Raw genomic sequence first — 112,207 nt, 5'->3', positions numbered from 1 at the left:
TGCCATCGTCTCGCCTGCCTTCACATTCTTACGCGCCATTTTTGCGGCGCTTGTCGTTATTTCCTGCATTAGGTCCGCCGGACCTTATGATCCAGTCGCCTCGCGGGTACTCACTTCACACTGGCCCTTAACTCAGAGGGCCAAACACAAACTCAAACAGTCCACGCTTCAAACAGCTGTCATGGATCGGTGCCCGGATGCTCCTTTCCGGCTACGCGTTACGACTCATACAATTCTTACTCAAGGCTGATTGCCCGGAACGGGTCTTGCGACAACCATTCAATTAACGAAGATGCGCCTAAAACAGCATTCCGGTTAATGAATGGTAAGCAATAGCCATGAGAGACAAACTTAATAGGAACAGGGCCTTAAAGACCAGAACTCAGCACCCGCGGACAAGACTGCCCACGTCAATTGAAGACTCAATGTGATGCTAACTCCGGGCCGTGGGCCCACCCCTCTGATGTCCTGACTTTAGCGAAGCCTCGCGGCAAAGAGCAAGCCTAAGATCTGCAGTTTTTTCTTCAATTAAGACTTGCATGGTCGATGTCGCGGGCCAGAGAATCGGGCGTCAAAGAAATAACACCTTTGGATTCAATGCGTTTCCCGAACCGATTTTTTAGGTGGCCACGATATGTTCTCCGACAAAATAAATTTTAAAAAAATGGCTTGACTCAGACGGTCTTCCGAGTCCCTCGCGAGCCCTGTGGATAACTGTGGATAAAGATTTGCAAGTTTTTGAAAATAAAGAGGAATTTCAGTCATTCATTTTTCCGAGAGCTTGGAGATTATTGAAATAATATAAAATATCTCTAAAAAACATGCCCCTAGTTTAATGGGTGCTGTTCTTTAAAAAAGTTCCAAAAAAGAAAACCCGGCTAACAATGAGCCGGGTTTCTAAAACCTAGTTTTAATTTTAGGTTATATTAGGCGTTCAATGCCTTAACGCGTGCAGCAAGGCGCGAAACCTTACGAGCAGCGGTATTCTTGTGAACGACGCCCTTTGAAGCAGCGCGCATCAGTTCAGGCTCAGCAGCCTTGAAAGCAACCGATGCTGCTTCCTTGTCGCCGCTCAAGAGCGCATCTTCAACCTTGCGGAGGAAGGTACGAACGCGCGAGCGACGCGACTTGTTGATTTCGGTGCGGGCAGTGATCTTGCGCACTGCCTTCTTGGCCGAAGGAGTATTGGCCATAAATGCCTCTCTTTTTCTGTCAGCAGCCCACCGGATATAACCGTCGGGCACAAAACCTCTAGGGCAGCCATAGTGCCTAGGGCCGCCGATCCGTGGCGGGCTTATAGATCAGCTTTGCTCCCGCGTCAACGAGGATTCTGACGAGCAACTAAGCCAAAAGGCCGGATACGCGGCCTTCCGGCTTAAATTCGAGCCTCAAATAAAGCCCACCCGGCTAAACTGCCGCGGTCTGATTGCCTCTTATGATCAGACGATCAGCGATTCTTGAAGGATGGCGTGCGCTTATCGATGAAAGCGGACATGCCTTCTTTCTGGTCCTCAGTGGCAAAAAGCGAATGAAACAGCCGGCGCTCAAAACGCAGTCCTTCATCAAGTGTGGTCTCATAGGAACGGTTGACCGATTCCTTCACCATCTGAACTGAAGGCTGCGAGAAGGAGGCAATGCGCTCGGCAGCTTTCAATGCTTCCTCGATCAGTTCTTCAGGCGCCACAAGGCGCGAGACAAGACCACAACGCTCGGCTTCTTCCGCATCCATCATGCGACCGGTCAGACACATATCCATGGCTTTGGATTTACCGACATAGCGCGCAAGGCGCTGTGAGCCGCCCATGCCCGGCATAACGCCAAGCGTGATTTCCGGCTGTCCGAATTTGGCATTAGTGGCTGCAATAATGAAATCGCACATCATAGCGAGCTCGCAACCGCCGCCCAGCGCATAGCCCGACACGGCTGCAATGATCGGCTTGCGCACACGATCCACTTTGCGCCAATCGGCAAACATGTCCTGCAAATAGGCGTCAACGAAGTTGATCGGCTGCATTTCCTTGATATCGGCGCCGGCCGCAAAAGCTTTTTCCGAACCGGTGAGCACGATCGCTCCGATTTTGCCATCGGTGTCGAAAGCAGCCAGGGCTTCGGTCAGCTCTTTAAGAACTGTACTGTTGAGCGCATTGAGCGCCTGCGGTCTATTAAGACGAACAAGACCAACGCCACCGCGCGTCTCAACAACGATCGTTTCATAGGCCATGGAATAGTTCTCCTCCTTCATCAGATCAGAATTTGCTGGACAAGGTGTACTGCCGGTTTCCGTTTGGCAAGATCAGCCAAATATCAACTTTGACATGATGCGCAGAAAAAGGTCGATCGACCCGCCTGCACTGCGCGCTCAATCATGCCTGTGCAGCCCGGAGCACGACAAGGTTGCGCCTCGCGCCCATAGACCGAGAATGAGTGCTGAAAATAACCAAGGGCGCCATCGGCCTGAATATAGTCTTTCAAACTCGATCCACCAGCGGCGATGGCTTCTGCAATTACGGTGCGGATATCCTCGGCAAGGCGATCAAGCGTCTCCTTGTTTTTCGCAATAGAACCTGCCGCACGCATGGGCGAAAGCCGTGAGCGCCACAAAGCCTCGCAAACATATATATTGCCAAGCCCTGCGATCAGTCGCTGATCGAGCAGTGCCGCCTTTAATGGCGTCTTGCGACCTTCAAAGAGTGCGCCCAGTAATTCGCCGGAAAGCCGGTTGCCTGTCGGCTCAATGCCAAGCCCTTTGAGCAAAGGATGATCATCAAGCGCGCCTTTTTCAGCAAAGAGCATGAAACCAAAGCGCCTGGGGTCATTATAGATGATGCGCGCTTTTGAGCCATCCTGGCGCAACATATGAAAGACGACATGGTCATGTTTGGCGATTTTGGATCGCTCATGGTGAAAACCGCCGGGCATGCCCTCTGCATCATCCGCTTCAATGCGAAACGAACCGGACATGCCAAGATGGCTGATAATAGACAGCCCGTCATCCAGATGCATGGTCAGATATTTCGCACGGCGTCCCAGCGCCTCGATACGATGGCCTGATATGCGCTCTATGAATTGATCGGGAAAAGGAAACCTCAGATCGGGTCTGTTTTGCTCCACCCGCTCGACATTTGCGCCTTCCATGAAGGGCTGCAACCCACGGCGAACCGTCTCGACCTCTGGCAATTCCGGCATTGATACTCTTCCCAGCAAATAGTTCAACCAGACTCATATAAGCCCCAGCAACTGCATTTGCCATCCGTTAACCCAAACCGGATCGAAGTCATGCTTAAGCCTCTCTGGAGCAATATTAACGCTTTATTTTCCTTGTTTCTTAAACTCATCACAATTGGCGGGCATTAAAAGGAACCCCAACGAGACTTCAGCTCAGGGTAAGTAACATGCCGGCTTTGATGACGCGCTTTTTCAAGAACAGATCGGGTGCAGCGATGATCGAATGCACGCTCATCGGTGCGCTTGCCATTATTGCTGTCATCAGTGGCATGGCGCTCTTCGCCGGAAAACCCGCTTCTGCTTTCGATTACAACGCAGCCGCACAGGTTCAGTTCGTCGAACGAAACTAGAGTAGTTCTGGATTAAGTTGAACCATTGGAAATGCTCTATTTTTTTGAGCACATCTTATTCCGAAAACCGGTTCCCACTTTTCGGGATGTGCTCCAAGTTGTTTGGCCTTCATACAGAATTGAATAGCCACCCGGTTCCCGCCGGATGGCTATTTGCTTATTAACGTATCTAGCGCATCGTACTTTGTGGGCCCAACAGGGCGCATGGCGCTCTAAAAGTTTTCACCGCCGAGGAATGTCATGACCGTTAAGATCGTTACCGCAAAATCAGCAGACAGCCGCCCCATCTGGTTCATCGGAAAGAACAAGGTCGATCAGGCGGCTCTGACACCTGATGCTCAGTCCTGGGCAAGGGCGAATGATTTCAACGGCGAAGCCGGACGCGTTCTTGTGCTACCGGGCAAGGACGGATCAATCGCTGGCGCTCTGTTTGGTACAGGCGATGACGAACAGGGCGGTCAATCGCAGCTTCTAGCTGGTAAGCTTGCCCGCAGTCTGCCAGAGGGTGATTGGCATATTGAAGGCAATCCTGATCATGCCGAACTGACAGCACTCGCATTTCTCATGGGCGGCTATAGTTTCACGCGCTACCGCAAGGGCAATGGCAAGACGATCCGTCTGGCAGTTCCCGAAGGCGTGGATGCCGCTGAAACACAGCGTATCGCCGATGCTGTAACGCTTGCCCGTGATCTCATCAACACGCCGACCAATGATATGGGCCCTGATGCTCTGGAACAAGCGGCACGCGATCTTGCTTCCAAAAATGGTGCAACGATTAGCACAGTGGAAGGCGATGCTCTCCTGAAACATAATTTGCCCATGATCCATGCAGTAGGTCGTGCCGGCAGCATCGCACCGCGCCTGATTGATCTCAAATGGGGCAAAGACAGCGATCCAAAGATCACGCTCGTCGGCAAAGGCGTGTGTTTTGATACCGGTGGCCTCGATATCAAACCTGCAAGCGGCATGTTGCTTATGAAGAAAGATATGGGCGGTGCCGCCAATGTGCTGGGCCTTGCCTCCATCATCATGGACGCGAAGCTCCCTGTTCGATTGCGTGTCCTGATACCAGCTGTCGAGAACGCAATCGCGGGTAATGCATTCCGCCCAAGTGATGTTCTGCAAAGCCGCAAGGGATTGACGGTTGAAATCGGCAATACCGATGCCGAAGGTCGACTGGTTCTGGCAGACGCACTGGCACTGGCCGATGAAGAAGAACCTGAACTCATTATAGATATGGCAACGCTCACAGGTGCCGCGCGCGTAGCGCTCGGTCCGGATTTACCGCCTTTCTATACGCATGACGACACCCTTGCAGCAAGCATTGCAGAGAGGGCTGCTAAAACAGCAGATCCACTCTGGCGTATGCCACTCTGGCAGCCATATGCGCAGAAGCTTTCGTCGCGCGTAGCAGACATCAATAATGTCACCACCGATGGCTTTGCAGGCTCTGTGACGGCTGCATTGTTCCTGAGCCGCTTTGTCGAGAAGGCGAAAAGTTGGGCACATTTCGACATCTACGGCTGGGTGCCGGTGGAAAAACCTGCCTCTCCGATTGGTGGTGAAGCACAGGCAATCCGCGCCCTCTACCAGCTTCTCAAAGAGAAATATCCTGCCCAGAAATCGGCCCGATGACTGGCCCAACGATCGCCAAAGGAAATCGCTTGCCTGCAAAACAAAAACAGCATTGAATGATACGGGTCCGAAACGATATTGAACGCATCGCGAAAAGCGTGAAGCGGTTTTGGGACAAGATGCGCGTATTGAAAGCGGCTTGTGATTTATGCCCGTTGAACTGAAACCTTTGCAGGCACTAACATTGCTGCGAACCTTGTCGCTGGAGCAGGTGCGGGACGAGATGCCCGATCTGACCACGCGTCAGGTGGCTATTCTTTTGACCATTTATCTGGAGCCCCCGCCGCATACCGTGCGAGGGCTCGCAGCCAAACTGAATGTCACCAAGCCGGTGATTACACGTGCTCTCGATACGATGGGAACGCTCAATCTTGTATCCCGGCATCGTGATGAAAAAGATCGTCGAAATGTGCTAGTAAAGAGAACAGTTACTGGCGCACTTTATGTCGAAAGATTGGGCGATCTGGTGATCGCTAAGGCCAGGGAGTTACCACTGTGAGCATGCTCGACCGTCGCTTAAACGCCTATCGTCCCGATCTCGCTGATGAACGGTTGAGCGGGAAGGTTGAAGCGAGCCGTTTTACTGCTGGCACTTTGATGCAGGTCTCTGCGTCCGTCGTCGATCTTCGTTCTGAACCACGACCGGACAGCGGCCCACAAACCCAGATCATTTTCGGCGATATGGTACGCGTGTTCGAAGAGCAGGATGGCTGGAGCTGGGCGCAGGCCGAGCGCGACGGCTATACAGGCTACGTATCCTCAGCCTCGCTGGAAAAACCAGGCGCGGATGCGACGCATATGGTCATCGTGCCGCGCACTTTCATCTACCCCGGTTCTGATCTTCGTTTCCCGCATACCAAGGCTCTTTCGCTTGGCTCGCGCGTTCGTATTGTCGGTTCCGCTGAGACACGCGGCACACAATATGCACTGCTTGAGAATGGCGAAGCCCTGATTGCAGGCCACCTTGCGTCCCTTGATCAGCATGCGCCTGACTATGTAGCCGTTGCTGAGACCCTGCTGCACACGCCCTATCTATGGGGCGGAACATCGGGCTTTGGTATTGATTGCTCCGGTATCGTTCAGCTTTCCATGTGGGTTTCGGGCCGCAAAGTCTTGCGCGATTCGGATATGCAGCAGACCACCCTCGGCGAGATCATCGAACCGGATGCTAACTATTCCAGTCTCAAGCGCGGTGATCTGGTGTTCTGGAAAGGTCATGTCGCGATCTGCGCATCGCCTGACATGCTCATCCATGCCAGCGGCCACACTATGACAGTGACCATGGAGCCACTGAACGATGCAATCAAGCGTATCGCCTATCTCTATGACCTGCCAACTCTGATCAGAAGGCCATAAGCGTGAGACGATGACGGGCAAAGGAACAATATGGATCGCGGGGCTGATTTTCGGCCTCGGCGCCTTTTTCCCTTCCGCCGTCTCCTTTGAAAGAATTGCTCGCATGACCATTACCGCTTTGCCAGCCAGCTTTGCCAGCGTCAATGGCATTGAGATGTATTACCGCGTCGTGGGTAAAGGGCCGCCAATTCTTCTCATCCATGGCGGCTTATCAGACCAGCATGTCTGGGACGCGCAGCTGCCAATTCTTGCACGTGATCACACGGTGATTGTCGCAGATAGCCGTGGTCAAGGACGCTCAACGCGCACGACCGATCCACTCACCTATGAGCTTATGGCCGACGATTATGTAGCACTGCTGGATTATCTCACCATCGGCAAGGTCGATCTTGTCGGCTGGAGCGATGGTGGCATTATCGGCATTGATATTGCCATGCGTTATCCCGAGCGGCTTAAAAGCCTGTTTGCGCAAGCTGCCAATGTCACGCCAGAAGGCTCGACCGGCTACATGCTGGCGCGCGCTGAAGGCAAGCCGCTTCCCGAACTGCGCCACTATGAAAGCATCGACAAGGAAATCCATGCCTTATGGGCGAATGAGCCGAACTATACAGCTGAAGACCTGTCGAAGATAACGGTGCGAACCGCCATTGTAATCGGTGATCACGATACAGCGGTCACACGAGAGCATACCGAGTTTATTGCGGATCATATTCCCGGTGCACGGCTGGTTATCCTGCCCGACTCCGGTCACGGCGTCCCGGCCGAAAATCCCCGGCTCTACGCACATACAGTGCTGAAATTCATTGCCGGCGATAGTCTTGACGGTTCGGTTACGGCCAGCAAATAGCTTCAAACACGATTAGGCAGGACACGATCCGGTGGGCGATGCCCATCGACGAAAGCCCGGATATTGATAATCACCTTGTCGCCCATATCCACACGGCCTTCGATCGTGGCCGACCCCATATGCGGCAGCAAAACGACCTTGCCTTTTTCAGCAAGCGAAAGAAGCTGCGGATTGACGGCCGGTTCATGCTCGAACACATCGAGCCCCGCGCCCGCAATCTTGCCCTGTTCGATCAGCTCGACCAGCGCATTCTCATCGATAATCTGACCACGCGCCGTATTGACCAGATAGGCTGTCGGCTGCATGAGCGCTATTCTGCGGGCTGAAAGCAGGTGAAATGTTGCCGGTGTTGATGGGCAATTGACCGAAATGATGTCCATGCGAGCTAGCATCTGGTCGAGACTGTCCCAATAGGTCGCCTCCAGCTCTTCCTCGACCTGCGCGCTGACACGCTTGCGGTTGTGATAATGGATCGAGAGGCCAAAAGCCTTAGCGCGCCGTGCGACGGCAGTACCAATGCGGCCCATCCCGACGATACCGAGGCGTTTGCCCCAGATGCGGCGTCCCAGCATCCATGTCGGCGACCAGCCCGGCCATTCTCCATCGCGCTCGTTCAGTACATTCGCGCCCTCAACGAGCCTCCGAGGCACCATCAGTAGCAGCGCTAAAGTCATGTCGGCAGTGTCTTCAGTCAGCACGTTGGGTGTGTTGGTGACCGTAATGCCTCGTTTTGCAGCTGCAGCCACGTCAATATTATCAACGCCATTGCCGAAATTGGCGATCAGTTTGAGATTTGGTCCCGCCTGCTCAATCGCAGCCGCATCGATCACATCAGTGATGCAGGGTACGAGAACATCAGCCTCTTTCATCGCAGCGATGATTTCAGGCTGTGACATGCGATGGTCGTCTATATTTAAACGTGCGTCGAACAATTCCCGCATTCGGGTTTCAACCGGGTCCGGCAGTTTTCGGGTAAGAACCACCAGTGGCTTCTTTTTGTTCGACATCTCCACCCCATTTTTTGAGCAAAGCTCTAAAAGTCGCTTTCAAGCATTTTCAGGCGCAAAACGCGGTTCACAATTCCTGAAAATCCTTTAACCAATATCCCGCGTTGAGACCTCCTTAACCAAGAAGGTGCAATATGGGATATTGCTTCGGCTGCACATCTCTAGCAAGGCGGCGCGGCAAAGACAAAGAAAAACAGAATCGTAAAATGGCAACAGAGCAGTCTCAGCATTCCTCACAGGCATGCAAAAGCCAAAACTCTTGTACCTGTTTTTCGATCACAAGCGGGAAAACCGTGTAGTTATTCGTTTTCAGAGTTTCAGTCGGTCCCTCCCCCTTGCCCTGAAACTGCTCGACATGACAGGACGGCGAGAGGTCAGAATTGTACCGAGTACTTTCGCAACGCTTTTTTATGGCAGTGCTTGGCAGCATCGTAATGCTGCTGGTCATTGGACCGCTTGGCGCATCGCACCAACATGCCGCAATGGCTCAAGCGACATCAGGCACGACACTGGGCGCAAGTGGCCTGCCCGTGCCACGCTTTGTGAGTCTCAAGCCTGCGCGCGTCAACTTGCGCGTGGGGCCGGGCCGTGACTATGCCGTGTCCTGGCTCTTTATGAAGTCGGGTCTGCCTGTCGAAATCATTCAGGAATACGACAACTGGCGCCGCATTCGCGATGCTGATGGCACAGAAGGCTGGGTTTATCAGTCACTTCTGTCGGGCAAGCGCACAGCAATCACCGCACCATGGCTCAAGAATAATGAAGGTTCGATGATCACCATGCATCGCGACCCAACCGAAACCTCGGGGCTTGCGGCAGAAATCGAACCCAATGTGATCGGCACAGTTCGCCAATGCAATGGCCAGTGGTGTCGAATGGACATGCAGGGCACTCGCGGCTGGATCAAACAATCCGATCTCTGGGGCGTTTACCCCGACGAAGTTTTCGACTGATCCACGAAAGCAAACGTCGACGCTTGACGAGTGAGTGCCAGTGACGGTACTTCTCTCAAACAAATTAAGAAGGAGTTTTATGCGCAGAAGTTCATCGCTGCCGTTTTAACGGATTTGAACCCCACCGTTGCGGTGGGATATTTGTGCATACCAAAACTCTGGAATAATCATGAAAAATATGTCGGTAACGATCCGTGCCTATGAGGCTGCGGACAAAGAAACCTTATCGTCAATCTGGTATCGCGCTTCTCTTGAAGCTCATGCATTTCTGGGATCAGACCTGCTTCGCGATCAACAAAAGCTGATCGAAGACGTCTATCTCGAAAAGGCTGAGACTTGGGTTGCTATCATAGATAACAAGCCTGTCGGCTTTATCGGCCTACTGGGCAGTTTCATCGGCGGCTTGTTCGTCAATCCAGCCGCTCAAGGCCATGGCATAGGGCGTAGGTTGATTGCCTACGCTTTGGCGATGAAGGGCGAACTTTCGCTCGAAGTTTATGTCAATAATGAAAGAGCATACCGCTTCTATAAGCAACTCGGCTTTCAGGAAATCAGCCGTCGTGCTGAAGACGATAACGGTTTTCCCTTTGCCAATATCGAGATGCAATTGAAAGATTAAAAAAACGGGGCGATCACTCGCCCCGCTCCGGCATTTCAGATTAACCCAACTATTACCAGGCCGGGATTACCGAGCCCTTGAAGGTTTCAGCGATAAACTGCTTCACTTCCGGGCTATGATAGGTGCTAATCAGCGTCTTTACCCATTCGGCATCCTTGTCAGCCGTACGGACGACCAGCACATTCACGTAAGGTGCTTTTTCACCTTCGCGGATAAGTGCGTCACCTGCCGGGTTCAGGCCAGCTTCCAAAGCGTAGTTGGTGTTGATGACAGCAGCGTCCACATCTTCAAGCGAGCGAGGCAACTGTGCGGCATCCAGTTCCACAAACTTCAAGTTCTTCGGATTTTCCGTTACATCAATGGACGTAACCTTCAGGCCCTTGGCAGCATCAAGCTTGATGAGTCCATTATCGGCGAGCACCAGAAGTGCACGGCCACCATTGGTCGGATCGTTTGGAATAGCAATGGTGGAACCGTCTGCCAGCTCGGAAACATTCTTCAGTTTCTTGGAATACATGCCCATCGGGAAGTTGACCGTCGGCGCTACCGTTTCAATCGGAAAGCCGCGATCTGCTACCTGATTATCGAGATAAGGCTGATGCTGGAACGAATTTGCCTCAAGCGAACCATCAGCCAAAGCCATGTTGGGAATCACATAATCAGAAAATTCCTGAATATCGATCTCGACGCCCTTGGCGGCTGCGACTTCCTTGACCTTTTCCATGATCTGCGCGTGCGGACCGGGTGTCACTCCAATGCGAATCTTCTCAGCGAAAGCACTCCCGGTTGAGAATAGCGCGAATGCGGTGGCCGCAATGATCAACTTACGCATAGATGTCTCCAGTCAAATCGTTTTCGACACATTTATGCTTGGTTGGGAGGTCAGCGTTAAATGCGCCTGTGAAAGGTGATGGGGCGGATGAATCACTTTAGACCACGATGCGCAACAAAAAGCGGTCCAGAAGACCGCTTTCTCAAAATCGATATCGGAACGCTTAGCGCGTTTTACGGCGCAGGCGGACGATAATATCCACATTGACGATTTCCATACCTTCAGGTGCTTCGGGCATATTGGAAACCGTCGGCTGGCCGCGCTCACCATGCGGAATATCGAAAACCACATTCTCCCCTTCGAGGAAGAAATGCTGGTGATCGGAAATATTGGTATCGAAATAGGTTTTCGACCCCTCAACCGCGATAATGCGCAGCATACCGGCTTCGGTAAACTGATGCAGCGTGTTGTAGACGGTCGCAAGCGAAACCGGTACATCGGCGAGCACCGCTTCTTCATGAAGGTCTTCAGCGGACAGGTGGCGATCGCCCTGAGCATAGATCAGGTTGGCGAGCGAAACACGCTGACGCGTCGGGCGCAAACCAGCGCCGCGAAGTCGTTCTTCCATTGAAACCATCGAGTGGTGGGCATGATAATTCTGCATATTCACCCTTGGATCCGTCACAAGCTTGTAGCAATTTCGTCAAACATTGAACGGGCTGTTGCCCATTGCCTACTGACATTGATATATGCCGTTGCGAATTAAGTATCAATAGGCATGGTAATTCCCTGCTTTTTTGGGAAAACCCTCTGCAATATTTTACTGCCGGAAACAGACTGTGTTAGGGATGTTCCGGAAACGACGACAACCCGGTCGGTCCTGACAACAGGAATGACCACATCAGAATGATCCTCAAGGGAGGCGTAATGGCAGAACAGAAATCGAGCTACGGGTATGAAGAGCTCCTCAGCTGCGCACGCGGCGAGTTGTTCGGTCCCGGCAATGCACAGCTCCCCCTGCCACCAATGCTGATGGTGCATCGCATCACCGAAATTTCCGAAACCGGCGGGGAGTTCGACAAGGGCTTTATCCGTGCCGAATACGATGTAAGCCCCAACGACTGGTATTTCCCATGCCATTTTCAGGGCAATCCAATCATGCCGGGCTGCCTTGGCCTCGATGGCATGTGGCAGCTGACAGGCTTCTTCCTCGGTTGGCTCGGTGAGCCGGGCCGCGGCATGGCGCTGTCCACCGGTGAAGTGAAGTTCAAGGGCATGGTTCGCCCTCACACCAAGCTTCTGCAATATGGCATCGATTTCAAGCGCGTCATGCGTGGCCGTCTGGTGCTGGGAACGGCTGACGGCTGGCTGAAAGCCGATGGCGAAACAATCTACAAAGCCAGCGACCTACGAGTCGGCTTGTCAAAAGATGGCGACGCCCAAAGCGCCTGATCATCTACAATTCACGGGCGCGACTGCAAAAAATATCGAGTTTTCATGCAGCCGCGCTCAAAACATGCGAAGATCGCACCTATGTAACCGGGTACAACGGTCAGCCTTCACCGGTTGATCTCACGGAACAGGTGTAAAGGAGAACGCGATGCGGCGTGTGGTCGTAACGGGTATGGGGATTGTATCCTCAATTGGAAATAACACCGAAGAGGTCACGGCCTCGCTGCGCGATGCCAAGTCCGGCATCTCACGCGCTGAGGAATATGCCGAACTCGGTTTCCGTTGCCAGGTTCACGGCACCCCCAAGATCGATGTCGAGGCTCTCGTTGACCGCCGCGCCATGCGTTTTCATGGTCGTGGCACGGCATGGAATCACATCGCCATGGATCAGGCGATTGCCGATGCGGGACTTTCGGAAGACGAAGTCTCAAATGATCGTACCGGTATCATCATGGGTTCGGGCGGTCCTTCTACACGCACGATTGTCGATAGTGCCGACATCACCCGTGAAAAGGGTCCGAAGCGCGTTGGACCGTTTGCCGTGCCGAAAGCCATGAGCTCGACAGCATCGGCAACGCTTGCAACCTTCTTCAAGATCAAGGGCGTGAATTATTCGATTTCGTCTGCTTGTGCGACGTCGAATCATTGTATCGGCAATGCCTATGAAATGATCCAGTATGGCAAGCAGGACCGCGTTTTCGCGGGCGGCTGTGAGGACCTCGACTGGACCCTTTCAGTGCTGTTTGATGCCATGGGTGCGATGTCGTCCAAATATAACGACACGCCTGACAAAGCTTCGCGCGCTTATGACAAGAACCGCGATGGCTTCGTTATCGCCGGCGGTGCTGGCGTTCTCGTGCTGGAAGATCTGGAAACTGCGCTTGCGCGTGGTGCCAAGATTTATGGCGAGATCGTCGGTTACGGCGCAACTTCTGACGGCTACGACATGGTTGCCCCATCGGGCGAAGGTGCCGTGCGCTGCATGAAGATGGCGCTCTCGACCGTCAAAGGCAAGATCGACTATATCAATCCACATGCGACCTCGACGCCCGCAGGTGATGCACCGGAAATCGATGCGATTCGCCAGATTTTCGGCTCAGGCGATGCCTGTCCGCCAATTGCGGCTACCAAATCGCTGACCGGTCACTCGCTGGGTGCCACAGGCGTGCAGGAAGCCATCTACTCGCTTTTGATGATGCAGAACAATTTCATCTGCGAAAGCGCTCATATCGAAGAACTGGATCCTGCATTCGCGGATATGCCTATCGTTCGCAAACGCATCGATAATGCTCAGCTCAATACCGTGCTCTCCAACTCGTTTGGATTTGGTGGCACCAATGCAACGCTGGTCTTCCAGCGCTATCAGAGCTGACGGAGAGGGACAATATGGAAGGTCTGATGCAAGGAAAACGCGGCCTCATTATGGGGGTCGCGAATAACCACTCGCTGGCTTGGGGAATTTCAAAGCAACTCGCGGCACAGGGCGCAGAACTCGCATTCACCTATCAGGGTGATGCACTCGGCAAGCGCGTGAAGCCGCTGGCCGAACAGGTTGGTTCGGATTTCGTCCTGCCTTGCGATGTTGAAGATATCACATCGGTCGATACCGTTTTCGCTGAAATCGAGAAGAAGTGGGGAAAGCTCGACTTCATCGTTCACGCCATCGGCTTCTCCGATAAGACCGAACTGAAGGGCCGCTATGCAGACGTCACCACGCGCGAAAATTTCAGCCGTACAATGGTGATTTCCGCCTACTCCTTCACGGAAATGGCGCAGCGCGCAGAAAAGCTCATGAAGGACGGTGGTTCGATCCTGACGCTGACCTATGGCGGTTCCACCCGCACGATCCCGAATTACAATGTCATGGGTGTTGCCAAGGCAGCCCTCGAAGCAATGGTTCGTTATCTGGCTGCCGATTACGGTCCGCAAGGGATTCGCGTAAACGCGATCTCGGCTGGTCCGGTTCGCACGCTGGCCGGTGCTGGTATTGGTGATGCACGCGCAATCTTCAGCTATCAGCGCCGCAATTCGCCGCTGCGCCGCACCGTCGATATTGACGATGTCGGCAAATCGGCACTCTATTTGCTGTCTGATCTTTCGAGCGGTGTCACCGGTGAAATCCATTATGTGGATTCCGGTTACAACATCGTTTCGATGCCAACGCTGGAAGAGCTGAAAAGCTCAGACGCTGAACGCGGTGAATAAGCCAAACAATTAAAGAAAAGGCCGCCTCATCGGCGGCCTTTTTTCATTTCATTTCTTAGCATCGAATATTTTGAAGCCCTTGGCATCTTCAAGAACGGTCACATTCTTGAACAGGCTCTTGAGCGTCACCTCGTAGGGCAACTGACGGTTTGCGACCATCAATAGACGACCACCGATCTTGAGTCGCGAAGCAGCTGCAGCGATAAATGTCTGCCCAAGCGACACGTCGGTTGCACGACCTTCATGGAAGGGCGGGTTCATGATCACGGTATCATAAATACCCGCCATTTTTTCGCTCGTCACATCAAACCAATTGAACGAGAGCGGCACGGATGCGCCAAGACATTCCAGATTACCGCGTGCGGCTTCCAGCGCCTCGTAATCAGCCTCAAAAAGATCAATACTCTTGATGCGGTCGGCATATTTGAGGCTCTGTGCCGCGAGATAGCCCCAACCTGCGCCAAGATCGGCAACGTTACCGAAAACGATCTTCTCCATATGTGGGACCAGCAGTGCCGATCCCTTATCGATCGCGCCATGCGAGAACATGCCGGGTTCGGTGCGGAATACATCATCGATCACACTTTCCGGCGGACGCAGGGCCGCAATGAAATCGTCGCTGAGATCAGCAGGGCGTTGAAGCCAGAATGAGACTGCGTGGTTCTTGGAAAGCCTGTCACTGATTTCTGCGATATTGCCGACCCATTTGCGGAAACTATCGACGCCGAGCTTTTTGTCGCCGGAGACGACGATCCAGCCGCCCGGCTCAACACGCGCCAGAAGCTCCGAAAACCACGCTTCGTTGCGTCCGCGGTGTTTTCCGAGCAGGAGCAACCCACCGGAATAACGCGTGTCTGCAGCAAGCCTTGGCTCAACCTGAAAGCCTTCCTTTTTCAGCGCAAGCCAATCAGGTCGCCAAGGTTGCAGGCAGGTTAAAGCCCGCCTCCATTCGTCCTCAAGCAGACGGTCTGCAGCGATACCACAGCCAAGATAGGTTTGCCCTTCCTCGGGAAGGTCCAGAATCCCCTGATCGAAGGGAAGAAAGAGTGTTTTTTGTGCCGGTGTCATCATGGCTCATCCATGGTCTTGAATTGATTCACGTGCAACAAAAAAGCGCGCCTTTTAAGCGCGCTTTTATAGTTTGATAGAGACAGCGTTTCGCTTACCGCATGATCTTATCCAAAAAGTCTGTAACTTTTTGGGATCAAGCGTTATTCAGCGTCAGCTTCTGCCTTCTTTTCTGCAACAACTTCCTTGCCGGTTTCCTGATCGACAACCTTCATCGACAGGCGAACCTTGCCACGTTCGTCAAAGCCCATGAGCTTGACCCAGACTTTCTGGCCTTCCTTAACCACGTCAGTGGTCTTGGCAACGCGGTCGGAAGCGAGCTGCGAGATGTGAACCAGACCGTCACGTGGGCCGAAGAAGTTTACGAACGCGCCGAAGTCAGCGGTCTTAACAACCGTACCTTCGTAGATTTCGCCAACTTCTGGCTCAGCAACAATCGAATGAATCCACTTCTTGGCGGCTTCGATTTCCTTGCCGTTCGACGAAGCGATCTTGACCGTACCATCGTCTTCGATGTTGATCTTCGCGCCAGTCTTTTCGACGATTTCACGAATAACCTTACCGCCCGAACCGATAACATCACGGATCTTGTCGGTAGGAATGTTCATGACCTCGATGCGTGGAGCGAATTCGCCGAGTTCTTCACGCGACGTCGAAAGAGCCTTGCTCATTTCGCCGAGGATGTGAACGCGACCGCCCTTAGCCTGTTCCAGAGCGACCTTCATGATCTCTTCGGTGATACCGTCGATCTTGATGTCCATTTGGAGCGCAGTGATACCGTTTTCAGTACCAGCGACCTTGAAGTCCATATCGCCAAGGTGATCTTCATCACCCAGGATGTCGGAAAGAACCGCGAAACGCTCGCCTTCCTTGATCAGACCCATAGCAATACCAGCCACCGGGCGGGTGATTGGAACGCCTGCATCCATCAGCGCCAGCGACGTGCCGCAAACGGTTGCCATCGACGAAGAACCGTTGGATTCCGTGATCTCGGAAACGGTACGGATCGTGTAAGGGAACTGTTCAGCTGCTGGCAGCATTGGGTGGATCGCACGCCATGCAAGCTTGCCGTGGCCAACTTCACGACGACCCGGCGAACCCATACGGCCGGTTTCACCAACCGAGTATGGCGGGAAGTTGTAATGTAGCATGAAGGATTCTTTGTACGTACCGGTCAGAGAATCGATCATCTGTTCGTCTTCGCCGGTGCCGAGCGTGGCAACAACGATTGCCTGCGTTTCACCGCGGGTAAACAGCGCCGAGCCGTGGGTACGTGGCAGAAGGCCGACTTCTGAAACGATTGCACGAACAGTCGACAGATCGCGACCATCGATGCGGTTGCCTGTGTCGAGAATGTTCCAACGAACAATCTTCGCCTGCAGGTGCTTGAAAACGGTCGCAAACTTCTCAGCCGAGAATTCTGGCTCTTCAACACCCTCTGGGAAGAAGTGAGCCTTCGCTTTGGCCTTAGCAGCGTCAACAGCGACGTACCGGGCCTGCTTTTCGGTGATCTTGTATGCATCCCGCAGATCGTTTTCGACAACTGCGAGCATCTTGGCTTCGACGTCGGACAGATCTTCCGGCTGGAAATCGCGTGGTTCCTTCGCAGCAACTTCAGCAAGCTTGATGATCGCGTCGATAACTGGCTGGAAGCCCTTCTGACCGAAAACAACGGCGCCGAGCATAACTTCTTCAGAAAGTTCCTGAGCTTCCGATTCAACCATCAGAACAGCATCAGCAGTACCGGCAACAACCAGATCGAGCTTGGATTCTGGCATTTCGTCGATATTCGGGTTCAGTACGTATTCGCCGTTGATATAACCAACGCGAGCGCCGCCGATCGGACCCATGAAAGGAACGCCGGAAATGGTCAATGCAGCAGAAGCTGCAACCATCGACAGAACATCGGGATTGTTTTCAAGGTCGTGCTGAATGACGGTCAGAACAACCTGTGTGTCGTTCTTGTAGCCATCAACGAAAAGCGGACGGATCGGACGATCGATCAGGCGCGAAACGAGGGTTTCGTTTTCACTTGGACGACCTTCACGCTTGAAGAAGCCACCTGGGATTTTACCAGCTGCGTAGGTCTTTTCCTGATAGTTGACGGTCAGCGGGAAGAAATCCTGACCTGGCTTTGGTTCCTTGGCAGAAACAACAGTCGCTAGAACGACGGTTTCGCCATAAGTTGCGAGAACTGCACCGTCAGCCTGACGCGCAATCTTGCCGGTTTCCAGAATGAGCGGACGACCGCCCCATTCGATTTCAACTTTATGTGTGTTGAACATATCTAGTCCTTATGTGGAGACGCCGCGCAAAAGCGCTGGGACATCATCCGGGTTGGCGGACATGCCACGGGCAAGACAACGGGAAGTTCAGCTTTGATAGTATGATCTTATCCGAAAACCGGTTCCCACTTTTCGGGATCATACTTTTCCCGGGTATTCTCTGATCCGAAAAGTCTGCAACTTTTCGGGATCGTACCCGCCGAACTACCTGCAATCCTGCCCCATGACTGGTCCAGGTCATGAGCCTCATGGCTCGGTTGGCATGACGGAATGCACCCAGTGCGCCGTCTCATGCCAGATGGGCATTTGCCCTATAAACGTATTCTCTTTCAGGAAAGCGGCTATCCGCTCGTCCTTAGAACACAGTAATATCTGCGCGCATCGTTCTGGATACGCTCCAAATCAAACGGGCGACGTTTGAAGACGTCGCCCGATTTTACCGTTAGCGGCGCAGGCCGAGACGGCCGATCAGCGCCTGGTAACGTGCCTGGTCGATGCCCTTGACATAGTCAAGAAGACGACGACGCTGCGAAACCAGCTTCAGAAGGCCGCGACGCGAATGATTATCATTCTTGTGGCCCTTGAAATGATCCGTAAGGTTCGAAATACGCTCGGAAAGAACGGCAACCTGTACTTCAGGAGAACCGGTATCGCCTTCCTTGGTAGCGAATTCCTTGATAAGTGCTTGCTTGCGCTCAGCAGTAATCGACATCGTACACCCTTTCTTGATGAGAGGAAAAAGAGACGCCCAGGCCGGGATGTCGTCCAGCGCGGGCCATTTACACGATCTGACGTATTTTAATACGATCGCTGAGGGGCATATAGTGCAAAAATGGCAATAATGCCAGCGTCAAATATGCTCCGGCTGTTTAGCCCGCAGTAAACACGCGCTTCGGCTTGAACTGACCATGCTCGATATAGCCAATTGCAAGTAACTTGCCGTGTGCTGTTACACAGGCTTCATCGGCTTCCAAGGGTGCATCGCGGCCACGCAGGATAACCGGATTCCCAAGACGCACCCTCTGCGCCTGATCATCTGTCAGTGGAACCTGTGGCAGGCAATCAAGAGCAGCACCCGTATCGATGACAAGAGCGTCAAGAGCCGAAAAGTCACGGCGTGGTGCCGGCTGTTCGATAACCTCGGCCTCAGCATCGGCCTCGCCCTCTTCCTTCTTGGGTGGGAGGAGCGGTGGCCAGACTTCTTCAAGCTCCGTCAGTGTCACCAGATCCTCTTCGGTGAAAGGAGCTACTTCGATGCGGCGCAGATCAGAAATGTGACCAAAGCAGCCAAGATCGCGGCCCATGTCGCGGGCAAGTGAGCGCACATAGGTGCCCTTCGAACATTCGACTTCAAACTCGGTGCGATCAGCATCCGGCGACCCCACCACTTCCAGACGATCAATCTCGACTTCACGGGCCGGGATTTCTACTGTCTCGCCTTCACGTGCCAGATCATAGGCGCGCTCGCCCGCGATCTTAATGGCAGAGAACTGCGGCGGAACCTGCGAAATCACGCCGGTATAATTTGGCAACAAGGCCTGAATTTCGTCGCTGGATGGGCGATTGTCGGAATTCTTGGTGGCAACGCCTTCAAGATCGTCGGTGGAGCGCTCTTCACCCCAGGTCACCGTAAAACGGTAAACCTTGGTGCCGTCCATGACGTAAGGCACAGTCTTGGTGGCTTCACCAAGTGCAATGGGCAACATGCCGGAAGCAAGCGGATCGAGTGTACCGGCGTGACCGGCCTTTTCAGCATTGAAAAGCCACTTGATCTTCGAGACTGCTTCGGTCGATCCCATACCTTTCGGCTTGTCAAAAATGACCCAGCCAGAAACCGGACGGCCTTTTTTCTTGCCCCGTCTTGCCATGCTTTATTCGTCTCCATTGCGGGAAGCGTTTTGATCCGCTTCGTCATTTTCTTCATCATCACGCACTAGATCGCGCGCCACTTCCGGGGAACGGAGCAGAGCATCGATCTTTGAAAAATTGTCAAAGCTCGTATCGGGCCGGAAACGGAATTCAGGCATATATTTCATTTGTGCGAGGCTTGGAGCCACGCGACCACGAATGAATTTCGCATTTGAGGCCAATGCCTTAATTACAGCCTGAACGTCAGAACTGCCGAGTGGTGTGATGAAACAGGTCGCGATCTTGAGATCAGGAGACATGCGCACTTCCGATACGGAAATAACGGTCTTTGCGATCAGATCATCGCGAATTTCACCGCGCTGAAGCACCTGAGCCAATGCGTGACGCACCTGCTCGCCCACGCGCAGCTGTCGTTGAGAAAGGCCGCCCGAGCCTTTCGGATCTGGAGAACGTGCCATAAGTTTATCCTCGATAGACGACCAGATATCGACGCGCTGCCATCAAAGGCTGCTCGACAATGTGGTCATGAATTGAAAGCGCAATCTACCACAGTTCCGATGGGAGTCAGACCCTCAGAACCGGGCGCGAAATACCCGCCCGCATTGTCTGCGGACGGGTAGAAGTTTCGTATGGCTGTCGTTTATTACAGCGTACGCGTAATGTGCTCGACGCGGAACGCTTCGATCGTATCGCCTGCACGCATATCATCGTAGTTTTCGAACGCCATACCGCATTCCTGACCCATCGGTACTTCCGACACTTCGTCCTTGAAGCGCTTGAGTGTCTTGAGCTTGCCTTCGTGGATAACCACGTTGTCACGGATCAGGCGTACACCTGCACCACGTTCGACCTTACCGTCAACGACGCGGCAACCGGCGACCTTGCCCACCTTGGTGATGTTGAAGACTTCGAGAATCTCCGCATTACCAATGAATGTTTCGCGGCGTTCTGGCGACAGAAGGCCGGACATTGCTGCCTTAACATCTTCAATCAGATCGTAGATGATGTTGTAGTAGCGGATTTCAGTACCCTGCTGATCGGCTGCATCACGTGCCTGCTTGTTGGCACGAACGTTGAAGCCGATGATCGCTGCATTGGAAGCTTCGGCCAGCGATACGTCGCTTTCCGTAATACCACCTGCACCCGAATGAACGATGCGCGCACGCACTTCATCGGTACCCAGCTTTTCGAGAGCGGTAATAATCGCTTCAACGGAACCCTGCACGTCGCCCTTGATAACAAGCGGGAATTCCTTCGTGCCTGTCACCTGCAACTGGCTCATCATCTGTTCAAGCGAGCCGCGCTGGCCAGACTGACGTGCAACAGCCTTATCGCGAGCAAGGCGCTGACGATATTCGGCAATTTCACGGGCCTTGGATTCGTTGGCAACGACGGCAAAACGATCACCAGCCTGTGGTGTACCCTGAAGACCGAGGACTTCAACCGGCATTGCAGGACCAGCTTCTTTCACATGATCGCCATGGTCGTTGACCAGAGCGCGCACGCGGCCCCATTCATTACCGGCAGCGATGATATCACCCGGGCGCAATGTACCCTTCTGGACCAGAACGGTTGCAACCGAACCACGGCCACGATCAAGCTGGGCCTCGATGACCACGCCTTCTGCCGTACGGGTCGGATCAGCCTTGAGGTCAAGAATTTCAGCCTGCAACAGAACCGCTTCAAGCAGCTTGTCGAGGTTGATCTTGTTCTTGGCCGAAACCTCGACGTCGAGCACTTCACCGCCCATCGATTCCACGAAGACGTCGTGCTGCAGCAACGAAGTACGAACCTTCTGAGGATCGGCAGCTGGCTTGTCGATCTTGTTGATGGCAACGATGATCGGAACACCGGCCGCTTTGGCGTGGTTGATCGATTCGATCGTCTGCGGCATGACGCTGTCGTCAGCTGCGACCACCAGAATGGCGATGTCGGTTGCCTGCGCGCCACGGGCACGCATTGCGGTAAAGGCAGCATGACCCGGCGTATCGATGAAGGTGATTTTCTGGCCATTCTGTTCGACCTGATAAGCACCAATATGCTGTGTGATGCCACCAGCTTCACCCGATACCACATTGGCCTGACGGATCGCATCGAGAAGCGAGGTCTTACCGTGGTCGACGTGACCCATGATGGTAACAACAGGAGGACGCGACACGAGTGCTGCCTGATCATCCACCACGTTGAAGATACCTTCTTCAACGTCGGATTCAGCAACGCGCTTAACTGTGTGGCCGAATTCTTCAGCAATCAGCTGCGCCATATCGGCATCGATCACATCTCCCGGCTTCATCATCTGGCCCTGTTTCATCAGGTACTTGATGATGTCGACGGAACGCTCAGCCATACGCTGTGCGAGTTCCTGAAGTGTAATCGTTTCAGGCACGGTCACTTCACGAGAAATCTTCTCGCGGGTTTCCTGCATCTGCGAACGCTTGAACTTTTCCTGACGGCGACGCATTGCCGACAGCGAACGCGAACGGCCTTCATCTTCCAGATTGCTGGAGATTGTCAGCTTGCCACGACGGCGATCATCTTCGGTCTTGGTGACCTTTGGCGTGCGCACTTCCGGCTTTGCGGGTGCACCGCGACGAGCGGCAGTCAGACCACCGCCACGACGATCATCGTCATCACCGCCGGCTCCGCCTGGCTTGCGCTGCTGGCTCTGTGGAAGCGGCTTGTTTGCAGTTGGGATAACATCAGCAATAGCAGGGGCTGCCGGACGCGCATTCTGCTGCGGACGGCCACCTTGTGGGGGACGACCCGAATGCTGCGGACGACCACCCTGCGGTGCAGGACGGGAATCGCCGCGCTGTTCCGAACGGCCTTCCGACTGTGGCATGCGCTTGTTTGCTTCCGCCTCGGCACGCGCCTTGGCTTCTGCTTCTGCCTTCAGACGTGCTTCTTCCTCTGCCTGACGGCGAGCGGATTCTTCACGTTCCTTGGCGCGGCGTGCATCTTCTTCGGCGCGACGCTTGGCTTCTTCAGCTGCGCGAACACGATCTTCCGCATCACGAACCAACGCACCTTCGAGCGCGCGGCGACGTGCATCCATTTCCGAACGTGACAGCGTATTCAACACCATACCCGAGCGATCAGACTGGCGTGGGCGCTGTGACTGCTGGCCGGGGCGCTGCTGATTACGCGGCTGCTGCTGTGCAACATGCGGCCGAGGCGTCGTTACAGGCGCTGCAGGTCCTGCTGCCGCAGGAGCCTTTGGCTGCTGCGGTGCAGGCGTCGCTGCCGGTGCAGGTGCCTGTGGAGCCACCGCTGCGGGAGCTGCTGGTGCAGGTGTCACTACAGGTGCGGACGTCGCTGCTGGTGCAGGCGTCTGTGGGGCCGCAGCTGCGGGAGTTGCCGGAGCAGGTGCAGCTACAGGCTTTGGTGCCGCTACTTCCACTTCAGGCTTCTCATCAGGCCGTGAGAACTTGCGCTTCTTAGTTTCAACGACGACAGCCTTCGTGCGGCCGTGGCTGAAATTCTGGCGCACGGTGCTCTGCTCAACGCCTGGCCGCTTGATGGTCAGCGTCTTCTTGGAGTTGACGCTCAGCGTCTTGTCGTCGTTTGTTTTATCGCTCATTACGTTTCCGTTTCCTTCGCAGCTTCAGCCGCTTTACTCGAGCAGTATCCAATCAGATCAGATCATTTTGAATAATGCTCCAGTCATCCACTTCAGTGCATGATCCGTTTCGGCAACCAAGCCGAGTTTCCAGTTCATGCTCCAGAGCGGATCCCGTCTTCTCGGGATTAAGAGAACCGCTCTACTAATTTATACCACAGCAGTGTCGGACTGCCGTTTCAATTTCATAAAGCGCGCTCATGCAATCCTTGAGGATCACGCGCTTTAAACCCTATTTCTTCACCTGTCGTGATCGGAAACTGGCAACCGCCTTTCCGCGACAGTTTTATTGGCGCAGCTTCAAACGGGAAACCGGTTCCCACTTTTCCTTAAACTGCGCTAGTGGCTTTCACCACGATAGCGATGCAATAAAAGCACCCTTTGCACCACACCGACGGATGCCTTTCCGTCGAGCACGGCTGCATGTATCACATTTCCACCCCCAAATGCCAAATCCATTTCTTCTCCTTTGAAAAGAGAGAAGGCCGGGATTTCGGGGCCATCCATATGCACCACCACGCGACGGGCCTGATCAAGCTTGCGAACCCCATCGGAGGCCGCTTCCTGAGCATGCAACACAAGTGCCGCAGCGCCCGAGCGGATCGCCTGATCCACCTTGGTCGATCCAGACACCACAGCGCCTGCCTTGCGCGCCAAAGCCAGACTGCCAAGTGCGGATTTCGTCAGCAGCTGGTCAACCAGCGCGCCTAGATCTGCCTGTGGCGTTACGCCTTCCTTCAACGCCCGCGCAAAAAGCTTGCGCTTGACGGCTTCATCGACCAGACGCCGCTCGGCCTTGACCCAACAGCCTCTGCCGGGCAGGTTTCGCTTAAGGTCCGGCACAACCGAGCCATCGGGACCTGCTACAAAACGGATCAGGTCATCAGCAGAACCGCTTTCGCGCGTGACGATACAGGTTCTGTCATTCATATCCTGCTCCACACACAACTCCAAGCTCGGCGCAACTCCAAGCCAGGTCGGGCTTTGCCATCGATCACCATCAACTCAATTACAAATCTGGCAGCGGCCTAGCAGAGCTTACGTCACTTCTCAACATGAAACTCTGAAACAGCAACTTTTGCGCCCGGATCGCTCCGGGCGCAAAAGCATTGTGTTCTGATACTTTACGAAGCGGCTTCTTCCTCGCCAGCTTCAGCATCTTCGTCGGTTTCAACCGAAACCAATTCGTCTTCCGTGATCCAACCAGCCTTCAAACGCGCGGTAAGGATCATCTGTTCCGCGTCAACACGAGAAACATCGAATGGCGTCAGGATACCGGTATGAGTAACCGTTTCGCCGTCTTTGCGTTCACGCCAGCCAACAAGATCGTCAACGGCATAACCAGCGAAGTCTTCGATGTTCTTCACGCCATCTTCGCCAACCGCAACCAGCATTGCTGTGGTCAGGCCTGGAAGATCGCGAAGTTCGTCTTCGACACCAAGCGCCTTGCGACGGTCGTCCTGCTCGCCTTCGATGCGTTCCAGGAATTCGCGTGCACGTTCCTGAATTTCACCGGCGGTGTCTTCATCGAAACCGTCGATAGAAGCGATTTCGCCTGGCTCGACATAAGCAAGCTCTTCAACAGAGGCAAAGCCTTCGGAAGCCAGAACCTGACCAACCATCTCATCAACGTTGAGGGCTTCCATAAAGAGGTTCGAACGCTCGGCGAATTCCTTCTGGCGACGTTCGGATTCTTCGTCTTCCGTCAGGATGTCGATATCCCAGCCGGTCAGCTGCGAAGCAAGGCGCACGTTCTGACCGCGACGACCAATTGCCAGTGATAGTTGGTCATTCGGGACGACAACTTCAATACGTTCTGCATCTTCATCGAGAACAACCTTGGCAACTTCAGCAGGCTGAAGCGCGTTGACAATGAAGGAAGCCGCATCTGGCGACCATGGAATAATGTCGATCTTTTCGCCCTGCAGTTCGGCAACAACAGCCTGAACGCGGGAACCACGCATACCAACGCAGGCACCAACCGGATCGATCGATGCATCGCGGGATACAACGGCGATCTTGGCGCGCGAACCCGGATCACGGGCAACCGACTTGATTTCGATGATGCCGTCGTAGATTTCCGGCACTTCCATGGTGAAGAGCTTCGCCATGAAGGATGGATGGGTGCGCGACAGGAAGATCTGCGGACCACGCTGTTCACGACGCACGTCGTAAACATAGGCGCGGATGCGATCGCCATAGCGGAATGCTTCACGCGGGATCAGTTCGTCGCGACGGACGATGGCTTCGCCACGGCCGAGATCAACGATCACATTGCCGTATTCCACGCGCTTGACTGTACCATTGGCGATTTCGCCAACACGATCTTTGAATTCGTCATACTGGCGGTCACGCTCGGCTTCGCGCACTTTCTGCACGATGACCTGCTTGGCTGACTGAGCAGCAATACGGCCGAAATCCATTGGCGGCAGCTGGTCGGCAATGAAATCACCAACCTGCGCATCGGGATTGCGATCACGTGCAGTGAACAGCGAAATCTGCGTGGAATAGTCTTCTACGGTTTCGACCACTTCGAGAAGGCGCTGAAGCTTGATCTCGCCCGACTTCGCATTGATGTCGGCGCGGATGTTGCTTTCTTGTCCATACCGCGAACGCGCTGCCTTCTGGATAGCATCGGCCATGGCCGCAAGAACGATCTCGCGGTCAATAGACTTCTCACGTGCGACCGCGTCAGCGATTTGCAGAAGTTCCAGCCTGTTTGCACTGACTGCCATAGGTCTCTCCTTGGTGACGCATCCGGTCTTCTTCGAGAACCGGACGCCTGAAACTCACTTTGAAACTTATTTCTTTTCCGTTTCGGTTTCGGCTTCCGGTGGCGCAACCTCTTCAGCCTCACCATCAAGATCAGAACCGTGACCATCGCCCAGGTCATCTCCGGGAATGCGGCCTTCACGTAGAGCTTTGTCTTTGCGCAGCGCATCACGGATTAGATCATCGGTCAGAACCAGACGCGCATCCGAAATCAAATCGAATGGGATGCGGACGACAGGTTCGTTTCCGTATGAAATCTGATCGCTTTCAATCACGACCGAATCTGCATCGCCGATCACAATACGACCACGAAACTTCTTGCGCCCTTCATGGACGATAGAGGTTTCAACCTTGGCAATATGTCCGGCCCAATCCGAAAAATCGGACTTGCGAACCATCGGGCGATCAATGCCCGGCGACGAAATTTCCAGGTGATACTTGCCGCTAAGCGGATCTTCGACATCCAGAACCGGAGCGACTGTTCGGCTCAACAATTCACAATCTTCAACCGTCATGGTGCCATCAGGGCGCTCGGCCATGATCTGCAATGTCTGACCGTTAAGGCCGGACAGGCGCACACGCACAAGGCGAAAACCCAGCGTGTTAATCACCGGTTCCACGATGTTTGCTACTTTTGCATCGATACCCGTTTCGCGAATGATGCGATCATCTGCGCTTACGGCCTCAACTGCGTGTTCCTGTTCCGTCACCCGATAAACCTTTTTTACAGAGCCGTAAGTAACAAAAAAGAGCGGGACCGGGGGGACCCACTCTTGTTCAAACGACCAAGAATTTGAAACTTATATACCAGCGGATGCGAATTTTTTCAAGGCCGCAATTTGCTTCCGTTTCAAAGCCGAATGAATGTCAGATAGGCTGCACGGCGGCCTTCACGAAAAGCCTTGGCCTCGTAGCGCGTACCTGGCCAGCCCTCATAGGCGTCGTTCCAGTCGGATGGTCCTTCTGCCTGCCATTCAAAAGCGTCATGTCTGCCACAATGCTGGAGTGTCCAGTTAACGTAATGCTCGATATCGGAAGCAAAACGGAATCGTCCACCCGGCTTCAGCACACGCGCGAAACGACCAAGGTTTTCGTCGCTCACAAAGCGGCGCTTCCAGTGACGACGCTTATGCCATGGATCGGGATAGAAAAGGTCTATACCAACCAGCGAAGCATCCGGTAGCCAATCGAGAACGGCTGTCGCATCCTCATCGTAAAGACGCAGATTGCTGCGTGGCGCTTCATCAAGGGCGGCCAGCATCTTGGCCATGCCGTTGACGAAAGGCTCTACGCCGATGAAACCTGTGTCAGGATAACGGCCCGTCTCGTTATGGAGATGTTCGCCACCACCGAAGCCGATTTCCATGCGCACATTTTCGACTGGCACTTCAAACAGCGAGCGCAAATCCTTTAGCGTAGCTGTGTCGAGGTCAATTTTCAGGCGCGGCAGCAAATCCTCAAACAGATTACTCTGATGCGGACGAAGTGGCTTGCCATGACGGCGGCCGAAAAAATTTCCGGCCGCGCGTACAGGATGGGATTCATCAGTCATTTATCGCGATTCCAGTCAGAACGGGGTTGTTGAACCTGCTCTAACTTTTTTATTGTGGCGCTTTTCCAGCAAAGTTGCTTCGCAGTTTGCTGGAAATACTCTCCAAACAATCAGGCTGAAAGAGCAGCCTTCAATGCCTTGGTGAGATCGGTTTTCTCCCAGGAGAAGGAACCGTCACGACCCGGCTTGCGGCCAAAGTGACCGTAAGACGAAGTCTTGGCATAGATAGGCTTGTTAAGATCAAGATGTTTGCGGATGCCGCTCGGCGAAAGATCCATGACCTTGCGCAATGCTTCTTCGACCGCCGATTCATCCACCTTGCCGGTGCCATGTAAATCGACATAGACCGAAAGTGGCTGGGCGACGCCGATAGCGTAGGAAAGCTGGATCGTGCAGCGGTCAGCAAGGTTGGCTGCAACGACATTTTTTGCAAGATAGCGCGCTGCGTAAGCGGCAGAGCGGTCAACCTTGGTCGTGTCTTTGCCCGAGAAAGCACCGCCACCATGCGGAGCGGCACCGCCATAGGTATCGACGATGATCTTGCGGCCCGTCAGGCCTGCATCACCATCCGGTCCGCCGATGACGAATTTGCCGGTTGGATTGATGTACCAGTTGCAGTTTGCCGCAATTGGCAAATCGCCAAGCGCTTCACGAATGTAAGGCTCGACAACCGAACGGACCTTCTTGGAATCCCAGCTTGCATCGAGGTGCTGTGTGGAAAGAACGATCTGGGTTACTTCCGCAGCCTTACCGTTCTCATAGCGCACAGTGACCTGGCTCTTGGCATCGGGTCCGAGCTTGCCTGGATCGCCTTCACCCTTATGACGGGCTTCTGCCAGCTTTTCGAGAATCTTGTGCGAGTAATAGATCGGAGCTGGCATCAGATCCGGTGTTTCACGGCAGGCATAGCCAAACATGATGCCCTGATCGCCAGCGCCTTCTTCACCCTGACGGTCGGCTGCATTATCCACACCCTGCGCGATATCGGCGGATTGTGGGTGCAGAAGCACGTCGATTTTCGCCGTACGCCAGTTAAAACCGTCTTGTTCATAACCAATTTCGCGGATCGCCTTGCGGGCTGCAGAACGGAAACGGGAAGGATTGATTAGAGGATGGCCTGCCTTGTCGTGAGCGACAGAGCCGTCCTTATTCTTCTTCAGGAAAGTTTCAGGTACCCGCACTTCGCCGGCAATAACCACACGATTGGTGGTGGCAAGCGTTTCACACGCGACACGGACGGTCCAGGGGTCAACGCCGGTACGGCGCGCCTCCTTGTAAATCATGTCTACGATTTCATCGGAAATGCGGTCGCAAACCTTGTCCGGATGACCTTCGGACACCGATTCGCTGGTGAAGAGATAAGAACTGCGCGACACGGGTAACCCCTCTTGAAAATCCAACGGAGCGAATGTCCGTTTTGGAAACACAGTAGCGCCCGGAGTGATAAACAGGTTCCGGGCACATCATTGTGTTAGCGAAGTTGGGATTGGACCGTCAATGGATATTCTTGTTGCGACACAGCGTTGCTGGAAAAAATCCTTCCGGCTTACGCTTTTGTGAACAAATGAAAGCGCATCGTTTGAGTTTTATTCAAACGATGCGCTTTCATTATTTTCTTGAAGTGTTTCTTACGCCCAAAACTGCCCCCACGTTTGGGAGCCGTGTTTGAGCCCTTATTCGCCTTCGGCGGCGAGCGACTTCACCAGATCGATGATCTTGCGGCGCACTTTCGGATCCGCAATTTTCGTGAATGCACGGGTAAGCTGCACACCTTCATTCGAGTTCAGAAAGTCAACAACGTAAGTCGCTTCATTGTCCTCGGCAAAGCCTGCCTGCGATGTGGGGTTTGAACCGGGCGCATCTTCAAAAAAGAAGGCCACAGGAACCGTGAGAATGGAAGAAATCGCCTGAAGACGGCTGGCGCCAACGCGATTGGTGCCTTTTTCGTATTTCTGGATCTGCTGAAATGTGATGCCGAGGCTTTCGCCTAATTTTTCCTGACTGAGACCCAGCATATTGCGACGAAGGCGAATGCGGCTGCCCACATGCACATCAATGGGGTTGGGTTTCTTCTTATTCTCAATCATACGGCTTTCACTCCTCGCAACCGCGAGCTTTCATTCATGGCCTGTTCATCCGAACAGGGATAAAATACATTGTGGGAGGTAGTCAGACTGGTTTTCGAAAGAAACCGTCACAGCGCGAGCATAACAGCTTAACAAAATTGCCGTGTCAATGAAAACGCCGTCGGAAAGACAACCTGAACCACACGCATACGGCGAGTAGGGTTAATAGGAGTGAAAGAGTCTGTTTGCTGCCCGGTGCGGTGCCCCAAAATGGGACACGCTCTTCAGGTAAATAGGCATCAATTACACCGACAGCATCGAGTGGCAATTCCTCGATGATTCGACCATAGGCATCAACGACGGCCGAAATTCCATTATTAGCTGCACGAACCAATGGCAGGCCCTGCTCGACGGATCGCACCTGCGCCTGTCGAAAATGCTGATAGGGACCCGGCGTATCGCCATACCATGCATCATTCGTGACGTTCACAATCGCCGTCACTTTGCGGCCCGTATAGGACAGTTCATCAGGGAAAATCGCTTCGTAACAGATCAATGGCAAGAAGGTTTGTCCTTCCATCACATTGATTGCGTGACGCGCCTTTGCCGCCGTAAAGCCACCCGGCATTTCCACCACTTCCTGAAGCCCTAGACTGCGCAAGATACCTTCAAAGGGCAGATATTCACCGAAGGGCACAAGGTGCACCTTATCGGTATAATCAGTGATCCGTCCCTGACCATTGATCGTGAGGATCGAATTGTAATAACGCGGGTCGCGCCGCGGCACGAGTTCTTCACGCACCGCCCCTGTAAGCAACACCTGATCGTCGCCAATCACATCACCAATCAGCGCGAGTGCTTCAGGCGTCGATGACAGAATGTAAGGCACAGCCGTTTCCGGCCAGATAACCACATCAGGCTTCGGTTTTCCCTCTGCAGGTAGCAGTCGCGTCATCGCAATGAACTTATCGAAAATCGCACGACGTTCATTGTTGTCCCATTTCAGGCTCTGCGAAATGGACGGCTGCACAATCCGGACCGAAAGCGTTGTCCGATCCGCATCCAGAACTGGTGCTTTCGACAGTGTCCATGCGCCAAAGCCGATATGGGCAGCAATCAGCAGAACGGCCAAGATAATACCGGTCTTTGCCAGACGCCCGCCGCTCAACAGCGCCGGTGCTGAAAAAGCTAGCGCCGCAAGCGCGCTCATCCCGACAAGGCCAATGATTTCCACCGATTGCATCATCATCGGCGTGGGCATTGCGGCATAGCCGAGTGCGTTCCATGGGAAGCCCGTGAAAGCGAATGTGCGCAGCCATTCGGCGAAACCAAAGCCCAGCGCTATCGCAAAAATTCGCCCGATACCGTCCGACCAGAACAACCGGGCGAGCATTGCAGCTAGCCCGTAAAATATCGCAAGAAATGCCGGAAGACCAAGAACCGCGAGCGGTATGGCCCAGGCAAACTGCTGCGCGTCAACCAGAAGTGCTGTGCCGATCCACCAGAGGCCAGATACGAAATAACCGAAGCCGAACCACCAGCCGATGAGCGCTGCCGGGAAAAAGCGACGGATAGGACCTTTGTCTTTATCGGGGATGGCACCATCAGTGAGCCAGACCAGCAGCGGAAAGGCAATGAAGCCCGCGATGAAAATATCGAATGGTGGCTGGGTCAGCGTCGCCACGGCACCACTGACAAAAGCGGTCAGCGCACGACGCCAACCGCTCATAGAAGAGATCTTCCCCGCAAGCCTCTCTATCATCAAGCCTCTTTGGACGTTTCCGTTGTTTCAGTCGTGACCTCGGACGCATCATCCGATTTCACCGGGCTCACGGAGCGCTGTTGTCTGCGGCGATCCGCTTCCGAAAGAGGCACGATCCGAACACGTTTTACGCGACGTGGATCAACTTCAAGCACATGGAATTCATAGCCCTGAACCGCCTGTACGACTTCGCCGCGCAATGGAATACGTCCCAGAACGGAGAAGATAAGGCCGCCTACCGTATCGACGTCATCGCCATGCTCACCCACTTCAAAGGAAGAGCCGATCTTCTGAGACAATTCATCAAGGTCCGCGCGGGCATCGACGACGAACACGCCATCTGCCTCTTCGGCGATCATGATTTCTTCGTCGTCATGTTCGTCTTCGATGTCACCGACAACCATTTCAACGATGTCTTCGAGCGACGCCAATCCATCTGTGCCACCATATTCATCAATGACCAATGCCATCTGAATATGGGACGCCTGCATGCGCGCCATCAGTCCACTCGCCATCATCGATGGCGGCACGAACAACACCTTGCGCATGAGATTAAGCTCGCCAATCGTCTTGGTGAGATCAATGCGCCCCATGTCGAACTTGGCGGCACTTGCCTCGGCGGTCTTGCGCGCCGTGGTACGACGGGTTGTCTTCTGACGTGCCTGCTTGGTGATATAATTGAGCACATCGCGGATATGGATCATGCCGCGCGGATCATCCAGCGTTTCGGCATAAACCGGCATACGCGAATGACCGGAACTTTCAAACAGCTCCAGCGCTTCCCAAAGCGGAGTGGAAATTTCAACCGCCACCACATCAGCACGCGGGATCATCACATCTTCGACACGGATTTCACGCAGACGCAGGATATTGTGCAGCATCGCCTTTTCTTCAGGCGAAAAAACTGAGTCCTGCTCACTTGCGGTGCTGGAAATCGCATCGGCCAGGTCTTCACGCAAAGAAGATGATTGGCGCGAACGCATGAAGGGAAAAATGTTTGACAAAAGGGAACGCTTTTCGGTCGCCTGCGACCGCTGCGTACTTTGTCCTTCTGAATCTTGTGTGTCGCTTCGGCTATCGCCTGCGGACGAGGAATTGCTTTGGTCAGCCATGATCAATCTGTTTCAACGTTTAAATCGGATACAGCATAAGGGTCGGGGATGGCAAGAGCATGAAGGATTTCGCGTTCACGTCGCTCCATCTCCTCGGCCTCATCTTCGCTCTCATGATCGTAACCCAAAAGATGCAAAAAGCCATGCACCACCAGATGGGTAAGGTGATTTTCGAGCGGTTTGCCTTCTTCGAGCGCTTCGCGTTCGACCGTTTCCCGTGCGATGATGATGTCGCCAAGCATCGGGCCCGGCTGCTCGCCAGCCTTCACAGGATAAGCGGGAAAAGACAGAACATTGGTGGGCTTGTCCTTGCCGCGCCATTCAGCATTGATTGCCTGAATGGAAGCATCGTCGGTAAAAACCAGACTGAGTTCGCTCTCTGCGGGCTTGAGCCGAAGATTATCCCAGGCCGCCTCAACTGAGCGCTTTACAAGCCCTTCCAGGGCCGTTTCATCCGGCCAATTGCCGGCTTCGATCATGATATCGATTTGGATCGCGTTGTCTGACACTTCTGCCGCGGTTTGCGATGAAGCAACCGCTCTATCCTTCCAGTTGTTAAAAGATACGTCCGCTTGAAAGCGGACGTAATATTTTTACATCGTCATTTGACTGCAAAATTACAAGATAAACTTTGAATCATTCCGCTCGTGTATGCTTTTTCGCGTCGCTGTCGTAGGCGCTGACGATTGCTGCGACCAGCGGATGACGCACCACATCTTTCTCGGTAAAGCGCACCTTGACCACCGAATCCACTCCATCCAGCACCCGCAGTGCCTCAACGAGGCCGGACTTCTGGCCGGGAGGAAGATCGATCTGGCTTGGATCGCCATTGACCATCATGCGCGAACCTTCGCCAAGACGCGTCAGGAACATTTTCATCTGCATGGAAGTCGTGTTCTGTGCTTCATCGAGAATGACCGCAGAATGCGCCAGTGTTCGGCCACGCATGAAAGCGAGCGGCGCAATTTCGATCACACCGGCCGTAATGGCGCGTTCGACCTTTTCGGCAGGCATCATATCGTAAAGCGCGTCATAAAGCGGACGAAGATAAGGATCGACCTTTTCTTTCATATCGCCGGGCAGAAAGCCCAGACGCTCGCCAGCTTCAACAGCCGGGCGTGAAAGGATAATGCGTTCTACAAGACCGCGCTCCAGAAGCATCGCAGCATGGGCGACGGCAAGATAGGTCTTACCTGTACCCGCAGGCCCAACCCCCAGAACCAGCTCTGACCGGTCAAGCGCGCGCATATAGGCGTCCTGCGTCGGCGTGCGGGCAAAGATTGTCTTCTTGCGCGTCGATATCTGCGCAGCCGACATTTTCCCCTTCGTTTCAAGCGTCGGTAATATCAGCTGATCATCCGCAGCAATGGCAATGCGCATGGCACCATCAACATCCGACGGGCTCAACTCATGGCCTTTTTGCAGATATTCATAAAGCTGATCCAGCGTGCGCCGGGCCTGTTCAGTGGCCGTTGCGTCTCCACGAATGGAAAGCTCGTTCCCCTTCGAACGCACATCAACGCCAAGCTTCTGCTCGATACGTGCCAGATTCTCATCGAACTGACCGTAAAGCGCACTGGCGAGACGGTTATTATCAAAGGTGAGGACGATATGGGCCATGTCTGAGGCCCCGGACGCGGCCCTTGCAGCCGGATTTGTAACCGAACCTGAAATTGTGTTTGTTTGCGTTTGAATGGTTGGCTTGGCAGACTTCAACTTTTCCGTAGCGCTCAACCGCATCTCCCTAAGGTTCACGCATTGCAATCACAGTACTGGCAGAACGTTCGGTATAAGGCTACTCACCGCGACTACTGCCTTGACTGTATCATGCGCTTACACGAGCTTTTGCGCAATAAGACTATTGGTACCTGTACCTGTAATTTTCACGTGAATGATGTCACCGACCTGATCGTCATTGTCGTCGACGATCGCTGGCAAAAGCCATGGCGAACGACCAACCATCTGATGATCGAAGCGACCCTTCTTTTCCAGAAGCACATCCATTTCGCGACCGACCAGCGAATTCTGAAATGCATATTGCTGCTCGGAAAGCAGCGCCTGAAGGCGTTGCAGACGCTCGTCCTTGACCGCTTCCTCAACATGATCGGGAAGATCGGCACCCGGGGTACCGGGACGCGGTGAATATTTGAACGAATAGGCCTGCGCGTAATGCACCTCACGTACAAGCCGCATCGTGTCTTCAAAATCCTGATCTGTTTCACCGGGGAAGCCTACGATGAAATCGCCTGAAAGCGCCATATCCGGACGCACTTCACGGATACGCTCGATAAGCCGGATATATTCATCCGCCTTGTGACGACGGTTCATGGCTTTGAGAATACGGTCCGAACCCGCTTGAACCGGAAGATGCAAATAAGGCATCAACTGTTTGAGATCGCGGTGCGCAGCAATCAGCGCATCATCCATGTCGCGCGGATGGCTGGTCGTATATCGCAGACGCGCCACACCGGGAATGCGGGCAAGGCGGAACAGCAGTTCGCCAAGACCCCATTCACGACCGTCATCGCCCACGCCATGCCATGCATTGACGTTCTGTCCAAGAAGGGTGAGTTCGCGCACGCCACTATCGGCAAGACGCTCAGCCTCGGCCACAATCTGTGCAACACTGCGTGAAACTTCCGAACCGCGCGTGTAAGGCACAACGCAGAAAGTGCAAAACTTGTCGCAACCTTCCTGAACCGTCAGGAACGCCGAAACGCCGCGCTTGCGTGTTTCCTCGCGCTTTGGCGCAGGCAAATGTTCAAACTTGTCTTCGATGGCATATTCGGTTTCGACAATTTTTTCGCCGTTGCGCACGCGCGCAAGCGCGCTGGGCAGGCGGTGATAGGTCTGCGGTCCGATAACCAGATCGACATTGGGCGCACGGCGCAGAATTTCCTGACCTTCTGCCTGCGCAACGCAACCGGCAACACCGATGGTCAATTGCTTGCCATTTGGTCCGCGTGCATCCTTCATCTTGCGCAGGCGACCCAGCGCTGAATAAAGCTTTTCCGATGCCTTTTCGCGAATATGACAGGTATTGAGCAGCACCAGATCGGCATCATCGGGCGTATCAGTCGTGACGTAGCCTTCCTGCGCAAGGCTATCGGCCATGCGCTGGCTGTCATAGACGTTCATCTGGCAACCATAGGTCTTCACAAAGACCTTACGCGTGTTGCTGCCATCCGGGTTTGTCTTGATATCAGTCATATTTTCGCTCATGCGCGGCTATCTAGCGTTTTTATCGCCACTTTGGAAGGCGACAAACTTACGCTCTTATACCAAGGCGCTGAGATGCTGACACATCACGCCTTGAAAAAATTCAAACGCTACTCGGGCTTGGCCCAATTCCATTGAGTTTCACTCTCTGGAATTGGGTATCAGTCTTCCGCGATCTCACGTCCAAGAAGCGAGCTCTGCAACAGCGCCCTCACCCGGCTTTCCATGGTGCGGGCAAGCGCCTTGCGGTCCGTCTCGGCAGTCACCATTATTGGTTCGCCAAAGCGCACTTCGACGTCGATGGCACCCTCGCGCAGAATACCTTTGAGATGCGGCATTAACTGCACGTCGCCCGGCCAAGAAGCTATCGGACGATGATAACGCCCCATCGCCATGCCATGCACGCCTGTATAGGCAATAGACACCGGCTGTACGATCACTTCCGGTACGCCTGCCTCACGGATCGCCGCATGGGCTGCCCCAAAAAGCGCTGTCTTAAACGGCAGTACGCGATTGCCATCCGATGTCGTACCTTCAGGAAACAGAACCATGGCATCACCGTCCGCAATCCGCTTGGCAATATCGGAGGTCTGTTCGCCGGTCTTGCCGCGTCGTTCTCGCTCAACAAAGACTGTGCGCTGCAAAACGGCAAAGAAGCCGAAAACCGGCCAGCTTCTGACTTCCGATTTTGCAATGAACGACACCTGCCCTGCGGCAGACAAAACAATAATATCGCTCCATGAGGTGTGATTGGAGACCAGCAGCAATGGTCTTCCTTCGGGCATATCGCCGACGATTGTGATGCGAAAGCCAAACAGACGCGCCACAATGCGATGGAAGAAATTGGGAAGACGACGCTTCCATGTGTTTTTGAGTTTCAGAAACACATATTGTACCGGAATAAGTGACAGGCTGAGTGCGACCATCGCCGCCACCACAAAGATGATGCGGATCGCACCAATCATTGCGGCCTCACCAGATCACGCCGCAAAATAAAAGCGGATGATCGTCCATTTGCTGTTTCATAATATGCCGGTCTTTCGCCGACCTTGTTGAAACCGATGCGACGATACAGAGCGAGAGCGGCCACATTGGCCTCATCGACTTCAAGAAACAGCGTATCGGCACGTTCCTGATAGAGATAGCGCAATACAGCATCCATCAGCGAGCGCCCCACCCCTTGTTTTCGCACCTCGTTGGAAACCGCGATGGTGAGAATTTCAGCCTCACCCGCAACCAGACGCGCCAGCACGAAACCGCAAGCCTTGCCTGGTTTGCCTTCCGGCCGCGCCAAAAAACCGAACACCGTATCCTGCGCTATCAGCGAGCGAAAATCATCTGAACTCCAGCCATGGCGGAACGCAAGCGCGTGAATACGCTGGATTTCTCCGCTGTCCTGCGCACCGAGCGTCTCAATCGAAACAGGCCTGCGACCAAAGCGGCCCAGCACAAAGCTCATCATGACGCTATTCTCCGCTTGCCTTACGCGGCAACGCAAAACCGGTTTGCGGTTTCACGTCCGGTCCACGCATATAAAGCGGCTTCGGCGCTTCGCCCGGCTCGCGTAAAGCAGCGAGTTTTGCAAAAGTGCCGATTTGTCCGGTCGGCTCACCCCGCGCGACACTGAAGGTTCCGGCAAGCATTTCGTTCAATGTGGCTGCGGCAGAACCGGCCAGAACTGTTTGGGACGATTGTTGCTGGATAAGCGCCAGCGCTTCGTCGCGAGAAACCACCATGGGATTGCTCCGAGCGTTGCCGTCAGCGCCAAAGGCCTGCGCGTAAATCTCACCCCGATGCGCTTCGAGCAGCACCAGAACGGGTTGCCCCGGATGGCTTATCGCGACTTCGGAAGCAAGCACATCAAATGCACTGACACCAATCGCCGGACGGCCGAGAGCCAGTGCAAAACCACGCGCTGCCGACACGCCAATGCGCACACCGGTAAAAGAACCGGGGCCGACATTCACCGCCACCCGATCCAGTTCAGACATGGCGATTCCGGCTTGCGTCATGACCTGTTCGATATAGTCCATCAGGACTTCAGCATGTCCCTTGCCGATATCCTCACTGACTTCAGCAAGAACGGCACCACTGCCAGAATCATAAACTGCGGCAGCACACCAGGAAGAGGCGGTATCGAGGGCAAGTATCTTCATAAGCCATCGGGTAAATCAGAAATCGTCCCGCGACAAGCAAAACACATAAAACGGCTAAAATTTACAAGCTGATCAAGGAACCAAACCCCACTTGAAGCGTTTTTATGCTGGATGCGGGGCGGATATCATTTACCGTATCCGGAGACCGGCCTTTCATTGAGATCTGGCGGGGCCGGTTTCAGAAAAACAAATCTGTTTTCCTTCAGCGATGTCCCAAACGCTGATACACAGCCGGATCGTGCAAAGGATATGAGGATAAAATGTCCAAGAAGTCGATGCATGCAACCCGCAACGATCTTCCCTCCAATACCAAGACCACGATGATAGCGCTGCTAAACGAAAATCTGGCAGCGACCATCGACCTGGCCCTCATCACAAAGCAGGCGCACTGGAACCTTAAGGGGCCACAATTTATCGCCGTGCATGAATTGCTGGATACTTTCCGTAAAGACCTTGATGAGCATGTCGATACGATCGCAGAGCGCGCAGTGCAGCTCGGCGGCACCGCCTATGGTACCACGCAGGTTGTTGCCAAGGATTCTAAGCTCAAGGCCTATCCGACGGATATCTATGCCGTTCATGATCACCTCGCCGCACTGATCGAACGTTATGGCGACGTTGCCAATCTCGTGCGCCAGTCAATCAAGGATGCAGATGACGCTGGTGACGACACCACGGCAGACATTTTCACTGCCGCGTCGCGCAGCCTCGACAAATCGCTGTGGTTCCTTGAAGCACATGTTCAGGAAAAGAACTGATCTTGGTACTCTGACCAATCATAAATGAAAAAGGCCGGGAAATTCCCGGCCTTTTTGTATTTGCAAAGGTCAGTTGGCCCATTCGCCACCGCGCATCACAGGCTCGCGGCTGCCATCGGCATTGACACCATCTACGTCGATCTTGTCTGAACCGATCATCCAGTCGATGTGGATAAGGCTTGAATTGCCTCCCTGCGCTGCGATCTGTTGAGGGTCAAGCTTCGCACCATCAATGAAACATTTCGAATAGCACTGGCCAAGCGCAATGTGGCTCGCAGCATTTTCATCGAACAGCGTGTTGTAGAACAACAGGCCGCTTTGCGAGATCGGCGAGGAATGCGGAACCAGAGCCACCTCCCCCAAACGACGTGCGCCTTCGTCGGTATCCAGCACTTTGTTAAGAACTTCCTCGCCACGGCTCGCCTTGGCTTCGACAATACGCCCGCCTTCAAAACGCACGGAAATATTGTCGATCAGCGTTCCCTGATGCGACAGCGGCTTGGTGCTCGACACATGACCATCGACGCGCAGCGCGTGCGGCGTGGTGAAGACTTCCTCGGTCGGAATATTCGGATTGCACGTAATGCCATTCTTGGCAGTCGACGCACCGCCATGCCATTCGTGGCCATCTGCCAGACCAACCGTCAAATCGGTGCCCGGTCCCTTGAAATGCAGAGCGCTATAGGCCTTGTCGTTGAGCAACCGGGTGCGGGTTCGCAATGCTGCGTTATGCGCCGCCCATGCACCGACCGGATCGTCCACATCAACGCGCGACGCAGCAAAGATTGCATCAGCAAGTTTACGGGTCGCAACGTCTTCGGCCTCATTGGGAAACATCAGCTTCGCCCATTCGGGGTTCGGATAGGAAATGATATTCCAGTTGATGTCGAAACCGGCAATCTTCTCAAGAGCAGGCTGATAGGCTTTGGAGTTGGCACGGTTGGCGCGCGAAACCTTTGAAGCGTCCTGCGAAGACAGCAGCATTGGATTGTCAGCTGCAATCGCAAGGCGTGCTGCACCATTGGCATAGGCCTTGGCCATGCCCTCATAGAGCCAGCTCGCTGCACGGTCGAAGCTCTCGTCACTCGCGTTTTCATAACGCGCCAGCGCAATCGCATCGTCAGAAAAGAACGGCGTTACAAGTCCCGCACCTGCCTTATAGGCATGTTTTGCTATCAGGCGCACAAGCGGCAGAGCAACGACGGGAGCTGTGATGACAAGGTCTTGCCCTTCACGCAATTGCAGCCCGACGCGTACAGCCACTTCAGCCAGACGTTCGAGTTTTACCAGATCGATGACGGGAGCGTTATTGTCATGTGCCATATGGCTGCAAGCCTCGTGTTTGAAAGAATCAGCAGCAGTTTATCAGATGACTTAATTTCACCACGCTTTTTCCTGCCACTGCGATATATTGTTTATGCGGTCGATAGAAAATTTTAAATCACTGAGAGCAACAGCTATGAAGAAAAGCGTGCTTATTATCCTTGGTCTGACGGGCCTTTTGGCCGGTTGTCAAACCATGACACCGGAACAGCGCCGCGCAGCAGATGAACAAACCTGCCGCAGCTATGGTTTCAAGCAAAAATCCGATGCATTTTCCAACTGCCTTTTGCAGCTTGATCTGGATCGTCGTGCAGATCGCCGCGCCTGGCAGAACCGTGCCGATTTCTACGATACGCCGATGGTGATCTATCAGCCGATTTATCGACCAGTGCCAGTTCAAGCCAAGTAATAGTCGAGCCAAGTAACAGGCAGACAGAGCATTAAAAAAAGCGCCCTCTAGAGGCGCTTTTTTATTCAAATCACTTTTGAAATCGGGGCTTCATAGAGGCGATTCAGGACGCTCCTGCGACAGAAGCATGGCGCCAATAGCATCCACATGCTTCTTATCAGCGGTATATCCCAGAGATACATTCTGCGCGGCAGGAGCCGTTTCATCAAATGTCGGCTGGTAGCTTGCCACCTGCGTCAGCACCGGCTTTTCAGCTGGCTTAACGGGCAATGCAGCCAAACGATCACCACGCGCCTGCGGTCCCACACCTTCATTCTGCTGAACTTCGGTTGTCTTGGATGCCTCAGCCAATGCAACCTGTACAGTCGGCTGAGCCTGTGGAACCGGCACATCCTGTTGATCGGTTACATTGTAGAATGGACCTTCCGGCATGGACGGCGACTGAGGTGTCGAAGCATATGCCAGATTATACGGGGTCTGCGGTACTGGATTTTCCAGTGCGCCATCGCGGCCACGCTTTTCATAGAAGGAATTGCCGCCAGCAACCAGCACGTAATGCATATTGCGATAAGGGAATTTAAGGCCAGCGGTGTGGAAGAACATTGAATTCTTCAGCGATGGATGGCGCTTGCCCTTGAGAACGGAGTCAGCTGCCGCCTGAACATCCGGCAGAGCCTTGGAATTCATCTTGCGGGATAGAACGCCCGGTGCAAACTGGTTCTTCTGACCGACAACGCCGCAGATCGTATCCGGATAACTGCCCGATGCGAGACGGTTCATAACGACAGTGCCGACAGCCATCAGGCCATCAGGGCTTGAACGGTTTGATTCAAAGAACATCGCACGTTCGAGGCATTCGCGGTCTCTGGCGGTATAGGTGAAAGTCTTGACACCATTGACCGTCTTGACGTGGCTGGCCGCCGCCGTCTTTTCCGTTTTGGTCTTGGCGGTGCCTCCGGTCGTCGTGCAACCTGTCACCACGAATGGAGCAACCAGAAGCCCTAGAATAACGGGCAGTTTCCACTTAGCAGCGCGCGTCAACGGCTCAGTCTCATCGTTAGGACCCTTAACTGATCCAACCTGGCCTCCGCCCCGCAAAAGGCGTTTGAAACCTGGCTGTGGTGCCACTGCATAAAACTATGCAGCAGATCTGAACTAACAGAGCAGCCGTTGTGCATCCAATCGAGACACTCGGCGCTCCAGCCAAATAGAACGAAAATCAAAAAATAAACGTTCTGCTGTCACTCATTGCATTCAAGGTTTTGGAATTTTTAGGCCAAAAAAAGGCGAACGGTCAAATTCCTAAAATGACAAAGCCACCAAAACGGTGGCCAATCGAACCCGAATCCAGAGTTTAATTTCTCCCACAAACCCCTTAAATTTATTAACAAATCCTTAACGTAATTTAGCAAATCTTATAAGTTATTGATTTAACGCGATTCAATTTGCTGAAATACAGGCCACATCGCTGCCTTATTTCGCTGATGTTTCAAGATTTTACGCAGCCACGTTTTTTAACTTTTCAGATGCTGTTTTTGGCACCGATTTCACGGTTCCTTCAACTTTGTCACGATCGATGTAACATCGCGTGATACTGGTCATTTTGGCACGTTATGGATGTCCATTTCCGAATCGGAAGGGCTTTGACTGAGTCGCGCCGCTCGCTCCCTTAGAGCCGTTTCGATCTGATTTATCAGACCGCCGCCCTCCCCCTTTTATTTGAAGCATAATCTTATCGATCCCCGGTTCACGCTGGTTGGATTATGCTCTAGGCTCCAAACCCAATTAAACATTTGATCAAATTACTTCTTCATGATTCACTCTCCTGATAACGGGAGTTTTGGAGCATGGCAGGAGAATTCTGGCTTGATGATCGGCAATGGGCAGTGATCGCTCCTTTGCTTCCAACGAACCAACCCGGCGCGCATCGAACTGACGACCGCCGGGTGATTAGCGGCATCATCCATGTGCTGCGCACTGGCTGTCGGTGGCAGGATTGCCCCGCTGTCTACGGTCCCTCGACAACCATCTACAATCGTTTCCATCGTTGGTCTGCCAAAGGCATATGGCGGCAACTATTCGAAGCACTGGTGCAGACGACCAATCGCGACATTCACATGATCGACAGCACCACCGCAAAGGCGCACCGATCTGCTGCTGGCGGAAAAGGGGGGCGGAAGCTCAAGCCATCGGTCGATCGCGAGGCGGCAGATCGACAAAAATACATGCTGTTGTCGATGGTTGTGGCCGCCCAGTCGCACTGAGAATAACCCCTGGGCAGCGCGGTGACGCTCCCATTGCCATCCCACTGCTTGAGCCACTGCCGCCAAGCAACCTGTGCGCTGCCGATACGGCTTACGATAGCAACGCGTTACGCGATTTTCTCAAAGCTCGCGGCACTGAACCGGTCATTCCAAATAATCCGACCCGTAAGCGGATCAAACCTTTCAACCCAATTGCCTACCGCCGCCGAAACATCATCGAACGCACCTTTTGCCGCCTCAAGGACTGGAGGAGGGTCGCGACACGATATGACAAGCTCATGCTGAACTTTACAGCCACATGCTATATCGCTGCCATCGTCACATGGTGGCTCAATTGAGTCTGGACCCTAGAGCGCATCCCGAAAAGTGTGAAACGTTTTTCGGACAAAGATGCGCGTTAAAACAGATAATTAGAGCGCCGATCTGATCCAATCAGATCGAAACGCGCTCTAATGCAAAACGGCCCGTCACATTTTCAGTAACGGGCCGCTTCTTTGACGTTCTACATGTCGGGACTTTATTACCCGAAGGAATAGCCTGCGCCCCGCACCGTGCGGATTGGATCGAGGGCACGACCGACATTGATCGCCTTGCGTAATCGACCAACATGCACATCAACCGTGCGGTCATCGACATAGATATCTGGACCCCAGACACCATCCAGCAACTGGCTGCGAGAGAACACGCGGCCCGGTGACATCATGAAATATTCGAGCAAGCGAAACTCTGTCGGTCCGAGACGGACTTCCTTTTCCTTGCGGTAGACGCGGTGCTGCTGACGGTCGAGAACCAGGTCCCCAACCTTGAGCACGTGCGAGAGAACGCTCGGATTGGCACGGCGCAGCATGGCTTTAACCCGCGCAAGCAGTTCCGGCGTCGAGAAGGGCTTTACGACATAATCGTCAGCACCGACACTCAAACCCCGGACACGTTCGCTTTCTTCGCCACGCGCGGTCAGCATGATGATCGGCAGGCGCTCGGTTTCCGGCCATTGGCGCAGACGACGGCAAAGCTCGATCCCCGATACACCGGGAAGCATCCAGTCCAGAATAAGAAGGTCCGGTACGTTTTCGCGCAGCGTGATTTCGGCTTCATCGCCGCGCAACATCGCATCAACCTGATAGCCTTCGGCTTCGAGATTGTAGCGCAAGAGCACACTCAGGGCTTCTTCGTCTTCAACCACAGCAATCTTGGGTGCCTGTGACATCCAGTATTTCCTATCCAAAATTTAGAGCGCGTTTCGATCTGATAGAAACAGATTTCGCTCTAACTCATTGTTTAACGCGGATCCTGGCCGAAACCGCTCGGCACTTTTCGGGATGCGCTTTTTTCTTCACCGCGCAACTTGTCCAAAAACCGCTTCGCACTTTTTGGGATGCGCTTTTTTCTTCACCGCGCATCTTATCCAAAAAACCGCTTCACACTTTTTGGGATGCGCTTAGGCTCCGCGGAAGATACAAGCCCCCGATCGACCGCGTGCCGTCGCGTTATTCTTACTCATGCATACATTCTGGGCCGTAAATAGCGGCACCAGTGTTCTTAGGATTTACGCGCCTCATCCACGACAATGCCGTGGCTCAGGTCTTCTTTCGGGCGTTCCGCAGGCATTTGCAGGCCGGTCACAATATAATAGACCGTCTCCGCAATGTTGGTTGCGTGATCGCCGATGCGCTCAATGTTCTTTGCGCAGAACAGAAGATGCGTGCAGGCTGAAATGTTGCGCGGATCTTCCATCATATAGGTGAGCAGCTCGCGGAACAGCGAGGTGTACATCGAGTCAATTTCGTCATCGCGGTCGCGAACGACATTGATCTGCTGCACCGAGCGCGTTGCATAAGCGTCGAGCACATCTTTGAGCTGGGTCAAAGCGAGTTCGGCCAAAGTTTCAAGCCCGCGATAGAGCTTGACCGGCTGGCGTGATTCCGAAACGGCGGCAACACGCTTTGCGATGTTTTTACCAAGATCGCCAACGCGTTCCAGATCGGCGGAGATGCGGATCGAGCCGATAATCTCGCGCAGATCGACAGCCATTGGCTGGCGCTTTGCAATGATCATGACTGCCTTGTCGTCAATCTCACGCTCGCTTGCATCAAGGATGAGATCATCGGAGATAACGCGCTGAGCAAGCGCATTGTCCGCGTTGACAATCGCTGCAACGGACTGCTCGACCATACGTTCCGCATGACCACCCATTTCGGCGATCTTATGGGTCAGGAACTGCAGTTCTTCGTCGTAAGCGGTGACGGTATGCTGAGACGCCATAATAGACCTCAATTAAATTGCGGGGAAGCCGAACAGCTGTCTTCTCAAATCAGCCGTCGCTCCTGCTCATCTTTACCACGCATTATCCTACGCAAAACCGCTTCACACTTTTGCTGGAAATGCTCCAATTATTTTAGCCAAAACGACCCGTGATATAGTCCTGCGTACGCTTCTCGGTCGGTGCAGTGAACATCACATCCGTGTCGCCCACTTCCACCAGATTGCCCAAGTGGAACATTGCGGTGCGCTGCGAAACACGAGCTGCCTGCTGCATGGAGTGTGTGACGATTACGATCGTGTAGTTCTGACGCAGCTCGTCGATAAGCTCTTCGACCTTGGCAGTCGCAATCGGATCAAGGGCTGAGCACGGCTCATCCATCAGGATGACTTCCGGGCTGACCGCAATCGCACGTGCAATGCACAGACGCTGCTGCTGACCACCTGAAAGACCGGTTCCGGCATCGTGCAGGCGATCCTTCACTTCTTCAAAAAGGCTGGCCTTCTTGAGGCTGGTGACCACGATTTCTTCGAGATCGGTCTTGTTGCGTGCCAGACCGTGAATGCGTGGACCATAGGCCACGTTCTCAAAAATAGTCTTTGGGAACGGATTGGGTTTCTGGAACACCATGCCAACGCGAGCACGCAATTCAACAACGTCGATCTTCGGATCGTAGATATCTTCGTTGTCGAGCGTGATCTTGCCAGCGATACGGCAGCCTTCGATCGTATCGTTCATACGATTGAGCGAACGCAGGAATGTAGACTTGCCGCAGCCCGAAGGACCGATCAGCGCCGTCACCATCTTCTCCGGAACGTCCAGATCAACTTCGAACAGAGCCTGTTTCTCGCCATAAAACACGCAGACTTTGTCGCCGCGCATCTTTATGGAGGGGGCGTTGGCGTTCATCTTTTCTCCTACGGCTTTTTCGAGAGATCGTTCGGTCATGAGATTCATCATTTCTCTCCCGTTTACCAGCGGCGCTCAAAGCGGCGGCGCAGAATAATTGCTGCAATATTCATGACTGCCAGGAACAGGAGCAGGACGATAATAGCGCCTGATGTCCGTTCTACAAAGGCACGCTCAGCTTCATTCGCCCACATAAAGATCTGCACAGGCAGAGCCGTTGCAGGGTCCATCGGCGTTGCAGGCATATTGGCAACGAAAGCCACCATGCCGATCAGAAGCAATGGTGCTGTTTCACCAAGCGCCTGAGCAAGACCGATAATCGTTCCGGTCAGAATGCCGGGCGCTGCAAGCGGCAGCACATGGTGAAACACCATCTGCGTTTTTGAAGCACCAAGCCCAAGAGCTGCTGCGCGGATCGACGGCGGCACGGCGCGAAGTGCGGAACGTGTCGCAATGATGATTGTAGGAAGCGTCATCAATGTCAGCACCAGACCACCGACAATTGACGCTGAACGCGGCAGATTGAAGAAGTTGATGAAGACTGCAAGCCCAAGCAGACCGAACACAATCGACGGAACAGCTGCCAGATTGTTGATATTGACTTCGATAATATCCGTGAGGCGGTTCTTTTTGGCATATTCTTCAAGATAGATCGAAGCGGCCACGCCGATAGGCAGTGCGAGAACCAGCACGATCATCATCATGTAGAAGGAACCGACAAGCGCAACACCGAGACCAGAGGTTTCAGGACGACTGGAAGCGCCATTGGTAAACAAGCCCCAGTTGAAAGCCTGGCTCATGATGCCTTCATTGGTAAGCGTCTTGATCCACTCAAACTGACGGTCTGAAACCTTGCGGTTTGCTTCTGGAACCTCAAAATCGATCTGCCCCTTATAGGCGGAGTCAATATCAGCAGCAGCCAGAACTGGAACTGTCTGTGTGGTGCCAATCAATGATGGATTATCCATCACCATCTGGCGAAGCTGAACACGAACACCATCGGAGAAGAAGCGCCCAACTTCACGCATTTCAGCGCGATCCGTGCTCGGCACACCCAGCTTTTCAGCCAAGGCGTTACGTACCAGAAGCGGATAGTTGGCCGTGATCAACACATTCGGATCGGTTGCAAGCTTATTGCCCGGATCGATAACCTGTGCGTCAAGCTTGACCGGCAGATAAATCGTCGTCTGTCCGAAAGCCGTATAGCCCTTGGAAAACACCGAGAACAAAAGCGCACAGAGAAAGAACACACCAATCGCAATGGCAACCACACCATAGAGACGGAAGCGACGTTCAGCAGCGTAGCGACGCTTGATTCCGATATCGCGGCGCTGGGGCTTTGTTACCGTAGTGCCAGCATTGAGAGTTGAATCGGTCATTATTCGTACTGCTCCCGGTACTTGCGAACGATGTAGAGCGCAAAGATATTCATGATCAGCGTCAGGACGAAGAGGGTGATACCCAGCGCAAAGGCAACAAGCGTCTGCGGGGAATCAAACTCAAGGTCGCCGGTGAGCTGACTGACGATTTTGACAGTGATCGTCGTCATCGCTTCAAAGGGATTGGCAGAAAGGCGCGCTGCAACACCGGCTGCAAGCACCACAATCATGGTTTCACCAATTGCACGCGAAGCCGTCATCAAAAGTGCGCCGACAATGCCCGGAAGTGCTGCTGGCAGAACAACACGCTTGATTGTTTCCGAACGCGTTGCACCAAGACCAAGCGAGCCATCGCGGAGAGAACCGGGAACCGCTGTGATAATGTCATCAGACAGAGACGACACAAACGGGATCAGCATCACGCCCATGACAAGACCAGCAGTCAGAACGCTCTGCGCCATAATGAAGCCCTGACCGCCAGCAATGGCAGCAGAGAGATCTCGCAGGAACGGGCCAACCGTTATCAGTGCGAAGAAGCCGTAAACAATGGTCGGGATACCGGCAAGAAGCTCAAGCACGGGCTTGACCACTGTGCGGACACGCGGCGACGCATATTCTGCCATGTAGATTGCGGAGAACAGGCCAACTGGTACAGCAAACAACATCGCAACGAATGCAATATAAAGCGTACCAGCCAAAAGCGGGATGAGACCAAACTGACCGACTTCACCACCCGAACCTGCAGCTGCGAAGCGTGGGTCCCAGACAGTTCCGAAGAAGAAGTCCATCGGGGCGATCGACTGGAAGAAGCTCACCGTCTGGAACAGAACAGAGAACACGATGCCGATGGTCGTCAGAATAGCGATACCGGAAGCGGCAATCAGGCCCCACAACACGATGCGCTCGACATTGTTACGGGCACGCGTGCGGCGCTTGATGCCGGAAAGTCCAAAAATCAGACCAGCAACCGCGATAACGAGAGCGATTGCGCTGCCAACCGTATGGGAAACCTTACTCGCCTTTTCGAGGAAGAGCGCAACTGGAACCATATAGTCCTGGCCTTCAGTCGCAAGCGCTACGCCTTTTGAGCCGAGAACATCACGGGCTTCCTTATAGGTCTGCGGTAAACTATCGATTTCAGCAGGCGTCAGCTTTTCCAAGCCGCCTGCAAGGCTGCGAATCATGCCAAGCTGCAAGCTGCGCTCTGAAAACGAACCATCTTCGACAGCAGCCGGCATACGAGCAGTTGCCGTATGATCGAGATAAACCGATGTACCAACCGCCCAGACCGCGAGAAACAAAATTGCGGGCAATGCGGAAACGAGGAAAACCCACCAGCCATGATAGAGCGGGCGGGAATGCATTTTCTCTGTGGCTGCGCCTGAACTGACGACAGGCTGAGCCTTGTCAATCGCAACGGCGCGCTGTCGACCTATAAAGAATCCGATCAGTCCGATTGCGACGACACTGACGAGAACCAGAAAGAAGGACATTCAATTTCCCCGGTTGCCCCAAAAAATGTGAAGATAGCTGCTCAAGCACAGTTTGCAGTCAGCCAATTCCACGCGAATGCGCCTGTCTTATCCGACCAGCGCAAAAGAGGAAGAATGTGGGAAGGAGTCCTCCCCACATTCCACAGATCAAAGCTTACTTGACTTCCATCAGCTTGCCTTCGGTGAAGGCAGTGCGCTGTGCTTCACGTTCTGCATCCGGAGCCGGAACCAGACCGTATTCAGCAAGCGGGCCTTCCGGGCCGACCATCTGTTCGGACAGGAAGAAGTCAACATATTCCTTGAGGCCTGGAATGACGCCAAGGTGAGCCTTCTTCACGTAGAAGAACAGTGGACGCGAAACCGGATATTCGCCCGAAGCAACGGTTTCAGCCGATGGCTTGACGCCGCTTACGGTCGCTACCTTCAGCTTGTCAGCATTGTTTTCGAAGAAGTAGAGACCGAAAACGCCAACGCCCTGCTTGTTGGAGTCGATGCGAGCCAGCGTTTCGCTGTAATCGCCATCGATATCGACAGCCTTGCCGTCCTTACGAACAGCGATACAGGCAGCAGCCGAAGCCTTGTCATCGAGACCGGTCTTCTTGATTTCGTCGAGAGCGCCGGATTCCTTGCAGCCGTCAGCAAGAAGCTTTTCTTCGAAAACTTCACGCGTCCCATGCTTTTCGCCAGGGATGTAGGCAGTGATATCCCAATCTGGCAGGTCTGCATTGACCTGGTTCCACTTGGTGTTTGGATTGTCGACCAGCTTGCCGTCTACGACGAGCTTGGCAGCAAGAGCCTTGTAAACGTCAACTGGAGCCAGTTTCCAGTCTGGACCGTTCGCATCGGTTGCAAACACGATGCCGTCATAGCCAAAGCGGACTTCCTGAACTTCCTTAACGCCTGCATCAATGCAGGACTTGAGTTCGGTGCCCTTCATGGCGCGCGATGCATTGGCGATATCGATGGTGTTTTCACCGACGCCCTTGCAGAATTCCTTGATGCCTGCGCCAGAGCCGCCCGATTCAATAACCGGCGTCTTGAAGTTCGGATAGGTTTCGCCAAAGGTTTCTGCAACGATCTTGGCATAAGGCAGAACGGTCGAGGAACCGGAAACCTGAATCTGATCGCGCGCATTCGCAGCGGAAACCGACAATACTGCAGCAATTGCGAGCGCTGCGGTCGAGGAAATCATCTTGTTCATGAGCACCAGCCCCTGTTGTAAAAGACACATGACGTGAAAGCGTCACCAGCCGTCTACGCGCTCTATATAACAGTCATATGACAGTAGTGTTACAGCTTTGTATCAATCGACTTTGCCCGCCGTTTTGCAGGGTTTTCCTTGCTGCTTGAACACTCAAAGTTTCAAAAGCGGAAGTCGCGCGGCCATGGCCTTAATGCCGGCAACGTCTGCATTGGCGAAAGCAAATCGCAAAAATGCATCCTGCTCATCTCCGAAAAAGCTGCCGGGTAGTGTGACAACACCTATGGACTTGGCGAGCATCTCGGCAACCTTGGCAGACGACACGCCTTCATAAGGATGACGCACAAATGCGAAATAAGCGCCCACTGCCTCAATATGCCAACCAGCCACATTACTCATGGAGACACGCAAGGCTCCCGCGCGCCGTTCAATCTCCTTGCGGTTGTCGTCGCGCCAAGCCTTGAGTGGTTCAATCGCCTGGCTGACCGCAATCTGTGGTGCACGTGTTGCGCAGATTTGCAGATTATCCATCACTTTGGCAACATTGGCCACCATCTCGGAACCTGCGACAATTGCCCCAAGCCTGTGGCCCGGAATGCAAAAGGATTTAGAGAAGCTGTAGAGTTGGACCAGATGCGACGGCCAGTCAGCCTCTGCGAACAGTCCATGCGGAGCTCGATCAGCATTGCTTAGAAAATCGCGATAGGTTTCATCGAGCAGCAGCCACGTCCCGTTTTCACGACAAGCAGCATAAATCTCACCAAGCAATTGCGGCGGATAAATTGCACCGGTTGGATTATTGGGCGACACCAAAACAAGCGCGCGCACGCCTTTATGTAAGGCCGCCTTTATATCTTCAATTGCAGGCACAAACCCGTTTTCAGCGCGGCAGGCGACTGTTGCCGAGTGGATGCCCAGCATCTCCAACGATGATTGGTGGTTGAAATAAAAGGGATTAGTCGCAAGAACCGTATCGCCGCTTTGGGCGACGCACATAATCGCTGCAATGAAAGCCTGATTGCAGCCCGATGTTATATGAACGTTGTGAGCCTGGATCTGAGCCTCATAGAGGCCACCAACATGGGCTGCATAGGCCTCGCGCAAAACCGTCTCGCCTTCAATCGGACCATAGCCCGCAGAGGTGACTGATCCTGCGGCCACGCCGAGAAACCGCAGCATATCGGGATGCGGCGGATAACCAGGAACGGCCTGCGAGAGATCAATCAGAGGACCATGCGCACCATCATAATTCCGCGCCCACGCCTGCACTGCAGGAATTGGCGGTGCGGAAAGCTTACCGATAAGCGGATTGATGGAAGGCAAAGGCATTAAGAGCTCCCGTTGCTATGTTATCTTATTCACTGGGGCGCGATAGAACGTAAGCCGCAGAGCCGAGCATAAAGATCGTGACAGAGACGGCAAGCAAAGGCCCCGGGCGCGCACCCCACCAGAACATGCCATAGCCGAATGCCATGCCAAGACAGGCATATAGTTTTGCCTTAGGCGGGATTGCACCGCGCTCGCGCCATTTGACAATAAGCGGACCAAATCGCGGATCAGCGAGCAGGCGCGCCTCAAATTTCGGCGATGAACGCGCGAAAAACCACGCAGCCAAGATGATAAAGATTGTTGTCGGCATCACCGGCAGAATGGCACCAATGATACCAAGCACCAGCATGAGAAAGCCAAGGCATAGATATAGAATACGTTTTCCCGCCGATATGGCTGGAAGCGTTGTGTCGGTATCGTCCTTTGGCGTTTTATCCTGCATGATTTTCCGTTCTGAAGATGAGCGCTTATAGCAGGATTTTGGCTTTTGCGTGCATGCGATGCGCGGTCAAAACTGTGTCATCGCGCTACATTTCAACAAAAGTTACAGGCGGCGTTACAAACTTTACCACCTCAAAAACAGCCCATGGTTGTATTCTGCCCGAAAAAGGCCGGATTCCGTCAACTTGGCTGAAGCGGCTGAAAACTGGGCCCACAAATAAAAATTGTACCGGGACGGTACGACTGTGACCATCTGCAAAGCAGCTTTTCTTGCACTTCCCGCCACAAAACATGGTTGAGCAACGGGCAAGCACAGAATCCTAACGAATCGTAAACAGTTTTACAGCAACACTGGCATATCGATTAAAATATTCCTGATATTTTCTTGAGCCATAAAATAAACAACGCTTAGTATAGGATCATTTTCCGCTTAGTTCATTAAATCTATTATCTCATTATACTCTCAATAACATCACGCCATCGCCACATTTAGATTCCAGTTGGCGCAGGTCTTTCTCGTCGTAACTCAAAATTACCGGACAGACTTTGTGAAACGACTCTTGGAATCAGTATGAACTTCAAAATCCGTATGGCTATGCTCGCCGTTGCGACGACTGGTCTTTTCTCGATCACCGCAATGGAAGCTCAAGCTGCACGCTGTGGCGGTGCTTCCTGGTATGCACTCACCTCACGCACCGCATCGGGCGAACGCATGAACCCATCAGGGATGACAGCTGCCCACCGCACCTTGCCGCTTGGCAGCAAGGTCAAGGTCACCAATCAGAGAAACGGCAAGTCGCTCATTGTTCGTATCAATGATCGCGGTCCGTTCATTAAAGGGCGTGTGCTTGATCTTTCCAAGGGTGCAGCGCAGCGCCTTGGCTTTATCAGTGCCGGACACACAAACGTCTGCTTCACACCGCTTTAAAAAAGCTTCCTGAACAAAGTCGGCCTGTTCAGACACCGCTTTCGAGCAGCATCACTTTGACAGAAATTTCAGCGTAAGCGTATATTATATATACGTAATTTTTAAACCGTCGCCCTTAAAGCGGCGTTTTTTTTCCTCATCATATACAATTTATAGGTGCATATACCGCAAAATGCCCGCGTTAACCATTAATTAAGATGTTAGGCGAAGACGCGGCAGCCTCAATTGACTCCGGGCATGTTTCATATTTTAACTTTTCGTTAATAAATGCCCAGTGCGGGCTGTGAAAAGGGCCTTGAGTATGTTTTGCGTAGTTCGCTCGAGCATGAAGTTTATCGCTGCTGCCAGCATCGGCATTGTCGCTCTTATGGCGAGCGTCGGTGCACAGGCTGGAACCGGTGCCTATATGCAGACTGGCAAGCTTACTTCACAGCCAATCGGTCATTACGAGTTCTGCAAGCGCGAAGCCGCTGAATGCAATATCGTCAGCCGCGACACCCGTGCACTCTCGCTCAACAACAGCAATTGGCAGCACATTCAAACCATCAATCTTTCGGTCAATGAACGAATCAAGCCGATGACCGACATGGAAATCTACGGCGTTGAGGAATATTGGGCCTATCCAACCACTGTTGGCGATTGTGAAGATTATGTTCTTCTCAAGCAGCGTGAACTCGCCAAGGCCGGTGTTCCGATGACGGACCTGCTGATCACTGTCGTTCGCAAGCCAGACGGCGAAGGCCACGCAGTATTAACCGTTCGCACGGATCGCGGCGATTTCGTTCTCGACAACCTGACTGACGAAGTTCTGCGCTGGGACGAAACCGACTACACCTACTTGAAGCGTCAGGCTGCAAACAATACCGGCCGCTGGGTCACAATCGAATCCCAGGACAATTTGCTGGTTGGTGCAGTAAAATAACCACCAGCCTTCTTCAAGTCTTTTGAAGCCAGGCGCGTCTGTGTTATCCTTTTCGGGTCTAAAAAGGAGAGCTCGGTGCGGTTAGCCCGATCCCCGCTCAAAAGCGGGTCCTGGCCTTCATTGGTGTTTTAGAGCGTATCTTATCCGAAGCGGTTTCAAACTTTTCGGTATGCGAGCTAATCCGACCAATTCGTCGAGTCCCTTGACCTTCAACTCCGATGCAATGGTGTATTGGAGAATATAGGGTCTTGATTATGAAACAGCAAATCTCCGTCATCACGCTTGGCATCCAGGAACTTGAGCGCTCTCGTCGTTTTTACGTCGAAGGCTTTGGCTGGACGCCAATATTCCAGAACCAAGAAATCATCTTCTATCAGATGAATGGCTTTGTTCTCGGCACCTTCCTGAAAACTTCGCTTGAAGCCGATATGAACTGCTTCGGCCTGATGCAGCCGGGCGCATTCTCGCTGGCGCATAATGTAGGTGACAAAACAGACGTCCAGCCGCTCATGGAAAAGCTGACGCGCGCTGGTGGAAAGATATTGCGACCCGCCGATGCGCCAGTGCATGGCGGCTTGCGCGGCTACATTGCTGATCCCGACGAGCATGCATGGGAAATCGCCTGGAACCCGGCCTGGAGTATTGATGAAAACGGACTCGTGACGTTCGGGCTCTAACAAATGCCGGGGAGAGTAAGCCGCTCCCCGGCAATCACGCAAAATCCTATTCACCTCTCAGCCTGATCTGCGCTATGCTCTGATTCTGGCTTTATCCACGCCTCCCCCCTCCGATCGGGAAAGCATTTTTCATGCGGGAAATCTCACCACCGAACCAACTGGTCGAGCGAAAGCATAAGGAGGGATTGCAATCAAAGCTCGCAGGAGGTTTTGATGAAATTGTCGGCCCCGATCTATCATCTGAAACGCCGCGCAAAGCTTATGGCGCGCAATGAGAACATACCGCTTCATTTGGCATTGGATCGCATCGCTGCACACGAAGGCTTTAAAAGCTGGAGTATGCTGACCCACAAACATAACGACGCCGTTTCAGCAGCCGAACTTTATGCGTGCCTGCAACCCGGTGATCTGGTTTTGGTTGGTGCCCGGCCCGGCCATGGCAAGACACTGCTCAGCCTTGAAATCCTCATTGAGGCCATGAAAAAAGGCCATCGCGGCCTGTTCTTCTCTCTGGACTATACGAGAAAAGACATCGGAAAACGATTTGAGATGCTCGGTATCAACGAACGTGACTTTCAAACACAGTTTGTGTTCGACACATCTGAAGCAATCAGCGCAGATTACATCATCGAGCAATCGCAGAATGCGCCGCGCGATACATGTGTCGTTGTCGACTATCTACAATTGTTGGATCAGAAGCGTGAAAAACCGGAACTGATGGTTCAGATAAGAGCGCTGAAAGCTTTTGCTGAAGAGAAAGGACTAACCATTCTCTGTATCTCGCAGATTGATCGTAGTTTTGATGCAGACGCCAAAGCCTGCCCGGATCTAAGCGACGTGCGTCTTCCAAATCCGCTTGATCTATCGCTGTTCAGCAAAGCCTGTTTTCTGAACAATGGCAGCATGACGCTTCAGACCCTGAACTGCTAGAGCGTGTCGCGCTTAATCGCGCCCTTGGTGCTCGATCTAGATTCTTTTAATTGTCGCATGTTCGCGAACGTTAAATGAATCCATTTAACTGCGACATGCTTTAGAGCAGAAAGAGCTTCTGTGACGTGGTCTTCACGCCACAGAAGACAGTCTCTCAGCGCCCATACGATAAGAAATCGCGCCAGCAAGATGTATGCGGCTGATCTGGTCCACTCCATCGAGATCGGCCAATGTGCGGGCCACTTTCAAAATGCGGTGATAGGCACGCGCAGAAAAGCGCATCTGTTCGCTCGCGTCGCGCAGCAGCTTTACGCCCGCAGCATCCGGCTTGGCGACTTCTTCAATCAGATTTGCCGAACAGTAAGCGTTGGTCATGGATGCATCCAGCCCAAGAGCTGCATAGCGCACGCTTTGTGTCGCCCGTGCCCGCGCGACACGTTTGGCAACGCTTTCGCTTCGTTCAGACTGCGACGGCTGAATGAGATCAAGGGCTGAGACGGCAGGCATATCGACCCTGAGATCGATTCGGTCCAGCAACGGCCCGGAAATGCGTGCCTGATAGTCGCTTTGGCAACGCGGGCCACGTGCGCATGTGTGGCCTGGCTCCCCCGCCATGCCACAACGACAGGGGTTCATCGCTGCAATCAGCTGAAAGCGCGCCGGATAGCTGGTACGATGATTGACGCGTGCAATCATGCATTCGCCAGTCTCCAGCGGTTGCCTGAGAGAATCGAGCACCTGTGGCGAAAACTCCGGAAACTCATCGAGAAACAACACGCCATTATGCGCAAGTGATACTTCACCCGGCCTCGCCCGCAGCCCCCCACCAACCATTGCAGCCATAGACGCCGAATGATGTGGCGCGCGAAAAGGTCTGCGGTCAGACAGTTTTCCACCCGACAGCTCGCCTGCAATGGATGTGATCATTGAAACGTCGAGCAGTTCGCGCGGGCTGAGTTTTGGCAGAATGGATGGGAGCCGCTGTGCAAGCATGGATTTTCCCGATCCAGGCGGCCCGACGAGAAGCAGATTGTGATTTCCGGCGGCAGCAATCTCCAGCGCACGCTTGGCAGTCTCCTGCCCCTTGATATCGGCAAGATCGGGCAGCACTTCGCTTGAAACCCGCATCGAAGGATCAGGCGGCGTCAGCACCTGTGTTCCCCGAAAATGGTTGCCCAACGCAATCAGGCTGCGTGGCGCAAGAATATCGACATTGGCCCCTGCCCATGCGGCTTCTGGCCCACAGTCATACGGACAGATCAGGCCCTTGTCTTCACGATTGGCGCCAATTGCAGCAGGCAATACGCCCGCAACAGCCGTTATGGAGCCATCAAGCGAAAGCTCTCCCAAAACCAGATAGGATTGTATGGCGTCGATCGGAATTGCACCGATAGCTGCCATCAACCCAACGGCAATCGGCAGATCATAATGCGAGCCTTCTTTCGGCAGATCAGCCGGAGCCAGATTGACCGTGACACGCTTGGTCGGCATGGAAAGGCCGGAAGCATGAAGTGCGGCCTGTACACGTTCCCGGCTTTCGGCAACCGCTTTGTCGGGCAGGCCGACAATCGACATGCCCATCTTGCCCGGTGCAACCATGACCTGCACATCGACAGGCACAGCTTCTATGCCCTGAAACGCAACTGTTCCTACTCGCGCGACCATGAGCCCCCGCTCGGTATTTTACACACCTCTAACGTGAGTTTGTGCTTGTATACAACCAAAGGATTTAAGCATTTCTCGTACGAGAGAGCAAGCTTCGCAGATGCTGGCCTACTGGCTAAATCGGTCGCCAGCATTGAGCTTTCTGACTTGATTGTTATGCATATATGAATGCATACTTCATATAAGAACTGTGGAGGAAAAAATGTCTAACGTTGCGCCAACGGTCGGAGTCTCTTCGACAATGCCGACCGATATGCCGCCAGAACATGCCAGGTTACCGGTATGAAACGCCGAAAACTGGTTCTATGAGGATTGGCCAGTCGGGCAGAAGATCAGATCGTTGCGACGCACAATATCGGAAGGCGACAGCCATCAGTTCAATCTGCTGGTTACCGATATTCACCCTTACGTTCAGGATGAAATGTTCGCGCGCAGCGAAGGAATATTCGGACGAAGGCTGATTGCAGGCGCATTTGTCTTTTCCGCGGGCCTTGGCCTGGTGGCCACCAACTGCGTGAATGCGTTTTCTTATGGCTATGACAAACTGCGTTTCATCAAACCGGTCTTCATAGGAGATACGATTTATGCAGTGCGCACGAATATGGAAAAAACGCCGCGCTACAAGGAACTTGGCCTAATCCGTGCAAGCTATGAGATCTTCAAAGGCGAGGGAGAACTCGTCCTTTATTGCGAACATCTGCAAACGGTAAAATATAAAAACCCGGCTGATTTTATCGGCAAGACGGAAAAATAGCGGAATCGCGTCCGCAACGGACGCGATTCTCTTTCAAACGAAGGCTTAAAGCCCGATTTTTTACTTACGCTTGGCTTCAACCGCGTCCCAGAACAGGGCCGCAATATTGGTGCCGTCGAAGCGTTCGATTTCCCGAATGCCGGTTGGCGAGGTTACATTGATCTCGGTCATATAATCGCCAATCACGTCGATACCAACGAGGATGAAGCCGCGCTCTTTCAGCGACGGGCCGATGCGCGCGCAGATTTCCTGCTCACGTGCAGTCAGCTTGCTCTGTTCTGCACGACCGCCAACATGCATGTTGGAACGCGCATCGGTTTCCGAAGGCACACGATTGATTGCTCCGACCGGCTCACCATCAATCAGAATGATACGCTTGTCACCTGAGCGCACATCTTTGAGATAACGCTGCGCGATGAACGGTTCTTTGAAGAGCTGTCCGAACATTTCGAGCAACGAGGTCAGATTGCGATCGCCATCAGCCAGATGGAACACGCCCGCACCACCATTGCCGTAAAGTGGCTTTAAGATGATATCGCCGAACTCGCGGCGGAACTCTAGAACCTCCTGCGGGTCCTTGGTAATCAGCGTTTCGGGCATCAGGTCCGGAAATTCGGTGACGAAAATCTTTTCCGGGCTGTTGCGAACCCATGCCGGGTCGTTCACCACCAGCGTCTTTGGATGGATACGCTCCAGAAGATGCGTTGTGGTTATATAGTTCATGTCGAACGGCGGGTCCTGACGCAGCAGAACCACATCCATTTCTGAAAGATCGCGGCGCACCGGCTCACCCAGCGTGTAGTGATCGCCCTTGATGTCACGCAGTTCCAGTTTTTCAACGCGAGCTGAAACAATACCATCGCGCATCGAAAGCCGGTCTGGTGTGTAATGATACAGCTCATGGCCGCGCTTCTGCGCTTCAAGTGACAGAGCAAAAGTGGTGTCACCCGTAATATTGACCGTGCTGATATGGTCCATCTGGACCGCAACTTTTAGCGACATGATTTCCTCGCGATTCTCAGTTGCCGGAACTTAGCGCATCGGCCCTAAAATCGGAATCAATTTTAGGAAAGCACAATGCGTAGATAAAACGAGTTGAGAGCGCCGATCTGATCAAATCAGATCGAAACGCGCTCTAAAGCGAATTTTGCAGACGACATAGCCGTTTCCGATCATGCAGGTTTCATAGACGCTTCATGAACACGCGCAGATTTTTGCAACTGGATTGCTGCCTGTCTGTTGATTATGCTGTTAACGCCAGAGCTGGACCAAAGCCGGGAGAGAAAAGTGACCGCAGTCAAAACAACATTCTTTGCTGATCATGTCACCGAACTGGGTGAAGGCCCGGGTTATGATCCGCTTACCGGTCAGTGCTGGTGGTTCGATATTCTCGGTCAAAGGTTGATCGAGAGAGACGACAGCGGTGAAGTTCGCACGCATGATCTGGGCATGAAAGCCAGTGCGCTTGCGGTTATTGATCGTGAGCGGCAGTTGATTGTCAGCGAGCACGGACTTTTTGTGCGCGAGCGTGCCAATGGGCGTCTCACACTGCATCATCCGCTCGAAGCCGATAATGACACCACCCGCTCCAACGATGCACGTGTGCACCCGTCCGGCTCCTTCTGGATCGGCACCATGGGCAAGAAGGCCGAGAAGGGTGCCGGCTCGATCTGGTGGTATCGTGAAGGCCATGTGAAAAAACTGTTCTCTGGTATCACGATCACCAACTCAATCTGCTTTTCGCCGGATGGCAAGATCACTTATTTTGCCGATACCGACCGCAATATCATATGGCGGGTCGATACCGACCCCGAAACCGGCCTGCCGGTCTCTGAAAAAAGCGTTTTCCATCATCGTGTCGAAGATGGTGGCGTTGATGGCTCGGTGGTCGATGCGGAAGGCACCTTGTGGAATGCATGCTGGGGCGGCAGCGCCCTTAACGCTTATTCGTCGCAGGGGCGGCTCTTACGTTCGATCGAGCTACCCGTTACCCAGCCAACCTGCCCGGCTTTCATCGGTGCAGACGCCTCTGTCTTGATTGTCACCAGCGCGCACGAAGGCATGAATGAAAATGCCCGCAATGCAGATCCGCATGCGGGCAAGGTCATATTGCTTGATCTGTCTGTCGCCGGTCGTCACGACCCGCCAGTAAGATTATAATCAGGCGACGCCTTCAACGATGACGATTTCGCCGTCCGCTACGGTTTGGCGGATGGCTTTTGCGGCCTGATATTCGGACGAATTGTAGCAGTCGAGCGCGTGCTGCATAGACTCAAATTCGATGATGACATTGCGGGCACGCCCCGGCCCTTCAACGGCCTCAGCCTTGCCGCCACGTGCAATAAACTTTGCACCATAGCGCTCAAAAGCAGGCTTGGCGGTAGAAACGTAATCTTTGTAACGCTCCGTATCGCGAGCATCCACACGGGCGATCCAATAGGCTTTGGTCATATCATCCTCCTCTTTCAGCCAACCGAGCGCATTTCTTCCAGAATGGCAAGGGCTGAAGCCTTGCGATCAGCGGCGCCGACAATTGGCCGCGCAACGACAAGGTGGCTTGCGCCAGCTTTGAGAGCATCTGCGGGCGTCATCACGCGCTTCTGGTCGCCCTTCTCGCTGCCTGCCGGACGAATACCGGGTGTGACGACAGCCATATCGGGACCGATTGCCTGACGGATGGCATAAGCTTCAGCGGCAGAAGCCACAATGCCGCCCATGCCCGCCTCACGCGCCTGCTGTGCGCGCTTGAGCACCAGCGCTTCCGGCGTATCGCAATAGCCTGCTTCCTTCAGATCAGCATCATCCATAGAGGTCAGCACCGTCACGCCAAGCAGGCAGAGATCAGACCCTTTCGCCGCTTGAACAGCCGCGCGCATAGCTTTCGGATAAGCGTGCAGGGTGAGCATGGAAACGCCCATCTTCGCGACATTCTCCACGCCCTTGGCGATGGTGTTATCGATGTCGAGGAGCTTCATGTCGAGGAAAACTTTTTTCTTGGCCGCAATCAGGCTCTTTGCAAAATCGAGACCACCTGCAAACACCAGCTGATAGCCAATCTTGTAGAACGTGACAGCATCGCCCAGTTCTTCGACCACTTTTTCCGCTTCAGCAACGGTTGGCACGTCGAGGCCCACGATCAGCCGATCACGCAAATCTGTCGTCGTCATGCTATTCTCCGATATGATTTTTAGTTTATTCGCACAACAGGGCGCGGTACGAAAGATACCGCGCCCTGAAATTGTTAGATAGAAACTAAATTTAACGTCCTGGATTGACCGAGTGCTTGATAAGGCTGGCGCAAACAGCGCTCAGCATTTTGGCGTGGCGCTCGTTCTTGAGCGTGCCGTCATCATTGAAAGCGTCAGCTGCACCACCGACCGAGCACTGCTCGCTGACGATCTGCGTGCCCACATTCATCAGAACGGCGCGTAGATGATAAAGCCCACGCATACCAGCAAAAGCGCCGTTTGACGTCGAACAAAGGCCGACCGTCAAACCCGCATAAGGCCTGAACGGCTTGTCACCATCTCTGGAAATACGGCTGACCCAATCAACCGTGTTTTTAAGCAGCGGCGGAATTGACGCATTATATTCCGGCGAACAGATCATCAGCCCGTCATGCTCTGCAAAGAGACGACCAAGCTTCATGGCGTTTTCAGGAATGCCTTCTTCAGCTTCCAGATCCTCATTCATAATCGGAAGCTGAAAATCGGCCAGCGAGATATGTGTTACGCTTGCACCCTGAGCTACCAGTTCCCCGGCGGCTGCATCTGCCATATGGCCTGAGAACGCGCCCTTGCGGATAGAGCCCGCAAAAATCAGGATCTTTGCCGTCATCAGATTACTTAACTCCGTATGGGATCAAACGAGCGGGCTGCGATAGACCCAGAGCTGCGCAGGAGGGACATTGCGCACAACAAAATCATAATGCTGCACAATGTAGTTGCCCTTGCCTGCCGGAACCGGCGGGCGGGGACCATAAGTGATCTGTATCAGAGGACGACCACGCGGCATACGGGACAACAGGCTTTCCATAAGCTGAATGCGGCTTTCCATCGGAAAGTTCAGCATGGGAACAGCGGAAACGATGCTGTCGAATTTCTGATCTTTCATATCGCCAAGCGCCAGATCGAGATCGAACACATCTCCCTGAATGATGTTCACATCGGGAAAAGCCCGGTCAAGATGCTCCACGAAATCCGGTGAATATTCGACCGAATAGAGATCGGCTGGCTTCACACCATGGGCTAGAATGGCTTTGGTAATCACACCTGTGCCCGGTCCGAGTTCTAGAACTGGCAGACCTGATTTCGTGTCGATGACGCTCGCCATGCGTCGCGCCGTGATGGAACTTGTCGGCAATATCGCGCCGACCGCCTTTGGTCCGTCTATCCAACCTTTGAAAAAACGGATTTCTTCATCGAACTTAGCGGCCAGTTTCCTGCCGAGCTGTCCTGCCATTCTTCACTGCTCCCATTGTCGTTATCAGACAAGTTTATGCCGCATTGGAGTATTTAGGCAAGGCGACATTAAGGAAAGCGTAAAAAAAGGGAGCCAAACGGCTCCCTTTTCTTCACTCACCTATACCTTCGAAAAACTCCTTCATCCGGGAGAAGAAGCCTGCCGATTTCGGACTGTTCTCCTTGGACGAGAGTTGTTCAAATTCCTCAAGTAATTCGCGCTGACGTTTGGACAGGTTTTGCGGTGTCTCAATATCGATCTGGATATAGAGATCGCCCACTGCCTGCTGGCGTAAAACCGGCATGCCTTTGCCCTTGAGGCGGAACTGCTTGGCGTTCTGGGTACCTTCAGGCACCTTCACACGCGTCTGGGTGCTATCAAGCGTGGAGACTTCAAAATCTCCGCCCAGCGCTGCTGTCGTCATCGAGATCGGCACTTTGCAGTAAAGATCAGCACCATCGCGCTGGAAAAACTCATGCGGTTTGACCGACAGGAAGATGTAAAGATCACCCGATGGACCACCGCGCGTTCCAGCTTCGCCTTCGCCTGCGAGACGAATACGGGTGCCATCTTCGATACCGGCCGGAATGTTGACCGAGAGCGAACGCTCCTGTGTCACTCGGCCCTGACCGTGACACTTGCCGCAAGGGTCCTTGATGATCTGGCCGCGACCGTTACAGGTTGGGCAAGTGCGCTCTACAGAGAAGAAGCCCTGCGCGGCACGTACACGGCCCGAACCCGAACACATGGTGCAAGTGGTCGGCTGTGACCCGGCCTTGGCGCCAGACCCTGAGCATTCGTCACAGGTGATGGATGTCGGCACGCGAATCTGTGCGGCCTTGCCGGAATAGGCTTCCTCAAGCGTGACTTCCATATTGTAGCGCAGATCGGCGCCGCGTTCGCGTCCACCATTGGAGCGACGACGACCGCCGCCCATCATCTCGCCAAAAATATCTTCGAAAATATCGGCAAAGCCACCGGCTCCACCGAAACCGCCGCCACCACCACCAAAGCCATTGCCCATGCCGCCATTTTCAAAGGCTGCGTGACCGAAACGGTCATAGGCTGCGCGCTTTTGCGGATCTTTCAGCGTTTCATAAGCTTCACCGATTTCCTTGAACTTGCGTTCTGCATCCGGATTGTTCGGATTGCGATCCGGATGGTATTCCATGGCGAGCTTGCGAAAGGCGGTTTTGAGCACCTTATCGTCTGCTGTTCGCTCCACACCCAGAGCTTCGTAATAATCGATCTTCATAGTTCGTTATCCCGACGGCTGGATCGCATCCTTTTTCCGGATTGCGTCTCCACGGTCCCATTTTGCGCAAAGCGGCCTCTATATGACCTGTCTGCTGGACTGTTTTTTATTTTTGTCCGTCCGGTGCAACCGTCCCGAAAGGCCGCAAAAGCCCGGGAATGACCCGGGCTTAAGCTTTACGGACAAGGCTTACGACTTTTTCTTGTCGTCGTCGATTTCTTCGTAATCGGCGTCAACGACATCGTCGTTGGAAGAAGCCTGCTCGCCACCTTCAGCGCCTGCATCTTCGGCAGCCTGAGCTGCTTCATACATAGCCTGACCAAGCTTCATGGAAGCTTCGGCAAGAACCTGCGTCTTCGCCTTGATATCTTCAGCATCGTCGCCTTCAAGCGAGGTCTTCAGCGCTGCGATTGCGCCTTCGATTGCCTGCTTGTCTTCAGCCGAAACCTTGTCACCATATTCCTTCAACGACTTTTCAGACGAATGAAGCAGGCTTTCACCCTGGTTCTTGGCTTCAACCGCATCGCGGCGCTGCTTGTCGGCTTCAGCATTTGCTTCAGCGTCCTTGACCATCTTTTCGATGTCAGCGTCCGAAAGACCACCCGATGCCTGAATGCGGATCTGGTGTTCCTTGCCGGTGCCCTTGTCCTTTGCAGACACGTTCACAATACCGTTGGCATCGATGTCGAAGGTGACTTCGATCTGTGGAACGCCACGCGGTGCCGGCGGGATGCCAACGAGGTCGAACTGGCCGAGGATCTTGTTGTCAGCTGCCATTTCACGCTCGCCCTGGAAGACGCGGATCGTCACTGCCGACTGATTGTCTTCAGCCGTCGAGAAGGTCTGCGACTTCTTGGTCGGGATCGTCGTGTTGCGTTCGATCAAGCGGGTGAATACGCCACCGAGCGTTTCAATGCCGAGCGAAAGCGGGGTCACGTCGAGCAGCAGAACGTCCTTGACGTCGCCCTGCAGAACGCCGCCCTGAATGGCCGCACCCATGGCAACAACTTCGTCAGGGTTTACGCCCTTGTGTGGTTCCTTGCCGAAGAAAGCCTTAACGACTTCCTGGATCTTCGGCATACGGGTCATACCGCCAACCAGAACCACTTCGTCAATGTCGCCAGCCTTCAGGCCCGCATCGCGAAGAGCTGCCTTGCATGGCTCGACCGTGCGCTGAACGAGGTCGTCCACGAGGCTTTCAAACTTCGAACGCGAAAGCTTGATTGCAAGGTGCTTAGGACCGGTCTGGTCAGCCGTGATGAACGGCAGGTTGATTTCGGTCTGCTGAGCAGCGGAAAGCTCGATCTTGGCCTTTTCGGCAGCTTCCTTGAGGCGCTGCAGAGCAAGCTTGTCTTTCTTAAGATCGATGCCCTGTTCTTTCTTGAACTCGGCAACCAGGTACTCGACCAGACGCATATCGAAGTCTTCACCGCCGAGGAACGTGTCACCGTTGGTGGACTTTACTTCAAACACGCCGTCGCCGATTTCAAGAACCGAAACGTCGAACGTGCCGCCGCCAAGATCGTAAACAGCGATGGTCTTGCCTTCGCTCTTATCGAGACCGTAAGCAAGTGCTGCAGCCGTTGGCTCGTTGATGATACGCAGAACTTCAAGACCAGCGATCTTGCCGGCATCCTTGGTTGCCTGACGCTGAGCATCATTGAAGTATGCCGGAACCGTAATAACAGCCTGCGTCACGGTTTCGCCGAGATATGATTCAGCGGTTTCCTTCATCTTCTGAAGGATCATCGCGGAAACCTGCGATGGGGAATACTTCTTGCCGTGGGTTTCTACCCATGCGTCCCCATTGTCGCCCTTGACGATCTTGTAAGGAACGAGATCCTTGTCCTTGGTGACCATTGGGTCATCAAAGCGGCGACCAATCAGACGCTTGACGGCAAACAGGGTGCCTTCAGGATTAGTGACAGCCTGACGCTTCGCAGGCTGGCCAGCGAGGCGCTCGTCACTATCGCTGAAAGCGATGATCGAAGGCGTTGTGCGAGCACCTTCAGCATTTTCGATGACCTTCGCGCTTTTTCCGTCCATGACGGCAACGCAGGAGTTGGTCGTTCCCAGATCGATACCAATAACTTTAGCCATATTTCTCTCCATTCAGCAAACCGCCAGGACCTCTACCGAGCGTTCCATAAGCGGCTCCTATCGATTTCACAATGCTTGCTTCAAGGTTGCGGTACGGAAGATCACCATTGACCAACCGGGCCTGTCATCAAAGCCTCGTGCGTGGCGTATATAAGAAAGGCTGTTTTTCACTGCAAGTCACAAGCTGTGTGAGAGCGAAAGATTCCTGCCTGTCAAAATTTACGGTTCTCTTAGACGTTTACGAAACCGTTGCTTTTACCCGCCATATAAATCGCATCGATGAATTTCTGATTTGCCTTCGAGTTTTCCAAAGAAAACAGCATCACGCCTTCGCCCTTCGTGGCCCGCACGAAGTTTTCAGCCTGAAGCTGGTAGTGGTTTGTATCGGAGAACGACCATTCAGTCGCCTCCGTATGTCCTGCATTATAGAGCGTAATGCGGCCATGGCCATATTTGCCGGTGTTGAATGGCGCGTGAACCTCAATAAATCCCTTATCGCCGTGGAAAACCATGGTTTGGCGACCAGCGAGCTGGGTTGCAACATAGAAGCTCAAGTCAAAGCCATCGAATCGCGCAGATACATTCGCATAGCGATCAGTGCCGAACCTCGGATCGAACTCGACCGAAGCCTGAACCGAGAGCGGCTCTTTTTCCGTTACCATCCGCGTGACCACCGTCGGATACACGCCAATATCGGGCAGCGCACCGCCACCGAGTTCCGGCTGATTGCGCATATTGCCCGGATCGTCGTTGAAATAGCTGAATGCGCCCTGCACGTGGCGCAATCTCCCAATGGCACCTTCCGCGAGAAGATAGCGAAGCTTGATCCATTGCGGGTGGTAATAGACCATAAAAGCTTCTGCGATTATGACCTTGTGTTTGTCGCGTGCCGCAATCAGCTGATCAATATCGTCGGCTTTCAAAGCAATCGGCTTTTCACAAAGCACATGCTTGCCAGCCTGAGCCGCCTTCAATGTCCATTCGATATGCTGCGAAGTCGGCAACGGGATATAAACGCCGTCCACTTCTTCACTTGCCAGCAGCTCTTCATAGGAACCGAAGGCGAGCGTCGCGCCAAAACGGTCAGCAACAGCGCGAGCGCGTGCATGATCGCGGCTGGCAATCGCATGAACCACACCATTATCGGAAGCACACAGCGCCGGAATGACCTGCGTGACGCCAATCTTGGCGGTGGAAAGAATACCCCAACGAAACATGCTATTCCCTTATCTATATCGGCTTCAACCTTGTTCGCCCCAGCACTGAACAATCAGTTCAGGCCAGTGTTCCAACGCGCGACGAGCCTTGATGTCATATGTTTCGCGGTTATCGATGGCACGATTGGGCCTAATACGAAACGAAAAAATATCATTAAACCCAAAAGGAGCGTGAATAGTGAGCCTGCCGTCAATTTCCAGACGGACACCCACGCAATGCGCAATAGCTGCATAACGCTCTATCGATTCGGATGCGCAACGAAGCGGCATATAGGGCTTATTGAAACGCTTTTCGAACCATAGATGTACGCGAGCCTGATTGCGTATTTCGACAGGCAAAGGGAAACCTGCAAAGACTGACGCACCCGCCTGAATGACCTTATCCTCAGCTTCCCACGAAATATCCCGATCATCGAAATATGCGACGTCGATATCTTTGATACCATAGCCATGGGCGCGTCCAGTCAAAGCGTTCCACACAGAATTATAGAGCGCTCCCGATACAAGCCACCAATCGGAAAGGTTGAGACTGCGCACACGATGTAGCGCGTCCCAAAGCACGGGATCAGCTTGGATGAGCCTGCTGAAATGCTCCTTCTTTGCCTTTTTAGAAAGGCCTGAGTAACGAAGATGGTCCAATCTCACGCCCCCAGAAAGCGGTGCTGCATCTCATAAGATCCGCGAAAGAAATCAATGAATGCGCGCAAGGCAGGCCGCATCTGGCGGCGGCTTGGATAATAGAGATAAAGCCCGGCAAAAGGCTGGCACCAGTCTTCAAGCACTCTGACAAGCCGAGCGTCTTTCAATGCCTCGCGGACATGGTCCTCAAATAGATAGGCAAGACCGGCACCGTTAAGAATAGCGTCAAGAATCAGTCTGTCATCGTTAAGGATGAGCGAGCCGTTGATGGCAATTTCCAGTTCCTCACCCGCTTTTTCAAACTCCCAGCGATATATGCGGCCACTGGCAAAGCGATGACGCACGCAACGATGCTGCATCAAATCGTTGGGATGCTTGGGAATAGGTGCAGTTGCTAGATAGGAAGGCGACGCGACGATTGCTGCCCGCAGATCACTGGTCAGACGTGCGCAGACCATATCCGCTTCAAGACTTTCACCGAGCCGCATGCCTGCATCAAAGCCCGCCGATACAATATCGGTAAAAGCGCTTTCGACTGTCAGATCAAGGGTAATATCCGGATAGGCTTCAGCGAACGCTCCAAGCCGCGGTGCAATGACAAACTGCGCCGCAATATGCGGCAGCGTGATTCTCAGCGTTCCTGCAGGGCGCTCACGCGCTTCTATCGCCGCCCCGAGAGCCTGATGAATTTCCTCAAGCGCGGGCGCAAGTCGCTCCAGCAATTGGCGTCCGGCATCGGTGGGCGCCACGCTGCGCGTGGTGCGCGACAAAAGCCGGATACCAAGGCTATCTTCGAGAGCTGCAACGGCATGGCTGACAGCCGATGGCGCAATCGACAATTCTCTCGCCGCACCACGAAAACTGCCATGGGCTGCAACAGCGGCCAGAACTGCAAGTTGGGAAAGCTGATTTCGATTCATTGTTCTAAAATATAGAATAACCCGTGAAAATAAATCGGTATTATCGAACACGGATTCTGGGCGTAGTTTCTGCCTCACCGGAAACCCCGCAATTGCATTCCCCTTGCCCACCTCTTGCCTCTCGGGGTTTCCGCGCTTTGTTCTGCATACATGTGCAGACATTCGAATTTCAGAACTCGTCCCGAAAGGAATACCGATGAAAACGCGCAAGCTTGGCCAGGAACTGACTGTGTCCGCAATCGGCCTTGGCTGCATGGGCATGAGCTATGCCTATGGCGGACAAGAAGAACAGGATGCCATTCGTACACTGCACCGTGCTTTTGATCTGGGCATCACATTCTTCGATACGGCTGAAGTTTATGGCCCCTATGAAAATGAAAAGCTCTTGGGCAAGGCGCTCAAGACTTTCCGCGATAAAGTAACCATTGCCACGAAATTCGGCTTCAAGATTGAAGACGGCAAACCGGTTGGTGTGGACAGCCGCCCCGAAAATATCCGTGCCGTGGCCGAAGCTTCTTTGAAGCGCCTCGGTATTGAAACAATTGATCTCTTTTATCAGCATCGCGTCGATCCAAACGTTCCCATCGAGGATGTAATCGGCACGATGAAGGACCTGATCAATGAAGGCAAAATTCGCACGATCGGCCTTTCCGAAGCGGGCGTAAAGACGATCCGCCGTGCGCATGCAGTTCACCCGATTGCCGCTCTCCAGAACGAATATTCACTCTGGACGCGTGATCCTGAACAGGAGGTTTTGGCACTCTGTGCCGAGCTTGGTATAGGCTTCGTACCCTATAGCCCGCTTGGTCGCGGCATGTTGACGGGACAGGTGCGTTCGCAATCCGATCTGGCAGAGGATGATTTCCGCAAGACGCTTCCGCGCTTCCAGCCGGGCAATCTTGAAGCCAACAACAAACAGGTCGATCTGATTGCCGAGATTGCACGTGGAAAGCAGGTGACTCCGGCCCAGCTGGCACTCGCCTGGGTACTCAATCAGGGCGATTACATCGTTCCTATTCCCGGGGCTCGCAAGATTAACCATCTGGAAGACAATGCGGAAGCAACCAACGTGACATTGACCACCGAAGAGCTTGACCGGCTCAACACGCTTTTCGATTCTGAGAAGATTGCAGGCAAACGTTATACCGATGCCTCGCTCGCCATGACCGGGCTCTGATTGTTCGAACTAGAATTCTAATTGACCTCGAGAGGCGGGATCATCTCCGCCTCTCTTTACTGACCGACTTCAATGGCCTTCTCTCTGAGAACACACGCATATTCATGCGAACATCTCCGCAAAGTAGAAGACTCTAATAAAGCTTGTCTTTCTTGCTTCCGCATGCTCTTTGCCCGCCATGCAAACAGGAACCATAACGAAAGTTCTTGGCATATTTGCCATCGCCGCTGCTGTCATTGCTTGCTTCTCCCTTGCGGGGTTGGGCCTGATGTATGGAATCTACGGCGTCATCTCCATTGATGGTGTCGCAAGCATTTTTGTTCTCATGGTTTGTTCTGCGATATTCTGGTTCACCAAAGTTGACTGGCGAAAGCCGGAAGCTACGGCAATCATGATTTCTTTCATGTCGTTCGTCGGCATATGTTTGGATAGCCGTGGCAATCCAATCTACAACCAACCGTTCGCCTGGCTTTTGGGAAGCCGCGGCAGCTACCTTCAAATCAAAGAAACCGTCACGCATGGCGGCGGCAGTACCGGCGTGAATTATGAGTTTCAGGTCATCAATCTTTATGGCGCGAACGAGCGCACAATCAGTGGCTGGTTCGTTATACCACTCCGCTTCGTCGAATATCTGATCGTGCTTTCAATCGCCGCGACAATCATCACTGTCATAAGGAATCGTTCCGGGCGTAACTGGCTCCCAGACAATGCCCGCGAATAAAATGCGCCCGCGAATAAATGGGCCCTCAAACAAATGGGCCAAAGAACCGCAGGGCCTGCGAATAGTCGGAGGGGGACACAACGTCCGGCTTTTAAAGTAAGTATGCTCAAGACAATTTGCAGTTTTTAGAATGTGCTCAAAGAGGGAAAATCATATGAAACGCTTCTCGCCTCGTGCGATCCTGTTCACACTTCTGGCAGTCATTTTGCCAGTAGCAGCCTTTGCGCAATCTGCTGAAGAGGCTGATCCGAATGCTGCGATTGACAAGATGAACGCCTATGTTTCGCTTCTTAACCGAACCATTCGCGCCTCGGAATCGCTTGACCGCTACGACAGCTGGGTCGACATGAAGAAGGGCCCAACCGGCAAGGAACGCAACGTTTACGGTCTTTACTCGCTCTATGATGTACGCAGCGAGATCGAAGCGGCTGAAGCAGCCATCACGGCAGAGCCTAAATTGCCTGCTCTCGATGAGGCAATGGTGAGCTATATTGCGATCTATCAGAAGCTTGCACCCGTGATCGAGAAGGCCAGCAAGTATTACGACCGCAAGGACTACAAGTCCGACAAATATGCCGGTGCCAAGGAATTCCACAAGCAGATCGCAGAATATGCGCCGGAATTTACCAAGGAGCGCAAGCGTGTCGATGCATTGCTGAGCGAAGAAAAGAGCAAGGTCGATCTGGCCGAGCTTGATGCGCTTGAAAAGGCAGAGGGCAAAAAAGCCAGCTGGCATGTCCGCAATGTCATGATCCGCGCCAATGCTCTCGTCGAGTTGCTGCCTGAAAATGAGAAGCCGATTGTCGATATGGAGGCTTTCGGCAAAGCCATGGATTCCTATGCAACCGCTGTCCGTGAAATGGACGACTATGCGACAGAACATCCAAACTCATTCCACGTCTTTGAATCCCGCCCGGCAAGCCTGCTGGGCAAGCTGCGCGATTTCCAGGAAAAGCTGGAGAAGACAAAAGGTGACGCACGCAAAGGCGGCGCCGCTTCCGATCTGCAGTGGATCGTGAATGATTACAACACGATGGTTTCGACATCACAGAGCGCGACGATGTTCTCAAAGGATTAAGAGACTCTCGAAATTAAAAGCCGGGGCATCAACCCCGGCTTTTTTTGGGTGCCCTTTGAACGAATTACATTCGACGCAAAGCGCGGGGTGCAAGGGTAAGCAGACCTCCAAGCGTCATGATTGCGCCCACCCAGAGTGGGGCGTGCAGGCTATAACCGGACTCTAGCGCCAGACCACCCGCCCAAGGCCCAAGGCCCAGCCCGATATTGATAACGGATGCATGCATCGCATTGACCAGTGCACCCGGATGCGCAATCCGCATTACACGCGCTATGAAAGCCGGGTTGAGCGCAATGCCGGTCAGACCAATCATGACGATTGCAAGAACCGTTGCAAATTTGAATTCCGCAAAGAGCGCGAAAATCACCATTGCTACGAGCATGACGAGAATGCCAGTAAAAATAGCCGCAATCGTATGACGGTCGGCAAAGCGACCAACGATGTAGTTGCCGATGATGTTTGCAGCGCCGTAAATGGCCAACAGGAACGGCAGCTGCGCTTCAGGAAAGCCCGCCAATTTCGCTGTGATCGGCGACAGATAACTATAGACCGAGAACGATGCGCCAATCACCAATGCGCTTGTGGCATAGGCTGCCCAGAGCCTTGGCTTACGCATTTCATTAAGTTCGGAGCGCAGATTTACCTCGTCTTGGTTCGGTTTCGCCTCAATTTTGAGCGCAATAACAAGGGCGCAGAAGAGGATGACAACAACAATCGTCCAGAAGCTTGCCCGCCAACCAAAACTGTTGGTGATCACGGTTGCCAGAGGTACGCCCAGAACCGTGCAGAGCATCAGTCCCGCAAAGACCAGCGAGGAAGCGCGGCCACGCAGTTCAGGCGCAACCAATTGTGCGGTGATTGCGAGCATCAGACCGAAACTTGTTGCCGCAGCCATGCCGGTCAGAACACGTGCGATAAGCATCACGTGGAAATTGCTGGTCGAGGCAGCAATGCTTTGTGCGGCCGCATAGAAAATAAGCAGGAAGAGCAGGCCACGCTTGTTCTCAATCTTCAGGGCCAGAAACAGCACAGTTACCAGCGGCCCACCAATCATCATTCCCAGCGCGTAAAGCGAGATGAGGTTGCCAATATCAGAAATGGAACGCCCGAAAGCTTGCTGAAGTGCGGGCATCATTCCTGAAATCATCAGCTCGGAAGTGGTCAATGCAAAGACGCCCAGCGTCAAACAATAGACCACCAGTGGAATCGCCCGCGCCTCACTTGGCGACGCAACAACTTCTTCCGCCACGAGGGCAGAATCACACACTTCGTTCATGGGACGAATCCTATTTATATAGTCAATACTACATAATTCATATCGCCTTGCTCCGGAGCGTCAAGCAAATTATATAGGGATGACTACAGAAAGGTAGAAAAATGGTTCCGCGCGGGCGTCCACGCAGCTTTGATCGCGATGCTGCGCTGGAAAAAGTCATGAAAGTCTTCTGGGCGAAGGGCTATGAATGCGCTCAGATCAACGATTTCACGTTGGCAATCGGCATCACGCCGCCGAGCTTCTACGCCGCGTTTGGCAACAAGGAGCAGGCGTTTCGCGAAGCGGTCGACTATTATCAGCGCACCATCGGTGCTGCTCCATTTGACGCTCTCGAAAAATCCACAACCATACAGGACGGCCTGCGCAAATGGCTGGAACTCACCGCCGATAGTGCCTTTGCCTGCCCTGCAGGCGGCTGTATGATCAGCGTCAGCTCCATCCAGTGCAGACCGGAAAATGTGCCTGTTAAGGAGTTCCTTCAGGTCGTCCGCCACACCAATCATGAACGGCTTTCAGAGCGGCTGAAACGCGGCATTTTAGCAGGCGATCTGCCTGCCGAAACCGATATCGTGCAGATGACCGAATTCTATCATATGATCCAGCAGAGCATTTCGTTCGAAGCCCGCGACGGCAATTCGCGTGGCGCCGTTCAAAAGATTATCGATATGGCAATGCTCGCGATGCCTTTGCGTCAGGCCGTTCCTGCATGACCGGCATCATATCCGCCGTTCTTGTGCATGTAAGCGATGTGGAGGCTGCAATTGACTGGTATCGCAAGGCCTTTCCGCAAGCCGTCCTCACACACCTTGAGGCATTCGATTTCAGTTATCTGAAAATCGGCAATGTCGATCTGGAGATTGTTCCTGCAGATGAAAAGGTAGCATCAGGAACTGCAGGCAGTGTTGTTTACTGGCATGTTGATGATTTCGACGCATCGGTCGCGCATTTCATGGCCATTGGTGGAACACTTTATCGCGGGCCGCTCGCTATTCAGGACAGTCTGCGCATGTGCCAGATCAAAGACCCATGGGGCAATTGCATCGGCCTGCGTGGTTAAAAAAGCCCGGCGTGCAGCGCATCCCGAAAAGTGTGAAACGGTTTTCGGACAAAGATGCGCGTTAAAATAAGTAGCCAGAGTGTAGATCTGATTGAATCAGATCTACACCCTGGCGCCGGGCTTTTCATTTGCATTTAGCCGCGAAGGACGCCGCCGGTCTGCTTGGTGACACTTGCAATCACCTGCTTCGACAAGGTTTCGAGATCCTCATCGGTCAGCGTGCGATCCTGCGGCTGCAACAGCACTTCAACTGCAATGGACTTCTTGCCTTCACCGAGTGATGCGCCTGTGAAGATATCGAAGACCTGAACGCCTGCGATCAGCTTCTTATCGGCAGATGAAACCGCCTTCACAACGCTACCAGCTTCCACATTCGCATCCACCACAAACGCAAAATCACGCTTGAGGCTCTGGAACTGCGACAGGCTCAAAGCTGGCTTGGTGCGGGTTGCCTTAGCTTTCGGCTCAGGAATCGCATCAATGTAGACTTCAAATCCGCAAAGGCTGCCCGATACATCAAGCACTTCCAGCGTGTCCGGGTGGAACTCACCGAAGTAACCCAGCACAACTTTTGGACCGAGTTTCAGCGTGCCCGAACGGCCCGGATGGAACCATTCAGGCCCACCGGCTTCTATCTGGATACGGTCAACTGGTGCGCCAGCTGCTTCAAGTGCTGCCAATGCATCAGCCTTGGCATCGAACACGCCAACGGTTGCAGCATTGCCTGACCAGAAACGACCCGAACCTTCAACGCCAGCCGTGCCACGACGAATGCCGCCAGCCACGCGACGCTGCTGTTCAGGCTTGTCGCCTTCATAGATGCCCGATACTTCGAACAAAGCCGTATCGCCAAAACCGCGATCCGCGTTGCGCTGTGCAGCACTCAGCAGACCCGGCAGCAGCGAAGGCCGCATGTCCGACATATCTGCTGCAATCGGGTTGGCAAGTTTCAGTTCCGGCTTGCCGCCGCCAAAGGCCTTGGCCTGCGCGTCGGAAATGAAGGAATAGGTCACAGCTTCCATCATGCCGCGCGAAGCAAGTGTGCGACGCGCAAGACGCGTGCGGATTTGAAGCGTCGTCAGGATACGGCCATTAACCGCACCATGATTTGGCAACGGCTGCGGCGCGATCTGGTTGATGCCATGAATACGCATGACTTCTTCAACGAGGTCGGCCTTGCCTTCGACGTCGCCACGCCAGCTTGGCACGCTCGCCTTGATGACCTTGCCATCGCCTTCAACGCCAAAACCAAGACGCTTCAGGATATCGAACGAGGCATCATAAGGCACTTCGATGCCGGTCAGGCGTTTGACTTCTGTAACCGGGAAATCGATGACGCGTGTCTGATAAGGTTTGTAACCAACCACGTCGAGAACTGTCGGCTGACCGCCGCAGAGTTCGAGCACGAGTCTGGTTGCAATTTCCGCACCCGGGATCATCATTTCCGGATCGACGCCACGCTCAAAACGATAGCGCGCATCCGTGACGATACCGAGTTCGCGACCCGTGCGGGCAATCATGCGCGGGTCCCAGAGAGCCGATTCGATCAGCACATCGACGGTGTTTTCGTCACAACCTGAATGCTCGCCACCCATGATACCGGCAATCGATTCGGGACCGTTTTCATCGGCGATCACATACATGCCCGGCTTGAACTTATAGTCTCGCTGGTCGAGGCCGAGAATGGTTTCGCCGTCTTTGGCCGCACGAACTGTCAGATTGCCCTTGACCTTAGCCGCATCGAAGACGTGCAGCGGGCGACCAAGATCAAATGTCACGTAATTGGTGATATCCACCAGTGCATTGATTGGGCGCAGGCCGATAGCCTTCAGGCGCTGCTGCATCCATTTCGGGCTTGGGCCGTTTTTCACGCCCTTGACCAGACGCAATGCAAAACCGGTGCAGAATGGGTTCTCGGTGTCCTGATCGAGAACAACCTTTACAGGCGTCTCGCCCTCGCCCTTCGCAGGTTCGGCATCAAGCTTCTTGAGTGTACCAAGGCCAGCGGCTGCAAGATCGCGCGCGATGCCGCGAATACCTGTGCAATCGGCACGGTTTGGCGTGAGGCCAATTTCGATGATTGGATCATCAAGGCCCATATAGGCGGCAAAGCTTGTGCCGACCGGAACATCATCAGGCAGATCGATAATGCCATCATGCTCTTCAGAAAGTTCAAGCTCGCGCTCGGAGCACATCATACCGAAGCTTTCGACACCGCGAATCTTGCCGACTGACAGCGTGACATCAAGACCCGGCACGTAGTCGCCCGGACGACCCAGAACACCGACCAGACCGGCGCGGGCATTTGGTGCGCCGCAAACAACCTGAACCGGCTGGCCTTCGCCCGTATCAACCGAGAGAACGCGCAGCTTGTCGGCATCCGGATGCTGAACAGCCGTCAGAACTTTGGCGACCTTGAACGCCTTGAAAGCGGCGCGGTCATCGACCCCATCCACTTCCAGACCAATATCGGTCAGCTTTTCGACGATTTGTTCCAGCGTCGCATCGGTTTCAAGGTGATCCTTGAGCCAGGAAAGTGTGAACTTCATTTGCTTATCCTTTCCTGTCTTTACGCGCTCAAACCGCCGAACAGCGTCGGAATGTCGAGGGGACGGAAACCGTAATGATTGATCCAGCGCACATCGGCATCGAAGAAGGCGCGCAGATCAGGCATGCCATATTTCAGCATGGCAATACGGTCGATACCCATGCCCCATGCGAAGCCCTGATAGACGTCCGGATCGTAGCCGGAAGCGCGCAGTACATTCGGATGTACCATGCCGCAGCCCAGAATTTCGAGCCAGTCATTGCCTTCACCGAACTTCACATGCGGGCCGGAACGGTCGCACTGAATATCGACTTCAACCGATGGTTCGGTGAAAGGAAAGAAGCTCGGACGCATACGCATTGTCACCGAAGGCACTTCGAAGAAGGATTTGCAGAACTCTTCCAGCACCCACTTCATATTGGCAACATTAGCCGACTTATCGACGACCAGACCTTCGACCTGATGAAACATCGGCGAATGGGTGGCGTCGGAATCCATGCGGTAGGTCTTGCCCGGAATGACGATGCGGATCGGCTCGTCACGACCTTCCTTGTCACGCAGCGCTGCGAACTTCTCCATCGTGTGGACCTGCACCGGAGAGGTATGCGTGCGCAGCAATTTGCGCTCACCCTTCTCGTCTGCATTGAAGAAGAACGTGTCGTGCATTTCGCGCGCCGGATGGCCTTCAGGGAAGTTCAGCGCCGTAAAATTGTAATAGTCGGTCTCGATATCTGGACCTTCGGCAATCGAGAAGCCCATATCCGCAAAAATTGCAGTGATTTCATCGATAACCTGCGAAATTGGGTGAATGCGGCCACGCGATGCAGCGCTTTCACGAACTGGCAACGTCACGTCGACCTTCTCGCGCTCAAGGCGAGCGGCAATCGCTTGGCGACGCAATTCGGTCTTACGCTCAGTCAGCGCTTCAGTGACGCGGTTCTTCAAACCATTGATCGCCGGGCCCTGTGCCTGACGCTCTTCAGGAGACATTGAACCCAGCGTTTTCAGCTTCTCAGAGATCGTGCCCTTTTTGCCCAATGCAGCAACGCGTACCGCTTCAATCGCCTGCTCATCAACAGCCTGGGCGATATCGCCAAGAATTGTTTGTTCGAGTTGTTCAAGATCGCTCATTGTCTAAATCCCTGTCGCGCCTAAGGCGCTCCACGCCTCTTGATTTAAGTCCCTGTCGTGCCTTCGGCACTCCACGCCTCGTGTTTAGCTTGCCGCTCCACGCCTCTTGATCGGTGATATTTGCGGAGGCCGCCAGATACGAAAGAAAAACCCGCGCCAGCCGAGCCAGCGCGGGTTCCCAAAATTATCAGTATGCTTCGGGAAAGGCGGCTGGCTTAGCGAACAGCGCCTTCAAAAGCATTTGGGGTCTCGGTGTTCTTGAGGTACTCGAGAGCCTTCTTTGCCGACGCAACCAGCGCACCGAACGCATCCGGTTCATGAATTGCGATGTCGGAAAGAACCTTACGGTCAACCTCGATACCTGCCTTAGCAAGACCGTCGATGAAACGGCCGTAGGTCAGGCCCTGCTCACGAACAGCAGCGTTGATACGCTGAATCCAGAGAGCGCGGAACGTACGCTTACGGTTCTTGCGATCGCGGTAAGCATACTGCTTCGAACGATCAACAGCAGCCTTAGCGGTGCGGATTGTATTCTTACGACGGCCACGGAAACCGGAAGCCTGATCGAGAACTTTTTTGTGCTTGGCGTGGGAAGTTACGCCGCGTTTTACACGTGCCATGATATGATCTCCTTAAAGGACAGCGGCTTAGAGGCCGTTAGGCAGGAACTGTTTTACAATCTTCGCATCTGCTTCCGAGAGCACCATGGTGCCGCGTGCATCGCGAATGAACTTGTTCGAGCGCTTGATCATGCCATGGCGCTTGCCTGCAGCCGCAGCTACAACTTTGCCAGTGCCTGTAATTTTGAACCGCTTCTTAGCAGCCGATTTGGTCTTCATCTTGGGCATTTTGCTACTCCTTTGTTTAGTCCCCGTCGTGCTTGCAGCACTCCACGCCTCTTGTTTAAGCGACGTCCGTATCCGCAAAAGACCGGAACCCTTGTTTGACTCCCGGACCGACCAAGTCCAGAAAGCATACGAAACCGCCACGGCATGCCCTGCCGGGCGGTTCGAACGCGGCCTTATAGGCCTAAAGCCTGAAAAACGCAATGCCCGAACTGGACTGAATCAGCGTGAATCTGGACGAGTTGCCGCCAAATTATCAATAAAGGCGCAAAAGTACTGGCAATGTACCGACATCCTGAAGATATTCGATGAATTCAAAGAACGGATAGGCGACGAAAAACACAAGGCCGTCCGTAAAAGTGCGATAAATGCGGTCGGGCTTTACAATCAGTTCCTTGTCGTCCCGAAACAAGGACAGTTTTGGAAAGAATCGCGGAACACTTGCGCAATAAGCCTCATAGGGCTTTCCGAAATTCGCCTTCAGAAACTTCTCTTCGGTACGGATGACGGTGGCAAATGCCAGATAGCACAGAACACCGAAGCCCAGCGCAATGATGATGCTTCCCGTTTGCGCGCCGATGCCAATGGCACCGATGGCACTGAAAACATAAAGTGGATTACGCGTGATGGAATAAGGGCCGCTTTGCACGATTTCCGCACTCTTGCGTCCGCCGATATAAAGCGTGCACCACATGCGACCAATAATGGCCGCAACGATGAGGCTGATGCCAAAGGCTTCAATATATTCATGCATATGGCCTGTCGATTGTGAGCGCACAAACAACAGCGCAACCACAAGAAGCCCAATAACAATGGCAATCGCAAGACGACGTCGTTGCTGATATTTGCCCAGTTCGCCAAGTGTTTTCATCTTGATCTCTGAAAAGTGGAATAATCCAGAAAAAGAAAAACCGCCCGAAGGCGGCTTTTCAAAGGCAGCAACTTACTGTTAGCGCGGAGCCAACACCATCATCATCTGGCGGCCTTCGAGCTTTGGCTCGGATTCCACCTTTGCGATTTCAACAGTGTCTTCCTTCACGCGCAACAGAAGCTTCATACCGAGCTCCTGGTGGGCCATTTCACGGCCACGGAAACGAAGCGTAACCTTGACCTTGTCGCCTTCTTCGAAGAAACGCTGTGCAGCCTTCATCTTCACTTCATAGTCATGAGTGTCGATGTTCGGTCGCATCTTGATTTCCTTGATTTCGACCGTTTTCTGCTTCTTGCGCGCTTCGGAGGCTTTTTTCTGATTCTGATACTTCAGCTTGCCAAGATCCACGATCTTGCAGACAGGTGGCTCGGCGTTCGGCACGATCTCAACGAGATCGAGACCGGCTTCCTCAGCCATTGCAATTGCTTCCTGCGTCGGGATGCTGCCGTGGTTGTGGCCTTCGGCATCGATGAGCTGGACCCGGGGAACCCGGATATCACGGTTGGAGCGCGGTCCGTCTTTCTGGACCGGCGTCGCTCTGAACGGTCGGCGAATGGTCGTTATCTCCTGATTATTAACGTCAACAGCGGTGTAATTTCGTAGCCCGCGACGGCATTCCCCCATCAAACCGCAGTTTAACGCGGAAATGTGGTCAAGCGAGCGGTAAAGTCAATAGCATCTTTGAAGAGGAAAATCACCCCCGGCTGAATAAACTCGCATTTCCAAGGGGGCGAGCGACATATCGGTCACATTTGTTAATATTTCAAGCAGGTGGTCCGAGTATTTCAAGAGGGTGGAAGGCGGACAGCTTTTACCGTAGTGACATAAATGGCAAATGAGAGTGACAACTCCTTACAGGCAATCAGGAGACGGAAATGAGCGGAACACAGCCGGATTTTATCGACGTGAACGGCGCCAATATTGCTGTCCGTTACAGAGCGGGGCGCAATGCTCCCGGCGTCGTCTGGCTTGGTGGCTACCGTTCCGACATGCTCGGCACAAAGGCTGTCGTTCTCGATGAATGGGCCCAAAAGAGCGGACATTCGGCACTTCGCCTCGATTATTCGGGCCATGGTGAGTCGGGTGGCGACTTCAACCAGGGAACGATTTCGCGCTGGCTCGACGAAAGCCTCGCAGTTTATGCGAAATATGCGCAAGGCCCGCAAATACTTGTCGGCTCGTCGATGGGCGGGTGGATAGCGCTGTGCATGGCGCAAGAGCTGAAAAAGGCTGGCAAGTCACCTGCTGGGATCGTTCTGATCGCGCCGGCACCGGATTTCACCGCCGAACTCGTCGAGCCGTCGCTGACCGAAGCACAAAAGCGTGATCTCATCGAACAAGGCTATTTCGAGGAATCTTCGGAATACTCGCCCAATCCATACATCTATACCCGCGCACTGATCGAAGATGGACGCCAGAATCTGGTTCTGAAGGGAATCATCGACACGGGCTGCCCGGTCCATATTCTGCAAGGCATGGTGGATGAGGCTGTTCCCTATCAACACGCCTTGAAGCTGGTCGAGCATCTGCCGGTCGATGATGTGACGCTGACACTGGTTCGTGACGGCGATCATCGCCTGTCTCGCCCGCAGGACCTCGATCTGCTCGTCCGCACTGTATCGGGCTTAGTCGAACGCATATCTGGCCCCATATCCGGCGAGGAATAATCCATGCGCTTTTCGGTCTTTGCATCTTCAGCCGTCGCGGCAATCGTCGGCTTTGGCTCTACGCTGGCGCTCATCATTGCGGCAGCAAATGCACTTGGTGCAACGCAGGCGCAAACAGCGAGCTGGGTAACAGCTGTCTGTCTGGCAATTGCCGCCTCGTCCGCCTGGTTGAGTGTTCGTTACAAGATGCCGATTATCGGAGCCTGGTCAACGCCGGGCCTGGCACTGATTGGCGCGAGCGTAGGTTTCACCATGCCTGAAGCCGTTGGCGCTTTTATTGTGGCAGCCATTGCCCTGATCCTGACCGGGCTAATCCGGCAGCTCTCGACGCTGGTATCGCGTATTCCGACCTCTGTCGCATCGGGCATGCTGGCAGGCGTATTGCTGAGTTTCGTTATCGCAGCGGCAAAGACCGTCTCACTTGACCCGGCTTTCGTGCTGCCCTTGGTGGCTCTGTTTTTCGTGATCCGCCTGTTTAACCCGTCTCTCGCCGTTATCGCCGTGCTGGTAATCGGCATGACTTACGCGCTCTTGTCAGGTCGCGCACCACAATTGCCTGCGCCCGAAATTTCGACGCTGACACTGATCTGGCCCGAATTTCACATGGGCGCGATTATTGCCTTGGCGCTTCCACTCTATATCGTCACCATGGCATCGCAGAACCTGCCGGGCTTTGCAGTGTTGCGCGCTTCGGGCTATGAGCCTCCGACCAGCGCCTCCTTGCAGGTGACAGGTCTTTTCTCCCTGCTCTCAGCGCCTTTTGGCGCAGGCACCAGCAATCTTGCTGCCATTTCTGCAGCTCTGTGCACCGGCCCGGATGCCCATCCCGATCATGCGAAGCGCTGGCTGACCGGTCCCGTCTATGCAGCAATCTATGTCGTCTTCGCTCTGTTTGGCGCTTCGCTTGTCGCGATCTTCGCTGTGCTGCCCACAACACTCATTGCGCTGGTGGCGGGCCTTGCCCTGACAGGCCCGTTCATCAACGCCATGTCGCTCGCCCTCAAACATGAAGAAGAACGGCTTGCAGCGGTCATAACTTTTGCTGTGACAGCCTCAGGCATCGCTTTTTTCGGCGTCGGTTCAGCCTTCTGGGCGCTTTTGGCGGGACTTGGCGTGGCTGTCCTCGAACATTTACGCAAAAAAATTTCGAGATAATCACATTGGTTAGCTCCCGTTATGCGGGATTAGACCAAGGATATTCTTGAAATAACGCAATTGGTTCACCACCTCAAAATCAAGCCGAGAGATTAACAACCGGCTCAGAGTTGACGGAGATAACCATGACCAATTCCGCATTGATCCGCCCCGCATGGACGCCAGCGACAATCGCGCTGATGGTGCTGGGTTTCATTTTCTTCTGGCCGCTTGGTCTCGCCATGCTCGCCTATATCATCTGGGGCGACCGTCTCGGTGATTTCAAACGCAGTGTGAATGAAAAGACCGACTCGATGTTTGGCTCGTTCCGCAACTGCGGCAAGAGCGAAAGCTTCGGCTTTGGCGGCACAACCGGCAATGCAGCTTTTGACGACTGGCGTCGCGAAGAACTCGACCGCCTGGCAGAAGAACGCCGCAAGCTGGAAGAAGCGCGCGCTGATTTTGAAGCCTATGCGGCAGAACTGCGCCGTGCTCGCGACAAGGAAGAGTTCGACCGTTTCATGGCTGAACGCAAAGCCTCCGGAAAACGGACGCCAGCGACACGCAAAAAGAACGACAGCAACGAAGTCACAGACATTTGACCTTTGGAGCGCTATGCGCCCCTTGGGACGCATAGCGGGCACCCTAAAGTGTTGAAACTACGCATCTGACCTTTCTAAAATCGTTGTCTATACATGACTACGACGCGGGCTTTGTCCGCGTCGTTTTGCTAAAAAATAGAAAATTTTCTGGCTTTTTCTGCGAATCACTTATTCTTAAGTGATGGGCTTTTCCTTATTTCGTTCATCGAAGGCTAAAAAGTCGGCGATAGTCAGAAACGAACGCATTCATGCGGTCGCGGGACGTGAATTGCCTTTGCGCGTGCTGGAAAACCCGCGCGCCAAACGTTTGACCCTGCGCATTGAGACTGGCGGCAAAGGTCTGCGTGTCACCATTCCACCCGGTCTGCCGGATCGTGAGATTCAGAGCTTTCTGATCCGCCATGAGGGCTGGATCGAAAGTCGCATTGCGAAACTGCCAGATCAGGCAGGCATCCGCGCAGGCGTCAAAATCCCCATTCGTGGCGTTCCGCATCTCATCACTCATCAGCCGGGACGCGGCACGGTAGATTTGCTGGAAGGCAATATTCTGCTCGTTCATGGCGACCCTACGCATCTTGCGCGGCGCGTCGCCGATTACCTCAAGCGTGAAGTCAAGCGCGACATCGAACAACTGGTTGCTCGTCACACAACAACCGTGGGCCGTAAAGCCAAAGCGATCCGATTCAAGGATACCAAAAGCCGCTGGGGGTCATGTACCTCGGAAGGCGTGCTTTCGTTTTCATGGCGCATCGGCATGGCCCCGCCGCCCGTCATCAACTATCTCGTCGCTCATGAAGTGGCGCATCTGATCGAGATGAACCATGGGCCGAAATTCTGGAAACTCTGCCTTGATCTTTGCCCCGACACCGAGCGCTGCAAAGCATGGCTAAAGCGCAATGGCAGCGCATTACAGGCTATCGACTTTACATGACATCAGACATTCAAATTGCAGTATCGGCCGAAATACTGGCCGCAGCGCGTATGCTATGGGATTACCATTGCATCTATGATGAACTTCAGACCGCCGATGTCATTATCGGATTGGGTAGCTACGATACGCGCGTCGCAAAACACGCCTCAGAGCTTTATATGCAAGGCCTTGCCACCTGGCTCATGTTTACAGGCCACAGCGGCAACTGGACCAAAGGCCTATATAAAAACTCCGAAGCGGAAGCATTTGCAGAAATTGCGATTGCCGAAGGTGTCCCGAGAGAAGCAATCATCATTGAGCCAAAGGCCACCAATATTGGCGAAAACATCTTGTTCTCGCGTGAGAAAATGGTGCCGGGTGCTATCAGTCCGATTTTCGTGACCAAGCCACAAACCCAGCGTCGGGTTCGCGCGACTGTTGATCGGCAATGGCCCGAAGCCAAGGCTTTCGTTACAGCCCCGCCGACATCCTTCGAAGATCAGCCGACACCGGGCCATAGTTTCGAAATGCTCATGCGTGAAATGACCGGCGATATCCGGCGTATTCTCGAATATCCGGCGCAGGGCTTCCAGATTGCACAAGCAGTTCCCCTTGAGGTCATGGAAGCGTATGATTATCTGATCGCTAAGGGCTATGAGGACGGTTCCAGTTTGGGTTGAATAAGGGGCGCCGTTCTATTTCTTTGTTTTTGCGCAGTTCCCGGATTAACTTGAGTCGTGCAGCAATATGTGCGACGGAAACGCCATGGTTTTTGATATAAAAATATGCGGTCTTAAAACGCCTGAAGCAGTCGAGGCTGCGCTCATTGGCGGGGCGACCCATATTGGCTTTATCTTCTTTCCAAAAAGCCCGCGCCATCTCACGCCTGCCGCTGCGGGCCGATTGCGCGAAGCAGCCCGAAACCGCGCCAAAGTTGTCGCGGTGACGGTCGACGCTGACGATGCCACGCTTGATGAAATCGTGCGCGAGCTTGAGCCTGACATGTTGCAACTGCACGGCCATGAAACGCCGCAACGTGTTGCGGACGTGAAAAAGCGTTACAGCCTGCCGGTCATCAAGGCATTTGCGGTGCGGGAAGCTCACGATCTTGATGCGATCGCACCTTACAAGGGCATTGCCGATCGCTTTCTTTTTGATGCCAAGCCACCGAAAGGCGCAGACCTTCCGGGCGGCAATGGTGTATCCTTTGACTGGGCATTGCTCGACGCGCTTGACGAAAGTGTCGATTACATGCTTTCCGGTGGACTGAACGCGGGCAACATTGCCGAGGCGCTGCAAAAGACACGCGCGCCGGGTATCGATGTATCGTCCGGAGTAGAGCGCACACCCGGCGAAAAGGATGTGCGTCTGATTGAAGAATTTTTCCAGGCCGTTGCGACTGCGGATGAAAGACCATCTGCGAAGCACGCCTGAACATGACGGAGTGGCAAGCGTTGAATAAGCCGGTTGAACCCAATTCCTATAAGACAGGCCCGGATGAAGAAGGCATGTTCGGCATTTTTGGCGGACGCTTCGTCGCCGAAACGCTGATGCCGCTGATCCTTGAATTGCAGGAAGCCTATGAAACGGCAAAGACCGATCCTGAATTTCAGGCCGAGCTTTCCAATCTGTCGACTTATTATGCCGGTCGCCCTTCCAAGCTTTATTTTGCGGAAGGCCTGACCAAGCATCTGGGTGGCGCAAAGATTTACTTCAAGCGCGAAGACCTGAACCATACCGGTAGCCACAAGATCAACAATTGCCTCGGCCAGATCCTTCTTGCCAAACGCATGGGCAAGACCCGCATCATCGCGGAAACTGGCGCTGGCCAGCACGGTGTTGCATCTGCAACGGTTGCTGCGCGCTTCGGCCTGCCTTGCGTTGTCTACATGGGCGCGACCGACGTTGAACGTCAGAAGCCAAACGTTTTCCGCATGAAGTTGCTGGGTGCTGAAGTAAAGCCGGTGACGGCTGGAAATGGCACGCTGAAAGACGCCATGAACGAAGCGCTTCGTGATTGGGTCACCAATGTTGACGACACATATTACCTGATCGGCACCGCAGCCGGTCCTGCTCCTTATCCAGAACTCGTTCGCGACTTCCAGTCGGTTATCGGCATTGAGGCGCGCAAGCAGATTCTTGAACAGGAAGGCCGTCTGCCGGATGTGATCGTGGCAGCTGTCGGCGGTGGCTCGAACGCAATCGGCCTGTTTCATCCGTTCCTTGACGATTCATCGGTCAGGATTGTCGGCGTTGAAGCAGGTGGTCGTGGTCTTGACGGCGTTGAGCATTGCGCCTCGATGAGTGCTGGTAGCCCGGGCGTTCTGCATGGCAACCGTACCTATCTGCTGCAGAACGAAGATGGTCAGATTCTTGAAGGCCATTCGGTTTCCGCAGGTCTCGATTATCCGGGCGTCGGCCCTGAGCATTCATGGCTCAAAGACAGCGGCCGTGTTGAATATGTGCCAATCCTCGATGATGAAGCGCTCGAAGCTTTCCAGCTCTGCACTCGCGTTGAAGGCATTATTCCAGCATTGGAATCCGCACACGCCATCGCACAAGCTGTGAAAATGGCACCATCCATGGGTAAGGATCAGGTTATGATCGTCAACCTGTCAGGCCGTGGCGACAAGGATGTCCATACGGTCGGGCAGTTGCTCGGCATGGACATGTGAGGACTCCATGAGCTTGATCGTCGCCGACACCAACTCCTACAGACCGCGTGCCGCATGGTTCGACGGACTGACGGAGTGCGGCCCGGCAACGATCAAGCTCAACATTATTGAAGCCGACCCTTCCAATCCGCTTGCAGAAGCAGCAGTCGGCATCGCACGACGGCAGATTGCAGCCGTTGCAGACAAGCTTGAGCACACGCCACATCTTGGCGCGGGCTTTGCCATTCTGCATCAGGGCGAGGAAAGCCTTTGGCTGCTCCTGCACTGGTGGCTGGAAGGCGGCATCGCAACCCAGATTCTCTGGCAATCCGAACTCAACGAAGAAGTTGAATTCGAGCCTGCACAGCCATTACTGATGGCCTGTGTCTGGGAACTGGGAATCATCGACTTTGAACGGCGTGCATGGATGGAAACGGTTATGTCCGGGCAGTCCACCGCCGATTATCTTACGCGCATTTTGCCACGGGGCACGGTATGACCACACGCATCGACACCAAATTTGCATCGCTCAAGTCCGAAGGACGTCCGGCGCTGGTTACCTATTTCATGGGCGGCGATCCGGATTACGCAACATCGCTCAATGTGATGAAGGCGCTACCCAAGGCTGGCTCCGATGTGATCGAACTTGGCATGCCCTTCTCCGATCCGATGGCAGATGGTCCGGCCATTCAGGCGGCTGGCCTGCGCTCGCTCGATGCCGGGCAGACATTGAAGAAAACGCTGCAACTGGCCGCTGACTTCCGCAAGGATGACAACACGACGCCAATCGTCCTGATGGGCTATTACAATCCGATCTATATTTATGGCGTTGAACGCTTCCTTGCTGATGCAAAAACATCCGGCATTGATGGCTTCATCATTGTCGATCTACCGTCTGAAATGGACAAGGAACTCTGCATTCCGGCAACGCAAGCAGGCCTCAATTTCATCCGACTGACGACGCCAACCACGGACGACAAGCGCCTGCCAAAGGTGCTGCATAATTCGTCGGGCTTCGTCTATTACGTCTCGATGAACGGCATCACCGGTTCGGCGATTGCCGATACAACACGCGTAGCCAACGCCGTGCGCCACATCAAGAAGAGCACCCAACTGCCGATCTGCGTCGGCTTTGGTGTGAAGACGCCTGAACAGGCTGCAGCCATTGCTGAAGCTGCTGACGGCGTTGTTGTCGGCACTGCAATCGTCAATGCGGTTGCGGCAGAACTCGACGAAAATGGCAAGGTTAGCGGCGATCCTGTCGCTGCTGTTACCAAACTTGTCAGTGCATTGGCAGCAAGTGTTCGTGCAACACGCCTTGAAGCTGCCCAATAAATCGTCCATTTAAGCGCTAGTTAGTTTTGAAGAACAAGAAACGGAACCAAACGTCATGAATTGGATCACCAACTACGTTCGTCCAAAGATCAATTCGATGCTCGGACGTCGCGAGATGCCGGAAAATCTTTGGATCAAGGATCCATCGACCGGCGAAATGGTGTTTCACAAGGACCTTGAGAGCAATCAGTTTGTGATCCCCGGCTCAGGCCATCATATGCGCATCAAGGGCAAGGACCGTCTGCGTTTCTTCTTCGACAATGGCGAATACACTACTCTGGAAAGCCCAAAAGTTCCTGTCGACCCGCTGAAATTCCGCGACGAGAAGAAATATATCGATCGTCTCAAGGACTATCGTTCGCGTACCGGCATGGAAGACGCGATCATCAATGGTCTTGGAACGATTGAAGGCTTGCCGATTGTAGCAACCGTTCAGGATTTCGGCTTCATGGGTGGCTCGCTCGGCATGGGTGCCGGTGAAGCGATCATTCAGGGCTTCCAGAAAGCCATTGAACTAAAGCGTCCGCTGGTTCTGTTCGCAGCATCGGGTGGTGCGCGCATGCAGGAAGGCATTCTGTCGCTCATGCAGCTTCCACGCACGACCGTTGCCGTGGAAATGCTCAAGGAAGCAGGCTTGCCTTATATCGTTGTTCTCACCAACCCGACCACCGGTGGTGTCACCGCTTCATACGCTATGCTGGGCGATATCCACATTGCAGAACCCGGCGCATTGATTGGCTTTGCCGGTCCACGCGTGATCGAGCAGACCATTCGCGAAAAGCTCCCCGAGGGCTTCCAGAGCGCTGAATATCTGATGGAACATGGCATGGTCGATATGGTCATTTCGCGTCTTGAGCTGAAATCGACCATTGCAAGTCTGTTGAAAATCATGACCAGGCAGCCAGCCAATACCGACACACCTGTAACGGCTCCGACACCAAAGAAGCCGGAAGCTGACAGCAAGGCGGCTTAATCGTGACAGGAAAAGCGGATGCCGTTATTGAACGGCTGATGCAATTGCATCCAAAAGGCTTCGATCTTTCACTGGACCGCATTCGCGGTCTTCTGGAAAAGCTCGGCAATCCGCATCTGAACCTACCGCCGGTGATCCATATTGCCGGTACCAATGGTAAGGGATCGGCAACCGCCTTCTGCCGCGCGCTTCTGGAAGCGAGCGGCTTTGGCGTGCATGTCCACACCTCTCCGCATCTGGTCAACTGGCATGAGCGCTACCGTCTGGCCTCAAAGTCCGGCGGCAAATTCGTTTCCGACGACGTTCTGGCTGAAGCCATCGAGCGTGTAGAAGCAGCAAATGGCGGTCAATACATCACCGTTTTCGAGATCCTCACCGCCGTTGCTTTTGTCCTGTTTGCGGAGCATCCGGCCGATGTTGTGATCATGGAAGTAGGCCTTGGCGGTCGTTTTGATGCGACAAATGTCATACCAGAGCCCGCCGTATCGCTGATCATGCCGATTTCCATCGACCATCAGGCATTTCTCGGCGACCGGGTTGAGCTGATTGCTGCCGAAAAGGCAGGCATTATCAAGAAAGACTGCCCCGTGGTCATCGGGTTCCAGCCTTTCGATGCAGCACGCGAAGTTCTGATTTCAACGGCTGATCGTCTGGATTGCCCTTTGTCGATCTACGGGCAGGATTTCCTCGCATTCGAAGAACATGGTCGCATGGTCTTCCAGAACGAGGATGGATTGATCGACCTTCCATTGCCACGCCTGCCGGGTCGCCACCAGATTGCCAATGCGGCTGCAGCAATTGAAGCCGTGCAGATGGCCGGTTTCACCATTACCGACAAAGCCGCCGAGAAGGCGCTGATGGTGGTGGATTGGCCCGCACGCATGCAACGCCTCACCCATGGTGAATTGACCGATCTCGCACCGGCTGCATCGGAAATCTGGCTCGATGGTGGTCATAATCCGGGTGCAGGCGCGGTCATCGCGGAAGCCCTTGGCGATCTTGAGGAACGTTCCACGCGTCCTCTGTTCCTGATTACCGGCATGATCAACACGAAGGACCCTGTCGGTTATTTTGAAGCCTTCGCAGGGATGGCACGCCACGTCTTTACGGTGCCGATCCCTTCAAGTGATGCTGGAATCCCCAACAATGAACTGGCGATCAGCGCACAGAAGGCAGGGCTTTCGGCGGAACCTGTCCATTCGGTTGCCAATGCGCTAAAAATCCTGCGCGATAGCTGGCCACACGATGAAGCGCCGCCGCGTATTCTTATCGGCGGCTCGCTGTATCTCGCCGGTGAAGTCTTGCGCGACAATGGAACACCGCCTCAATAAGGCGGTGTTTTTTTATGCACTCCAGAATTAGCGTTTATTCTCGCGTTTCCAGCCCTCAAATTTGGTTGCCCACTCATCCTTCGTGCAAGGGTAGAGCCCGATAATTCCAGCGCCATTTTTGACTTCTTCGAGAACAAAGTCCTCAAAGACTTCCATTCCAACGCATTCATCGGCGATTTCTTCGCAAAGATGTGCCGGGATCACCATCACACCATCGGGATCACCCACAAGCACGTCGCCGGGAAACACTGCTGCATCTCCGCAGGAAATCGGTACGTTGATATCAACTGCTTCATGCAAGGTGAGGTTTGTCGGTGCCGATGCCTTGGCGCAATAAGCAGGCATTTCCAGTTCACCAATGCCCGTAACATCACGGAAGCCGCCGTCTGAAACAATACCCGCCGCACCGCGTAAGGCCAGCCGTGTTACCAGAATGGAACCGGCCGTCGCCGCGCGAGCATCCTTGCGCGCATCCATAACCAGCACCCAGCCCGCTGGACAGGTTTCAATTGCGACGCGCTGTTTGTGATCGGGATTGCGGAAAACTGTGATGGGATTGCGGTCTTCGCGCGCAGGGATATAGCGCAACGTGAAAGCCTGACCCACCATGTTTTCCGGCTTGCGCGCCACCTGAAACGAACCCTGAATGAACTGATTACGCAAGCCGCGCTTGTAAAGTGCTGTGGCAACAGAGGCTGTAGAAACCTTTTTCAGTTTCGCACGGGTTTCTTCGGGGAGGATATAGTCTGACATCTTCGTGCCTCTTAATAAATGACCGGCTCGTCAACCGGACGACCAAAATCGGTTTTCAGGAAATCAAAGTCGCAGCCTTTGTCGGCTTGCTCGACATGCTTGGAAAAGACGAAGCCATAGCCGCGCTCATATTTTGGCTCAGGCGTCTGCCATGCTGCGCGACGAACCGCCAATTCATCTTCGGAAACCAGCATATTGAGGCTGCGGGCCGGAATATCGAGTTCAACCATATCACCGGTTTTGAGCAAAGCCAGCGGCCCGCCGACGAAGGATTCCGGTGCCACATGAAGAACACAGGCACCAAAACTCGTGCCCGACATACGCGCATCTGAAATCCGCACCATATCCCGCAGGCCGAGTTTCAGCAGCGCTTTCGGCATCGGGATCATGCCCCATTCAGGCATCCCAGGGCCGCCTTGCGGGCCTGCATTACGCAACACAAGTACAGTTTCCGGCGTCAAAGCATAATCGGGATCGTCGATAATCTTTTTAAGTTCCGGATAGCTATCTGCGACAAGCGCAGGACCCGTATGGCGATGAAATTTCGGATCGCAGGCAGCAGGCTTGATCACAGCGCCGTCCGGGCAGAGATTACCCTTCAATACGGCAAGCGAGCCTTCATGATACACGGGGTTGGACAGAGGGCGAATAACGTCTTCGTTGAACACCTGCGCTTTTTCCAGCCCTTCCGTCAGCGGTTTTCCGGTGACATTGATGGCGGAGGGATCAAGCTTGTCACCGAGTTGTTTCATCAGTGCAAGGATACCACCAGCGTAGTAGAAATCCTCCATCAGATAGGTCGATCCTGATGGCCGGATATTGGCAATGACCGGTGTTGTACGCCCGATCCGATCCAGATCATCAAGCTCCAGCGGCACACCAGCGCGGCGCGCCATGGCAATCAGGTGAATGATCGCATTGGTCGAGCAGCCGGTTGCCATCGCGACAATGACGGAATTCTTGACAGCTGCGGGCGTGATGATCTGATCGGGTGTCAGGTCTTCCCAGACCATCTCGACGATGCGGCGACCACATTGGGTTGACATACGCTGGTGATTGGCATCAGGAGCAGGAATGGAGGATGCTCCGGGTAATGTCAGCCCCATCGCCTCGGCGATTACCGTCATGGTGGACGCCGTACCCATGGTCATGCAATGGCCATAACTACGCGCAATGCCGCCCTCTATACCCTGCCATTCTTCCTTGCCGATAGTGCCTGCACGGCGCTCGTCCCAAAACTTGAACATGTCTGTGCCTGATCCGAGTGTCTTGCCAGCGTAATTGCCACGCAGCATTGGACCAGCTGGCAGATAGATAAACGGATAGCCCGCACTGGTCGCACCCATGATGAGCGCCGGTGTGGTTTTGTCGCAACCGCCCATCAGCACCGCACCATCTATAGGATGCGAGCGTAAAAGCTCTTCCGTCTCCATCGCAAGCATGTTGCGGTAAAGCATGGTCGTTGGTTTGACATAGCTTTCCGACAATGAGAGTGCCGGAAGCTCAAGAGGAAAACCTCCCGCTTGCAGAATGCCGCGCTTCACCCACTCGACACGGTCCTTGAAATGCGCATGACAAGGTTGTGCATCCGACCAGGTATTGATGATCGCGATGATTGGCTTGCCCTCCCAATCCACCGGATCATAGCCCATCTGCATGGTTCTGGAGCGATGCCCTGATGAGCGCTGGTCATCTGGCAGCATCCAGCGGGCCGAACGCAGATCTTCATAGGCTTTTCTTGTCATTTCAATGCCTTCCCGAAAACTGCCCTGCACCCGCTGGTGCAAGAGCGCATGCTGAGAAAAAAGCCCCACCGGAGAGCGTTTCTCCGGGACTTAAGATTGTCATGGCGGCATCCACGCCGAGCGATGGCCGATTGATGGCATCCGGCAGATGGCTGACCGGCTCTGCGCAAAAGACAGCGCGATCTTGCGGATTGAACACATGGAGATGGCGCAAAGCACCCTCACCTTTGAGCTTCAAACCCGTCCTTGTCTCAGGCCAGCGAATGAATGCGGTCCGGCTTTCCCAGCCCGTAAAACAGCAATTCACCAAGAGCAATCGAGATAACGGCGTGGGCTCGCCCGGCGTGAAACTGTCTACAGGCACAGCACGACCTTCCGGCAAGCCACGCGCATCAAGTCTCGGCGCACCCATTGAGAAAAACTCAAGCGTGGCTTTCGCCGTCTTGGTGAACCAAGGATGCAGGCCAATACCGAACGGCAACCGCGACGGACCATTGTTGCGGATGCTAAGAGATATGCGAAAGCCTTCAGGCAAAATGCATAGTTCCTGCTCAAGTCGATAAGTGTAGGGGTGATTCTCACCTGCAACTTCATCCACCAGAACCGCACGGTCTTTGGTTGACGACAGGACCTGTGCACTGTGCATCCGTGAAAAACCGTGAATGGCCATCCCTTCATCCGGCGCGTTGATAGGTAATTGAACAATCGCACCGTCAAAGGTGAAACGTCCGCCATCAATGCGGTTGGCAAAAGGTGCCATCACGAAGCATCCGGCCTTCAAACCAGTTTGCGGTGTGGTCAATGGCTCGAGCAGATCGACCCATTCACCGTCAGGATGACGCCACTGCGCAGACAACAACGTTGCGCCATGGTGCGGGTCGATCCGCAAGCGATAATTATGGGCGTCGAGTTCAAGCACCACTCGCTCAATCCTCACGCGAGTAATCATGGGCGGTAAATGTGCCGCCTTGAAACCTACTCGATATGGGATCACCGGTTTCAGCCAGATCGCCAAAGCGGGCGGCATCGTCCTGCGGCACATAACCGATCAGCGCTGCATCGTCCTTTGCCCACCAGCGCGAAGCATTGGCGGAAACACCCCAGACGACCGCAACATCGGTTTTGGGTGCTTCAACCGCTGCAATCAAAAGCCGCACCAGATCGTCATGGGAGAGCCACGTCGAGAGATGTCGTGCCTCTGTCGGCTCTGGCACACAAGAGCCGATACGCAGATGCACGCTTTCAATCCCGTGCTTGTCGAACATCATGCGCCCAAGCAATTCGCCATAGGCTTTGGAAAGCCCGTAATAGCCATCCGGCTTATATGGCTCATCCGTGCTCAACGTCTCGTCACGAGTATAAAAACCGATCGTGTGATTGGAACTTGCGAAAATAACCCGCTGCTTTTCCGCTCTCGCCGCCTCGAAAATATGCGTCACACCGATCAGATTGGCTGTCGCAACCAGATCATAGGGCTGCTCAACACTGATGCCGCCAAAGTGCAGGATCGCGTCGGTTCCACGCACCAGATCAGCGATTGCTGTCGCGTCAGTAAGATCAGCCTGAATAAACTCTGCCCCTTCAGGCAATTCATCGGGAAACGGCGCGATGTCGGAAAGCCGCAAGCGATAACCCGCTTGCGCCAGCCGTGGTGTCAGCATACGGCCCAGATTGCCGGATGCGCCGGTCAGGAGAAGTTTTTTCATCGGATCAAACTCCCTTCATTCTGGCGACTTTTGCGCCTGCTACATATGCCTTTGCCAGATGCACTCCACCCGATTGCGGCGCATCGGGAGCGCCCAATCTATGCGAAGTAATTGCAATAAGCGTAAGATCAGGGCCGCAAAAGCATGGCATTGTCGGCGCAGGAACGGGAGCTGGAACACAATCAAGCAATGTGCCGTCACGATCAAAGCGGTTTAATACGCCCGCCGAGACCCCGGCGCTCCAATAGGTTCCTTCTGCGTCACAGGCCCCGCCGTCGGGCCGACCTGTTTCCTCATCAAGATCGCGAATGCGCTTGCGATTGTTGATCGAGCCGGTCGTGACATCAAAATCATATCGGTCGATCCAAGGCCCACGAGAATCCGTGTGAAACATGGTCGATCCGTCCGCAGTCCAGGCCAATCCATTGGAAATCTCAAAGCCTTCAGCCTTGAGTTCGGCTTTGCCATCAGCTTTCAAGCGATAGAGTTTTGAGATCGGTTCGCGTTGCGGACGTGCATCCATGCTGCCAACCCAGAACGCGCCATCCGGCCCAACTTTGCCGTCATTAAGACGCGATGTTTCAGGCTCATCATAACCGTCCCAGATCGTCTGGCGCGCTTCGGTTTCAGGGTCAAACAAGATGATGTGACGCGCAAGAGAAATGATCAGTTTGCCGCTTTCAGCAAGCCCAAGGCACGGAACCTCTGCTTCAAAAGTCCATTCGCGCAACGGTCCCTTATCCAGATCAATCTCGTAGACTTTGCGTCCGTTGATATCACACGCGAACAGCGTTCCCCGGCGTTCATCCCAGACTGGGCTCTCCATCAGTTGTCCGCGTAAATCGGCTATACAGCGAAACGGTCCCATCATGCGGCTTTCGTGCTGTGACGGATCACATCGGGATGGTCGAGAACGAAGTCCGACAATTCAAGCCCCAGCCCGGCGCCTTCGAACGGATAGATTACGCCCTTTTCAATCCGCGGCATCACTGTCACCAGATCGCGATACCACGAGGTGTAATAGGCCCGCACCGATTCCTGAAAAATCGCGTTGGGTGCATTTAAGGACAGATGAATTGAGGCCGCAAAAACCACGGGGCCGGTGCAGTCATGTGGCGCTATAGGCCGCTGAAAGGCTTCGGCCATAGTGGCGATTTTCTTCGCTTCCGAAAGCCCGCCACACCACGAAATGTCGAGCATGACATAATCGGTAGCATCGGTGCGCAGCACTTCAAGAAACTGCGCGCGCGTTGCCATGGTTTCGCTCGCACAGACAGGAATGCCAGACTGTTGCGCATAGACGGCAAGCGATTGCGGGTTCATCATCTTGATCGGATCTTCCGACCAGAATGGTCGAAAGGCCTTTAGTTCGCGGGCGATAGCAAGCGCCGAGGTCAAATCCCACATGGAATGAAACTCGACCATGATTTCCATTTTATCGCCAACCGCATCGCGGATCTGACGGAACGGAACCAGCGCCTTGTCGAGATCGGTGGCGTGAATGAAATTACCGCCATTGGCCACAGCATAGGGATCGAAGGGCCAGATTTTCATCGCCGTAATGCCTTCCGACAGAAGACTTTCAGCCAAGGCCCCAGCATCACGATGAAATGCCAGCTGATCCTCATACGGACCTTCCTTCGCATCATCCTGATCACCGATATAACGACGCGCGCCGCTCTTGTTATAGGTATAACCGGCGCAGGTATTATAGGTACGGATCGACGGACGCGAAAGGCCACCCAGCAACTGATGGATCGGCTGATTGGTCAGTTTGCCAAAGATATCCCACAGCGCGATATCAATTGCGGAGGCCGCACGAATTTCAACGCCCGATGAGCGGAAACCCACATAGGGTTCGAGCAGAAGCTTGGAAATGCGATCGATTTCCAGCGGGTTTTTCCCCACCAGTTGCGGCGCTATATCACTATGAATATAGGCTGCGACCGCATTGGCCCCGCGGAAAGTCTCGCCCAGCCCAACGATCCCTTCATCTGTGTGGACACGCACCCAAAGAATGTTGTTGAGGTGCGGAAGCTGCACCGTTTCGATGGCCGTAATTTTCATCATGCACTCCGAGAAATGTTGGCCGCATCAATGGGCAGAAGGTTGACGGTTGCGTGCTACGATCTGCGTCGGATTAACGAAGCGCAGCGCCAGCAACAGCCAGACCAGTGATGTAACCATGTAGATTACTGCCATTGCGTCGATGGATTGAACCGAACGCACCCCTGCAGCAAAGACCGAATAATAAAGCGCCACGACCAATGTCTGTGATGTTGGCCCAGCCGTCAGGAAGGTCAGCTCAAACATGGCAACTGTGCGCACCAAAACCAGCAGCATGGCCGCCAGAATACCCGGTGTCAGCATCGGCAAAAGCACATGCAGGAACAGTTTGAATGTGCCTGCGCCAAAGACCCGTGCCGCCGCTTCCACCTTGGGATCAATCTGTTCGATGAACGGCACCATCACCAGAATGACGAAAGGGACGGTCGGCACCAGATTGGCGAGAACCACGCCCCAGAAAGTGCCACCGACACCAAACTTGTAAAGCACAGTTGCAAGCGGGATACCGAAGGTGATTGGCGGCACAAGCAGTGGCAGCAGAAAGATCAGCAGCACGAACTTCTTGCCGGGAAAATCACGCCGCGCCATTGCATAAGCAGCCGTCACGCCCAGAAATCCGGACAGAATAACCACTGCAAAGACGACCTGAAATGTCACCAGCAACACCTGATCGAGCTGGAACTCTGCCCAGGCGGCTGCATACCAGCGCGTCGTGAAACCGTCCGGAAACCAGGTGCCAAGCCAGCGCGTACCGAAGCTTGAAACCACGACAGCAGTGATAACCGCCAGGACATTGAGGACGAAGAAGCCCGTCACAAGCCAGACAACGGTGATCCAGAGCTTTGAAAGGACAGATGTATCGCGGATCATGGTCTATCCTTTCCCGCCAGCGGTCGAACCGCGATAAAAGAGTGAACGCACCCCGAGCAATGCACCAACGACAAGCAACTGCACCGCCGCCATGATCATGGCGATGGAGGAGGCCATGGAGTCGTCATATTGTTCAAAGGCAGCTTGTGCTGCGGCAATGGAAATTACGCGTGTCGGTCCCGACGGTGCACCCAACAGCACAGCGGAAGGAAACACGGCGAAGGCCTGCACGAAGGTGAGACACGCAGCCACCACCAGCCCCGGCACCAGAAGCGGCAGCATGACATGGCGGAAGCGTTGCCAGCTGTTTGCTCCGTGCGTTGCAGCCGCCCGCTCAAGTGCGGGATCAATCCCGGTTATGTAGGACAGTGTCAGCAGGAACGTAAAAGGGAAAACCGTAATCACTAACGAGGCGAACACGCCCCAATAGTTGTTGGTGAGTTTGAGCGGATTCTCGATAAAGCCGATAGCGATCAGACTGCGGCTGAACCAACCCTGTGGTCCCAGATAATTCAAAAGCCCTTCGGCAATCAACACTGTACCCAATGTCACGGGCAGCACGAGGATCGTCGTCAGAAGGCGCTGCTTGCGCATCAACCGCACACGCATGGCAATCGGGACTGCAAACAGAACACTGATCAGTGTCACCGGAATCGCCAGCCAGAGTGTCGCGCCGATGGTCTTGTAAAGATAAGGATCGGAGAAGAACTTGCGGTAATTGGCCAGCGCTCCACCACCATCAAGCGGATTAAACGACAGCACCAGACCGTAGAGAAATGGATAGATGAAAACACCGATCACAAAAAGCAGTGCAGGCAGGATCAGCAGCGTGACACCGTCGAAACCACGATTGGCAAGCCGCTGACGCAAACCGGGTTTGAGCGTTGCATCGGAAAAACGTTCTTCCGCCATGGCTTAAGCCTCGCCCGCAAAGACCAGTGCGTGGCTCGCATCGATGCCAAGCGTGATAATTGCCCCGGGTCCAACCTCCTGCGGGCCATGAAAGACCATTTCCATACCGGTTTCGGTGCGGGCTATGCCGACATATTCGCGCCCGCGATATTCAATCGTCTCGACGGTCGCCTCAATCGTATTGCGACCTTTTTCGCCGGAAATCACATCGTCGCCACGTGCCATCAGAACCGCATTGCTGCCAGGTGTAAGCGGATCCATTGCGCGCCCAGTCAGTTCCGTGCCCGCAACGGCGATTGTGGCCCGACCATCTTCAACGCGCACCACCTTGCCATGCAGCGCATTACGGAAGCCCATGAAGGCGGCAACATCGAGATAACGCGGTTGCTCGTAAAGCTCGTGCGGTGTGCCAACCTGCCGGATTTCACCATCGCGCAGCACCACAATGCGGTCTGCCAGCGACAAAGCCTCATCCTGATCATGGGTGACATAGATGGTGGTTGAACCCAACTGGTTATGAATGCGGCGGATTTCAGCGCGCATTTCCAGTCGCAACTTTGCGTCGAGATTTGAAAGCGGTTCATCCATCAGCACCAGTGGCGGCTCGATAACGATAGCACGCGCTATGGCAACACGTTGCTGCTGTCCGCCTGACAACTGGCCGGGAAGCTTTTCTTCCTGTCCCTGCAAACGCACCAGTGCAAGTGCTGCACGTGACCGTTTCTCGACCTCGCTTTTGGCAAGTCCGCGCATTTTCAGGCCAAAGCCGACATTTTGCAGGACATTCATATGGGGAAAGAGGGCGTAGTTCTGGAACACCATGCCAAAGCCGCGATCCTCGGGCTTCAACTGATCCACGCGCTTGTCATCGATATAGATGCCCCCGCCAGTCGTGCCCAAAAGACCTGCGATGCAATTGAGAGCCGTGGACTTTCCGCAGCCTGACGGACCGAGAAGAGCGATGAACTCGCCTTTGCCGATCGTGAGGTTAATCTCCCGCAGCGCGTTAAAAGTTCCAAATGAGCGGCTCATTCGGTCGAGCCGAAGTTCTTGAAAGGACATTGACGCAAGCACCGTAAATTGAGTGGTGTAATCTTAGGCGGCTAATGGCGGACCGATAGGATCCGCCATTGACGCTTTCGAGAAGCCTCAGCTGGCAGCGACGTCTTCGTCCCAGCGACGGAAGGCTGCAACGAGCGCTTCAGGCTCAAGCGGCAACTCAATCGGATTATTCGCAATCCAGTCGGCGTATTCAGGACGACCGAATTCGGCAATCACATCCTGACTTTCCTTCGGCGCCATCTCGATGGTGACATCCTTCACCGCTGGTCCCGGATAGAAGTAGCCAGCATCGTAGGAATAGGCCTGCTGATCCGGCTTGAGCGCGAATTTGATGAACTCCATCAGAACCGCGATCTTTTCTTCGGACACACCTTTTGGAATGGCGAAATAATGCGCGTCGCAGACCCAATGGAAGCCTTCAAGCTTGCTGACTGCCATCTCCTTTGGCACCACACCAAGCGCGCGCGGATTGATGTCCCAACCCGTTGTGGTCGCAGTCATATAGCGTGTGCCTTCGCCGAGCTCTTTCATAAGAGCGCCGGTTCCGGCTGGGTAATATTCGATATTCTTGTGTAATTCCTTGAGATAGGCCCAGGTCTTGTCCCAGCCCTTGACCGGATCTTTCGGGTCGCTGTCACCGAGCAGATAAGGCAGCCCCATCAGGAATGTACGCCCCGGACCGGAATTTGCCGGGCGGGCATAAATGAACTTGTTCGGGTTTTCCTTGGTCCAGGCGAGAAGCTCTTCCGCCGTTTTTGGCGGTGTCTTCACCTTGTCGGGATGATATTCCAGCAATGGGCCTGACGGGTAATAAGACACAACGACGCCCTTACCCTTCGACATTTCCTGCATGCGCCAGGCTGGTTCAAGATAGACGTCCTGCAAGTTTGGCAGGCCGTTATCTGGAAGAGCGATGATATCGGTCCAGATATCATCAGCCAGCCCTGCTGAAAGGGCGTCTGGGCCAATAATTACCAGATCAATATCGATCCGGTTGGCACGCTGCTGCGCCTTGATCTTGCCGGGCAATTCCGGTGCCGGTGCTTTGTTAAAAGTGAAACGCGATACCAACGCCTTTTGTTCTGACGCGAAGTTATCGAAAATCGGCTGCGTCAGTGCCAGATTACCGGCAGCGTCGATCACGTTCAAGGCGACAGGCGACGATGGCAGTTTGGCCGATTGCGCCCATGCGGCACCCTTGGGCAATAAAAGCCCTGCACCGGTCGCAAGCCCTGCGCCCGCCATGAATGTGCGGCGTGAAATTCCTTTGGTCATGCTCTCCTCCAATTTTTTAATTGTCCAGCGCGCACCGCTTCCTCCCGCGTTACGCGCTGGTTTTCTAGTTTTCAGACAATTGCATCGGTCTCCCAACCTGCAACGACCTTTTCGAGTATCTTGCGATCAGCCGTTTCGAGTTTCGGCAAGCCCGGAAGCCGAACATCACCGACAGCAATACCTTGAATTTGCAGTGCTTCCTTGACCACTGTGACGTTTGCACCATTGCGATATTTGGTTCGCATGGTTTCAAAATCAGCGATGCTCTCAACAACCTCGCGGGCGCGGGCATAATCGCCAGCTTCAAGCGCGTTCCAGACAGCCAGCGAACGTTCCGGCGCGACATTGACAAGACCGGACGTAAAGCCACGACCGCCAAGCGCGTAGAAGGGCAGCGCCCAGCTTTCCGCCAGACCACAAATCCAGGTCGCGTCCGTGCCCTTGGTTGCGCGGCAACATTCGAAAAACAACATGGTGTTCTGAGAGGCGAATTTGACGCCCGCGACCTTCGGATGCGTTGCCAGACGCACCATTTCGTCAAGCGGGATCAGATCGGAGCGGATATAGGCCACGATCGGCAGATCAATCGCCTCAGCGATTTCAATGAAGTAATCAACCTGCGCATGAGGCGCAGCAAAAGGATCAAGCGGATGATGGATCATCACGCCATCGGCCCCTTCGGCCTGAGCGGCTTTTGAAACCTTGATTGCATCACGCACGGAGCGACCAGCGGCGGCAGTCACCGCAGCCTTGCCATTCGCAGCCTTCACCGCGATGGCCTGCAGGCGGATCACCTCGTCCACAGTCATGCTGTAGAACTCGCCCGTATTGCCGCCGGTGACGATATTATGCACACCTGCCTTGGCGATTCGCTCGACAATTTTCGCTGTCAGCGCGGCGTTGATTTCACCATCTGCATTATAGGCAGTCGCATGCACGCCCGAGATGCCTCGCAGCACCCGGCGGTATTCCGCTAAATTCATTATACCCTCCCAGGTACTGGTCAGAAGACCAGTTCGATATGTGTATCCCCCGCCTTCACGATGTGCTCCCGCATCAATCGCTCGGCCAAATCGCCGTTTCTTGCAGTAATGGCCTGCATAATCGCTTCATGTTCACCAAACGATTGCCTGCGCACATCTTCACGTGACAACACCGTCACCCGTGCTGCATGGTCATACATGCGCTGCGCGTTTTGCAGCCGCCGCAGATATTCGCATCCCGACGCCTCATGAATGGCATCATGAAACTTCTCATTGAGTTCGATCAGCGCATCCACATCACCGGATTCCACTGCTGCCCGCATTTCCTCAATAACCGCACGCAGAAACACAAAGGCGTCTTCACCGCCATGCTTTGCAGCCTGCCGTGCAATGATGCTTTCAAGGGCAGCACGCGCCAGCGTCATCTCTTCGGCCTGCCGCGCATTGAACGACACAAATGTCCCGCGCCGCGCTTCCGTGCGGACCAGCCCCTCACCTTCAAGCTGACGCAACGCCTCTTTAAGCGGGCTGGTGCTGATACCCAGATCGGCTGCCAATTGCCGCTCATTCAATCTGTCACCGGATTTCAAACGCCCCGAAATAATCGCCTCCCGAAGATCGTCATGAACATGATCTCTGAGGCTCTTCACCTTGATCGGTGAAAATGGGGAAACGTTATCACGCAAGGGCGCACCTGACTGTCATCCGAAACTACCAGATGATCTTGGAGCACGTTGATTGATATGTCAATATCTGATGTATCAGGCATCAGATATTTGATTGCGGCGTTGTCCCTTGAAGAATAAATTTCATAATAGATTGAATTTATTATATTTTCATCCAAATCAAAAAATGGCTGTCATAAGCAGCAAACCAAATCGCCATTCATGACAGCCAGAGGAAGGCAGAAACTTTTCAATTAGCGGGCTAAACCTGCCGCCATCAAATACTGCACTGACTGCTGAATTTTGTTCTTGTCGCGCAGTTCAAGCATCAGGCGCGGATTGCTCTCAAGCTTCGACAAAGCAGCAAAGACTGCGTGCCAGCGGATCGTGCCTTCACCGATTGCCCAATGGCGATCTGCATGACCGTCTGCATCCTGAAGATGTACATGCTCAAGACGGTTTCCTGCACGACTGATGAAATAATCCACCGGATGAGCGCCCATGGAGCCATAGGCAAAATGCGCGTGGCCCGTGTCGACAGATACCGCAACAGAGTTTGAGTGGAAGCTATCGGCCAGAATGCGACGGGCATCGGGATCGATATCTTCGATGTTTTCGATCACCAGTGTGCAACCGATTTCTTCTGCGCGTTCGACGACCAGAGCGAGTGTGTCATGGGCGTGATCGACGATGTTCTGTGCACTTTCCGGTACATTGTCGCGATTGTTGTTGAACCAGAAATTATAAGGGCTGTGCACGACCATCTGCGTTGCACCGATATATTCGCAGACTTCCAGACCCTTGAGATAACGCTCACGCACAACTGTGCGAATGTCTTCATCCGGGTTCGACATATTGAGCCCCCAGAAGGGGCCATGGATGCCGAGACGGCCCTGATAGCCGTCCAGCAGCGTCTTGATACGGTTTGCCGGTGTTTTCCAGTCACCCTTCAACAGGCCGACATCAAAGAAATCCTGAATTTCCAGATCGCGGTTTTCCGACAGGATAAAGTCAAGATGGTTTTCGAGATACGACAATGGCACGGCTGCGCCGAGCAGCGGCAGATCAGACATGGTGTTCTTCCTGAAATTGACAGAGTAAGGTTTGTAGTGCTGGGATTTGTCAGGCGGGCTGTTTTGAGAGAGCGAGGCGGGAAGCAATCACCAGATCTGGACTATCCGACGTGATGTAAGCGACATCGCGTTGCATCCAACGGTCAATCAGGTCGCGCTCGTTGAGCGTCCACACGCCGAGACGTTCGTTTGGAAACAGCGACGTAATGCGCTCAAACTCAGCTTCGAACAGCGCATGATGAACGCCGACATATTGAACCAGTGGTTCGACGCTCGCAAAGAAATGCTCAAGCCCGCCATTGCGCTCAACCCATTCAGTGTTGAGCGACATCAGTCGCTCGATATCCGGTGCAACTTCGGCGCAGCGCTCAACGACACTGCGGTCAAAGGAATGCAGAACGACCCGCTCTTCAATGCCACGTTGCCTGATGATTTCGACGGCCTTTTCGACCAGTCCTTCATAAGGCTTGCCGTCAGAGCCTGACTTCAGCTCGACATAAAGCTTGAGTTCGGGTCTCGCCGCAAACACATCCAGCACTTCCTCGAAAGTCGGAATGCTATCCTCGGTCACATTGCCCTGCTCGTCTTTAAGACGAATGGAGCGGTGGGCATTGTCATCCAAATCGCGGACAGAACCGTGAGCGTCTGTGGTACGCTCCAGCGTGCTGTCATGGATAACCAAAATCTGTCCGGCACGGGTCAAGTGTAGGTCGAACTCGACACTATCGACATCGAGCTTCAGTACATTTCTGAAACCCGTCAGCGAGTTTTCAGCCCACAGATTGCGCGCACCACGATGCGCCATGATCTTTATCATTGCGATATTCCTATTGAACGGTTGGGTCCAGCTTGTCGCGCAGCCAGTCCCCAAGGAGTGAAATTGAAAGGGTGGTCAGTACGATCACCAGCGCCGGTGCCAGCATGATCCACGGTGCCTGCGTGAGATATTCGCGCGCAAAGCCAACCATGTTGCCCAAAGATGTGGCCGGGGGCTGCACACCCAAACCAAGAAAGGAAAGCCCGGATTCCATCAGGATAATTTCCGGGAAAGTCAGCGTCATCGAAACGATCAGGGTCGAGGCGACATTGGGCAGGATGTGATGAAAATAGACACGGAACGGCGAGGCGCCCAACTGCACCACGGCACTGGCATAGCCCTGCGCACCGGCAGAAATCGCAAGCCCGCGTGCAATGCGCGCATAACGTTCCCAGCCATAAAAACCCATCAGACAGATCAGCAGCGTCAGCGAGTTGCCGAAGAAGGCAAGAACTGCCAGAGCCAGTACCATGAACGGAAGTGCCGCCTGAAAATCCGCCAGCATCAGCACCACCTGCTCCACCCAGCCACGAAAGCGGGCGGCAAGAAAACCGAGCAGCGTCCCGAAGAAGGCCGAGAGAATCGTCGCGCCAAATGCGATGATCAGCGATACACGGATCGACTGGATGAGACGCGAATAGACATCGCGGCCAAGCTCATCCGTCCCCAGCCAATGTCCGGGCGTGCCAAACGGAACCAGCCGCGCCATCAGGTCCATTTTGGTGATTGGATATGGCCGCAAAAAATCGGCGAAGAACACCACAAAAAGCATCAGTCCAAGCCAGAAAATCGCGAATGCGACACTTGCGGGCACGGACTTTCGCAGACGCGTTATAAGCCCCGGTGCCCGGATTGTGGTGGTGCTATCGATAGCGGCGCTGGTCATCATCTGCCCTTTAAAGCGGAACGCATCCTTGCGATGCGCTTTAAGTTCTTATGTTTACGCATGTCGTTATCGGAAAACCGGTTCCCACTTTTCCGCGACATGCTTTAATGCGCAGCCTTTGTTCTCAGGCGTGGATCAAGAACGCCGTAGAGAACATCGACAATGAGGTTGGAGACAACCATGCAGCTGGCAATCATCAGAAGAAGGCACTGCACGACGGCGAGGTCTCGGTTCGCAACTGATACGACAAGCAGACGTCCGACGCCGGGCCATGAAAAAATGGTCTCGACGACAACCGCACCCGCAATCAGCGATCCGACCATGAAGCCGACAATTGTCACAATCGGTACAGAAGCATTGGGCAGTGCGTGTTTCCACACGACATCGTGCCAGCTGACACCCTTGGCGGAAGCTGTGCGGATATAAGGACTGCCAAGCACTTCGATCATTGCCGAACGCGAGAACCGCGCCAGAATTGCCGTGCCGCCGATGGCAATCGTCATTGTGGGCAAAATGCCATGGACCCACGTATCGCTGCCGCCGGATGGCAGAACGCCGAGTTGGATCGAGAAGATCAGAACCAGCACCAAACCAAGCACAAAGGACGGCACCGTAAAGCCAAGAATGGACAGCGTGATTACGCCACGATCCGCAAAGCCCTGCCGATGCAAGGCCGCATAAACACCTGCCGGAATGCCAAGGCCCAGCTTGATGATCAACGCGGGAATCGTAATTTGAAGCGTGGCGGGTATGCGTTGCAGCACCAGATCGATGGCCGATGCCTTGTCTCGCATGGAGACACCGAAGTCGAAGCTCAATATCCCCTTGAGATAAGAGATATATTGAAGCCACAGCGGGTCATCCAGCCCCCAGGCCTTGCGAAACGCATCAATGGATTCCTGCGGCGCATCTGGACCGAGCATGATCTGCGCCGGATCGCCCGACATGCGCAAAACCACGAAAGCGAAGGTCATGACCAGAAACACCGTGACCAGCGCGCGAAAAAGACGGGACGCTACATAAGATAACATTCAGGCCTCACGCCGCGGTTTTGACCGGCTCGACAAAATGACAAGCGGTCCGTCGGTCGTAACCGGAAACTTCAAGTTCTGGCATTGCTGTCGGACACTGGAAGCCAGCAATCGGACAGCGCGGATGGAAAACGCATCCCTCCGGTCGGTTGGCAGGATTTGGCGGCTCGCCCTTGAGGATCATGCGGTGCTCAAGCCGCTTTCCCGGAATTGGTACTGAGGAAACCAGTGCTTTGGTGTATGGATGATGCGGCGTTTCAAAAATCACACCGGAACTTGCTTCCTCGACAATTTTACCGAGATACATGACCGCCACACGGTCGCAGATATTGCGCACGACCTTGAGGTCGTGACTGATGAAAATCATGGCGACGCCGTGCCTGTCCTGCAGATCGCGCAGCAGATTGACGACCTGCGCTTGAATGGAAACATCAAGCGCCGAAACCGGCTCATCGCACACCAGCAATCGCGGGCTTGTGGCCAAAGCACGTGCGATAATGACGCGCTGACGCTGGCCACCCGACAATTCATGCGGATAGCGGTCGCCCTGATCGCGTCTCAACCCTACCGATATCATCAGCTGATCAACACGATCTTTCAGCTCCGCACCTTTGGCCATGCCATGTATCTGTAAAGGTTCACCGATTTGTGCAGCAATGGTCAGGCGGCGATCAAGGGCCGCGAGCGGGTCCTGAAACACCAGCTGCATCTGCGCGCGAAGCTTACGCCATTCGAGCGTATTGCGCGGTGGCAACGGCTTGCCATCAAAAAACACTTGGCCTTCAGTGGCATCATCGATGCCCAGCAACATACGACCGAGCGTCGACTTTCCGCAGCCAGATTCACCCACAATGCCAAGAGTCTCGCCCGGCTGAATGCACAAGCTCACGCCATCGACTGCCTTAACCGGATCGGTCTTTTTGAAGACGCCGCCGCCCTGATAGGTGCGAACGAGATTACGGGCTTCAAGAAGGAAACTCATGCTGTCGCTCCTTCCGCACCGATGGTGCGATGGGCGTTTCCTGCCTCGATGAATGTGGTCTTAATCACATCAACCACGTTGAAGCAGGCGACTTTCTGCGCGTTCAACTGCCGAAGCTCGGGAATATGTTTTTCACATTGCTCAGTTGCCTGCGAACAGCGTGGCGCAAAGGCGCAGCCTTGCGGCAAGTGTCGGGGATCAGGGACGGTGCCCGGAATGGCGCGCAGCCTTTCGCGACCGCCATCCAGCCGCGGAATAGCATCAAACAGACCCAAAGTATAAGGATGCTTCGGCGTCTCAAACAATTCCGACGTTTGTGCAGTTTCCACGATACGACCGGCATACATGACGCATACCCGCTCGCATATCTGGCTGACGGCCCCCAAATCATGGCTGATGAACACAATCGCCATGCCGGTTTCCTGCCTGATCTGGTTCAGAAGATCGAGAATTTGCGCCTGAATGGTGACATCAAGTGCTGTGGTCGGCTCATCCGCAATCAACACATCCGGCTCTCCAGCGAGAGCAATGGCGATCATGATGCGCTGACACTGGCCGCCGGAAAATTCATGCGGAAAGAGATCGAACCGACGCGCGGCATCGGGAATGCCAACCCGTTCCATAAGCCTGATCGCTTCAAGACGGGCAGCTTTGCCCTTCAATCCCCGATGAAGGGAAAGGGATTCCACGATCTGCGGACCAACTTTCTTGACCGGATTGAGCGAGGAGCTTGGGTCCTGAAAAATCATCGCAATACGACCACCGCGAACACCTTCCTGAACATGGCGTGGAGCATTAATAAGCTCCTGACCATCGACACGCACAGAACCGGAGACCGATGTCTTGCCCGGCAAAAGGCCAAGGGCTGCGAGCCAGGTCACAGATTTTCCGCAACCGGATTCACCAACCAGACCCAGAGTTTCACCCCGGTCTATGTCGATATTGATGCCGTGCAGAACCTGCACACCGCTGAATGAAACCTTTAAATCCCGAATGGAGACGAATGCCACCGTCTTCTCCTTTCGCTCGGTCAATCGCGGTTACTGGCGATTTTCAAATGTATTTATGGAAAGAAAAAATGGCTGACGCATAATCGCGCCAGCCATTCTTCAGGATCAGACGTTCCAGTTGTTTGAACGGAAATCCATGGCGAAGGCCGGAGCGGCTTTCCACTTCAGTTCCTTCTTCATGCCGGTGAACACGGCATTTTGATGCAGGACATTGTAAACCGGGTCTTCGCGCTCACAGATTTCAAGCATACGCGCGATTGCCTTCTTGCGCTCTCCGCGATCTGTCGAAGTTTCCATGATCACCGACAGCTTGTTGATCTCGTCGTTCGACCAGTCCTTCTTCTGCTGCACTTCACCATTGGGACCAAACTGCACCACCATCGGCGTGATCGGATCGTTGATGTTGTTGGATGCCGACCAGTCGCGCACACCCTTGGTGCCAGCCGGATCGTGGATCTGCGCCCAGTTTTCCTTCATCTCGATCTCGACATTCAGGCCAACCTGCTTCCACATTTCCACCAGAACCTGAGCGGTTGGGGTCTGGTTGGTGTAGTAGTTGTTAAGCAGACGGTATGGGATCGCATCACCCTTATAATTGGCCTGCTTGAGCAGATCGCGAGCGAGTTCCGGGTCGAACTGCGGTGGCGCCCAGCCTTCGACAAACATGTCGGAAGTGCGGAAGCTTTCAAATTGAAGACCAGCAGGCACAACGGTCTGACCAGCCCAGAGCGAATCCACGATTGCCTGACGATCAATCGAATGGGTCATGGCGCGGCGCACCAGCGGATCGCGCAGCACTTCATTCTGTGTATTGAAAATCGTCGTGCGATGGTTCCAGATAGTTGAGCTCTGAACTTCAAGACCCGGATTGTTCGCAACATTGCCGATCTGATCCGGTGGAAGATCGCAGGCGAAGTCGTACTGACCCGAAATCAGGCCGTTTACGCGACTTGCAACTTCCGGCACTTCAACGAAGCGGATTTGCTGCAATGGCGGACGACCGCCCCAATATTCGTCATGCGCTTCCAGCACCAGTTCTACGTCTGGCTTATAGTCTGCGACCTTGTAAGGACCTGTCGTGACAGGCTTGCGCGCCCAATCGGTATAGGACTTTGCTTCGTTCCATGCGCGCTTGTTGGCAATCTGCGAACCGAAGGCGTAGAGACGGCCTTCAAGCGTCACGTCAGGCGTCGCATTGTGAAAACGCACGGTATATTTGTCGACAGCTTCGACACCGCGAAGGGCGGGCCACAGGCGGCGCGAAATGCCCGGAATTGCCGCCGGCAGTTCTTTTTCAGTCTGCGGCTTGAAGTTTGCTTCGTAAAGCGTCTTGCCACCTGACGGCTCAGTGCCTGCAAAGAGGCGCTCATCGGAGAACGAGAACACCACATCTTCCGCAGTCAACTCATCGCCGTTGTGGAACTTCACACCCTGACGCAGCTTGAGCTCGATGGTCTTGTCATCAAGACGCTTCCACTCGGTCGCAAGGCCGGGAACAGGTCCCTGATTTCCCATCCAGTCACGCAGGATCAAGCCTTCCCACAGATTGGGAAAGAAGACGCGTTCGCCAACATTCGACTGCTCGTTCCAGATGTCGAGCGTGTTGTTGTTGGTGATCTTCTGCACCGCAATCGTGATCGAGCGGCGCTGATTGGCACGAACGATACCCGGCAGGACGAAGGTGCCAGCAGCAGCTCCCATCAAACCCAATGCGTGACGACGATTAATAAGCATGCTTTACCCCGAACGATGGCGACCACCGGATGAACGACGGCCAGCTTTGAGACTGAACGGGGAATAGGCCTCATTTGTAACAGTATTTTCTCAGTTCATTGAAGCTTTCTTGAATGCTCACTGTTTCAACAGCCCATAGCGCAACAAAAAACCCGACACAAAGGCCGGGTTTTTCAGAGGTCAGAAGCTTGCTGATTAAGCAGCAGAAGCCTTAATCCAGTCGGCAAGGCGGCTCTTTGGAGCAGCGCCAACCATGTTGGCAGCGAGTTCGCCATCCTTGAACATCAGCAGCGTTGGGATCGAACGCACGCCGAACTGTGCTGCGAGTTCTGGATTTTCGTCGATATTGACCTTGGCAATCTTAACCTGACCGGCCATTTCAGTGGCGATCTCGTCAAGAGCGGGAGCGATCATCTTGCAAGGACCGCACCATTCAGCCCAAAAATCCACGACGACAGGCTCGCTCGACTGAAGAACGTCCGACTGAAAATTGCTGTTATCGACCTTTACGGTTGCCATAGGGCTATCCTCATATCTGTTTGAGAGCAAAAGACTCATCGAGAAATTGCTCCTTTGACCATATCATGTGGCGTGTTGACTGCCATTCGTCAAGTTCTGGTTAGTAACCTTTCCTTGAGAGTCACTCAAAGCCTGCAATGCGTCGTTGAGCACGCTTTCCGGTAATGGCAGCAGATATGGCCCTTCAGTGAAGAGCAAAGCCGCTTCAACTATCCGCCCCGGATAAAGCGGCGTAAGCAGTTCCCGATAAAGCGCAAGCTGCGCGCGATAAGCGAAAGGCACCGCTTCAACGGTCTTTGGTGGCGGGCGATTGGTTTTATAGTCTACGATCAGAACGCGGCTTTCGTCTACGCTGATGCGGTCGATCTGACCTGACACAGCATGATCTTTGCCACCGAGATTGATCGTACCCATAACGGCCACTTCACCGCGCGATCCTTTAGCAAAGACCGGTGCGAATTTCGGATCGGTTAAAATACTCGCCACGCTTGCCCATGCCTTCGTGCGTTCGATCTCCGGCCAGTCGCTGGCGATGCGCGTGAGATAGTCCTGTGCAAGTTTCTCGCGGTCAATCTCGGGCACTTCCGGCAGATATTGCAGCAGCATGTGGATCGCCGTACCGCGCCTTAACGCGAAGGCCGATGTATCCCCGCTTGCACCCAGCACAGGTGAAACAATATCAAGCGGCGGCTCTTCATCCGCTTCAATAAGTGCCGATGCACCCGATGGCGCAAGCGGGCGCGGCAGTCCCGGCTCAGGTTTGATCGGCTGCAAATATTCCGGCGGCAGCGGCGGAATTTCGAGCGTTTCCGTAACTTCCGGCTCGGCGATTTCCGTCAACCCGCGTGGCGTGTTGCGATAGCGACGTGCCGCAACACCTGAAACCGGATGCACGAAGGTTTCTGTCTTTGTTGTGAGCGCATCCTCAACCAGCCGGTGCCATGTCTCGCCACTATCACGCGACCCACGATAGCCACAGACAATCAGCCGATCTTCCGCACGCGTCATGCCCACATAGAGCAGGCGGCGATATTCTTCCTCGGCACGCGTCTTGAGACCTTCGATCTGGGATGCCAGAAAACCAGTCTGATAGCCTGAATTGGGCTGCCAGAGATAGCCTTTGACCTGCGGACCATCATTGGAAAAATCAAACGGAACAAGCTTTGGTGCGCGGGTTCCGCTCCAGACGGCATTGCCCGGATCAACAAGAAACACCACAGCGCCTTCAAGTCCCTTGGCGGCATGGACCGTCATGATGCGCACTTCGTTGCGACCCTGATCCAGCTCGCGCTTGATTTGTGGTGAAGCCGCATCAAGTGTTTCGAGAAAGGCTTGCATGCCCGGCAGACCAGCGCGTTCGGCTGAAAGTGCGTAGTTCTGGAATTCGTCGATAATATCGCCAGCTTCCGGCCCAAGCCGCGCCAGAAGCTTCCGCCTTGCGCCGTCAGCACTCAGAATTCGCGCATAGAACTCGAAGATCGGCATGGTATCGGCCATGTTCCGCCAACGGCTCAGCGTCTTGTGAACCGCGATCAACGCAGACTCTTCCAGTGACGCATGATAAAGCCGCTCAAACAGCGTTTCACCACTCTTGCGCGGATGCGCCAACGCAAAAAGCCTGTCATCGTCCCAACCAAAAAGTGGACTTTTGAGAAGTGACGCCAGTGAAAGATCATCAGATGGCTGCAACACGAAACGCCCCAGCGCCATTAAATCCTGAATAGCAATATGGCTTGTGAGCTTGAGCCGATCTGCACCGGCCACCGGCACATGGCGCTCTTTGAGCGCGCGCGAAAGAGCTGGCATGAACTGGTCGCGCTTGCGCACCAGCACCATAATGTCTTTCGGCGCAATTTTGCGATTCTGGCCCGGAATGGTTTCACCGCGATCAAGCCAATAGCGGATGGTCGCTGCAATCTGTTCGGCGAGCTTGATCGCAGGTGCCTGCAAATGATCGACCGGAATGCGCCAGTCGTCCGGCTCCTCCACCTCTTCAGGCGTCAGCATATCCCATATTTCCACCTCGCCCGGCTCGTTATCGCGAATGGCGGAGTGAACAGTGGCACCTGACAAGCCGCGATTGGCCTCGGGACGAGCAAAAACCTCGTCCACGGCCTGCAATACATCCGGCGCTGAACGGAACGAGAAGTTGAGGCTGACGCGCTCGAATTTAAGCTCTGCATCAGCAGCCCTGCGGCTGACCGCCCTGCCCTGCGCCGCAAAGTCTTCCGGTACAGCGCCCTGAAACGAATAGATCGACTGTTTTTCATCGCCGACGGCAAACAGCGTGCGCTGCACGTTGCGCTGACCGAGGCCCGAGAAAAACTCTTCCGACAACATACGGATAACCTGCCACTGATCAGGACTGGTATCCTGTGCTTCATCGACGAGAATATGATCAATGCCGCGATCAAGCTTATACTGCACCCACTGCCCTGCCCCATTGCGCGCCAGCAGTGCCACGGTGCGTGTGATCAGGTCTTCAAAGTCGAGCAGACCACGCTTTCGCTTTATATCGTGATAGCGCTGCAGGAGATTATCAATGAGTGTGAGTGCAGCCAGATTAAGCCGGATAAGCCGCAGCTCTTTGATCTTGTCGAGACCGAATTCCA

Annotated in this window: 109 protein-coding genes and 2 pseudogenes (1 of these 111 only partly in view); 35 read left to right on the top strand and 76 right to left on the bottom strand. The window is 54.0% G+C overall.

What is annotated here, in order from left to right:
* Positions 1–926 precede the first annotated feature (926 nt).
* From rpsT to mutM, 3 genes are all read right to left on the bottom strand, one after another.
* The gene (gene rpsT / locus CES85_RS22080) at positions 927–1,193 is read right to left on the bottom strand and encodes a 30S ribosomal protein S20 (RefSeq protein WP_095447814.1); all 267 of its coding nucleotides are present in this window, start codon (positions 1,191–1,193) and stop codon (positions 927–929) included.
* 254 nt (positions 1,194–1,447) lie between these two features.
* Positions 1,448–2,221, bottom strand: a complete 774-nt coding sequence (locus CES85_RS22075; protein WP_024898319.1) for an enoyl-CoA hydratase — start codon at positions 2,219–2,221, stop codon at positions 1,448–1,450.
* Between the two features lie 83 nt (positions 2,222–2,304).
* Entirely contained in the window at positions 2,305–3,186 is an 882-nt protein-coding gene (gene mutM / locus CES85_RS22070; RefSeq protein ID WP_095447813.1) for a bifunctional DNA-formamidopyrimidine glycosylase/DNA-(apurinic or apyrimidinic site) lyase, read from the bottom strand.
* A 206-nt stretch (positions 3,187–3,392) separates the two neighbouring features.
* Here mutM and CES85_RS22065 point away from each other — a divergent pair, with 206 nt between their 5' ends.
* From CES85_RS22065 to CES85_RS22045, 5 genes are all read left to right on the top strand, one after another.
* A complete protein-coding gene (locus CES85_RS22065; protein WP_095447812.1) occupies positions 3,393–3,575 on the top strand; it encodes a Flp family type IVb pilin in 183 nt (60 codons plus the stop codon).
* Between the two features lie 240 nt (positions 3,576–3,815).
* On the top strand, positions 3,816–5,210 hold the full coding sequence (locus tag CES85_RS22060; RefSeq protein WP_095447811.1) for a leucyl aminopeptidase family protein: 1,395 nt from the start codon (positions 3,816–3,818) through the stop codon (positions 5,208–5,210).
* Positions 5,211–5,358: 148 nt separating this feature from the next.
* Positions 5,359–5,709, top strand: a complete 351-nt coding sequence (locus CES85_RS22055; protein ID WP_095447810.1) for a MarR family transcriptional regulator — start codon at positions 5,359–5,361, stop codon at positions 5,707–5,709.
* Positions 5,710–5,711: 2 nt separating this feature from the next.
* Entirely contained in the window at positions 5,712–6,566 is an 855-nt protein-coding gene (locus CES85_RS22050) for a C40 family peptidase (protein ID WP_191793756.1), read from the top strand.
* Positions 6,567–6,576: 10 nt separating this feature from the next.
* Positions 6,577–7,413 carry an alpha/beta fold hydrolase gene (locus tag CES85_RS22045; protein WP_095447808.1) on the top strand — a complete coding sequence of 279 codons (837 nt, stop codon included), beginning with the start codon at positions 6,577–6,579 and terminating at the stop codon, positions 7,411–7,413.
* A 2-nt stretch (positions 7,414–7,415) separates the two neighbouring features.
* Here the strand turns inward: CES85_RS22045 and CES85_RS22040 are convergent, their stop codons facing one another.
* On the bottom strand, positions 7,416–8,420 hold the full coding sequence (locus CES85_RS22040) for a 2-hydroxyacid dehydrogenase (RefSeq protein WP_024898326.1): 1,005 nt from the start codon (positions 8,418–8,420) through the stop codon (positions 7,416–7,418).
* Positions 8,421–8,800: 380 nt separating this feature from the next.
* Between CES85_RS22040 and CES85_RS22035 the strand changes: the two genes are divergently transcribed.
* Positions 8,801–9,373 (top strand): SH3 domain-containing protein, encoded by a 573-nt coding sequence (locus CES85_RS22035; protein WP_095447807.1) that lies wholly within the window; start codon positions 8,801–8,803, stop codon positions 9,371–9,373.
* A gap of 169 nt (positions 9,374–9,542) precedes the next feature.
* Positions 9,543–9,992, top strand: coding sequence for a GNAT family N-acetyltransferase (locus CES85_RS22030; protein WP_095447806.1), 450 nt, complete (start codon positions 9,543–9,545; stop codon positions 9,990–9,992).
* A gap of 52 nt (positions 9,993–10,044) precedes the next feature.
* Here CES85_RS22030 and CES85_RS22025 read toward each other — a convergent pair whose 3' ends face one another.
* Both CES85_RS22025 and irrA read right to left on the bottom strand, forming a co-directional pair.
* Entirely contained in the window at positions 10,045–10,824 is a 780-nt protein-coding gene (locus tag CES85_RS22025) for a MetQ/NlpA family ABC transporter substrate-binding protein (RefSeq protein ID WP_095447805.1), read from the bottom strand.
* Positions 10,825–10,987: 163 nt separating this feature from the next.
* A complete protein-coding gene (gene irrA, locus CES85_RS22020; protein WP_095447804.1) occupies positions 10,988–11,428 on the bottom strand; it encodes an iron response transcriptional regulator IrrA in 441 nt (146 codons plus the stop codon).
* Between the two features lie 263 nt (positions 11,429–11,691).
* On the opposite strand from irrA, the gene fabA reads away from it, so the two are divergent.
* From fabA to fabI, 3 genes are all read left to right on the top strand, one after another.
* Positions 11,692–12,216, top strand: coding sequence for a 3-hydroxyacyl-[acyl-carrier-protein] dehydratase FabA (fabA, locus tag CES85_RS22015; RefSeq protein WP_095447803.1), 525 nt, complete (start codon positions 11,692–11,694; stop codon positions 12,214–12,216).
* Positions 12,217–12,364: 148 nt separating this feature from the next.
* A complete protein-coding gene (gene fabB, locus CES85_RS22010) occupies positions 12,365–13,588 on the top strand; it encodes a beta-ketoacyl-ACP synthase I (protein WP_095447802.1) in 1,224 nt (407 codons plus the stop codon).
* A 14-nt stretch (positions 13,589–13,602) separates the two neighbouring features.
* Positions 13,603–14,421, top strand: a complete 819-nt coding sequence (fabI, locus tag CES85_RS22005; protein ID WP_095447801.1) for an enoyl-ACP reductase FabI — start codon at positions 13,603–13,605, stop codon at positions 14,419–14,421.
* Positions 14,422–14,469: 48 nt separating this feature from the next.
* On the opposite strand, the gene CES85_RS22000 is transcribed toward fabI, so the two are convergent.
* The 20 genes from CES85_RS22000 to tsaB form a co-directional block, all read right to left on the bottom strand.
* The gene (locus tag CES85_RS22000; protein WP_095447800.1) at positions 14,470–15,492 is read right to left on the bottom strand and encodes a class I SAM-dependent methyltransferase; all 1,023 of its coding nucleotides are present in this window, start codon (positions 15,490–15,492) and stop codon (positions 14,470–14,472) included.
* Positions 15,493–15,632: 140 nt separating this feature from the next.
* Complete coding sequence (pnp, locus tag CES85_RS21995) at positions 15,633–17,774, bottom strand: polyribonucleotide nucleotidyltransferase (RefSeq protein ID WP_095447799.1); 2,142 nt, start codon at positions 17,772–17,774, stop codon at positions 15,633–15,635.
* Positions 17,775–18,216: 442 nt separating this feature from the next.
* Positions 18,217–18,486 (bottom strand): 30S ribosomal protein S15, encoded by a 270-nt coding sequence (gene rpsO / locus CES85_RS21990; protein ID WP_095447798.1) that lies wholly within the window; start codon positions 18,484–18,486, stop codon positions 18,217–18,219.
* 157 nt (positions 18,487–18,643) lie between these two features.
* Positions 18,644–19,642, bottom strand: a complete 999-nt coding sequence (gene truB / locus CES85_RS21985) for a tRNA pseudouridine(55) synthase TruB (RefSeq protein ID WP_095447797.1) — start codon at positions 19,640–19,642, stop codon at positions 18,644–18,646.
* Between the two features lie 3 nt (positions 19,643–19,645).
* Positions 19,646–20,101: a 30S ribosome-binding factor RbfA gene (rbfA, locus tag CES85_RS21980; RefSeq protein WP_095447796.1), complete on the bottom strand. Its 456-nt coding sequence runs from the start codon at positions 20,099–20,101 to the stop codon at positions 19,646–19,648.
* A gap of 185 nt (positions 20,102–20,286) precedes the next feature.
* Complete coding sequence (gene infB, locus CES85_RS21975) at positions 20,287–23,223, bottom strand: translation initiation factor IF-2 (RefSeq protein ID WP_095447795.1); 2,937 nt, start codon at positions 23,221–23,223, stop codon at positions 20,287–20,289.
* A gap of 378 nt (positions 23,224–23,601) precedes the next feature.
* Positions 23,602–24,192: an RNA-binding protein gene (locus CES85_RS21970; protein ID WP_036567503.1), complete on the bottom strand. Its 591-nt coding sequence runs from the start codon at positions 24,190–24,192 to the stop codon at positions 23,602–23,604.
* Between the two features lie 194 nt (positions 24,193–24,386).
* On the bottom strand, positions 24,387–25,997 hold the full coding sequence (gene nusA, locus CES85_RS21965) for a transcription termination factor NusA (protein WP_095447794.1): 1,611 nt from the start codon (positions 25,995–25,997) through the stop codon (positions 24,387–24,389).
* Between the two features lie 66 nt (positions 25,998–26,063).
* Positions 26,064–26,744 carry a ribosome maturation factor RimP gene (rimP, locus tag CES85_RS21960; RefSeq protein WP_095447793.1) on the bottom strand — a complete coding sequence of 227 codons (681 nt, stop codon included), beginning with the start codon at positions 26,742–26,744 and terminating at the stop codon, positions 26,064–26,066.
* Between the two features lie 140 nt (positions 26,745–26,884).
* Positions 26,885–27,586 (bottom strand): tRNA (guanine(46)-N(7))-methyltransferase TrmB, encoded by a 702-nt coding sequence (gene trmB / locus CES85_RS21955; RefSeq protein ID WP_095447792.1) that lies wholly within the window; start codon positions 27,584–27,586, stop codon positions 26,885–26,887.
* Positions 27,587–27,696: 110 nt separating this feature from the next.
* The gene (gene metK, locus CES85_RS21950; RefSeq protein ID WP_095447791.1) at positions 27,697–28,962 is read right to left on the bottom strand and encodes a methionine adenosyltransferase; all 1,266 of its coding nucleotides are present in this window, start codon (positions 28,960–28,962) and stop codon (positions 27,697–27,699) included.
* A gap of 297 nt (positions 28,963–29,259) precedes the next feature.
* Complete coding sequence (locus tag CES85_RS21945) at positions 29,260–29,673, bottom strand: helix-turn-helix domain-containing protein (RefSeq protein ID WP_095447790.1); 414 nt, start codon at positions 29,671–29,673, stop codon at positions 29,260–29,262.
* 145 nt (positions 29,674–29,818) lie between these two features.
* Positions 29,819–31,414: an apolipoprotein N-acyltransferase gene (gene lnt / locus CES85_RS21940; protein WP_095447789.1), complete on the bottom strand. Its 1,596-nt coding sequence runs from the start codon at positions 31,412–31,414 to the stop codon at positions 29,819–29,821.
* The gene (locus CES85_RS21935; RefSeq protein WP_095447788.1) at positions 31,414–32,526 is read right to left on the bottom strand and encodes a hemolysin family protein; all 1,113 of its coding nucleotides are present in this window, start codon (positions 32,524–32,526) and stop codon (positions 31,414–31,416) included. Before CES85_RS21935 ends, lnt begins: the two co-directional genes overlap by 1 nt.
* Before the next feature lie 2 nt (positions 32,527–32,528).
* Complete coding sequence (gene ybeY, locus CES85_RS21930) at positions 32,529–33,035, bottom strand: rRNA maturation RNase YbeY (protein WP_095447787.1); 507 nt, start codon at positions 33,033–33,035, stop codon at positions 32,529–32,531.
* Positions 33,036–33,162: 127 nt separating this feature from the next.
* Positions 33,163–34,260, bottom strand: a complete 1,098-nt coding sequence (locus CES85_RS21925) for a PhoH family protein (RefSeq protein WP_191793753.1) — start codon at positions 34,258–34,260, stop codon at positions 33,163–33,165.
* Positions 34,261–34,359: 99 nt separating this feature from the next.
* Positions 34,360–35,748, bottom strand: coding sequence for a tRNA (N6-isopentenyl adenosine(37)-C2)-methylthiotransferase MiaB (miaB, locus tag CES85_RS21920; RefSeq protein WP_095447786.1), 1,389 nt, complete (start codon positions 35,746–35,748; stop codon positions 34,360–34,362).
* 158 nt (positions 35,749–35,906) lie between these two features.
* Complete coding sequence (gene olsA / locus CES85_RS21915) at positions 35,907–36,710, bottom strand: lyso-ornithine lipid O-acyltransferase (protein WP_095447785.1); 804 nt, start codon at positions 36,708–36,710, stop codon at positions 35,907–35,909.
* Entirely contained in the window at positions 36,707–37,207 is a 501-nt protein-coding gene (gene rimI / locus CES85_RS21910) for a ribosomal protein S18-alanine N-acetyltransferase (protein ID WP_095447784.1), read from the bottom strand. The genes olsA and rimI overlap by 4 nt, the downstream gene beginning before the upstream one ends.
* Positions 37,208–37,211: 4 nt before the next feature.
* The gene (gene tsaB, locus CES85_RS21905) at positions 37,212–37,901 is read right to left on the bottom strand and encodes a tRNA (adenosine(37)-N6)-threonylcarbamoyltransferase complex dimerization subunit type 1 TsaB (protein WP_095447783.1); all 690 of its coding nucleotides are present in this window, start codon (positions 37,899–37,901) and stop codon (positions 37,212–37,214) included.
* 260 nt (positions 37,902–38,161) lie between these two features.
* Here tsaB and dps point away from each other — a divergent pair, with 260 nt between their 5' ends.
* Positions 38,162–38,659 (top strand): DNA starvation/stationary phase protection protein Dps, encoded by a 498-nt coding sequence (gene dps / locus CES85_RS21900; RefSeq protein WP_095447782.1) that lies wholly within the window; start codon positions 38,162–38,164, stop codon positions 38,657–38,659.
* Between the two features lie 69 nt (positions 38,660–38,728).
* Here dps and CES85_RS21895 read toward each other — a convergent pair whose 3' ends face one another.
* Entirely contained in the window at positions 38,729–39,982 is a 1,254-nt protein-coding gene (locus CES85_RS21895) for an aminopeptidase (RefSeq protein ID WP_095447781.1), read from the bottom strand.
* A 136-nt stretch (positions 39,983–40,118) separates the two neighbouring features.
* Between CES85_RS21895 and CES85_RS21890 the strand changes: the two genes are divergently transcribed.
* Positions 40,119–40,391 (top strand): hypothetical protein, encoded by a 273-nt coding sequence (locus CES85_RS21890; RefSeq protein ID WP_095447780.1) that lies wholly within the window; start codon positions 40,119–40,121, stop codon positions 40,389–40,391.
* A 90-nt stretch (positions 40,392–40,481) separates the two neighbouring features.
* On the opposite strand, the gene CES85_RS21885 is transcribed toward CES85_RS21890, so the two are convergent.
* On the bottom strand, positions 40,482–41,432 hold the full coding sequence (locus tag CES85_RS21885; RefSeq protein ID WP_095448015.1) for a cell wall hydrolase: 951 nt from the start codon (positions 41,430–41,432) through the stop codon (positions 40,482–40,484).
* A gap of 806 nt (positions 41,433–42,238) precedes the next feature.
* Here CES85_RS21885 and CES85_RS21880 point away from each other — a divergent pair.
* A pseudogene (locus CES85_RS21880) lies at positions 42,239–42,924 on the top strand (IS5 family transposase); the annotation flags it as partial.
* Positions 42,925–43,175: 251 nt separating this feature from the next.
* Here CES85_RS21880 and phoB read toward each other — a convergent pair.
* The 8 genes from phoB to CES85_RS21840 form a co-directional block, all read right to left on the bottom strand.
* Positions 43,176–43,862 (bottom strand): phosphate regulon transcriptional regulator PhoB, encoded by a 687-nt coding sequence (gene phoB, locus CES85_RS21875; protein ID WP_024898358.1) that lies wholly within the window; start codon positions 43,860–43,862, stop codon positions 43,176–43,178.
* Between the two features lie 332 nt (positions 43,863–44,194).
* Positions 44,195–44,917 carry a phosphate signaling complex protein PhoU gene (gene phoU, locus CES85_RS21870; RefSeq protein ID WP_024898359.1) on the bottom strand — a complete coding sequence of 241 codons (723 nt, stop codon included), beginning with the start codon at positions 44,915–44,917 and terminating at the stop codon, positions 44,195–44,197.
* A gap of 133 nt (positions 44,918–45,050) precedes the next feature.
* Positions 45,051–45,824, bottom strand: coding sequence for a phosphate ABC transporter ATP-binding protein PstB (gene pstB / locus CES85_RS21865; protein ID WP_235901785.1), 774 nt, complete (start codon positions 45,822–45,824; stop codon positions 45,051–45,053).
* 62 nt (positions 45,825–45,886) lie between these two features.
* Positions 45,887–47,203, bottom strand: a complete 1,317-nt coding sequence (gene pstA, locus CES85_RS21860; protein WP_095447778.1) for a phosphate ABC transporter permease PstA — start codon at positions 47,201–47,203, stop codon at positions 45,887–45,889.
* Positions 47,203–48,696 carry a phosphate ABC transporter permease subunit PstC gene (gene pstC, locus CES85_RS21855; RefSeq protein ID WP_095447777.1) on the bottom strand — a complete coding sequence of 498 codons (1,494 nt, stop codon included), beginning with the start codon at positions 48,694–48,696 and terminating at the stop codon, positions 47,203–47,205. Before pstC ends, pstA begins: the two co-directional genes overlap by 1 nt.
* A 154-nt stretch (positions 48,697–48,850) precedes the next feature.
* Positions 48,851–49,897 (bottom strand): PstS family phosphate ABC transporter substrate-binding protein, encoded by a 1,047-nt coding sequence (locus CES85_RS21850; protein ID WP_095447776.1) that lies wholly within the window; start codon positions 49,895–49,897, stop codon positions 48,851–48,853.
* Positions 49,898–50,050: 153 nt separating this feature from the next.
* A complete protein-coding gene (locus tag CES85_RS21845) occupies positions 50,051–51,220 on the bottom strand; it encodes an aminotransferase (RefSeq protein ID WP_167388318.1) in 1,170 nt (389 codons plus the stop codon).
* Between the two features lie 31 nt (positions 51,221–51,251).
* Positions 51,252–51,668: a YbaN family protein gene (locus tag CES85_RS21840; RefSeq protein WP_095447774.1), complete on the bottom strand. Its 417-nt coding sequence runs from the start codon at positions 51,666–51,668 to the stop codon at positions 51,252–51,254.
* Between the two features lie 570 nt (positions 51,669–52,238).
* On the opposite strand from CES85_RS21840, the gene CES85_RS21835 reads away from it, so the two are divergent.
* The 4 genes from CES85_RS21835 to CES85_RS21820 all read left to right on the top strand — a co-directional run bounded on the left by CES85_RS21835 (position 52,239) and on the right by CES85_RS21820 (position 55,124).
* The gene (locus tag CES85_RS21835; protein ID WP_095447773.1) at positions 52,239–52,595 is read left to right on the top strand and encodes a septal ring lytic transglycosylase RlpA family protein; all 357 of its coding nucleotides are present in this window, start codon (positions 52,239–52,241) and stop codon (positions 52,593–52,595) included.
* A 301-nt stretch (positions 52,596–52,896) separates the two neighbouring features.
* The gene (locus CES85_RS21830) at positions 52,897–53,517 is read left to right on the top strand and encodes a transglutaminase-like cysteine peptidase (RefSeq protein ID WP_095447772.1); all 621 of its coding nucleotides are present in this window, start codon (positions 52,897–52,899) and stop codon (positions 53,515–53,517) included.
* 254 nt (positions 53,518–53,771) lie between these two features.
* Complete coding sequence (locus CES85_RS21825) at positions 53,772–54,194, top strand: VOC family protein (protein ID WP_095447771.1); 423 nt, start codon at positions 53,772–53,774, stop codon at positions 54,192–54,194.
* Positions 54,195–54,407: 213 nt separating this feature from the next.
* Complete coding sequence (locus tag CES85_RS21820) at positions 54,408–55,124, top strand: DNA helicase (protein WP_095447770.1); 717 nt, start codon at positions 54,408–54,410, stop codon at positions 55,122–55,124.
* A 132-nt stretch (positions 55,125–55,256) separates the two neighbouring features.
* Here the strand turns inward: CES85_RS21820 and CES85_RS21815 are convergent, their stop codons facing one another.
* On the bottom strand, positions 55,257–56,789 hold the full coding sequence (locus tag CES85_RS21815) for a YifB family Mg chelatase-like AAA ATPase (RefSeq protein ID WP_095447769.1): 1,533 nt from the start codon (positions 56,787–56,789) through the stop codon (positions 55,257–55,259).
* Positions 56,790–56,991: 202 nt separating this feature from the next.
* Here CES85_RS21815 and CES85_RS21810 point away from each other — a divergent pair.
* A pseudogene (locus CES85_RS21810) lies at positions 56,992–57,543 on the top strand (MaoC family dehydratase).
* Positions 57,544–57,603: 60 nt separating this feature from the next.
* On the opposite strand, the gene gshB reads toward CES85_RS21810, so the two are convergent.
* Complete coding sequence (gene gshB / locus CES85_RS21805) at positions 57,604–58,545, bottom strand: glutathione synthase (RefSeq protein ID WP_095447768.1); 942 nt, start codon at positions 58,543–58,545, stop codon at positions 57,604–57,606.
* A 285-nt stretch (positions 58,546–58,830) separates the two neighbouring features.
* On the opposite strand from gshB, the gene CES85_RS21800 reads away from it, so the two are divergent.
* A complete protein-coding gene (locus CES85_RS21800; RefSeq protein WP_095447767.1) occupies positions 58,831–59,703 on the top strand; it encodes an SMP-30/gluconolactonase/LRE family protein in 873 nt (290 codons plus the stop codon).
* Here the strand turns inward: CES85_RS21800 and CES85_RS21795 are convergent, their stop codons facing one another.
* The 9 genes from CES85_RS21795 to CES85_RS21755 form a co-directional block, all read right to left on the bottom strand.
* Positions 59,704–59,994 (bottom strand): DUF1330 domain-containing protein, encoded by a 291-nt coding sequence (locus tag CES85_RS21795; protein WP_095447766.1) that lies wholly within the window; start codon positions 59,992–59,994, stop codon positions 59,704–59,706.
* Positions 59,995–60,008: 14 nt separating this feature from the next.
* Positions 60,009–60,710, bottom strand: a complete 702-nt coding sequence (gene pyrF, locus CES85_RS21790; RefSeq protein ID WP_095447765.1) for an orotidine-5'-phosphate decarboxylase — start codon at positions 60,708–60,710, stop codon at positions 60,009–60,011.
* Positions 60,711–60,801: 91 nt separating this feature from the next.
* Positions 60,802–61,380: an NADPH-dependent FMN reductase gene (locus tag CES85_RS21785; protein ID WP_095447764.1), complete on the bottom strand. Its 579-nt coding sequence runs from the start codon at positions 61,378–61,380 to the stop codon at positions 60,802–60,804.
* Positions 61,381–61,404: 24 nt separating this feature from the next.
* Entirely contained in the window at positions 61,405–62,004 is a 600-nt protein-coding gene (pmtA, locus tag CES85_RS21780; RefSeq protein WP_095447763.1) for a phospholipid N-methyltransferase PmtA, read from the bottom strand.
* Positions 62,005–62,116: 112 nt separating this feature from the next.
* Positions 62,117–63,259 (bottom strand): molecular chaperone DnaJ, encoded by a 1,143-nt coding sequence (gene dnaJ, locus CES85_RS21775; protein ID WP_095447762.1) that lies wholly within the window; start codon positions 63,257–63,259, stop codon positions 62,117–62,119.
* 189 nt (positions 63,260–63,448) lie between these two features.
* Positions 63,449–65,359, bottom strand: coding sequence for a molecular chaperone DnaK (gene dnaK, locus CES85_RS21770; RefSeq protein WP_095447761.1), 1,911 nt, complete (start codon positions 65,357–65,359; stop codon positions 63,449–63,451).
* A 230-nt stretch (positions 65,360–65,589) separates the two neighbouring features.
* Entirely contained in the window at positions 65,590–66,576 is a 987-nt protein-coding gene (locus CES85_RS21765) for a Gfo/Idh/MocA family protein (RefSeq protein WP_095447760.1), read from the bottom strand.
* Positions 66,577–66,600: 24 nt separating this feature from the next.
* Positions 66,601–67,215, bottom strand: a complete 615-nt coding sequence (locus tag CES85_RS21760; RefSeq protein WP_167388308.1) for a nucleotidyltransferase family protein — start codon at positions 67,213–67,215, stop codon at positions 66,601–66,603.
* 2 nt (positions 67,216–67,217) lie between these two features.
* Positions 67,218–68,135: a LysR family transcriptional regulator gene (locus CES85_RS21755; RefSeq protein WP_095447758.1), complete on the bottom strand. Its 918-nt coding sequence runs from the start codon at positions 68,133–68,135 to the stop codon at positions 67,218–67,220.
* A 196-nt stretch (positions 68,136–68,331) separates the two neighbouring features.
* On the opposite strand from CES85_RS21755, the gene CES85_RS21750 reads away from it, so the two are divergent.
* Positions 68,332–69,312 (top strand): aldo/keto reductase, encoded by a 981-nt coding sequence (locus CES85_RS21750; protein WP_095447757.1) that lies wholly within the window; start codon positions 68,332–68,334, stop codon positions 69,310–69,312.
* A gap of 102 nt (positions 69,313–69,414) precedes the next feature.
* Here CES85_RS21750 and CES85_RS28135 read toward each other — a convergent pair whose 3' ends face one another.
* Positions 69,415–69,549 (bottom strand): hypothetical protein, encoded by a 135-nt coding sequence (locus tag CES85_RS28135; RefSeq protein WP_268967524.1) that lies wholly within the window; start codon positions 69,547–69,549, stop codon positions 69,415–69,417.
* 31 nt (positions 69,550–69,580) lie between these two features.
* Here CES85_RS28135 and CES85_RS21745 point away from each other — a divergent pair, with 31 nt between their 5' ends.
* Together CES85_RS21745 and CES85_RS21740 are read left to right on the top strand one after the other, a co-directional pair.
* Positions 69,581–70,033: a hypothetical protein gene (locus CES85_RS21745; RefSeq protein ID WP_235901781.1), complete on the top strand. Its 453-nt coding sequence runs from the start codon at positions 69,581–69,583 to the stop codon at positions 70,031–70,033.
* Between the two features lie 154 nt (positions 70,034–70,187).
* Complete coding sequence (locus CES85_RS21740; RefSeq protein WP_095447755.1) at positions 70,188–71,111, top strand: YiiG family protein; 924 nt, start codon at positions 70,188–70,190, stop codon at positions 71,109–71,111.
* 64 nt (positions 71,112–71,175) lie between these two features.
* Here the strand turns inward: CES85_RS21740 and CES85_RS21735 are convergent, their stop codons facing one another.
* The gene (locus tag CES85_RS21735) at positions 71,176–72,387 is read right to left on the bottom strand and encodes an MFS transporter (RefSeq protein ID WP_095447754.1); all 1,212 of its coding nucleotides are present in this window, start codon (positions 72,385–72,387) and stop codon (positions 71,176–71,178) included.
* Positions 72,388–72,488: 101 nt separating this feature from the next.
* Here CES85_RS21735 and CES85_RS21730 point away from each other — a divergent pair, with 101 nt between their 5' ends.
* Both CES85_RS21730 and CES85_RS21725 read left to right on the top strand, forming a co-directional pair.
* The gene (locus tag CES85_RS21730; protein ID WP_095447753.1) at positions 72,489–73,097 is read left to right on the top strand and encodes a TetR/AcrR family transcriptional regulator; all 609 of its coding nucleotides are present in this window, start codon (positions 72,489–72,491) and stop codon (positions 73,095–73,097) included.
* The gene (locus CES85_RS21725) at positions 73,094–73,444 is read left to right on the top strand and encodes a VOC family protein (RefSeq protein ID WP_095447752.1); all 351 of its coding nucleotides are present in this window, start codon (positions 73,094–73,096) and stop codon (positions 73,442–73,444) included. Before CES85_RS21730 ends, CES85_RS21725 begins: the two co-directional genes overlap by 4 nt.
* A gap of 134 nt (positions 73,445–73,578) precedes the next feature.
* Here the strand turns inward: CES85_RS21725 and pheT are convergent, their stop codons facing one another.
* The 6 genes from pheT to infC all read right to left on the bottom strand — a co-directional run bounded on the left by pheT (position 73,579) and on the right by infC (position 79,454).
* Entirely contained in the window at positions 73,579–75,993 is a 2,415-nt protein-coding gene (gene pheT, locus CES85_RS21720; RefSeq protein WP_095447751.1) for a phenylalanine--tRNA ligase subunit beta, read from the bottom strand.
* A gap of 20 nt (positions 75,994–76,013) precedes the next feature.
* Positions 76,014–77,123, bottom strand: a complete 1,110-nt coding sequence (gene pheS, locus CES85_RS21715; protein ID WP_095447750.1) for a phenylalanine--tRNA ligase subunit alpha — start codon at positions 77,121–77,123, stop codon at positions 76,014–76,016.
* A gap of 215 nt (positions 77,124–77,338) precedes the next feature.
* Positions 77,339–77,743, bottom strand: coding sequence for a 50S ribosomal protein L20 (rplT, locus tag CES85_RS21710; protein ID WP_095447749.1), 405 nt, complete (start codon positions 77,741–77,743; stop codon positions 77,339–77,341).
* 27 nt (positions 77,744–77,770) lie between these two features.
* Positions 77,771–77,971 carry a 50S ribosomal protein L35 gene (gene rpmI / locus CES85_RS21705; RefSeq protein WP_024898386.1) on the bottom strand — a complete coding sequence of 67 codons (201 nt, stop codon included), beginning with the start codon at positions 77,969–77,971 and terminating at the stop codon, positions 77,771–77,773.
* 253 nt (positions 77,972–78,224) lie between these two features.
* Positions 78,225–78,839: a methyltransferase family protein gene (locus CES85_RS21700; protein ID WP_095447748.1), complete on the bottom strand. Its 615-nt coding sequence runs from the start codon at positions 78,837–78,839 to the stop codon at positions 78,225–78,227.
* 78 nt (positions 78,840–78,917) lie between these two features.
* Positions 78,918–79,454: a translation initiation factor IF-3 gene (gene infC, locus CES85_RS21695; RefSeq protein WP_095448014.1), complete on the bottom strand. Its 537-nt coding sequence runs from the start codon at positions 79,452–79,454 to the stop codon at positions 78,918–78,920.
* A 320-nt stretch (positions 79,455–79,774) separates the two neighbouring features.
* Between infC and CES85_RS21690 the strand changes: the two genes are divergently transcribed.
* The 11 genes from CES85_RS21690 to CES85_RS21640 all read left to right on the top strand — a co-directional run bounded on the left by CES85_RS21690 (position 79,775) and on the right by CES85_RS21640 (position 89,505).
* A complete protein-coding gene (locus CES85_RS21690) occupies positions 79,775–80,566 on the top strand; it encodes an alpha/beta hydrolase (RefSeq protein ID WP_095447747.1) in 792 nt (263 codons plus the stop codon).
* 3 nt (positions 80,567–80,569) lie between these two features.
* Positions 80,570–81,721 carry a benzoate/H(+) symporter BenE family transporter gene (locus CES85_RS21685; RefSeq protein ID WP_095447746.1) on the top strand — a complete coding sequence of 384 codons (1,152 nt, stop codon included), beginning with the start codon at positions 80,570–80,572 and terminating at the stop codon, positions 81,719–81,721.
* Positions 81,722–81,846: 125 nt separating this feature from the next.
* Positions 81,847–82,302: a DUF2852 domain-containing protein gene (locus CES85_RS21680; protein WP_095447745.1), complete on the top strand. Its 456-nt coding sequence runs from the start codon at positions 81,847–81,849 to the stop codon at positions 82,300–82,302.
* Between the two features lie 181 nt (positions 82,303–82,483).
* A complete protein-coding gene (locus CES85_RS21675; protein ID WP_095447744.1) occupies positions 82,484–83,233 on the top strand; it encodes a M48 family metallopeptidase in 750 nt (249 codons plus the stop codon).
* Positions 83,230–83,892 (top strand): YdcF family protein, encoded by a 663-nt coding sequence (locus CES85_RS21670; RefSeq protein ID WP_095447743.1) that lies wholly within the window; start codon positions 83,230–83,232, stop codon positions 83,890–83,892. Before CES85_RS21675 ends, CES85_RS21670 begins: the two co-directional genes overlap by 4 nt.
* A gap of 85 nt (positions 83,893–83,977) precedes the next feature.
* Positions 83,978–84,646: a phosphoribosylanthranilate isomerase gene (locus CES85_RS21665; protein ID WP_095447742.1), complete on the top strand. Its 669-nt coding sequence runs from the start codon at positions 83,978–83,980 to the stop codon at positions 84,644–84,646.
* A 20-nt stretch (positions 84,647–84,666) separates the two neighbouring features.
* Positions 84,667–85,887, top strand: coding sequence for a tryptophan synthase subunit beta (gene trpB, locus CES85_RS21660; RefSeq protein ID WP_095448013.1), 1,221 nt, complete (start codon positions 84,667–84,669; stop codon positions 85,885–85,887).
* 7 nt (positions 85,888–85,894) lie between these two features.
* Entirely contained in the window at positions 85,895–86,365 is a 471-nt protein-coding gene (locus CES85_RS21655) for a hypothetical protein (protein ID WP_095447741.1), read from the top strand.
* On the top strand, positions 86,362–87,201 hold the full coding sequence (gene trpA, locus CES85_RS21650; protein ID WP_095447740.1) for a tryptophan synthase subunit alpha: 840 nt from the start codon (positions 86,362–86,364) through the stop codon (positions 87,199–87,201). Before CES85_RS21655 ends, trpA begins: the two co-directional genes overlap by 4 nt.
* A gap of 55 nt (positions 87,202–87,256) precedes the next feature.
* Positions 87,257–88,174 (top strand): acetyl-CoA carboxylase, carboxyltransferase subunit beta, encoded by a 918-nt coding sequence (gene accD, locus CES85_RS21645; protein ID WP_095447739.1) that lies wholly within the window; start codon positions 87,257–87,259, stop codon positions 88,172–88,174.
* Between the two features lie 38 nt (positions 88,175–88,212).
* Positions 88,213–89,505 (top strand): bifunctional folylpolyglutamate synthase/dihydrofolate synthase, encoded by a 1,293-nt coding sequence (locus CES85_RS21640; RefSeq protein ID WP_191793339.1) that lies wholly within the window; start codon positions 88,213–88,215, stop codon positions 89,503–89,505.
* Positions 89,506–89,532: 27 nt separating this feature from the next.
* On the opposite strand, the gene CES85_RS21635 is transcribed toward CES85_RS21640, so the two are convergent.
* The 21 genes from CES85_RS21635 to addA form a co-directional block, all read right to left on the bottom strand.
* Positions 89,533–90,258: a ribonuclease activity regulator RraA gene (locus CES85_RS21635; RefSeq protein WP_095447737.1), complete on the bottom strand. Its 726-nt coding sequence runs from the start codon at positions 90,256–90,258 to the stop codon at positions 89,533–89,535.
* A gap of 11 nt (positions 90,259–90,269) precedes the next feature.
* A complete protein-coding gene (gene araD, locus CES85_RS21630; protein ID WP_095447736.1) occupies positions 90,270–92,003 on the bottom strand; it encodes an L-arabinonate dehydratase in 1,734 nt (577 codons plus the stop codon).
* Position 92,004: 1 nt separating this feature from the next.
* A complete protein-coding gene (locus CES85_RS21625; RefSeq protein ID WP_157743480.1) occupies positions 92,005–92,925 on the bottom strand; it encodes an aldose epimerase family protein in 921 nt (306 codons plus the stop codon).
* A gap of 4 nt (positions 92,926–92,929) precedes the next feature.
* Positions 92,930–93,709 (bottom strand): NAD-dependent epimerase/dehydratase family protein, encoded by a 780-nt coding sequence (locus CES85_RS21620; RefSeq protein ID WP_095447734.1) that lies wholly within the window; start codon positions 93,707–93,709, stop codon positions 92,930–92,932.
* 4 nt (positions 93,710–93,713) lie between these two features.
* Entirely contained in the window at positions 93,714–94,580 is an 867-nt protein-coding gene (locus CES85_RS21615; RefSeq protein ID WP_095447733.1) for an SMP-30/gluconolactonase/LRE family protein, read from the bottom strand.
* Positions 94,577–95,776, bottom strand: a complete 1,200-nt coding sequence (locus CES85_RS21610) for a mandelate racemase/muconate lactonizing enzyme family protein (RefSeq protein WP_095447732.1) — start codon at positions 95,774–95,776, stop codon at positions 94,577–94,579. Before CES85_RS21610 ends, CES85_RS21615 begins: the two co-directional genes overlap by 4 nt.
* Positions 95,777–95,803: 27 nt before the next feature.
* Positions 95,804–96,646: an ABC transporter permease gene (locus tag CES85_RS21605; RefSeq protein ID WP_024898404.1), complete on the bottom strand. Its 843-nt coding sequence runs from the start codon at positions 96,644–96,646 to the stop codon at positions 95,804–95,806.
* Between the two features lie 3 nt (positions 96,647–96,649).
* Positions 96,650–97,558 carry an ABC transporter permease gene (locus tag CES85_RS21600; protein ID WP_095447731.1) on the bottom strand — a complete coding sequence of 303 codons (909 nt, stop codon included), beginning with the start codon at positions 97,556–97,558 and terminating at the stop codon, positions 96,650–96,652.
* A 3-nt stretch (positions 97,559–97,561) separates the two neighbouring features.
* A complete protein-coding gene (locus CES85_RS21595) occupies positions 97,562–98,620 on the bottom strand; it encodes an ABC transporter ATP-binding protein (RefSeq protein ID WP_095447730.1) in 1,059 nt (352 codons plus the stop codon).
* Between the two features lie 87 nt (positions 98,621–98,707).
* Positions 98,708–99,895, bottom strand: coding sequence for an extracellular solute-binding protein (locus tag CES85_RS21590; RefSeq protein ID WP_095447729.1), 1,188 nt, complete (start codon positions 99,893–99,895; stop codon positions 98,708–98,710).
* Positions 99,896–99,966: 71 nt separating this feature from the next.
* Positions 99,967–100,878 carry a dihydrodipicolinate synthase family protein gene (locus CES85_RS21585; protein WP_095447728.1) on the bottom strand — a complete coding sequence of 304 codons (912 nt, stop codon included), beginning with the start codon at positions 100,876–100,878 and terminating at the stop codon, positions 99,967–99,969.
* 20 nt (positions 100,879–100,898) lie between these two features.
* Positions 100,899–101,564, bottom strand: a complete 666-nt coding sequence (locus tag CES85_RS21580) for a GntR family transcriptional regulator (RefSeq protein ID WP_095447727.1) — start codon at positions 101,562–101,564, stop codon at positions 100,899–100,901.
* 233 nt (positions 101,565–101,797) lie between these two features.
* Positions 101,798–102,616 (bottom strand): sugar phosphate isomerase/epimerase family protein, encoded by an 819-nt coding sequence (locus CES85_RS21575; RefSeq protein ID WP_095447726.1) that lies wholly within the window; start codon positions 102,614–102,616, stop codon positions 101,798–101,800.
* A 49-nt stretch (positions 102,617–102,665) separates the two neighbouring features.
* Complete coding sequence (locus CES85_RS21570; RefSeq protein WP_095447725.1) at positions 102,666–103,433, bottom strand: glycerophosphodiester phosphodiesterase family protein; 768 nt, start codon at positions 103,431–103,433, stop codon at positions 102,666–102,668.
* Between the two features lie 10 nt (positions 103,434–103,443).
* Positions 103,444–104,319, bottom strand: a complete 876-nt coding sequence (locus CES85_RS21565; RefSeq protein ID WP_167388317.1) for an ABC transporter permease — start codon at positions 104,317–104,319, stop codon at positions 103,444–103,446.
* A 104-nt stretch (positions 104,320–104,423) separates the two neighbouring features.
* Positions 104,424–105,350: an ABC transporter permease gene (locus tag CES85_RS21560; RefSeq protein ID WP_095447723.1), complete on the bottom strand. Its 927-nt coding sequence runs from the start codon at positions 105,348–105,350 to the stop codon at positions 104,424–104,426.
* Between the two features lie 7 nt (positions 105,351–105,357).
* Positions 105,358–106,332 carry an ABC transporter ATP-binding protein gene (locus CES85_RS21555; RefSeq protein ID WP_095447722.1) on the bottom strand — a complete coding sequence of 325 codons (975 nt, stop codon included), beginning with the start codon at positions 106,330–106,332 and terminating at the stop codon, positions 105,358–105,360.
* Positions 106,329–107,342: an ABC transporter ATP-binding protein gene (locus tag CES85_RS21550; RefSeq protein ID WP_095447721.1), complete on the bottom strand. Its 1,014-nt coding sequence runs from the start codon at positions 107,340–107,342 to the stop codon at positions 106,329–106,331. Before CES85_RS21550 ends, CES85_RS21555 begins: the two co-directional genes overlap by 4 nt.
* A gap of 105 nt (positions 107,343–107,447) precedes the next feature.
* Positions 107,448–109,076: an ABC transporter substrate-binding protein gene (locus tag CES85_RS21545; RefSeq protein WP_095447720.1), complete on the bottom strand. Its 1,629-nt coding sequence runs from the start codon at positions 109,074–109,076 to the stop codon at positions 107,448–107,450.
* 195 nt (positions 109,077–109,271) lie between these two features.
* Complete coding sequence (trxA, locus tag CES85_RS21540; protein WP_006473274.1) at positions 109,272–109,595, bottom strand: thioredoxin; 324 nt, start codon at positions 109,593–109,595, stop codon at positions 109,272–109,274.
* A gap of 63 nt (positions 109,596–109,658) precedes the next feature.
* Positions 109,659–112,207: the 3' portion of a double-strand break repair helicase AddA gene (gene addA / locus CES85_RS21535; protein ID WP_095447719.1), read on the bottom strand. Its footprint extends 994 nt past the window's final position; only the last 2,549 of its 3,543 coding nucleotides appear in the window; its start codon lies beyond the right edge, outside the window — the gene reads right to left on this strand; its stop codon occupies positions 109,659–109,661.

The sequence above is a fragment of the Ochrobactrum quorumnocens genome, assembly GCF_002278035.1.
In the GTDB taxonomy this organism is placed as follows: Bacteria; Pseudomonadota; Alphaproteobacteria; order Rhizobiales; family Rhizobiaceae; genus Brucella; species Brucella quorumnocens.
Note: the sequence above shows the minus strand (reverse complement) of the source record. Positions and strands in the feature narration are given on the sequence as shown.

What these genes read in the sequence shown, in the direction of transcription:
- rpsT (WP_095447814.1), bottom strand. Translation starts at nt 1,193, where the DNA reads ATGGCCAATACTCCTTCGGCCAAGAAGGCAGTGCGCAAGATCACTGCC.
- CES85_RS22075 (WP_024898319.1), bottom strand. Translation starts at nt 2,221, where the DNA reads ATGGCCTATGAAACGATCGTTGTTGAGACGCGCGGTGGCGTTGGTCTT.
- mutM (WP_095447813.1), bottom strand. Translation starts at nt 3,186, where the DNA reads ATGCCGGAATTGCCAGAGGTCGAGACGGTTCGCCGTGGGTTGCAGCCC.
- CES85_RS22065 (WP_095447812.1), top strand. Translation starts at nt 3,393, where the DNA reads ATGCCGGCTTTGATGACGCGCTTTTTCAAGAACAGATCGGGTGCAGCG.
- CES85_RS22060 (WP_095447811.1), top strand. Translation starts at nt 3,816, where the DNA reads ATGACCGTTAAGATCGTTACCGCAAAATCAGCAGACAGCCGCCCCATC.
- CES85_RS22055 (WP_095447810.1), top strand. Translation starts at nt 5,359, where the DNA reads ATGCCCGTTGAACTGAAACCTTTGCAGGCACTAACATTGCTGCGAACC.
- CES85_RS22050 (WP_191793756.1), top strand. Translation starts at nt 5,712, where the DNA reads ATGCTCGACCGTCGCTTAAACGCCTATCGTCCCGATCTCGCTGATGAA.
- CES85_RS22045 (WP_095447808.1), top strand. Translation starts at nt 6,577, where the DNA reads ATGACGGGCAAAGGAACAATATGGATCGCGGGGCTGATTTTCGGCCTC.
- CES85_RS22040 (WP_024898326.1), bottom strand. Translation starts at nt 8,420, where the DNA reads ATGTCGAACAAAAAGAAGCCACTGGTGGTTCTTACCCGAAAACTGCCG.
- CES85_RS22030 (WP_095447806.1), top strand. Translation starts at nt 9,543, where the DNA reads ATGAAAAATATGTCGGTAACGATCCGTGCCTATGAGGCTGCGGACAAA.
- CES85_RS22025 (WP_095447805.1), bottom strand. Translation starts at nt 10,824, where the DNA reads ATGCGTAAGTTGATCATTGCGGCCACCGCATTCGCGCTATTCTCAACC.
- irrA (WP_095447804.1), bottom strand. Translation starts at nt 11,428, where the DNA reads ATGCAGAATTATCATGCCCACCACTCGATGGTTTCAATGGAAGAACGA.
- fabA (WP_095447803.1), top strand. Translation starts at nt 11,692, where the DNA reads ATGGCAGAACAGAAATCGAGCTACGGGTATGAAGAGCTCCTCAGCTGC.
- fabB (WP_095447802.1), top strand. Translation starts at nt 12,365, where the DNA reads ATGCGGCGTGTGGTCGTAACGGGTATGGGGATTGTATCCTCAATTGGA.
- fabI (WP_095447801.1), top strand. Translation starts at nt 13,603, where the DNA reads ATGGAAGGTCTGATGCAAGGAAAACGCGGCCTCATTATGGGGGTCGCG.
- CES85_RS22000 (WP_095447800.1), bottom strand. Translation starts at nt 15,492, where the DNA reads ATGATGACACCGGCACAAAAAACACTCTTTCTTCCCTTCGATCAGGGG.
- pnp (WP_095447799.1), bottom strand. Translation starts at nt 17,774, where the DNA reads ATGTTCAACACACATAAAGTTGAAATCGAATGGGGCGGTCGTCCGCTC.
- rpsO (WP_095447798.1), bottom strand. Translation starts at nt 18,486, where the DNA reads ATGTCGATTACTGCTGAGCGCAAGCAAGCACTTATCAAGGAATTCGCT.
- truB (WP_095447797.1), bottom strand. Translation starts at nt 19,642, where the DNA reads ATGGCAAGACGGGGCAAGAAAAAAGGCCGTCCGGTTTCTGGCTGGGTC.
- rbfA (WP_095447796.1), bottom strand. Translation starts at nt 20,101, where the DNA reads ATGGCACGTTCTCCAGATCCGAAAGGCTCGGGCGGCCTTTCTCAACGA.
- infB (WP_095447795.1), bottom strand. Translation starts at nt 23,223, where the DNA reads ATGAGCGATAAAACAAACGACGACAAGACGCTGAGCGTCAACTCCAAG.
- CES85_RS21970 (WP_036567503.1), bottom strand. Translation starts at nt 24,192, where the DNA reads ATGAATGACAGAACCTGTATCGTCACGCGCGAAAGCGGTTCTGCTGAT.
- nusA (WP_095447794.1), bottom strand. Translation starts at nt 25,997, where the DNA reads ATGGCAGTCAGTGCAAACAGGCTGGAACTTCTGCAAATCGCTGACGCG.
- trmB (WP_095447792.1), bottom strand. Translation starts at nt 27,586, where the DNA reads ATGACTGATGAATCCCATCCTGTACGCGCGGCCGGAAATTTTTTCGGC.
- CES85_RS21945 (WP_095447790.1), bottom strand. Translation starts at nt 29,673, where the DNA reads ATGATTGAGAATAAGAAGAAACCCAACCCCATTGATGTGCATGTGGGC.
- lnt (WP_095447789.1), bottom strand. Translation starts at nt 31,414, where the DNA reads ATGATAGAGAGGCTTGCGGGGAAGATCTCTTCTATGAGCGGTTGGCGT.
- CES85_RS21935 (WP_095447788.1), bottom strand. Translation starts at nt 32,526, where the DNA reads ATGGCTGACCAAAGCAATTCCTCGTCCGCAGGCGATAGCCGAAGCGAC.
- miaB (WP_095447786.1), bottom strand. Translation starts at nt 35,748, where the DNA reads ATGAGCGAAAATATGACTGATATCAAGACAAACCCGGATGGCAGCAAC.
- olsA (WP_095447785.1), bottom strand. Translation starts at nt 36,710, where the DNA reads ATGATTGGTGCGATCCGCATCATCTTTGTGGTGGCGGCGATGGTCGCA.
- rimI (WP_095447784.1), bottom strand. Translation starts at nt 37,207, where the DNA reads ATGATGAGCTTTGTGCTGGGCCGCTTTGGTCGCAGGCCTGTTTCGATT.
- tsaB (WP_095447783.1), bottom strand. Translation starts at nt 37,901, where the DNA reads ATGAAGATACTTGCCCTCGATACCGCCTCTTCCTGGTGTGCTGCCGCA.
- dps (WP_095447782.1), top strand. Translation starts at nt 38,162, where the DNA reads ATGTCCAAGAAGTCGATGCATGCAACCCGCAACGATCTTCCCTCCAAT.
- CES85_RS21895 (WP_095447781.1), bottom strand. Translation starts at nt 39,982, where the DNA reads ATGGCACATGACAATAACGCTCCCGTCATCGATCTGGTAAAACTCGAA.
- CES85_RS21890 (WP_095447780.1), top strand. Translation starts at nt 40,119, where the DNA reads ATGAAGAAAAGCGTGCTTATTATCCTTGGTCTGACGGGCCTTTTGGCC.
- phoB (WP_024898358.1), bottom strand. Translation starts at nt 43,862, where the DNA reads ATGTCACAGGCACCCAAGATTGCTGTGGTTGAAGACGAAGAAGCCCTG.
- phoU (WP_024898359.1), bottom strand. Translation starts at nt 44,917, where the DNA reads ATGGCGTCTCAGCATACCGTCACCGCTTACGACGAAGAACTGCAGTTC.
- pstB (WP_235901785.1), bottom strand. Translation starts at nt 45,824, where the DNA reads ATGAACGCCAACGCCCCCTCCATAAAGATGCGCGGCGACAAAGTCTGC.
- pstA (WP_095447778.1), bottom strand. Translation starts at nt 47,203, where the DNA reads ATGACCGATTCAACTCTCAATGCTGGCACTACGGTAACAAAGCCCCAG.
- pstC (WP_095447777.1), bottom strand. Translation starts at nt 48,696, where the DNA reads ATGTCCTTCTTTCTGGTTCTCGTCAGTGTCGTCGCAATCGGACTGATC.
- CES85_RS21850 (WP_095447776.1), bottom strand. Translation starts at nt 49,897, where the DNA reads ATGAACAAGATGATTTCCTCGACCGCAGCGCTCGCAATTGCTGCAGTA.
- CES85_RS21840 (WP_095447774.1), bottom strand. Translation starts at nt 51,668, where the DNA reads ATGCAGGATAAAACGCCAAAGGACGATACCGACACAACGCTTCCAGCC.
- CES85_RS21835 (WP_095447773.1), top strand. Translation starts at nt 52,239, where the DNA reads ATGAACTTCAAAATCCGTATGGCTATGCTCGCCGTTGCGACGACTGGT.
- CES85_RS21830 (WP_095447772.1), top strand. Translation starts at nt 52,897, where the DNA reads ATGTTTTGCGTAGTTCGCTCGAGCATGAAGTTTATCGCTGCTGCCAGC.
- CES85_RS21825 (WP_095447771.1), top strand. Translation starts at nt 53,772, where the DNA reads ATGAAACAGCAAATCTCCGTCATCACGCTTGGCATCCAGGAACTTGAG.
- CES85_RS21820 (WP_095447770.1), top strand. Translation starts at nt 54,408, where the DNA reads ATGAAATTGTCGGCCCCGATCTATCATCTGAAACGCCGCGCAAAGCTT.
- CES85_RS21815 (WP_095447769.1), bottom strand. Translation starts at nt 56,789, where the DNA reads ATGGTCGCGCGAGTAGGAACAGTTGCGTTTCAGGGCATAGAAGCTGTG.
- gshB (WP_095447768.1), bottom strand. Translation starts at nt 58,545, where the DNA reads ATGTCGCTAAAAGTTGCGGTCCAGATGGACCATATCAGCACGGTCAAT.
- CES85_RS21795 (WP_095447766.1), bottom strand. Translation starts at nt 59,994, where the DNA reads ATGACCAAAGCCTATTGGATCGCCCGTGTGGATGCTCGCGATACGGAG.
- pyrF (WP_095447765.1), bottom strand. Translation starts at nt 60,710, where the DNA reads ATGACGACGACAGATTTGCGTGATCGGCTGATCGTGGGCCTCGACGTG.
- CES85_RS21785 (WP_095447764.1), bottom strand. Translation starts at nt 61,380, where the DNA reads ATGACGGCAAAGATCCTGATTTTTGCGGGCTCTATCCGCAAGGGCGCG.
- pmtA (WP_095447763.1), bottom strand. Translation starts at nt 62,004, where the DNA reads ATGGCAGGACAGCTCGGCAGGAAACTGGCCGCTAAGTTCGATGAAGAA.
- dnaJ (WP_095447762.1), bottom strand. Translation starts at nt 63,259, where the DNA reads ATGAAGATCGATTATTACGAAGCTCTGGGTGTGGAGCGAACAGCAGAC.
- dnaK (WP_095447761.1), bottom strand. Translation starts at nt 65,359, where the DNA reads ATGGCTAAAGTTATTGGTATCGATCTGGGAACGACCAACTCCTGCGTT.
- CES85_RS21765 (WP_095447760.1), bottom strand. Translation starts at nt 66,576, where the DNA reads ATGTTTCGTTGGGGTATTCTTTCCACCGCCAAGATTGGCGTCACGCAG.
- CES85_RS21755 (WP_095447758.1), bottom strand. Translation starts at nt 68,135, where the DNA reads ATGAATCGAAATCAGCTTTCCCAACTTGCAGTTCTGGCCGCTGTTGCA.
- CES85_RS21750 (WP_095447757.1), top strand. Translation starts at nt 68,332, where the DNA reads ATGAAAACGCGCAAGCTTGGCCAGGAACTGACTGTGTCCGCAATCGGC.
- CES85_RS28135 (WP_268967524.1), bottom strand. Translation starts at nt 69,549, where the DNA reads ATGACAGCAGCGGCGATGGCAAATATGCCAAGAACTTTCGTTATGGTT.
- CES85_RS21745 (WP_235901781.1), top strand. Translation starts at nt 69,581, where the DNA reads ATGTATGGAATCTACGGCGTCATCTCCATTGATGGTGTCGCAAGCATT.
- CES85_RS21740 (WP_095447755.1), top strand. Translation starts at nt 70,188, where the DNA reads ATGAAACGCTTCTCGCCTCGTGCGATCCTGTTCACACTTCTGGCAGTC.
- CES85_RS21735 (WP_095447754.1), bottom strand. Translation starts at nt 72,387, where the DNA reads ATGAACGAAGTGTGTGATTCTGCCCTCGTGGCGGAAGAAGTTGTTGCG.
- CES85_RS21730 (WP_095447753.1), top strand. Translation starts at nt 72,489, where the DNA reads ATGGTTCCGCGCGGGCGTCCACGCAGCTTTGATCGCGATGCTGCGCTG.
- CES85_RS21725 (WP_095447752.1), top strand. Translation starts at nt 73,094, where the DNA reads ATGACCGGCATCATATCCGCCGTTCTTGTGCATGTAAGCGATGTGGAG.
- pheT (WP_095447751.1), bottom strand. Translation starts at nt 75,993, where the DNA reads ATGAAGTTCACACTTTCCTGGCTCAAGGATCACCTTGAAACCGATGCG.
- pheS (WP_095447750.1), bottom strand. Translation starts at nt 77,123, where the DNA reads ATGAGCGATCTTGAACAACTCGAACAAACAATTCTTGGCGATATCGCC.
- rplT (WP_095447749.1), bottom strand. Translation starts at nt 77,743, where the DNA reads ATGGCACGTGTAAAACGCGGCGTAACTTCCCACGCCAAGCACAAAAAA.
- rpmI (WP_024898386.1), bottom strand. Translation starts at nt 77,971, where the DNA reads ATGCCCAAGATGAAGACCAAATCGGCTGCTAAGAAGCGGTTCAAAATT.
- CES85_RS21700 (WP_095447748.1), bottom strand. Translation starts at nt 78,839, where the DNA reads ATGAAAACACTTGGCGAACTGGGCAAATATCAGCAACGACGTCGTCTT.
- CES85_RS21690 (WP_095447747.1), top strand. Translation starts at nt 79,775, where the DNA reads ATGAGCGGAACACAGCCGGATTTTATCGACGTGAACGGCGCCAATATT.
- CES85_RS21685 (WP_095447746.1), top strand. Translation starts at nt 80,570, where the DNA reads ATGCGCTTTTCGGTCTTTGCATCTTCAGCCGTCGCGGCAATCGTCGGC.
- CES85_RS21680 (WP_095447745.1), top strand. Translation starts at nt 81,847, where the DNA reads ATGACCAATTCCGCATTGATCCGCCCCGCATGGACGCCAGCGACAATC.
- CES85_RS21675 (WP_095447744.1), top strand. Translation starts at nt 82,484, where the DNA reads ATGGGCTTTTCCTTATTTCGTTCATCGAAGGCTAAAAAGTCGGCGATA.
- CES85_RS21670 (WP_095447743.1), top strand. Translation starts at nt 83,230, where the DNA reads ATGACATCAGACATTCAAATTGCAGTATCGGCCGAAATACTGGCCGCA.
- CES85_RS21665 (WP_095447742.1), top strand. Translation starts at nt 83,978, where the DNA reads ATGGTTTTTGATATAAAAATATGCGGTCTTAAAACGCCTGAAGCAGTC.
- CES85_RS21655 (WP_095447741.1), top strand. Translation starts at nt 85,895, where the DNA reads ATGAGCTTGATCGTCGCCGACACCAACTCCTACAGACCGCGTGCCGCA.
- trpA (WP_095447740.1), top strand. Translation starts at nt 86,362, where the DNA reads ATGACCACACGCATCGACACCAAATTTGCATCGCTCAAGTCCGAAGGA.
- accD (WP_095447739.1), top strand. Translation starts at nt 87,257, where the DNA reads ATGAATTGGATCACCAACTACGTTCGTCCAAAGATCAATTCGATGCTC.
- CES85_RS21640 (WP_191793339.1), top strand. Translation starts at nt 88,213, where the DNA reads ATGCAATTGCATCCAAAAGGCTTCGATCTTTCACTGGACCGCATTCGC.
- CES85_RS21635 (WP_095447737.1), bottom strand. Translation starts at nt 90,258, where the DNA reads ATGTCAGACTATATCCTCCCCGAAGAAACCCGTGCGAAACTGAAAAAG.
- araD (WP_095447736.1), bottom strand. Translation starts at nt 92,003, where the DNA reads ATGACAAGAAAAGCCTATGAAGATCTGCGTTCGGCCCGCTGGATGCTG.
- CES85_RS21620 (WP_095447734.1), bottom strand. Translation starts at nt 93,709, where the DNA reads ATGAAAAAACTTCTCCTGACCGGCGCATCCGGCAATCTGGGCCGTATG.
- CES85_RS21615 (WP_095447733.1), bottom strand. Translation starts at nt 94,580, where the DNA reads ATGATGGGACCGTTTCGCTGTATAGCCGATTTACGCGGACAACTGATG.
- CES85_RS21610 (WP_095447732.1), bottom strand. Translation starts at nt 95,776, where the DNA reads ATGAAAATTACGGCCATCGAAACGGTGCAGCTTCCGCACCTCAACAAC.
- CES85_RS21605 (WP_024898404.1), bottom strand. Translation starts at nt 96,646, where the DNA reads ATGATCCGCGATACATCTGTCCTTTCAAAGCTCTGGATCACCGTTGTC.
- CES85_RS21600 (WP_095447731.1), bottom strand. Translation starts at nt 97,558, where the DNA reads ATGGCGGAAGAACGTTTTTCCGATGCAACGCTCAAACCCGGTTTGCGT.
- CES85_RS21595 (WP_095447730.1), bottom strand. Translation starts at nt 98,620, where the DNA reads ATGTCCTTTCAAGAACTTCGGCTCGACCGAATGAGCCGCTCATTTGGA.
- CES85_RS21590 (WP_095447729.1), bottom strand. Translation starts at nt 99,895, where the DNA reads ATGACCAAAGGAATTTCACGCCGCACATTCATGGCGGGCGCAGGGCTT.
- CES85_RS21585 (WP_095447728.1), bottom strand. Translation starts at nt 100,878, where the DNA reads ATGAATTTAGCGGAATACCGCCGGGTGCTGCGAGGCATCTCGGGCGTG.
- CES85_RS21575 (WP_095447726.1), bottom strand. Translation starts at nt 102,616, where the DNA reads ATGTCTGATCTGCCGCTGCTCGGCGCAGCCGTGCCATTGTCGTATCTC.
- CES85_RS21570 (WP_095447725.1), bottom strand. Translation starts at nt 103,433, where the DNA reads ATGATAAAGATCATGGCGCATCGTGGTGCGCGCAATCTGTGGGCTGAA.
- CES85_RS21565 (WP_167388317.1), bottom strand. Translation starts at nt 104,319, where the DNA reads ATGACCAGCGCCGCTATCGATAGCACCACCACAATCCGGGCACCGGGG.
- CES85_RS21560 (WP_095447723.1), bottom strand. Translation starts at nt 105,350, where the DNA reads ATGTTATCTTATGTAGCGTCCCGTCTTTTTCGCGCGCTGGTCACGGTG.
- CES85_RS21555 (WP_095447722.1), bottom strand. Translation starts at nt 106,332, where the DNA reads ATGAGTTTCCTTCTTGAAGCCCGTAATCTCGTTCGCACCTATCAGGGC.
- CES85_RS21545 (WP_095447720.1), bottom strand. Translation starts at nt 109,076, where the DNA reads ATGCTTATTAATCGTCGTCACGCATTGGGTTTGATGGGAGCTGCTGCT.
- trxA (WP_006473274.1), bottom strand. Translation starts at nt 109,595, where the DNA reads ATGGCAACCGTAAAGGTCGATAACAGCAATTTTCAGTCGGACGTTCTT.